The organism is Arthrobacter sorbitolis, assembly GCF_054510995.1.
Genome location: NZ_JBTNDM010000003.1, coordinates 1 through 109,979, shown reverse-complemented (window position 1 = coordinate 109,979; position 109,979 = coordinate 1). Strand labels below are relative to the sequence as shown.

Sequence of the window (109,979 nt, the reverse complement as noted above, 5' to 3'; positions counted from 1 at the left end):
CTTCGCGGCCGGCCTCAGTATCCAGAGCCTCCGCAAGTACCTGTCGGAGCGCGAGCCCCTCGACCGGATCGAGGCCGTCACCGCCGAACTCGACGCGACGATCCGGGAGCTGCGCGACACCATCTACTCGCTGCGCTCCGTCCCGCAGGGCACCCAGACGTTCACCTCCAGCATCTTCGCCCTCGTGGCGGCGGCCTTCCACGGCCACGATCTCCAACCCGTCCTGCAGCTCTCCGGGCCCCTCGACGCCGTCATCGATCCGGAGTGCGGCGACCAGGTGCGGGCGATCCTTCTCGAGGGCCTGTCCAATGCGCTCCGCCACGCGGGTGCGCAGTCCATCACGACGACGCTGCAGGCCCTGCCGGACCGCCTCGAGCTGAGGATCACCGACGACGGGTCCGGGTTCGAGCAGGCGCCGTCCCGCAGCGGGCTGGCGAACATGCGGCGTCGGGCCGAACTCTGTGGAGGCACCCTGGCCATCGTGAGTCCCCCGGGCGGGGGGACGGATGTCCTGCTCACGGTGGCCCTGGGCAGCTAACGGGAGGAGGTGCCCGAAGGGGTGGAGATGTAGATGGCGGCCTGGGTCCGCCGCTGGAAACCGAGCTTCGCCAGGAGCGAGGACACGTAGTTCTTGACCGTCTTCTCGGCCAGGAACAGCTCGGCGCCGATCTGGCGATTCGTCAGCCCGCCCCCGATCAGGGTGAGGACCTTCTTCTCCTGCGCCGTCAGTCCGGCCAGCCGTACGTCCTCCTGCGGGGCGTCCCGCAGCCCGGCGATGATGCGGCTCTTCATGCCGGGCTCGAACAGGGACTCGCCCGCGGCGGCCCTGCGTGCCTTGCCGACCAGGTCGGAGCCGAGGATCTCCTTCAGGATGTATCCGGACGCCCCGGCCAGTACCGCGCCGCGCACCGCCTGGTCGTCGTCGTAGCTGGTCAGGATGACACACGACAGGGACGGGTCGATCGAGCGCACATCCCGGCACACCTCGATCCCCGTCCCGTCCGGCAGCCTCGCATCGAGGATCGAGATGTCGGGCGACAGGGCAGGGATCCGGCGCGTCGCTTCCTCGGCGGAGCCGGATTCCCCGACGATCACGCACCCCTCCGCCTCGAGCAGTTCCCGCAGTCCCCGCCGCACCAGCTCGTGGTCGTCGAGGAGGAACACCGTGACGTCCTTCATCTGCTGATCCTGATCGTCCGCATCGCGCATCCTTACATCTCATCCAGCGGCTGACCCGTCGTGGATCTCCGATGACACCGACTATCAGCATGCCCCCTGCCGGCCCGGTCCGACAGGGCCTTACGTCCTGTCGATCGGGGGTGGCGGACCGCGGATGGAGGGGACGTAAGGCCCTAGCCCCCCGCTGCGGGACCGGGAACGATCGAGGGAGCAGCATCTCCGCCCAGCAAAGGACCGATCATGGACGCACCCGCCACTTCCCGCGCGCGAGTCATCGTCGTCGGGGTCGATGGTTCCCCGTCGTCGATCGCCGCGCTGCAGCTCGCCGTCAGCCTCATGCCCCTCGCCGGCGACACCATCCACGCGCTCGCGGTCTGGCAGCACCCCATCGCCTTCGGCCGCTACTCACCGCCCGTGGAGCACGACTACGAGGGACTCGCCCGCAAGGCCCTGGACCAGGCGGTGACCGAGGCGTTCCCCCAGGGCACCCCCGCCATCGAGCGCAGGGTCGTGCGCGGCCTCGCCGTGGAGGTCCTCATCCAGGAGAGCAGGCATGCCGCGATGGTCGTCGTCGGCTCCCGCGGTCATGGCGGGTTCGCCGGACTGCTCCTGGGGTCCGTCAGCTCCGCACTGGCAGAGCGGGCGCAGTGCCCGGTCCTCGTCTCCCACGGCGCCCTCCACCTCGCCGAGGGTGAGACCACCGCCCTGCCGCCCGTCCGGACGTCGGCATGACCCCGGCCGGCATCCCGGTCAAACCGGTGATCGTCGGCTACGACGGCTCGGACGGCTCCCGGCTCGCCGTCCAGTGGGCAGCCCACCACGCAGCAGCCGCAGGCCTGGGCCTCGTCGTCGTGCACTGCTGGGTCTGGCCGTTCTTCACGCAGGACCTCGGCCCGGTCCCGGCCGTCAAGGACAGCGGCCTGCAGAGCGCGGCGGAGCGGATGGCCGCCGACGGGCTCGACCTCGCGCGACAGGCCGAGCCCGACGTCGACGCGAGCCAACGGCTCATCGTCGGCTTCCCTTCGGAGGTGCTCACCCGGCTCTCGGCGGAAGCCTCCCTGCTCGTCACCGGCACCCGCGGGCTCGGAGGGTTCGCGGGCCTGCTCATCGGGTCGGTCAGCCTCCACCTCGCCGCCACCGCGTCCTGCCCCATCGCGGTCATCCGCGACGATCGACCCGCCGAGGGCGATGTCCTGGTGGCGGTCGACGGGTCCCCGGAGAGCGACCGCGCCGTCATCGCGGCAGCGGAGCTGGCGGCCACCCTGCACACCCAGCTGCGCATCCTGCACGTCAGGCCCTACAGTCGGCATGCCGCCGCCCGGCTCGCCGACCTCGAGAGCGACCCCGTCATCCAGCGCGCCCTGAAACTCCTGCCCGGCGACACGGACCTGACCGTCATCGAGGACTCGTTCGCCGAACACTCGGTACCCGGCGTCATCGTCCACCACACGCGCGGGGCCATGTGCGTGGTGCTCGGGGCGAAGGGCGACAACACCCTCGGCGCCCGCCTCGGATCCACGGTCCACGCCGTGCTGCACCACGCCAAGGGGAACGTCCTCGTCGTCCGGTGACCGGGGACGGTGACAGGGACGGTGACAGGGCCGGTGACCGGGACCTCATGCCCCGGATCCGCCCGGGGCTACCCGGGCCCGGGCCGTTGCAGCGGCGCTCTGCGCTGTCCGTAGTGGTGGCCGGCTGAATCCGTGTGGATCTCGATGGACTCGAGCGTCGCGTCCGCGATGTCCTCTGCGGCGTCGTGCAGGTGGACGACCGGACGATCCCCGTCCGTGCGGTCCGCCGGGCCGAGGAACGACCGGGCGGCGGTGTCGAGCCCGTCGAAGAACGAGGTCCGGGCCTTCGACCTCCGCGGCGAGGGGGAGGGCGCCGTGCGCGTGCGATCGGTGTGCTTGCGGTGGTTGCGATGGATGTCCATCAGGCACCTGATTCTTCTCGGGAGGCATATTTTACTCCTACGTGCCGCCGATCGACCCCTGCGGAACTCACCGGTCCGGGCGACCCTGGCGGGCCGGCTGCCGGGCTTCCACCGCGCGGTCCGCCCGCCCGATGCTCGCAGGATCGGCGAGATCGACGCCGGCACGCGCCGCTGCCGCCCGGGCCGCGGCGCTCTCCAGGTCCGGCAGGACGAACCGCTCCGGCCGGATGCCTGCGTCCTGTGCGGCGTAGGCGGCCTGCTGCCGTGCGAGTGCGGGCCCCGACAGTTCGGCGGACTGCAGCGTTCCCTGCGTGACGCCGACCGCGCTCCCCGTCAGTGCTGCGCCCACCAGGGGGACGTACCCGGAGGCGTGTCCCGTCCGGTTCGGGTGGTAGGAATCCGAGACGGGGTTCGAGAGCCCGTTCACCCACTCGACGTCGTCGCACACCGCGTGCCCCGTGAACGCCGGCGCGCGGAAGAGGAAGCCCGCGGCAGCAGCGGCCGTCGCCGTCGTGCTGTTCAGCAGGTCCGCCGTCGCGTTCAGGCGTGCCTCCTCGGCGGGCGAGAACCAGGTCGCCGCGTTGCAGTCCTCACCGTTGAACATCCGCGGGTAGCCCACGACGGCGACCCTCGCCTGCGGGGCCCGCGCCCGGATCTGCCGGTAGAGCGAGGAGAGGCCGGCGGGCAGCCGACTCCTGATGGCGGCCTGTGCCCGGTCGACCGCGGCGGTGCAGTCGCTCATCCAGGCGGGCTTCGCGCATTCGGTCAGGACGTCGACGAAGGCGGCGTCGTTCCCGCCGACGCTGAGGGAGACGTACGCCGTGGTCGGGGTGAGGGCACCGAGCTGGGTGGCGGCGACGTCGGCGACGGTGGCTCCCGAACAGGCGCGGAGGTTCAGGGCGTAGCCCCTGGCGCTCGCCACGAGCGAGGGGTACGCGTACACGGAGCGCCGGCAGGACGAGCCGTCCGCGAGATACGCGCGCGTGCCCGTGCCGGAGGAGTAGGAATCGCCCAGGGCCACGTAGGAGGGCCCGGCCGCGCTCGCCGGCGGTGCGGACAGGGCCCCGCCGGCGAGCATCACGACGACGACGGCGACCGAACGGAGGCGGGGGATCATCATCGATACTCCTGGTGCTGGAGGTGCGGATGAGCTCACGCTAGTGCCGGTTCCCGGGGGGCGGACTCCGCCGGGCTGTCCGCGCAGCTCTTCCCCGATGCTGCGGCCTCGGGTACTGTTCCGCCGCCGTGCCCGGTACCTTTGCCTCGCGTCCGTCCCGCGCGGTAGGCTGTGGGGCGGCTCACAGCCGCGTACCACCCAACTGAATATGCCATCGATCTGCAGCGGGAGAGTTCTGCCGTTGACTCAACACCGGTAGGCGCCGTAGGAGCAAATCCTCCCCAGGAATCTCTCAGGCGAGAGTACCGCTGCGGCTAGGCGACTCTGGAAAGCAGCCCCGGGCATCCACCGGCGCTCACCGACGGTGCAAGCAGGCGCGGAGCCCTGCGGAAACTCTCAGGTCCCACACAGAGCGGGGAGGAACCCGACCAGGCACGCGCGCCCGCGCTCCCATCCGACGTACGGAGTTCCCATGACCGCCACCCCCGACACGGCATCCGGTATCGCCACCGACCCCGCCGCCGGCATCGCCTCGACGTTCGCCGATCGCCACATCGGTCCGCGCACGCCCGACGCCGGGAAGATGCTCGAGGTCCTCGGGTACCCGAGCCTCGAGAAGCTCGTCGACCTGGCCGTTCCCGCCAGCATCCGCCTCGACCGGCCGCTCGACCTGCCCGGCGCCCTGAGCGAGACCGAGGTGCTGGCACAGCTCCGGCGCATCGCGGGACGCAACCGCACCGCCGTCCAGATGATCGGCCAGGGCTACTTCGACACCGTGACCCCGCCGGTGATCCGCCGCAACGTCCTCGAGTCCCCCGCCTGGTACACGGCCTACACGCCCTACCAGCCGGAGATCTCGCAGGGCCGCCTCGAGGCCCTCCTCAACTTCCAGACCATGGTGCAGGACCTCACGGGCCTCGACATCGCCAACGCCTCACTGCTCGACGAAGCCTCCGCCGTCGCCGAGGCCGTGCTGCTCATGCGCCGCTCCGGCAAGAACAAGGGCCGCACCGTCATCGACGCCGACGCCCTCCCGCAGACGGTCGCGGTCGTCCGTGGCCGCGCCGAGGCCCTCGGGTTCGACGTCGAGATCGCCGACCTCTCCGACGGACTGCCCGACGGCGACATCAACGGCGTCGTCCTCCAGCAGCCCGGCGCCTCCGGCGCCCTGCGGAACCACGCAGCCCTCATCGGCGCGGCGAAGGAGCGCGGCGCACTCGTCACGGTGGCCGCCGACCTCCTGGCCCTCACCCTCATCACCACGCCGGGCGAGCAGGGCGCGGACATCGCCGTCGGTTCGGCCCAGCGCTTCGGGGTACCCCTCTTCTTCGGCGGCCCGCACGCCGCGTACATGGCGGTCCGGAAGGGCCTCGAGCGCATGCTGCCCGGCCGCCTCGTGGGTGTCTCGAAGGACGCCGACGGCGCACCGGCCTACCGCCTCGCCCTGCAGACCCGCGAGCAGCACATCCGCCGCGAGAAGGCCACGAGCAACATCTGCACCGCGCAGGCGCTGCTCGCGATCGTCGCGTCCATGTACGGCGTCTACCACGGCCCCGAGGGCCTGAAGGCGATCGCCCGGACCACGCACCAGCGCGCCGTCGCGCTCGCCGCGGCCCTCGACGGGACGGACGCCGCCGTCGTGCACGACGCGTTCTTCGACACCGTCCTCGTCCGCGTACCCGGCAGGGCAGCGGAGTACGCCGACGCCGCCGAGGCGCAGGGCTACAACCTCCGCCGCGTGGACGCCGACCACCTCGGGATCTCGTGCGACGAGACGACGACGCCGGAGCACGTCGCGGCGATCGCCGCCGTGTTCGGCGGGACCGCCGACGCCACGGCGGCGCACGGCGAGCGCATCCCCGGGGACCTGCACCGGACCTCCGCCTTCATGACCCACCCCGTGTTCTCGCGGCACCGCTCCGAGACGGCGATGCTCCGGTACCTGCGGAGGCTCTCCGACAGGGACCTCGCACTGGACCGCACGATGATCCCGCTGGGCTCCTGCACCATGAAGCTCAACGCCACGGTGGAGATGGAGTCCATCTCGTGGCCCGAGTTCGCGTCCATCCACCCCTTCGCGCCCGAGAGCCAGACGGAGGGCTGGCGTGAGCTGATCACCGACCTCGAGGACCGCCTCGCGGAGATCACCGGCTACGCGCGGGTGTCGCTGCAGCCCAACGCCGGTTCGCAGGGCGAACTCGCCGGGCTCCTCGCCATCCGCGGCTACCACCGGTCGCGCGGCGACGAGAACCGCACCATCTGCCTCATCCCGTCCTCCGCGCACGGCACCAATGCCGCGTCCGCCGTGCTGGCCGGCATGAAGGTCGTCGTCGTCGGCACGGCTTCGAACGGCAACATCGACCACGACGACCTGCTCGCCAAGATCGAGCAGCACGCCGCGAACCTCTCGGCCATCATGATCACCTACCCCTCGACGCACGGTGTGTTCGAGGAGGACGTGCGGTGGGTCTGCGAGAAGGTGCACGACGCCGGCGGCCAGGTGTACATCGACGGCGCCAACCTCAACGCGCTCGTGGGCCTCGCCCAGCCCGGCGAGTTCGGCGGCGACGTCTCCCACCTGAACCTCCACAAGACGTTCTGCATCCCGCACGGCGGCGGCGGCCCCGGTGTCGGCCCGGTCGCCGTCGCCGCGCACCTGGCCCCGTTCCTGCCGGGCGACGCGAACCGCGATATCGCCACGGACGGCGGGCCCGACGCCGAGGGCGGCACGCCCGTCTCCGGGTCGATGTACGGCTCGGCCGGCGTCCTGCCGATCTCCTGGGCGTACGTCGCACTCATGGGTTCCGAGGGCCTCACGAGCGCGACGGCGCATGCCCTGCTCGCCGCCAACTACGTTGCCGCACGCCTGACCGAGCACTTCCCGGTGCTCTACACGGGTGCGCAGGGCCTCGTGGCGCACGAGTGCATCCTGGACCTGCGCCCCCTGACAGCGGCCACCGGCGTGACCGCCGAGGACGTCGCCAAGCGCCTGATCGACTACGGCTTCCACGCCCCCACGCTGTCCTTCCCCGTGGCGGGGACGCTCATGGTCGAACCGACGGAGTCCGAGGACCTCGCCGAACTGGACCGCTTCGTCGACGCGATGATCGCCATCCGGGGCGAGATCGACCGCGTGGCGTCCGGCGAGTTCGGCATCGAGGAGAGCCCCCTGCGCCAGGCGCCGCACACGGCGCAGGTGCTCGTCGCCGACGAGTGGACGCAGGCGTACCCGCGGGAGCTCGCCGCGTACCCGCTGCGGTCCCTCCGCCACGACAAGTACTTCCCGCCGGTGCGCAGGATCGACGGCGCCCACGGCGACCGCAACCTCGTCTGCTCCTGCCCGCCCATCGAAGCCTTCGAAGACTAGGAATCCCGCCCCCATGAGCGAGCAGAGCAAGCACACCGCCCTGTACACCCAGCACGAGGCGCACGGAGCGTCCTTCACCGACTTCGGCGGGTGGCAGATGCCCCTGAAGTACCGGAGCGAACTCGAGGAGCACCACACCGTCCGGAAGGCCGCCGGCCTCTTCGACCTCTCCCACATGGGCGAGGTCCTCGTCAGCGGCCCGCAGGCCGGCGCGTTCCTGAACTACGCCCTCGTCAGCAACCTCGCCGTCATCGCGGTGGGCAAGGCCAAGTACTCCCTGATCTGCAACGCCGAGGGAGGGGTGATCGACGATCTCATCACGTACCGGCTCGCCGAGGACACCTTCCTCGTGGTGCCCAACGCCTCCAACGCCCTCGTCGTCGCCGAGGAACTGCGGCTGAGGTCCAAGGGCTTCGACGTCGCCGTCGAGGACCAGTCCGAGGCCACGGCCCTCATCGCCGTGCAGGGCCCCACGGCCGAGGCGGTGCTCCTCGACCTCGCACTGCCGGAGGACGCCGGGGCCATCCGCGACCTCAGGTACTACGCCGCCGTGGAGCTCGAGCTCGCGGGGCTGCCCGTCCTCCTGGCGCGCACGGGCTACACCGGCGAGGACGGCTTCGAGATCTTCATCGGCAGCAACCTCGTCGTCCGCCTCTGGGACGCCGCGCTGAAGGCCGGGACCGCGCACGGGCTGCTGCCGTGCGGCCTCGCGGCCCGCGACTCCCTGCGGCTCGAGGCCGGCATGCCCCTCTACGGGCACGAGCTCGGCCTCGGCCTGAACCCCTTCGAGGCCGGCCTCGGGCCCGTGGTCAGCACCAAGAAGGCCGACGACTTCGTGGGACGTTCCGTGCTCGAGCCGCTCAAGGCCGTCGAGCCCGCACGGCGCCTGGTGGGCCTGCGCGCCGTTGGTCGCCGCTCCGCGCGCGCCGGGTACGACGTCGTCGTCGACGGCACGCGCGTGGGTACCGTGACGTCCGGCCTGCCGAGCCCCACCCTGGGGTATCCCGTGGCGCTGGCCTACGTGGACGCGGCCTACGCCGCGGTCGGCACCGAGGTGCAGGTGGACCTCCGCGGCCGCCCGGAACCGTTCACCGTCATCCCCACGCCGTTCTACAAGCGCGAGAAGGCCGCCGGTACCGCCCAGTGACCATCAGCGCGTTCGACCTCTTCAAGATCGGCATCGGGCCCTCCAGTTCGCACACCGGCGGGCCGATGACCGCCGCCTACCTCTTCACGGAGCTGCTCCGCGCGGAGCGGCTCCTGCCCGGGGTGCACCGCGTGCAGGTGGACCTCTTCGGTTCCCTCGGGGTGACCGGCCACGGCCACGGCACGGTCAAGGCGGTGCTCCTCGGGCTCGAGGGGGAGCAGCCGCACCTCGTGGATCCGACGTCCGCCGATGCGCGCGTGGCCTACATCGGGAAGTGCCGGTCCCTGAAGCTCGCGGCGGAGCACCCGATCGGCTTCGATCCGGAGGCGGATGTGGTGCTGCACCGCGGACAGCGCCTCGAGTACCACACCAATGGCATGCGCTTCACGGCATATTCCTCTGACGAGGCAGTGATGCGCACTAGGGAATACTTCTCGGTCGGGGGTGGGTTCGTGCTCGACGAGGACCAGATCGGAGCCGAGATCGCGGACCTGACGCCCGTGCCGCTCTCCCACCCCTTCGACACCGCGGACCAGCTGCTCGGCATCTGCCGGGCCACGGGATGGTCCTTCTCCGACGTCGTCCTCGCCAACGAACTGTCCTGGCGCTCGGAGGCCGAGGTACGCACGGGTCTGCTCGAGATCTGGGCGGTCATGCAGGACACGATCCGGCGGGGCACCACCACGGGCGGCATCCTCCCCGGCGGCCTCAGCGTCCGCCGGCGGGCCGAGCGGCAGCGCCAGCTGCTCGAGAAGGCGGACGACCCGACGGACCGGCTCGGCACCATGGAGTGGGTCACGCTCTTCGCCCTCGCCGTCAACGAGGAGAACGCGGCAGGCGGACGCGTGGTCACGGCGCCGACCAACGGTGCCGCAGGGATCATCCCGGCGGTCCTGAAGTACTACGTGGACTTCGTGCCGGGAGCGGACGACGACGGCGTGGTGCGCTTCCTGCTCGCCGCGACCGCGATCGGCGCGCTGTTCAAGCGGAACGCGTCCATCTCGGGCGCCGAAGTGGGTTGCCAGGGCGAGGTGGGCTCGGCATGCGCCATGGCGGCCGGAGCGCTGGCCGAGGTGCTCGGAGGCACGCCCGAGCAGGTCGAGAACGCCGCGGAGATCGGGATCGAGCACAACCTCGGCCTGACGTGCGACCCGGTGGGCGGGCTGGTGCAGATCCCCTGCATCGAGCGGAACGCCGTCGGGGCGATGAAGGCCATCACCGCGGCCCGGATGGCCGTGCGCGGCGACGGGCAGCACCATGTGTCCCTCGACGTCGCCATTAAGACGATGCGCGAGACGGGCGCGGACATGATGGACAAGTACAAGGAGACCGCGCGCGGCGGCCTGGCCCTCAACGTCGTGGAGTGCTGATCTGAGCGCGGTCCAGCTGCCGGTGCGGGTCGAGGTGGTCCCGGCGGAGGGCCTCGCGCAGCGGCTCCGCACTCACCTCCCCCCTCCCGCCGTCGTCACCGTCACGTGCCTGCCTCACCACGGTCCGCGGGAGGCGGTCGGGGTGGCGGCGGAGCTGGCCGCCACCGGCTACACCGTGATCCCCCACCTCGCGGCGCGGTCCGTCGCGGACCGCGCCGAGCTCTCCCGCTACGTCGCGCAGTGCCTGGACGCCGGTATCACCGACGTCTTCGTGATCGGCGGGGACGCGGCCACCGCCGCCGGCCCCTACGCGTGGAGCGGCGCCCTCATGGAGGACATCGCCGACCTCTCCGGCGGCGTCCTCAGGATGGGGATCGCGGCGTACCCGGAGGGCCACCCCGGAACGGCGGAGGACGAGCTGGCGAGGACGCTGCGTGCGAAGCAGGAACTCGCGTCCTGGTGCGTCACCCAGCTCTGCTTCTCCCCGGACATCGTCTCCGCCTACCCGTCCCGGCTCCGCCTCGCCGGCATCACACTGCCCGTCTGGGCGGGCGTCCCAGGACCGGTGCGCATGACGCGCCTGCTCCGGCTCGCCCGCACGATCGGGGTGGGACAGTCCCTCGGGTTCCTGAGACGCTCGGCCGGCAGCGCCGACACCGGCTCCGTCGTGCGGCAGCTCATCTCCTCGGCGACCTACGACCCGGCGCCGCTCGTGGACGCGGTCGACGGCGCGGGCTACACGGGACTCCACCTGTACAGCTTTAACGACGTCGCCGGGCTCGCGGCGTCCGGGCTGGTCCGGCCCCGCGGATGAGCGGGCGTCGACGCCCCACGCGCTGATCCTGCGCCTCGTCCGCCGCTTCCCGCGACCACCGCGCCGCTTCCCGCGACCACCGCGCCGGTGCACGCGGTCGCCCCGCAGGGCACGGACGAATCGGTGGCTCCGGCACGGTCCCAAGATTTTCCCAAGAAGGTTTCTCCAAGGTTGAGCCAGCCGGCGCTCAAAGGTGATAGCCGGGGACTCTACGGGGGAAGCCATCATGTCCAGGTCTCATCGCACCGACCATCGAGGAGGCGGCGGGTCCCGCCGCCAGCACAGGACGAGCGTCCCTACCCGCCTGACCGCAGGGTTGGTGGCGCTGGTTCTCGGCTCCGGCGTCCTGCCGGCCGTCCTCGCACCCGCAGTCTCCGCCGCCCCGGTCGGGCAGGGGCTGACGCTGAACGCTGGGGACATGCGCTTCATCCTGAAGCAGATCAAGATCGCCGAGAACCACGCCACCAAGGAGGACGCCCAGGGCAACATCGTGCCGGGAGCGCCACTGGTCGGAACGGGTCCCCACCAGATCGCGAACCCGCTGCTGCCCTACGGGCTGCGCACCGTCGACGGCTCGGACAACAACCTCATCAAGGGGCAGGAGGACTTCGGCTCCACCAACCTCCCCTTCCCCCGCCTGGCAGCACCGCAGTGGCGCATCGCCCAGGACGGGAAGTCCTACCAGTCGGTCAACACCAACATCACGGACGGGGCAGCCCGTTTCATCAGCAACGTGATCGTCGACCAGACCTCCACCAACCCGGCGGCCATCGCGTCCGCCGGCCGCGCGCACCGGACGGTGAACGACGGGCCGACCGCCGTACCCTGCGAGTCCCCCGGGGTCCCTGTGGACTGCGTGGAGGAAGGGGAGACCCTCGACATCCCGAACGTCACCACCGACTTCGGCCTGTCCCCGCCCTACAACGGCATGTTCGCCCTGTTCGGGCAGTTCTTCGACCACGGCATCGACTCCACCAGGAAGTCGAAGAGCGTGGTGATGATGCCACTCGCCGCTGATGATCCGCTCTACGTCCCCGGCGGGCGGACGAACTTCATGATGCTGAGCCGCGCCGAGAACCAGCCCGGCGCCGACGGCGTGCTCGGGACCGCGGACGACGTCCAGGACGGCACCAACACCAACTCCCCGTGGGTCGACCAGAGCCAGACCTACTCCTCGCACCCCGCACACCAGGTGTTCCTCCGCGACTACGTACTGGACGCCGACGGCGACCCCGTCTCCACCGGCGACCTCATCGAAGGCGCCCCGGGCGGCCTCGCCACCTGGCAGGACATCAAGGACCAGGCGGCGACGCTCCTCGGCCTGCGGCTGACGGATGCCGACATCGGGAACATCCCCATGATCGCCACCGACCAGTACGGGCGCTTCCTCCGCGGCCCGAACGGGCTTCCCCAGTACGTGAAGCAGGACAAGACGATGGTCGAGGGCGACCTCGCAGCCCCCGTCGCACCCCCGGCGGACGTGCAGCGCATCGGCATCGCCTTCCTCGACGACATCGCCCACACCGCCTCCCCGTTCGACTCGCGGTCCGGTGCTCTCCTCCGTGCAGACGGCGATGCCGCGATCACCCCCGTCACCAGCCCCCAGCCGGCCGGCACCTACGACGACGAGATGCTGAACAGGCACTTCATCGCCGGTGACGGACGCGTCAACGAGAACATCGGCCTCACGGCGATCCACCAGGTGTTCCACTCCGAGCACAACCGCCTGGTGACGTACATGGAGGATCTCCTGACGTCCCTGAACCTGGACCTGAACGAGTGGAAGCTCCCCGACGGAACGTGGAACGGTGAGCGGCTCTTCCAGGCAGCCCGGTATGTCACCGAGATGGAATACCAGCACCTCGTCTTCGAGGAGTTCGCCCGCAAGATCCAGCCCGGGCTCAACCCCTTCAATCCCTTCACCCAGGCCGACACGGGGATCGACCCCGCGGTGACGGCCGAGTTCGCGCATGCGACCTACCGGTTCGGCCACTCGATGCTCACCGAGACGGTCGACAGGAAGACCGTCACCGGCCAGGACATCGGCATGCCGCTCCTGGATGCCTTCCTGAATCCGCCCGCCTACTACGCCAACGGCAGTGAGACGCTGACGCCGGAACAGGCCGCCGGGAGTATCGCCATGGGCATGACGGACCAGGTGGGCGCCGAGCTCGACGAATTCGTCACCAGCACGCTGCGCAACAACGTGCTGGGGCTGCCCCTCGACCTCGCGGCGCTCAACATCGCCCGCGGCCGGGAGACCGGGGTGCCTTCGCTCAACAATCTCCGCAGCAGGCTCTACGCGGAGACCGGGGAGTCGTCCCTGAAGCCGTACACCAGCTGGGTGGACTTCGGCCAGGGGCTGAAGCACCCCGATTCGGTCGTCAACTTCATGGCGGCCTACGGGCAGCACCCCACGATCAAGGGCGCGGCATCCATCGACGGCAAGCGCGCCGCCGCACAGCTGCTGTTCGACATGGACGTGGCCGACCCGGCGACACCCGCCGACGCCTACGACTTCGTGAACAGCACTGGGAGCTGGGCCACCACGGCCTCAGGGCTCGACGACGTCGACCTCTGGGTCGGTGGCCTCGCCGAGATGCAGAACCTCTTCGGTGGCCTGCTGGGATCGACGTTCAACTACATCTTCGAACGCCAGATGACCGACCTGCAGGACGGCGACCGGTTGTACTACCTGTCCCGCACCTCAGGACTGAACCTGCGCACCGAACTCGAGGGCAACTCCTTCGCCGAACTCATCATGAGGAACACCGACGCATCCGCCCTCAAGGCCGAGGTCTTCGGGGTTGCGGACTGCGAGTTCGAGCTGGCCGGCATCGCGGGGACCACGGGGAACAATGTCGCGGACGACCCCGCCTCGGCCTGCAACGAGTCCGCCCTGCTGATGAAGATGGCCGACGGGACCATCCGGTACCGCGTCAGCAATTCCGTGGACCGCCCGGGCCTCAACGCCCAGTCCACCTACAACGGCACCGCCGGCACCGACCGGATCTGGGGCGGTATCGACAACGACACGTTCTGGGGCAACGACGGCGACGACATCCTCGAGGGCTCGGACGGCGCGGACACGGTCCTCGGCGGCAAGGGCAACGACCGCATCACCGACTCCCACGGGGACGACGTCCTGAAGGGAGGTTCCGGGAACGACGCCATCGATGCCGGGCCGGGACTCGACATCATCATGTCCGCCGACGGGGACGACTTCTCCAACGGCGGACTCAACGGGAACGAGCACTTCGCCGGTGAGGGTGACGACCTCGTGATCGCCGGGGACGGCCCCGACACGGTGTTCGGCGGCGGCGGCAACGACTGGATGGAGGGCGGCAACGCCAACGATCTCCTGCAGGGCGACAGCGGGGCACCGTTCTTCGACGACATCAACAGCCCCGGCCATGACGTCCTGATCGGGGACTCGGGGGAGGACGACTACGACGCCGAGGGCGGCGACGACGTCATGGTCGCCGGCCCGGGTATCGAACGCAACCACGGCGTGTACGGCTTCGACTGGGTGACCCACGCCAGGTCGATCGAGCCGGGTGACTCCGACATGCGGATGCTGGTGGTGGACGGTCCCGACGCGATCCGGGACCGGTTTCTCCAGGTGGAGGGACTGTCCGGCTGGGACAGGGACGACGTGCTCCGCGGCACGGACACCACCCCCGACGAGGAGGAGGTCGAGGTGAACGCGCCGGAGCTGACCAACGTGCTCGACGCCGAAGGCATCGCCCGGATCAGCGGACTCGAGGACCTCCTGCCGGAGGGTGCGACCACGTTCGATGCCGGCAACATCATCATCGGCGGTTCCGGAAGCGACAGGATCTGGGGCAACGGCGCCGACGACATCATCGACGGCGACAAGTGGCTCAACGTGCGCCTGAGTGTCAGGGACGACGCGGGAGCGGAGATCCGCACGGCGAACACCCTCACGGAGATCCAGGCGGACATCATGGCCGGCAGGACGGACCCCGGAGAGGTGGAGATCGTCCGGGAGATCCTCACCCCGTCCGCGGCGACCGGGGTGGACACCGCGGTGTTCTCCGGCGCGCAGTCCGAATACGCGATCACCACCACCTCCGGCGGGGTCACCACGGTGAACCACACCGGTGGATCCACGGACGACGGCACGGACACCATCACCAACGTGGAACTGCTGGAGTTCACCGACGGAACGGTCGAGGTCTCCACCCTGGAGCCCGAGCCGGAGCCTCCGGTGGTGCCGGCGGACACGGTGGCGCCGACGGTAGGCACGCGGACGCCGGCGGCTGACGCTACCGGTGTGGCGGTGGGGACCAGTGCCGGTGCCGTGTTCAGTGAGGCGGTGTCCGGGGTGAGTGGAACGACCCTGCGGATGACCACTTCTGCCGGCGCCGCGGTGGCCGGGACGGTCGCCTACGACGCCGAGACGCGCACTGCCACGCTGAATCCGACCCCCGATCTGGTGGCGGGTACCCGGTACACGGTGAGCCTGAGCGCAGGGATCACCGATGCTGCAGGCAACGCCCTGGCCCCGGTGAGCTGGAGCTTCACCACCGCGGCGGCGCCGACGCCTCCGCCGACGCCGACGACGATCCCCGCGGCGGCCACCACGGCCATCGACGCAGCGGCGGCCGCGTCTCCCGGTATCGGGACGGCGACCGGTCCGATCACCTGCGGCCTGGCCGCCGGCGGTTGCTACCGGAACTACCCGGGCGGCTCCATCCACTGGTCCCCGGCCACGGGAGCGCACGTCACCAGGGCTGCCATCGGCGCCACCTGGGCCGGTCAGGGATGGGAGAACGGGTCCCTCGGCTACCCGACCAGCAACGAGGTCGGCGGGCTGAAGAACGGCGGCGTCTACCAGACCTTCCAGGGCGGGTCGATCCACTGGTCCCCGGCGACCGGGGCCCGCATCACCAAGGGCGGTATCGGGGCGGCCTGGGCGGCCCAGGGATGGGAGAACGGTGGCCTCGGCTACCCGACCGGCAACGAGGTCGGCGGGCTGAAGAACGGTGGCGCGTACCAGACCTTCCAGGGCGGGTCGATCCACTGGTCCGCGGCGACCGGGGCCCGCATCACCAGGGGCGGTATCGGGGCGGCCTGGGCGGCCCAGGGATGGGAGAACGGATTCCTCGGCTACCCGACCAGCAACGAGATCGTCGGACTGAGGAAGGGCGGCGTCTACCAGAACTTCGAGGGCGGGGTCGTCTACTGGTCACCCGCTACCGGGGCGCACAGCAACCACGGCGCCATCCGCAACGCCTACGCCTCGCAGGGCTGGGAGAACGGCCGCCTCGGCTACCCGACCAGCAACGAGATCGTGGTCAGCCCCACTGTCCGGGCGCAGGACTTCGAAGGAGGACGCATCACCTGGTCGGCCGCCACGGGATCGGCCATCTCCTACAGGTAGAAGTCCCGGTACAGCGCCTGGCGCCCTGTACCGGCCGCTGGTAGATCACGGAAGCGCCGGGGGGACCGACAATCCACCCGGCGCTTCCTGCCGTGTATGCGGCACGGCGTCCTCGAACCGCATCGGCGTCGCGATCACCGCGGACCCGGGAGAGGCCACGACCTCCCCCGTCCGGTCCACCCGGATGACCAGCAGGAGAACAGCAGGTCGCAGCCTTTAATGCCGCGTGAACTCTGCCGGACAACTCCGTGCAGAGCCGCCTTTCCGGGCTTTCCGGGTATCCGCCGCCCCTAGCCTTGCAGGAGTTCATGACGCAGAGCGAAGGACGATCGATGGAACAAGTGGCCGACACCACGCTGGTCCCCGGGGTACGGACGGGACGGTCTCCCGACCGGATGCCGCCCTCGCCGGACGGCACCCGTGCCCTCCCGGAGCCCGCCCGGCGGAAGCGCCGGACCCCCTGGAAGGCGTGGCTGCTGTTCCTCCTCTTCGCGGGCCCCAATGTCGCCCTGCTGGTGGTCTTCACCTACAAGCCGCTCCTGCAGTCCCTGTACTACTCCACGCTGCAGTGGAACATCGGGTCGGCCGTCGCGATGCCCGTCGGGTTCCAGAACTACGCCGACTGGTTCACGGACCCGACGACGCCGGGGATCGTCGCCGTCACGCTCGTCTTCACCCTCGCCACCGTGGGCGGCGGGATGGTCATCGGCCTCCTCCTCGCGCTCGTCCTGAACCGCCGGCTGCGCGGGACGGGTGCCGCCCGGACCGTCGTCGTCGCGCCCTACGTGCTCTCCGGCGTGGCCGTCGGTCTCCTCTGGCTCTTCGTGTTCGACCCGAACTTCGGTGTCACCGCAGCCCTGCTGCGGCTCGTGGGCCTCGCCTCGCCCGACTGGTACAACGACCCGCAGTGGGCGCTCGTCATGGTGATCATCGTGTACCTGTGGAAGAACGTGGGCTACGTGGCCCTCATCTACCTGGCCGCGCTGCAATCGGTGCCGCAGGACCTCGTGGAAGCCGCAGCCATCGACGGGGCGTCCCCGCTCCGGTCCTTCCGCTCCATCGTGCTGCCGCTGCTCGGACCCACCACGTTCTTCCTCGCCATCACCACGCTCCTGACGTCGCTGCAGTCCTTCGACATCATCCAGGCCATGACCAAGGGCGGACCGCTCGGGGGTACCACCACGATGATGTACCAGATCTACCAGGAGGGCTTCCAGAGCGGACGCGCCGGCTACTCGTCCGCCGTCGCGACCATCCTCTTCGTGGTCCTGCTCCTCGTGACCTTCGCCCAACTGAAGTACGTCGACAGGAAGGTGCACTACTGATGGGTGCCACGACAGCACAGCCGGGCACCACACGACGGCGGACCCCCACCCCGTGGGGCAGCTACCTCACGCTGCTTCTCGCGGTGGCCGTGATGGTCCTGCCGCTCGTCTGGATGGTCCTGGCAGGGTTCAAGGAACGCGACGAGATCTACACCTCGCCCATCCAGTGGCTGCCCGCCACGGTGGACGCCTCCAACTACGCATCGGCGATGAGCGCCGTGCCGTTCGGGGACTTCTTCCTCAACAGCGCGATCACCACGGTGATCGGCGCCGGCGTCAAGATGATGCTGGGGCTGACCACCGCGTATGCGCTCGTCTTCCTCGAGTTCCCGCTCAAGAAGCTGATCTTCGGTGTGGTGATCTTCGCGCTGCTCGTGCCGCAGCAGATCGTCATCATCCCCAACTACACGCTCGTGGCCGAGCTCGGCTGGATCAACACCTACCAGGGCATCATCGTGCCCGGCCTCGCGAGCGCCTTCGGCACCTTCCTCTTCCGCCAGCACTTCCTCACGCTGCCCGCCTCCATCCTCGAGGCGGCCGCGCTCGACGGCGCCGGCCACTGGACGCGCCTGTGGCGCTTCATCGTGCCGATCTCCGCCCCCACGATCGCCGCCGTGGCGCTCGTCTCGATCGTCGCGGAGTGGAACGAATACCTGTGGCCGCTGCTCGTCGTCGACCGCGCGGAGATGATGACCCTGCCGGTCGGGCTGACCCTGCTGCAGAACAACGACGGCATCGCCGACTGGGGCGTCCTCATGGCGGCGACGGTCCTCGTGACCGCACCCGTCCTCCTCGCGTTCTTCGCGCTGCAGAAGCGCATCGTCTCCGGACTCACCGCCGGCGCCGTCACCGGCTGACCCGACCTTCCCTCCCCCTTCCCTCCGTCCCACCTCTCAAGGAGTCTCCATGTCACCGCGCCCGCAGCTCGACCTCAACCGCCGTCAGCTCCTCCAGTTCACGGCCCTCTTCGGCGGCGCCGCAGCGCTTGCGGCCTGCGGCGGCCCCTCCGTCAGCTCGGACGTCTCCGGGGGTGCCGCCACGGAGGCGGCCACCGACTGGGCGGCCGTCACCCCGGCGAAGGAGATCACCTGGTGGAGCAATCACCCCGGCGCCTCCAAGCCCGTCGAGGAGGAGCTCATCAGGCGCTTCACGGCGGAGAGCGGAATCAAGGTCAACCTCGTGACGGCCGGCGCCAACTACGACGAGGTGGCTCAGAAGTTCCAGGCGGCGACCGGCACCGGCAACGGACCCGACGTCGTCGTCGCGAGCGACGTGTGGTGGTTCCGCTACATGATCAACGGGCAGGTCCTGCCCGTGGACCAGCTCGCCGAGCACCTCGAGATCGACACCACGGACTACAACGAGACCCTGTACGGCGACTACGCGTTCAAGGACGCGCACTGGGCCGTACCGTACGCCCGCTCCACGCCGCTGTTCTACTACAACAAGGACGTCTGGGCCGCGGCCGGCCTCCCGGACCGCTCGCCCGAGACGTGGGACGAGTTCCGGGAGTGGGCGCCGAAGCTCGCCGGCGGGTCGGTCACGCCGCTCGGCCTCGGCAAGGGCACCTCGTGGGCTGCCTGGTGGTTCTGCAACTTCCTCTGGGGCCGCGGCGGTGCGTACTCCGACGAGTGGACCATGACACTCGACACCCCCGAGGCCATCGACGCCGCGAAGTTCGTGCAGTCGATGATCTTCGACGACAAGATCGCCGCCATCGCCGCGACCGACAACGTCGCCGACTTCGGTGCGGGCCTGACGGGCTGCACCATCGGGTCCACGGGATCGCTGACCGGGATCCTCGAGGCCGCGAAGTTCGAGGTGGGCACCGGGTTCCTCCCCGCCGGTCCGGAGGGACCCGCCTGCCCCACGGGCGGCACCGGCGTGGCCATCAGTGCGGACCGGACCCCCGAGCAGCAGTTGGCCGCGGGTATGTTCCTCAAGTTCCTCACGAGCACGGAGAGCACGTCGTACTTCTCCTCCAACACGGGCTACATGCCCGTCCGGACGTCCGCACGCGACAGCGAGATCATGACGGAGGTCTACGCCAAGTCACCGCAGTTCCGTACGGCCGTCGACCAGCTCGAGACCACCCGCGTCCAGGACTGGGGCCGCGTGTTCGTCCCCGGCGGCGACAAGGAACTGACGACGGCGCTCGAGAGCATCATCCTGCAGCAGGGTGATCCGGAGAAGGCGTTCGCCACCGCCAGCACCGCGATCCAGCGCTCCTTCGAGCAGAACGTCGAGCCCTACCTGTAGGACCGACGGGGCCGGGCCTGCCCGGTGTGTCCGCCGATCGCCTCGACGGCCAGCTCCCAGAGCGGTGGAGGCGGCTGCTGGTGCCCGGCCCCCGGCAGGGGGACGAGCTGCGCGCCCGGGATCTCGGCCGCCAGGGCCTCGCCGTGCCCGAGGGGGAACAGCGGGTCCGTGGTGCCGTGCAGGACGAGGGTGGGGGCCGTGATCTGTCCGAGGCGGGCAGGGGTGGGCGGCTCCTCGTCGAGGAGGAAGTGGTTGGTCATCGAGGCGGCCATGTCCCGCGTCCGGCCCACCTCCTCGGCCGCGAGCCGTCGGCAGCGCGCCTCGTCGAACCCGAGGCTTCCCGCGTACGGACGTTCCACCTCCACCCGGTACGCGACCACCGCGTCCCGGTCCGTCCAGTCGGGTTCGGGCAACGGGTCGGAGAACGCGGCCCTCACCGGGGGATCGGGCGGGGGTAGGTTCCGGGGCCGCTCCGCCGGGACCGCAGGGCTGGTCGAGGCCAGGCACAGGCTCTGCACGCGGTCGGGGTGCCCGAGGGCGAGGAGCTGCGCGATACCCCCGCCCAGGGAGAGCCCCACGAGGTGCGCGCGGTCCACGCCGAGTGCGTCCAGGAGGCGCAACGGATCGGTGGCCAGGTCCCGGGTGGAGTACGACGGGGATCCCGGCGGTGAGCAGGCCGACCGGCCGGTGTCGCGGTGGTCGTAGCGCACCACGTGCCGGCCGGTCGCGGCCAGCAGGAGACAGAATCCGGTCTCCCACCAGTCCATGGACTGCGCCCCTCCGGCGATCAGCAGCACGGTCGCGTCGGCCGGATCACCGAACGACTCGAAGCACAGATCCGTCCCGTCCGTCGTCACGATCTGCTCGGTCATGACGGGCTCCATCGGTCAGCACGATCCGGCTGGTCAGGCGGGGCGCGGTGATCACCGCGGGTCGGACGCTCAGACGACGGCCGCGGTCGGCTTCTGCCGCTGGGGGGCGAGTTCGCCGATGATGCCGCGCAGCAGGTTGCGCAGCTCGTAGGATTCGAGCCCTTCGCCCATCATCAGGGTCCGCTCGATGTCCTCGGCCTTCGCGAGGGCCTCGACGCCGGCCGGGGCGATGGTGATGCGCTGGCTGCGGCGGTCGATGCTGTCGCGGATGCGGGAGATGAACCCCTGCCGTTCGAGCTTCTCGATCGTCTTGCCGATCGTCTGCGCCTGGACATGGACGGCGAGAGCGAGCTTGGCGCCCGTCATCGTGCCCTGCCGTGAGAGGACGGCGAGGGTGGTGTAACCGGCATGGGTGATCCCGATGTCGAGCAGCCTCTCGTTCCACGCATGGTCCACGAGGCGGGCGGCGGTGGTGAGCAGGCGGCTGGTCGACCACTCTTCCAGTTCAGACATGAGATTTTCCTTCCGGGGCTGAAACACCCGGCCGGTACTGCTGACCAGCGCCGGTCGGGTGTCGTGTCCTTGCCGCTGACCGGTGGAACAGGGGGGACGGGATCAGCCGCAATACCTCTATCATGCGCTTCTATCTTCAAGTTTTACCGGTGGGCCGTCCGAAGCTTGCGGCAAGACCGCCGTTCCGGCGCGCGGTGTACGCCTGGTGAAGGCGATGATCTCCGCCGCGACGGCGCGTGCCGCGGAGTGCTGGACCACGTGCCCCTGCCCGTCGATCTCCACCAGCGCGCCGTCGCGTGCGGTGTCCGCGAGCTCCCGGCTCCACCGCCGTCGTGCCACGGGATCACGCCCGCCGCGCAGCACCAGGACTGGGCGGTCGAGCTGCTCGACGGCGCGTTCCAGCGGGTATTCCAGCATGGGCAGCAGCTGCCGCACGTACCAGCGCACTCCCGTGCGGAGATAGTCGGAGAGGACGATGACGTTGGCCGAGGGGCTCTCACGGAACGTGTCGTGGCCCAGGGAGACCGCCTGCTGCAGGACCGTGCGGCGCTTCCGGTCGACCACCGGGCCCATCAGGACCAGCCGTTCGGCGAGGGTCGGCGCCTGCAGCGCGGCGGCTGTGACGAATTGCACACCCATCGAGTGCCCCACGAACGTGCAGGACTCGATATCGAGGGCGGTAAGGGCCTCGACGATCAACCCTGCGTGGCCCTCGATGCCGAGGTGGCTGCGGGGCCGGGGGGACGGCCCGTACCCCGGCAGGTCCACGGAGTGCACGGCGGCGTCGGCTGCGAGTTCGGTGCTGAGGCGGTCGTAGTAGCGGTGCGTCATGCCCAGCCCGTGGACGAGCACGTACGGACTGTGCGGAGGGGCCGGGATGTCAGGTCCGGGGGTGGTGCGGACACGGACGGTGAAGCCGTCCACCTGCACCGTGCGGAGGATCGTCGATGGCATCCCGGCAGTCTACGGGCGCCAGCACACGGTTTCTCAAGATTCGTTCAAGGGAATCGGCTGATCAGGGCGGCCGAAAGCGCCGGAATATGGAATTCTTGTGCCATGTCCGCTCCTACCTCCCAGCGCACGGCGCTGATCATCGAGGACGATCCGGACATCCGTGAACTGCTGGCGACCACGCTGCGCATGAACGGCTTCACGATCATCGAGGCCGCCACGGGGCTCGACGGCCTGGCCGCCCTCACGGAGCACGAGCCCGACCTGATCACCCTCGACCTCACCCTGCCGGACCTCGACGGTGTCGAGGTGTGCCGGCAGTGCCGTGCTGTGAGCGACGCCTACATCGTGATGGTGACGGCCCGGCAGGACGAGATCGACCGGCTGATCGGGCTCGAGATCGGTGCGGACGACTTCATCGGAAAGCCGTTCAGTCCCCGGGAACTCTCCGCGCGTGTCTCGGCGATGTTCCGCAGGCCCCGCACCGGCCTCGGCACCGGCCTCCACAACGGTCTCCACAGCGGTCCCACCAACGGCAGGGGAGCCGCTGCGGCGCAGCAGGAACCGGCCGGGAACGACCTGCTGCGCCACAACGAACTGACCATGGACGTGGAGGGGCGCGTGGTCGCCCTGGACGGGCATGAACTCGCGCTGACACGCATCGAGTTCGACCTGCTCGAGACCCTGCTGACCGGCGCGCAGCGGGTGTGGACGCGCGAAGCGCTCCTGAACCGCGTGTGGGGGGACGGCTGGAGCCAGGACCACCACCTGGTGGAGGTGCACATCCGCAACCTGCGCAAGAAGCTCGGCGAGGACACGAGCAACCCCCGGTTCATCCGGACGGTGCGCGGCGTGGGGTACCGCATGATGCCGGGAGACGCCGGACGCTGACCGGGGCGGCCCCGCCGGTTTGTGCGCGGATGGAAGACTGGATGCGTGGCCCACCTCGACGTCTCCGGTATCGACTACTTCCTCTCCGACGGCAGGCAACTGCTCAACGGCGTGGCCTTCAAGGTCGGCGACGGCCACAAGACGGCCCTGATCGGACCGAACGGCACCGGCAAGACCACCCTCCTGCGCATCATCTCCGGAGACCTCGCACCGGACGAGGGAGTGGTGAGCCGCTCCGGGTCCATGGGCATCATGCGGCAGTTCGTCGGCCAGGTGCGCGACGACACGACCGTCCGGGACCTGCTGGTGTCCGCCGCGCCGCCTGCGCTCTCCGCGGCCGCACGACGGATCGACGACGCCGAACTCGCCATGATGGAGGCCGACGACGAGCCCACGCAGATGAAGTACGCCCAGGCCATCGCCGACTGGGGCGACGCCGGCGGCTACGAACTGGAGACCACGTGGGACGAGGTCACCATGGCGGCCCTCGGCGTCCCCTTCGACCGTGCGCAGTACCGGGCGGCGTCGTCGCTCTCGGGCGGGGAGCAGAAACGGCTCGTGCTCGAGGCCCTGTTCTCCGGCCCCGACGAGTTCCTGCTCCTCGACGAGCCGGACAACTACCTCGACGTCCCCGGCAAGCGCTGGCTGGAGGCGAAGCTGCGCGAGTCGAAGAAGTCCGTGCTCTTCGTCAGCCACGACCGCGAGCTGCTCGCCAATGCGGCCACGCGCATCGTCACCCTCGAGCCCGGGGTGCTCGGGGCGTCGTCCTGGACCCACGGCGGGGGGTTCGAGACGTACCTGAAGGCACGTGAGGACCGGAACGCGCGGTTCGAGGAACTGCGCAAGCGCTGGGACGAGGAGCACATCAAGCTCAAGGAACTCGTCAACATGTACAAGAACAAGGCCGCGTTCCGCTCCGACATGGCCAACAGGTACCACGCCGCGCAGACGCGCCTCGCGAAGTTCCTCGAGGCCGGGCCGCCCGAGGCGATCCCCCTCGAACAGAAGGTGACCATGCGCCTGCAGGGCGGGCGGACCGCCAAGCGCGCCGTCGTCGCGCAGAAGCTCGGACTGACCGGACTGATGAAGCCCTTCAGCACCGAGATCTGGTTCGGGGACCGCGTGGGCGTCCTGGGTTCGAACGGGTCCGGCAAGTCCCACTTCCTGAGGCTGCTCGCCGCAGGCGGATCCGACCCGGACAAGGAGCACCTGCCGGTGTCCGAGGTGGACATCGCCGAGGTGCCGCACGAGGGCAGTGTGAAGCTCGGCGCGCGCATCCGGCCCGGGTTCTTCGCGCAGACGCATTCACGACCCGACCTCCTCGGCCGCACCCTTGTGGACATCCTCCACCGCGGCGACGAGCACCGGTCGGGGCTGGGCCGTGAGGCCGCGTCCGCGGTCCTCGACCGCTACGGCCTGGCGCCACAGGCCGAACAGGTTTACGACTCCCTGTCCGGCGGGCAGCAGGCACGGCTGCAGATCCTGCTCCTGGAACTCTCCGGCGCCACCCTCCTGCTGCTCGACGAGCCCACCGACAACCTCGACCTGCATTCGGCGGAGGCGCTCGAACGGGCCATCGGCGCGTTCGAGGGGACGGTCATGGCCGTGACGCACGACCGCTGGTTCGCGCGCAGCTTCGACCGGTTCCTCGTCTTCGGGTCCGACGGCAAGGTGTACGAGACGAAGGAGCCCGTCTGGGACGAGAGCAGGGTGGTCAGGGCGCGCTGAGCCGCGCTCCGCCGCTCCTCCTCCACAGCCTCGTCCACAGGGTTGTCCACAAATTGTGGACAACCCTGTGGCGTCCCGAGGTGTCCCGATTGTGGTGCACGGCGGCCGCCGCCTACGGTGGCAGGGTGAACCCCGCCGTCCGCGCCGCCATGATCGCCACCTACGCCATCTTCGGGCTGAACGGTCTCGTCTTCGCGAGCTGGGCCGCCCGCATCCCCGCCGCCTCGGACACGCTGGGACTCGGGGCCGGTCAGATCGGCGGCCTCCTGCTCGTGGGCGCCGTCGGCTCGGTGCTGTCCCTCCCCCTCGCGGGGATCATCGCGGCACGCCTGGGCACCGGCAACACCGTGCGGATCGGCGGGACCGCCGCCGCCGTGGCCGCGACCTGCGTCGCGCTGGGCCTGACCACCGTCTCCGTGCCGGTGGTCGCCGTCGGGCTGTTCCTCTTCGGCTGCGGTGTCGCCCTGTGGGACGTCGGGCAGAACATCGAGGGCGCCGACGTCGAGCGGCTCGTCGGGCGGACGATCATGCCACGCTTCCACGCGGCGTTCAGCGGCGGCGCGTTCGTGGGCGCCCTCATCGGCGCGGGACTGTCGGCCGTCGGCGTGTCCCTCTCGGCGCACCTCGTCGCCGTGGCCGTCCTCAGCCTCGTTGTCTCCCTGTGGACGCCCCGCCATTTCCTGCCCGAGACGACGGCGGCGGACAGGGCTCCCGACGGCGCCTCCGAGGGCGGCCCCGAAGGCGGGCCGGGGCGGCGGCTCGGGGCGTGGGGTGAACCCCGCACCCTGCTGATCGGTCTGGTGGTGCTGGGCGCCGCCCTCACCGAGGGTGCCGCCAACGACTGGGTGGCGAAGGCGAGCGTCGACGGACTGGGCACCTCGGAGAGCACCGGCGCCATCATGTTCGCGGTGTTCGTGGCGGCGATGACGACGCTGCGCTTCCTGGGCGGTCCCCTGATCGACCGGTTCGGCCGCGTCCGCGTCCTGCAGGCCAGCCTCGGGTCCTCCCTCGCGGGCCTCGCGCTCTTCGTCGCCGCACCGGACGTGCCGCTCGCCGCCGTCGGAGCGATCCTGTGGGGTGCCGGCGCGGCGCTCGGCTTCCCCATGGGCATGTCGGCCGCGGCAGACGATCCCGACCATGCCGCCGCGCGCGTCTCGGTCGTCGCCACCATCGGCTACACGGCCTTCCTCGCGGGCCCGCCCCTCATCGGATTCCTCGGCGACGCGGTGGGCATCCGCAACGCACTGCTGGCCGTCGGGGTCGCCGTCCTCGCCTCCTTCCTCGTGGCGCCGGCCGCCCGGGAACGGCCGATGGAGACCGCCGACCCATTGCGGACAGGATCTGACCGACTCCCCTAGGTTCCCCGCACCGTCGGTCCTACCCTGTTGGAATGGCGATCATCGAGGCAGAAGGTCTGAAGAAGACCTATTCGTCGAAGAGTGGACCCGTCCACGCGCTCGACGGCATGAATCTCTCCGTTCCCCAGGGAACAGTCAAGGCCCTCCTCGGGCCCAACGGCGCAGGCAAGACCACAGTGGTCAAGATCCTGACGACCCTCATCCAGCCGACCGCCGGCACCGCGCACATCGACGGCATCGACGTGCTGCGGGACCCGAAGGCCGCACGGCGCATCATCGGCGTCTCCGGCCAGTACGCGGCCGTCGACGAAGGACTCACCGGGTTCGAGAACCTCGAGATGGTGGGCAGGCTCTACCACCTGGGTGCCCGTGAGGCGAAGCGCCGGGCGCAGCAGCTCATCGACCAGTTCGAGCTGACGGAAGCCGGCAACCGCCCCGTCAAGGGCTTCTCCGGCGGCATGCGGCGCCGGATCGACCTCGCCGGCGCACTGGTCATCAACCCCAAGATCCTCTTCCTGGACGAGCCGACCACCGGGCTGGACCCCAGGAGCCGCCTCGCGCTCTGGGGGATCATCAAGGACCTCGTCAATGACGGCACCACCCTGCTCCTGACCACCCAGTACCTCGAGGAAGCGGACCAGCTCTCCGACGACATCGCGGTGATCGACGGCGGCAGGACCATCGCCGAAGGGACCTCCGACGAGCTGAAGGCCCAGATCGGCGGGCACCGCGTCGTCGTGTCGCTCGTGGACTCCGCCGACGCGCCGCATGCCCGCGAGATCCTCGGGCGCCACGGCGACGGCGAGCCGGGCGTCGGCGGTGACGGCCGCACCGTGGAGGTCGCGGTCACGGACGGGCCCCGCGCCCTGCAGTACATCCTGTCGGATCTCGGCGAGGGCGGCATCGACCTGCACGACGCCGGCATGAGGCGACCGAGCCTCGACGATGTCTTCCTCAAACTCACCGGCCACAGGACCGAGGAGACGGCACCACAGAAGGAGACGGCGGCATGAGTGTCCTGGCACCCGAGGGCCGGCAGCCCGAGAACTCACGGTCCCGGGCCCGCAGCGGTCCCGCATCCGAGGCTCCGTCGGAACTGTCCATGTGGTTCTCCGACGGCTGGACCGTCACCAAGCGCAACCTGACGAAGCTGAAGCGCTCGCCGGACATGCTGATCTTCGCCGTCCTGCAACCGATCATGTTCGTGCTGCTCTTCAGCCAGATCTACGGCGGGTCCATCCAGGTGGAGGGGAGCGACTACACGCAGTACCTCATGGCCGGCATCTTCGCGCAGACGGTGATCTTCGGCTCCACGTTCTCCGGGTCCGCGATGGCCCAGGACCTGAAGGACGGCATCATCGACCGGTTCAGGACGCTGCCGATGAGCTCCTCCGCGGTGCTGATCGGACGGACCAACAGCGACCTCGTGCTCAATGCGCTCTCGGTGGTCATCATGATGGCCACGGGATTCGCGGTGGGCTGGCGGGTCAACGCGTCCATGAGCAGCTTCTTCGCCGGCCTCGGCCTCCTGCTGCTGTTCTCCTACGCCTTCAGCTGGGTGATGGCACTGCTCGGCATGTCCGTGAAGTCCCCCGAGGTCATCAACAACGCGTCCTTCATGATCCTGTTCCCGCTCACGTTCATCTCGAACGCGTTCGTGCAGTCCCAGAACCTGCCCGCCGCACTCGAGACCTTCGCCAACTGGAACCCGGTCTCGGCCCTCGTGCAGGCCGCACGCGAGCTGTTCGGCAACACGGGCACGGTGCCGGCTCCCGATGTCTGGCCGATGCAGAACGCGGTCCTGACCGTCCTGATCGGCGCCGCCCTGATGCTGGTGGTCTTCGTGCCCCTGTGCATCCGGAAGTTCACGCTCATCAGCAGCCGCTAGCCGGAGGGCGTCGTCCGAAAGGGGTACGGGCCCTTCCCCCGTGATCATCCCTGGGGCCGGTGATCGGTACCGGCCCCAGGCCTACTGTTGGTGGTACCGGCCCGCAGCAGCGGGGCGGCCCCCACCTCCAGTCGAAGGACGCACCATGATCGAGGCACAGGCCCTCTCGAAGCGATACGGCGCGAAGACCGCCGTCGACGCCGTCTCCTTCACGGTGCAGCCCGGCAAGGTGACGGGCTTCCTCGGCCCGAACGGCGCGGGCAAGTCCACCACCATGCGCATGATCGTGGGCCTGGACAACCCCAGCGGCGGACGCGTCACCGTCAACGGTCGGCCCTACGCCCAGCACGGGGCTCCCCTGCGCGAGGTGGGCGCCCTGCTCGATGCGAAGGCCGTGCACACCAAGCGGTCCGCCTACAACCACCTCCGCGCCATGGCGGCCACCCACGGCATCCCGAACAGCCGGGTCAAGGAGGTCATCGAACTCACCGGCCTCGGACCCGTCGCGAAGAAGCGCGTCGGCGGCTTCTCCCTCGGCATGGGACAGCGCCTCGGCATCGCCGCAGCCCTCCTCGGCGACCCGCACACGGTGATCCTCGACGAGCCGGTCAACGGCCTCGACCCGGAAGGCGTGCAGTGGGTCCGGCACCTCTCCAAGGGCCTCGCAGCGGAGGGCCGCACGGTCTTCCTCTCCTCGCACCTCATGTCGGAGATGGCGCTGACCGCCGACCACCTCATCGTGATCGGGCGCGGCCGGATCATCGCCGACGCGCCCATCCAGTCGATCATCGACGGACAGGGCAGGGCCCGGGTCCGGGTGCGGGCCGACCGGCCGCAGGACCTCCTCGGCAGCCTCGCCGGCGAGGGAGTCACCGCGCAGGTCCTCGAACCCGAACTGGTCGAGATCACCGGGGTCGACCCCCGCCGCATCGCGGAGATCGCCCTGCGGGAGCGCGTGCTCGTGTACGAACTCACGCCGCTCCAGGTATCGCTCGAGGATGCCTACATGGAGCTCACCCAGACCGAAGTCGAATACCACTCGCACGACCTGCCGACCGCCGATCAGGCTGCGGCACCACTGGAAGGACGCTGACCATGGCAACGTCGACCTCGCCGGCCCCCGCCCAGCAGCGGCCCCGGCAGAACCGCGACTCCGGGCCGGGCGTGAACTTCGGCCGGGTCCTGAAGTCCGAATGGATCAAGGTCACCACCGTTCCCTCGACGGTCATCCTCATCGTCTCGACCGTCGTCGTGATGGTGGGACTCGCGGCGCTCGCGTCGTGGGCCATCTCGATCACGCAGGACGAGATCCAGTCGGCCGGAGCACCGCCGGGAGGCCCGGGCGGCCCCGGCATGGAGGGCTTCGACGCCGCCGAGCAGGCATGGATGATCCCCTCGTCGGGGCTGATCTTCGGGCAGCTGCTCATCGCCTCGCTGGCCGTCGTGCTGATCGCGTCCGAGTGGGCGACCGGCATGATCCGCTCCACCATGGTCGCCGTGCCCAAGCGCATGCCGGCCCTCCTGGCCAAGAACGCCATCATCGCGGTGATCGCCTTCGTCATCGGCGCTGGATCCGCGTTCCTCTCCTACCTGGTGGCGCAGCCCATCCTCGGCGGGGACCTGGACTTCGGCCTGGCCACGGACGGGGTCCTCCCGAGCATCGTCAACACGGGCACCTACCTCGCATTCATCGCCATCATCTCGATGGCCATCGGCACGCTCCTGCGCAACACGGCCGGCGGGGTCGTCACCGCCGTCGCGCTGTTCTTCGTGGTCCCCCTGATCATCGTGAACCTCCTCTCCGGACTGGCCGACTGGATCCCCGATGCCGCCCGCTTCCTGCCCACGAACGCGGGCGACCAGCTCGTCGCCATCACGACGGAGAGCGACGCCCTGACCCAGTGGGAGGGCGGCCTCGTGATGGGCGCGTGGGCGCTCGTGCTCCTCGTGGTGTCCCTCGTGGTCACCCAGAAGCGGGATGTCTAGGAAGGCCCGATATCCCATGGACCCGACCCTTGGATGAGATCCCCCCGGTGAGGGAGACCGCGGAGCGCGCGCCCGCGGTCTCCTTCACGGAACTGAACGCCCGCCGCCTGGGCCCGTTCCGGAGGTTCTTCCGTAAGCACCCGAGGGCCATGGACGCCGCTGTCGTGCTCGTGTTCGTCCTCTTCTCCTTCCCCGGGGCGCTGTTCCTGATCATCGACTCCGACAACTGGCTCGGTCTTCCCGGCGTGGTCCTCGCCTCCGCGGCGCTGGCCTTCCGCCGCGACCGGCCGCTGCTGGTCCTCGCGTTCGTCTCCGTCCTCGACGTCCCCGTCAGCGTCCTGACCGAGGGCGGGGGCAGCAGCGGCATAGCGACCATGTTCGCCCTGTACACGGTGGCCGCGATCTACCCGCTGCGGACCGCGCTCGTCGCGGCGGCCGCTGCGATCGTCTTCTCGGTCAGCACCCTGTTCCTCCTTCCGTCGAGCGCGTTCGACGGCACACCGGGCCTGTTGTGGCTCCTCAGCGGCTTCATCGTGATGTTCCTCGCCGTCGCCGTCGGCGTCGGCGTCACCGTGCGGCGGGACCGCGAACACGAGAGCGAACTGCGCGAATGGGCTTCCCGCAACGCCGAGCTGGCGTCCGCGGGGGAGCGGAACCGGATCGCGCGCGAGATGCACGACGTCGTCGCGCATTCGCTGACGGTCATGGTCGCGCTGTCCGACGGCGCCGCCGTCGTCATGAAGCGTGACCCGGGGCGGGCCGCCGCCGTGCTGCGCGAGCTGTCCGGCACGGGCCGCACCGCCATCGCCGACATGCGGCGGGTCCTCGGTGTCCTCCGTGCCGAGGCCCCGAGCGAGTCCCTCGCCCCGCTGCCGGCGTCGAGCTCCCTCGCGCAACTCCTCGACGGCTTCCGCGCTGCGGGCCTGCCGCTCCGGGTGACGACCAGCGGGCCGGGGCTGCCGGACGACCCGGCCTTCCAGCTGACGGTGTACCGCATCCTCCAGGAGTCCCTGACCAATGTCCTCCGCTACGGCAAGGGGGTTACTCTGGTGGACATCTCGATCGCCCGGACCGGGGACGCGGTCTCCCTGCGCGTCGCCGACGACGGCCGGGGCACCATGGGCCCTGCCGTGTCCCTCGGCTCGGGGCAGGGGATCGCCGGCATGCGGGAACGCGCCGCCATCTACGCCGGCTCGGCCGAATGCGGGCCCCGCCCCTCGGGCGGCTGGATCGTGGACGTGCAACTGACAGCCCCCGGCGCCGATGGCGGATCGGGGACCCAACGGGGGAAAGAGAAAGATGACCGCGCAGCACAGCACACCGGGCACGCCCATCAGGGTTCTGCTCGCTGACGACCAGCCCCTGCTGAGGATGGGCTTCCGGCTCATCCTCGAGGGCGAGGCGGATCTCGAGATCGCGGGCGAGGCCTCGACAGGGGCCGAGGCGGTGCGTCTGGCCGCCGATCTGCGGCCCGACGTCGTGCTCATGGACGTACGCATGCCGCACGGGGACGGCATCGAGGCCACCCGCCAGATCACCGCGTCCGGCTCTGGCGCACGCATCATCATCCTCACCACGTTCGACCTCGACGAGTACGCGTTCTCCGGCCTGCAGGCCGGTGCGTCGGCGTTCCTGCTGAAGGACGTGGCGCCGGAGGAGCTGGTGCATGCCGTGCGGATCGTCGCGAGCGGAGACGCCGTGGTCGCCCCACGGGTCACCCAGCGGTTGCTCGAGACGTACGTTCGCTCTCTCCCACCGGCACACACGGCGACGGCGGTCCCGGACCGGCGGCTCGCCGAGTTGACGCCGCGGGAGCGGGAGGTGCTCGAGGCGATCGCCGGGGGCCTCTCCAATGCCGAGCTCGCAGCCCTGTTCTTCCTGTCGGAGGCGACGATCAAGACGCACGTGCGGCGCATCCTCACGAAGCTGGACCTGCGGGACCGCGTGCAGGCCGTGGTGTACGCCTACGAGAACGGGATCGTGGTGCCCGGGCCGGCCCACTGACGCCGCGCCGCCGGTCCGTCAGGGGCAGGTGAGGACGCGCTCGAGGTTCTGGCCGGTCCAGGTGCCGACGCTCGCGCGGACGCGCAGTGTGTAGTTGCCGACCGTCGTGGACGTACGGGTGATCGTGGTCGCCCGGTTCCCGGCCGGGAGGTTGTTGGTCGTCACCTGCCCGTTCGGCGCGGTCAGCGTGACGGTGTAGGCCGTGGCCCGCTGAACGGCGCCGAAGTCGGTGAGCGTCACCGACATGGAGAGTCTGTTGTTCTGGCAGCTGAAGTTACCCGTGATGCCTGCCGGCGCGGGAACGGTGTAGGTCCCGACCGCCACGGAAGCGGCGTCCGAGTTGGTGAACGCGGCCTGCGCAGCCGTCGGCAGCCAGGTGAGGACCAAGACGCCGATCAGCACCCGGACGAGGAAGTCGACGCGGCGCGGTCTGCGCGGGGTGCGGTGCCGGGCCATGGTCCTCCTTCCTCGTGCGCCTGTCGTGACTCGCCGGTGTCCCGGTGTCCCGGTGTCCTGGCGTCCCGGTGTCCCGGCGGACACCGGGACGGGTGCCGGGTGTCAGCGGTTGGTGGCTGCGCGCTGCGTGGCGGTGAAGGCGAGGTTGACGGTGCTGCTGAGGCCCTGGAAGGTGTTGCCGGCGGTGGTGGGCAGGGTCGCGGTGACGCGGAGGTTGTCGGCCTTGGTGGTGGTGATCGAGGCGAGGTTCGCCAGGGCGACGTCGGTGCCGATGATGGGGCGGGTGGGCAGGACCGTGGTGGTGGTGCCGGCGCAGGTGTAGGTGTAGGCGGGGGCGGTGCCGGCCTCGGTCCAGGGGACGGTGCAGGCGTCGACGGCGACCTGGAGGCCGTTGAGGGCGTCGGTGGTGAGCAGGGTCGGCGTGCCGACGGCGGTGGTGCTGAGGGTGACGCCGCCGAAGTTCTGGTTGCCCGCGTTCGTGAGGGTCGCGGCGCGCTGGATGGTGTCGCCGGGGATGACGCCGGTCGCGGCGACGGTGAGGCGGTTGGCGGCGGTGCCGGCAGCGCCGAGCTGGACGTCGACGGTGCCGGCGGTGACTGTCTCGCTGGCGGAGGTGGTGGACGTGAAGGAACCGTACGTGCCGAGGCCCGCGACGGAGGCGGCGACGCCGAGCAGGGCGACGGAGGCCAGGACCTTGCCGGAGGTGGACGTCAGACCGATGCGCGAGGAGCGAGTGGTGGTTGCAGTGCGAGCGGTGGTTGCGGTGCGTGCCATGGTGAGACCCTTTTCCTGTGACCTGGTGGTGTGCCCTCCGGCACCCCCAGCGGGTCCCGGTCCTTCTGGTACCCACTCTGCTCGGGCAAGCTGAACCCACCAGTACGTGAACCTCGAAGGAAAACCGAAGACCCGGCGAAAACCGAAGGAATGGCGAAGTCGAACCGAAGCGGGGGTGCCGTTCCCGGAGGCCCGCCTCCGCCGATCTGGTTGAATCGGAGGATGACCCCAGCACCGCACATCCAGGACCTCGGCGCCTACGTCGCGGCGTCGCCGTCGAGTTTCCACGCCATGGCAGAGGGCGGCCGTCGTCTCGCCGCCGCCGGCTTCCGAGAACTGGCGGAACAGGACGCCTGGGAGGGCGGGGCCGGTCGGTACTTCGTCCGCCGGGACGGCGCGCTCATCGCGTGGACCGTGCCGTCGGGCGCCGGCCCCACCACCGGGTTCCACATCCTGGGCGCCCACACCGATTCGCCGTCCTTCAAGCTCAAGCCCAGGCCCACCACGGGCAGGTACGGCTGGCTCCAGGCCGGCGTCGAGGTGTACGGCGGGCCTCTCCTGAACTCCTGGCTCGACCGCGAGCTCGCGCTCGCCGGCCGGCTGACGCTGCGGGACGGCAGCGAGCACCTCGTCGCCACGGGACCGCTGCTGCGCTTCCCGCAACTGGCCATCCACCTGGACCGCGCGGTCAACGACGGCCTCGCCCTCGACAAGCAGCGCCACATGACCCCGGTATGGGGACTCGGGGATCCTGCGGACGCGGATCTCCTCGGGCTCCTCGCCGGCAGTGCCGGGATCGACCCGCATGAGGTGGGCGGGTTCGACGTCGTGGTCGCCGACACGCAGGAGCCCCGGGTCTTCGGCGCGCAGGGCGAGTTCTTCGCGTCGGGCCGGCTCGACAACCTCTCCTCGGTGCATGCCGGTCTCGCGGCGATCATCGCCGCGGCGTCCGACGAGCAGGCGGATGGACCGATCGCTGTCCTCGCGGCGTTCGACCACGAGGAGGTGGGCAGCGGCTCGCGGTCCGGGGCGAGCGGGCCGTTCCTCGAGGACATGCTGCTGCGTATCTCGCTCGGTCTCGGCGCGGGCACGGAGGAGCGCCTGCGAGCGCTGGCGTCGTCGTTCTGCGTCTCCGCCGACGCCGGCCACGCCGTGCACCCCAACTACGCGGAGCGGCACGACCCCGCGAACCTGCCCGTCCTCAACGGGGGGCCGCTCCTGAAGATCAACGCCAACCAGCGCTACACCACGGATGCACCCGGTGCCGCCTACTGGGCAGAGCTGTGCCGCACCGCCGGCGTGCCCTACCAGGAGTTCGTGTCGAACAACGTCATGCCCTGCGGGTCCACGATCGGACCGCTGACGGCCACGAGGCTGGGCATCCGGACCGTCGACGTCGGGACACCGCTGCTGTCGATGCATTCCGCGCGGGAACTCTGCGGCGTCGACGACCCCGGGTACCTCGCGACCGCCACTGCCGTGTTCTTCCGCGGCGGCCGGTAGGCACGTGTTCGCCCCTGCGGGATCGTCCGGTAACATTGGTACGTCCGTGCCAGAGCCCGTCGGTGGTAGATACCGCGGACGGCGGCCGGATCAACGCTAAAGAACCTCCTGTTGCGGAAAGACCGCGACCGCTTAGCCCAGAGGAGGTGGGTTCACACATGCGTGCATATGAATTGATGGTAATCATCGACCCCGATGTCGAGGAACGCTCCATCGACCCAACACTCGAGAAGTTCCTCAATGTCGTCCGCAACGGCGGCGGCACCGTGGACAAGGTGGATATCTGGGGACGCCGGCGCCTCGCGTACGAGATCCAGAAGAAGACCGAGGGCATCTACGCCGTCGTCAACTTCACCGCGACCCCGGCCGTGGCTTCCGAGCTCGACCGCCAGCTGAGCCTCAACGAGACGATCATGCGCACCAAGATCATCCGCCCCGAGGAGCAGAAGGTTTCCGCCGAGTAGTCTCGGCAGATCCCTCATCCATCCACCCCGTTCCGGCGGGTAGGAACTCAAGGAGGCACCATGGCAGGCGAAACAGTCATCACGGTGGTCGGCAACCTCACCAATGATCCGGAGCTGCGGTTCACGCCGTCCGGGTCGGCGGTGGCCAACTTCACCATCGCGTCCACTCCTCGCACGTTCGACCGCCAGACCAATGACTGGAAGGACGGCGAAACGCTGTTCCTCCGCGCGTCGGTCTGGCGTGAGGCTGCGGAGAACGTCGCCGAGACCCTGACCAAGGGAACCCGCGTGGTTGCCCAGGGCCGACTCAAGTCACGTTCGTACGACACCAAAGAGGGCGAGAAGCGCACCGTCATGGAGCTCGAGGTGGATGAGATCGGTCCGTCCCTGCGCTATGCGTCCGCGAAGGTCACCCGGACCCAGCGCTCCGGCGGTGGGAATTCCACCGCGGGCGGCGGCTTCGGCGGCAACGCCGGCGGCGGCAACTCCGGCGGTTCGAACTCAGGTTCGGGTTGGGGCGGCGGCGGCGGCGGCGGGGGCGGGGGCCAGCAGGCCCAGCAGCCCGCGGACGACCCGTGGGGTGCGCCCGCAGGCGGCAACTCGCAGGGCTGGGGCAACGGCCCCGACTCCGAGCCGCCCTTCTAGGCACTTCCAGGCAGGGGTCCCGTTCCCGGAACCCCTGCCGCAGTCACGCACGTGACTGGCATCTCCCATCCCGCAGAATCGTTCTGCGGGCTCCAACAGTAAAAGGAGCACCACGATGGCTAAGGCTGAACTCCGTAAGCCCAAACCAAAGTCCAACCCCCTGAAGGCCGCTGACGTCACCGTCATCGACTACAAGGACGTAGCCCTGCTGCGTAAGTTCATTTCCGATCGCGGAAAGATCCGCGCCCGTCGCGTCACCGGCGTGACCGTGCAGGAGCAGCGCAAGATCGCCCAGGCAATCAAGAACGCCCGCGAAGTCGCGCTGCTGCCGTACTCCGGCGCTGGCCGCGGCTAGGGAAAGGGACACACTATGTCGAAGCTCATTCTGACCCAGGAAGTCACCGGACTCGGTGCCGCAGGCGACGTCGTCGAGGTGAAGAACGGTTACGCACGTAACTACCTTCTGCCCCGCGGCTTCGCCCTGATGTGGAGCAAGGGTGGCGAGAAGCAGGTCGAGTCGATCAAGGCTGCCCGTTCCGCCCGCGAGCACGCATCGCTCGAGGACGCCCAGCGCCAGGCTGCCGCACTGTCGGCCAAGCCCGTCACCCTGACCGTGAAGGCCGGTGGCTCCGGCCGCCTGTTCGGCACGGTCAAGGCCGACGACGTCGCCAAGGCCGTCGAGGCCGCCGGTCTCGGCAAGATCGACAAGCGCAAGGTCGAGCTGCCGGCTCACATCAAGTCGGTCGGCTCGTACCAGGCCAACGTCCGTCTCCACGAGGACGTCGCTGCAGTCATCGACCTGGACGTCGTCGCCAGCTAGTGACACGCCGGCGCCGCAAGGCGCCGGCGGCAGGTCCGGATCCACGAGGAAGCCCCCGCCGCCGGCGGGGGCTTTCGCGTTGGAGGGCCTCCGCCGTGCTGCCCGCCGACGGGTGCGGGAGCGGCAGTCTCCGTCATCCCTCGGCGCGCATATCCTCCGGGAGACATGCCCCGCAGCGACTTCTCGGGGGAGCTGGACCGGATCGAGGAGTGCCCCGGAGTTCATATGGGCTCGTCCGGCCTGCCTGCGACCCGCCGCATGTCCTCCAGACATGTGGCGCCGAGGGCATACGAGCCGAAAGGCGCCTGGCGGACTGCCACGGGGCGAGTTGTCAACAGCACACCTGTGGACGGACGGGTCGGAGAAATACTTTCGATCCACAGCCGGGGGATAACGTTTGCGCAGGTCAGAGTCGGTTTCGAGGAGAGGAAACTTCTCTGTCCACAGGGTTGTCCCCATCCTGTGCACAAGATACGGGCCGCTATCCACAGCATCTTTCCACTTACCCACACCCCCTGTTGGGATGGCGCTTTGCCGCCCCGGGCCGGGCGACTACCGTTGCCGGAGATTCCCAATAGTGAGGGTGACGGGTGATAGGCCTTACCTGTCAGACCCACCCCGGGCATCCGGTGGTCCGCTCCGGCGAACACCGCTTACGTAGCAGGAGAAAGGCCCTTCAGTGTCCCTGGCACATGCAGATTCATCGACGGACACACGTAGCCCGGAGTTCTCGCGCACGCCCCCGCAGGACCTCGTCGCGGAGCAGTCGGTGCTCGGGGGGATGATGCTCTCGAAGGACGCCATCGCCGACTGCGTCGAGGTGCTCCGCGGGCTCGACTTCTACCGCCCGGCCCACGAGAGCATCTACGAGGCGATCATCGACCTCTACGGGCGGGGTGAGCCGGCCGACGCCGTCACCGTGTCCGACGAGCTGACCAAGCGTGGCGAGATCTCCCGCATCGGCGGCCCCGCCTATCTCCACACGCTCATCCAGTCCGTGCCCACGGCTGCGAACGCCGGTTTCTACGCCGAGATCGTGCGGGAGCGCGCCGTCCTCCGCCGCCTCGTCGACGCCGGGACCAAGATCGTGCAGCTCGGGTACTCGAACGACGGCGAGGTGGACGATCTCGTCAATGCCGCGCAGGCGGAGGTCTATGCGGTCGCCGAACGCCGTACGGCCGAGGACTACGTGGCCCTGAAGGACATCATCGAGGGGACCGTCGACGAGATCGAGTCCGCGGGACACCGCGGCGAGGGCATGACAGGGGTGCCCACGGGCTTCTACGAGCTCGACGAGCTCACACAGGGGCTCCACGGTGGCCAGATGATCGTCGTCGCGGCGCGTCCGGCCATGGGCAAGTCGACCTTCGCGCTCGACTGGGCGCGTTCCGCGGCCATCAAGCACAACATGGCCACGGTGTTCTTCTCCCTCGAGATGGGCCGGAACGAGATCGCCATGCGCCTGCTGTCGGCGGAGGCGACCATCGGTCTGCAGGACCTCCGCAAGGGGACCATCAAGGACGAGCAGTGGGGCAAGATCGCCACGACGATGGGACGCATGAACGACGCGCCCCTCTTCATCGACGACAGCCCGAACATGTCCCTCATGGAGATCAGGGCGAAGTGCCGCCGGCTCAAGCAGCGGCACGACCTGAAGCTCGTGGTGCTGGACTACCTGCAGCTGATGTCCTCCGGCAAGCGCGTGGAGTCCCGCCAGCAGGAGGTCTCAGAGTTCTCGCGAGCGCTCAAACTGCTGGCCAAGGAGCTCAACGTGCCCGTCGTCGCCCTGTCCCAGCTGAACCGCGGGTCCGAGCAACGTACGGACAAGCGCCCCCAGGTCTCCGATCTCCGGGAGTCCGGTTCGATCGAGCAGGATGCCGACATGGTGATCCTGCTCCACCGCGACGACGTCTACGACAAGGAATCGGCGCGGGCGGGCGAGGCCGACGTCATCGTGGCCAAGCACCGCAACGGGCCCACCAAGACCATCGTGGTGGGCTTCCAGGGCCACTACTCACGCTTCAACAACATGGCCGCGGACGGTGGCGGCTACTAGTCCTTCTTCGGACCGAGCTCGTTGATCACGGTCTTGAGGCGGTCCCGCAGGTCCTCCGACGCGAGGCCGTCCTCGGCCATCAATTCGTTCTCGATGTTCTTGGCCCGTTCCAGCGCCTTGAGTCCCGCCGAGGTGATGGTGATCCGCTGACTGCGGCGATCGGCCGTGTTGCGGAGCCGGGTCACGAGCCCGCGCTTCTCGAGGCGGTCCAGGGTGCGTCCGACGGTCTGTGCCTGGACATGCACGAGCTGCGCCAGGCGCACGCCCGTGAGGGTGCCTTCGCGCTCCAGTACACCCAGTGTGGTCAGTCCGGCGTGCGTGATGCCGATGCCCAGGAGTTTCTCATTCCATGAGTGCTCGACGATGCGGGCCGCGGTCGTTAGCAGGCGGCTGGTCGACCAATCGTTCAACTCCGGCACGATGGCATGTCCTTCCCCTTGATTCTTGCGCGGTGAATTCCTTGTGGACCTACTACTTACTGTAGACAACTCTACCCGAAATAGACAGCATGCTTATTATTGCGATGTGGCTGCTCCGGGCATTCCGGACGCCCTGGCGGCGGGCCTGCCCGACGGGGACGGACCGGAAGCCGAGGAGGGCCCGGAGCGCAGCTCCGGGCCCTCCTCACATGCCAGTGCTACTTAGAGGTTCTTGCCGTGACGCGTGTCGTCCGCGCCCTCGATCTCGATCTCTTCCTTGCGGACGTCGGCGCTGACGGTCTCGTTCTCGGTGACCGTCTCCTTGTCGAGGCGCACGCGCTCGACCGGGACGGCTTCCTTCTCGACGACGGGACGCTCGGCGTGGAGGACCACTTCGTGCTCCTCCTCGCTGATGGCGGGGCCGTCGTACGCGTCGCCACGGTTGGCGTCGGTGATGGGCTCGCGCTCGACGCGGACTTCCTCGCGGCTGACGGGAACGGTCTGGGTGACGTTCTCGGTGACGACGTACTTGCGCAGGCGTGCACGGCCGGCCTCACGACGCTCGGTGCCGACGTGGAGCTGCTCCTCGGAGCGGGTCATGGCGTCGTCCGTCGTGGGGCCCGAGGTGTCGTGGCCCACGGTGCCGCGACCCGTGCTGGCATCGGTGTCGGAGTAGGTGCTCGACGTGTCGGTCACGCCGGAGTGGCGGCCCGAGGTCGTGTCGATGTCGACATCGCGGTCCCCGCGGCCGACGGTGCCCGTGGTGCCGGTGGTCGTGCCGGTCGTCGTGGTGTCGGTGTAGCCGCTCGTGCCGCCGCCGATCTCGTAGTGGCGGTAGAGGCGGTCCTCTTCGTCCGGGCTCAGGTTGCCGTCGGATTCGATCCGGGGCGCGTCCTTCACCTGGTGCTTCGAGTAGGGCACGCGGACGTCATGGCCTGCGACGTCTGCGCCCTGCAGCGGGATGAAGGACTCGGAGGTGCCGAAGAGGCCCGTCTTGGCCGTGACCCAGCTGGGCTCGCCGGTCTGGTCGTCGAGGTAGACCTGGCCGATCGACCCGATCTTCTCGCCGTCGGACCCGAGGACGTGGCCGCCGTTGCCGAGCAGGGTGTCGATGTGTTCCTGAGTAATCATTTCCTTCTCCTTCTGAGTCGTCTCACTTCGAGGGGGGAATTCTCGGCTGTAGGTCCTGCCGGGGCCGGAGCCCTGGGAACCACCGGCCTCTAGAGTAAGCATACTTAGTAGTTAATTGGAAGCAGGCTTAGCGTCCGGGCTCCGATCCGGTAGCGGATCCGGGCCGTTCAGGGGGTGCCGGCAACCGGGATTCCGCGGGTTTTGCGCCGGCGCCCGCTTCCGTATGATGACGAACAGGTCCAGCCACCGGCCGAACAGCCCGAATCGAGCCTGTGCCTGCGTTCCAGGCGCATCCACCCTGCACGACGTCCTGCGCAGCCTCCGGGCAACCCCGCCGGGCAGGCACGTGCGGCGGGTGTGGAAGCCCCGCCGGACCGCTGGCAGGCCCCTTCGCAGAGCCCCTGAAAGGGCAACCATGCCGACACCACGGCCCCAACACATTCATGACGTCCTGATCGCCGCAGCCGATCTCGAGGACGCCGAGTTCCAGCGCGACCGGCTCGCACTGGCCTGCGGTGAGGCGATCCGGAACGCCCTCGCCGGCGGCTTCTCGCACCTGCAGATCGCGCAGGCCGCCGACATGACGGAAGCCGAGGTGCGTCGCCACGCGGAGGCCCCGCCGCTCGGACCGGACGTCCTCGGGGACTTCGCGGCACTCTCGGCGCCGCCCCTCGTGCTGCGTCCGCCATCCTCGCGCCGTCACTCGCCGGCGTGACGGCCCTTCAGGAGGACGGACCCCCGACCCGAGCGGCGGACAGGTCGGTGCGTGAACACGACGCTGCCCTCTGACGGGAACTCGGGCTCGCGCGGGAGACGTGGGGTGGCGCTGTTGGTGATCGACATGCAGAACGCCTTCTTCGAGGACGAGAGGCTGGCACGCGTCCAGCAGTCGCTCGTCGGGGCCTGCAACGGCCTGATCGACGCCGCCCGCCGCGGGAGCTCGCCGGTCCTCGTGGCGCGCACCGAGCACCTGACGGACCGCTCGACCTGGACTCTCTCCATGCTCGACGACGACCAGGGCTTCATCTTCGCCGGTTCGCACCAGGCGGACGTCGTGGAGGGGCTGCGCGTCGACGGGCTAGAGACCGTGACGAAGACCCGCGACAGCGCATTCTTCGGGACGGACCTGGCCGAGCGCCTGAGGAGACGCGGCGTGGAGCGGCTCGTCCTCGCGGGGGTGTCCACGCACAACTGTGTCGCCCACACGGGAGCGGACGCCTTCGCCAACGATTTCCGGGTCAGCTACGCACGCGACGCGATCGGCAGCACCAACGACAAGTACGCCGAGGCCATGCTCGAGATCCTGTCCATCGAGTACCGGCAGGCCGTCCTCGGGCAGGCGGAGGCCGAGGCGCTCCTCGCCTGACCGGTCGGGCGGCGCGGACACGTCCCTCCCGTCGGTGGCCGCAGTGCGGGCGGTGGAACGACAGAAGGCCACCGGGAACCGGTGGCCTTCTGTTCACTGCACGGGGATCAGCTGTGCTGGACGTTCGACTTCGCGTCCTGCGCGCTGCCCTTCACGTCGCTGGCGGCGTGCTGGCCTTCGTCCTTCACGGTCTGCACCGAGTCCGCGGCCGTCTCCTTGACGGACTGCACGGCCTCCTGCACGGGCTCCTTGACGTCCTCGACGACCTGCTTGGCCGCTTCGGTCACCTTCTCCTTCAGGGGGGCGACCTGGTCCTTGAGCTGCGATGCCGCCTGCTGCTCCTTCTGGCTGGCCGGGATGACGCTGGCCACGAGGAGGCCGAGGCCGAAGGCGATGAGCCCTGCGGCCAGCGGGTTGCCCGCAGCCTTGTTGCTCAGCTGGCGGGGAGCGCCCTGGACGACCTGGCCTGCGTGGTGCGCCTTGTCCTTGGCGGAGCCGGTGGCGGACTGGGCGCTGCCCAGGCCGCTGCCGATGCCGCTTCCTGCCTTGTCCTTCGCGGAACCGGCCTTGTCGGCGACGGCCCCCTTCACGTCCTCGGCCTTGCCGAGCACGGAATCCTTGACGTCCTCGGCCTTGCCCATGACGGTCTCCTTCACATTGCTGAAGCTGTGCTTGACCTTCTCGGTCTGGCGATGCGCGATGTTGGCCGGGTTGACCTTGTCCGCGACGGCGTCGACGTCGGTTCCCAGCTCCTGGCGGGTGCGCTCGATGTCTGCGCGGATCTCATCTGGCGTCTGGCTCATCGTGTCTGCTCACCTGGTTTCAGTGTCGGCGGGATCTCTTTGACGGTCTCCGCTGTCAGCGGGAGACCCTTGACCTTCTTCATTTCCTTCTTGCCCCGGGAGGCCAGTACCGCGGCGATGATGCCCCAGAGGACGGCCACGATGACGGCGGCCCATCCCAGAGGCATGAGGGCGCCGAGACCCCACATGAGCGCGAGGGACAGGAAGAGGAGTACGAAGTGGCCGCCGACGGCGGCACCGGCGAACATGCCGGCACCCTTTCCGGCGTCCTTCGCCGATTCGGTGGCCTCGGCCTTCGCCAGGGCCACCTCCTGGCGCATGAGCTTGGAGAGGTCCTTCGTCACCTCCCCGAGGAGCTCGCCCACCGAGGCGTTGGCGGAGCGTTGCTCGGCCTCCGTCGGCAGGGGTGCGGCGGCCTGGTGGGCGCCGCCCGTGTATGCCTCAGTCATCAGCGAAGGCTCCCGTCATTCGGCAGGGTGCCCACGGGAGGGGTTCCCGGCGGGATGGTGGGGTAGTCGTCCGTCGGGTCGACGAAGGCAGGGCTGGACGGGGCGACATGCTGCCCACGCGACTCGCCGAAGCCGGCGGAGGCGGGGGTGCCGCTGTAGGCGTCGGAGCCGACTTCGGTGTACCCGGCGTAGGTGCCCGTCGAGGTGCCGGTCGAGGCGAGGCCCTGACCGCCCGAGGCGTTCCCCGAGGAGGGGTTGCCGGTCAGACCGCGGGTGAGGCGGCCGACGACGAGGCCCGAGCCTGCGGCGATGGCGAGGAAGGTGCCGGGCTTCCGGCGGGCGAAGGCCTTGACGTCCTCGAGGATGTCGGAGGCGTCGCGGCCCTCGAGCCAACCGGCAGCGGTCCCGGTGCGCTGGGATGCCTGCTGTACGAGGCTGGAGACCATGTGGTTGTCGGACTTCTCGGCCATCGACTTGAGCTCGTCCGAGATGCTCCGGATGCCCTCGGTGAGCTTCTGCTGCTGCGTGCCGGCCTGGCTCTTGACCTCGGAGGTCACGGTGCCGAGCAGGTTCTTGGCCTGCGTGCCGGCTTCGGCGGCCACGGTCTTCGCTTCCGATGCCGCGGTGCCCGCGACGTTCTTCGCTGCTTCCTTGCCGTCCTGGCCGACCTGCTTGGCCTGATCCTTGGCGACGGACTTCTTGGAGTCGCCCGAGCCGGAGGTGCCGCCGGTGGTTCCCGTGGTGCCGAGCTCGGTGGCTCCGAGGTTCGAGGTGGACGACTCGTTGCCGGTCGTGGAGGGAACCAGGGGATCCTTCGGCCAATTCTGCGTAGTCATGGTCTTCCTAACGTTGATATTGCCGTTAAAGCGGACGGTCCATCGTGTTCTCGATGCGATGGTCCGGCATCTCGTGCTGGACTTATCACTGAAGCTAAGCATGCTTACCTTCATTCATGCAAGCTCTTTCGCAAGATTCCGCAACTTCTAAATAAGTAGACTTAGTATCTTCCGAAAATCCTAGGCGGGCTTCTACCGTCGAAGCAAGAGGACCGCCCGCGGCCGCTTCCAGAAGAAGCGGGACCCTGCCCGGGCGGACCCGATGTGGGGAGGAACCACCCGTGTTTTTTCACAAGCAGGAGCTTCAGTACAAGGCCACCCCTGACAGGCCCGACGCGATCTACGCGCGGAAGCTGCAGGAGGTCCTCGGTGGCCAGTACGGCGAGATCACGGTTGCGCTGCAGTACAGCTTCCAGGCCTGGAACGCCCACATCCCGGGCAAGTACCGGGACCTGCTGTTCGGGATCGGCGCCGAGGAGATGGGCCACGTCGAGATGCTCGCGATCATGATCGCCCGGCTGCTGGAGAAGGCGCCGCTGGGCATCACGGAGGACTCCCTCCAGGCCGATCCGGCCGTCGCCGCCGTCATCGGCGGCACCGACATGCAGCAGGCCATCGTCGCCGGCGCCGGTGCGCGCGCCGCGGACAGCAACGGCAACCCCTGGCAGGGCAGCTACCTGACCGCCAGCGGCAATCTCCTGGCGGACTTCACCGCCAATGCCAACGCCGAGATGCAGGGTCGCCTGCAGGTCGCCAGGCTCTATCACATGACCGACGACCACGGGGTTCGGGACATGCTGTCCTTCCTCCTGGCGCGGGACACCATGCACCAGAACCAGTGGACCGCGGCGGCGCGTGAGCTGCAGGAGTCGAAGATGGAGCAGATGCCGGTGCCCAGCAACTTCCCGATCAAGAAGGAACTGCGCGAGGTGTCCTACCAGTACCTCAACTTCTCCGACGGCAAGACGGCGTCCGAGGGCAGCTGGGCCTCCGGTCCCACCCCGGACGGCAAGGGTGAGTTCACCTACCACGAGGGCCCGACGACGTCCGCGCCGATGGGCCCGCCCACGCATCCGGATTCCCGGTTCTACGGGACCACGGAGATCCCCAACACCGTCGAGAAGCTCGCCGGCACCGTGCAGGACAAACTGAACCGCGGATAGCGGCCGACCCTGAGAGAAGGAGAGTCTGATGGCAGATACGAACGACCGGACGGCGGATGGTCGCCGGACGACCCTGCAGCGCGCCGCACAGGCGGTGGGCGTCGTGTTCCTGCTCGTCGGGATCCTGGGATTCATCCCCGGGATCACGTCGGACTACGACACGCTGATGTTCGCCGGCCACCAGTCGGAGGCGAAGCTTCTCGGCCTCTTCCAGGTGTCGGTCCTGCACAACATCGTCCACCTGCTGTTCGGCATCGCCGGGCTCGCGATGGCGAAGACCGTGTCGGGTTCGCGCACGTACCTCCTGGGCGGGGGCATCATCTACCTCGTCCTGTGGATCTACGGCCTCGTCATCGGCCAGGACTCGGCCGCGAACTTCGTGCCGGTGAACAGCGCGGACAACTGGCTGCACCTCGTCCTCGGCGTCGGCATGATCGGGCTCGCCCTGGCCCTGAGCCGCGGCGCCCGTGACAGGGCCGGACGCGCCTAGGCGCGGCACACACCCGACCGCCGGATTCCCTCCCGGGACTTCTGTTCCGGTGCAGCACCGACGACGCCGGACCGCAGGTTCCCCCGGGCACCTGCGGTCCGGCGTCGTCGCGCCGGTCCTGGGCCGTGCCACCTGGGAGAAGGGAAGTACGCTTGGTTTCGATGCCCGGCCGGGCCGGTCGAACCGAGAGAAGAGGTCCCTGATGAAGCAACCCTCACCGCGTGGCGACGCCAGCGCACTGCTCCTGGCCGTGATCGGCGGCACCGTCGCATCGCAGCAGGAATCCCTCGACCGCCTCGAGGCCGTCGTCGAGGCATCGCTGGCCCGGACGCCGGACATCCTGCACGACGAGGACCTCCAGCTCACCCTGTTCTGCCTGTACGAACTGCACTACAGCGGGATCGACGGGGCGGGCGACGACTGGGAGTGGAATCCCCACCTGCTGGCTGTGCGGCAGCGCATCGAGGCGGCCTTCGAGGCCGGGGTTCGCGCCGAGACGGTCGTCGGGACACCGCCGGCCGCCACCAGCGAAGCGGTGTGCGCCGAGCTGTTCCGCCTGACCGGGGAGGATTCCGGTCCGAGCATGTCGCGCTTCGTGGCGAAGTCGGCATCGCACGACCAGCTGCGCGAGTTCCTCGCGCACAGATCCGTCTCCCAGCTCAGGGAGGCCGATCCCCACACGTGGGCCATCCCGCGCCTGACGGGGAGGGCGAAGGCCGCGCTGGTGGAGATCCAGGCCGACGAGTACGGCAACGGGCTGCTGCCGCGCATGCACTCGGTCCTCTTCGCCCGCACGATGCGCGAGCTGGGCATGGACGACACCTATGGCGCCTATCTGGACGCCGTGCCGGCCATCACGCTCGCCTCCAACAACCTGATGTCCCTCTTCGGGCTGAACCGCCGCCTGCGCGGTGCGATCGTGGGGCACCTCGCCGCCTACGAGATGACGTCCTCCCAGCCCAACCGCCTGTACTCCCGGGGCTTCGCGCGCCACGGGTACGGTGAGGACGCCACCGGATACTTCGACGAGCATGTCGAGGCCGACGCCGTCCACGAGCAGATCGCCGGCCGTGACATGGCGGGCGGGCTCGTCGAGTCCGATCCGCACCTCCTGGCGGACGTCCTGTTCGGGGCGGCGGCGGCCCTCGCCGTCGGCTCCGTCATGACGGTCCACATCATGGATGCGTGGGAAGAGGGGCGCTCGTCCCTGCGCACCTCCGGGGCGATGGCCTCGTGAGCGCCGATGCCCTCGACGGTGTGGACGACGGGGCAGCTCCCGCCCCGGCGCACCCGCTGAACTCGGGCAAGGCCGCTCCCGTCTCCGTCGTCGCGTGCCCCGACGGCCCGCTGCTGATCCGCGGAGACTTCCAGCTGGTCGGCGCCGACGGCGACGAACTGCCCCGCACGCGCCGCACCGTGGCCCTGTGCCGCTGCGGGGCGTCGGTCCTAAAACCGTACTGCGACGGCTCGCACAAGCTCATCGGGTTCCGCTCGGACCCCTGAGGACACGACGACGGCGGGGCGGCCACGCGGCGGACCCGACCCGATGGCGGGCGGCACCTTCCCGGACACTCCGGCGGACCAGGAGACCAGATGGCAATCGACCTCAACAGCGACGTGGGCGAGTCCTTCGGCACCTGGACCTTCGGCGACGACGCGGGCATCATCGCCTCGGTCTCCAGCGCGAATGTGGCCTGCGGGTTCCACGCGGGCGATCCGGCGGGCATCCGCGCGACCTGCGCCGCGGCCGCTGCCGCCGACGTCGCGGTCGGCGCGCACCCCGGGTACCGGGACCTCGCGGGATTCGGCCGGCGGTTCATCGACATGGACCCCGGCGAGCTGACCGACGACGTCGTCTACCAGATCGGCGCACTCCAGGCCCTGGCCCGCGCGGCCGGGACGACCGTGAGGTACGTGAAGCCGCACGGCGCGCTGTACAACACGATCGCGGTCCACGAGCGCCAGGCTCGTGCCGTGGTCCGGGCGGTCCGCGAGGTCGACGGCACGCTGCCGCTGCTGGTGCTGCCCGGCACCGTGATCGAGGCCGAGGCGCGCGCCGCGGGGCTGCGGACCGTGGTGGAGGCCTTCGCCGACCGCGCCTACCAGCCCGACGGCGCGCTCGTGTCGCGGCGGGAGCCCGGCGCCGTCCTGCACGCGGAGTCCGACGTCGTCGAGCACGTCCTGCGCATCGCGACGGACGGAGAGGTGGTGGCGGTCGATGGCTCCCGCATCCGCATCGCCGCCGAGAGCATCTGCGTGCACGGTGACACCCCGGGGGCCGTCGGAATGGCGGCGGCGGTGCGCCGGGCCCTGGCGTCCGCCGGCGTGGACATCGGTGCCTTCGCCTGACGACGCCGCTCCGGGCGGCAGGAGCGACCCGGGCGGCCTTCCGCTGCGGCCCGTCGGCGACCATGCCCTGCTCGTCGAGCTGCCCGGCCTGCCGGAAGTGCTCAGCCTGCAGGCGCAACTGCGCGAGCGCCCGGTCGACGGGCAGGTGGACGTGGTGCCCGCCGCGACGACGGTCCTCGTCACGGTCGAGGAATCCCGGCAGCTCCCAGCCCTCGCCGCGCGGCTCCGCACGATCGACCTGTCCGAGCCCGTCGGGCCGGACGACACGCTCATCACCATCGAGGTGCAGTACGACGGTGCCGACCTCGCCGAGGTCGCAGCACGGACGGGAATGAGCAGGGACGCCGTGGTCGCGGCCCACACGACCACTCCGTGGGTCGCCGCCTTCGGGGGGTTCGCGCCGGGCTTCGCCTACCTGACGGGCGGTGATCCGCGGCTCGCCGTCCCCCGGCGTGACTCCCCCCGCACGGCGGTCCCGGCCGGGTCTGTGGCGCTCGCGGGGCCGTTCTCGGCGGTCTATCCGCGGGAGTCGCCCGGAGGCTGGCAGCTGATCGGGCGTACCGACGCGGTCCTGTGGGACATCAGTCGGAGCGGGCCCGCGCTGATCGGTCCCGGCAACAGGGTCCGCTTCACCGCGGTGCGCGAGCTCGTCGACCTCCGCTCACGGCCGATCCCGGGTCCGCCTGCCGCTCCCGTGAGCGCTCCCGTGGCCGATCCTGCGCTCCCCGGAACGGGTGCGATCCCGGCGTTCGCGGGGCTGACCGTCGTCCAGCCAGGCCTCTACAGCACGCTGCAGGACCTGGGCCGGCCCGGCCTCATGGCCCTGGGCGTCGCGGGGGCGGGTGCGCTCGACCGCGCCGCCCTCCGGCAGGCCAACAGGCTGGTGGGCAATGCGCCCGGGCACGCCGTGGTCGAGAGCCTCAACGGCGGTCTGGTGCTGGCGGCGGAGGAGGATCACGTGCTGGCGGTTGCAGGCGCCGACGTCGAGCTGACGATCTCCCTGCCCGACGGCGGGGAGCGCGGCCCCGTCCTCTGCGCTCCGTTCCTCCTGTGCGCAGGCGAGGTGCTGCGGCAGTCGCCCCCGGCGTCGGGACTGCGCACCTACACGGCCGTGCGGGGCGGGTTCGAGGCGGCGGAGGTGCTGGGCAGCCGGTCCACCGATTCGATGTCGGGGCTCGGACCGCCCGCCCTCGCGGCCGGCACGCGTCTGGCGGTGGGCCGGGCGGCTCCGGGATCGACGGTCGGGAACCCGGAGGAGCCGAGGCGGGCCGGGTGGCCCGAGGTGCTGCGCGTCATCCCCGGTCCGCGCGACGACTGGTTCGACGACGTGCCCGCCCGGCTGTGCGGGACGGACTGGACGGTGACGGCCCGGTCCAACAGGATCGGCCTCCGCCTCGACGGGCCGGCTCTCGTCCGGGCCCGGGCCGGGGAGCTGCCGAGCGAGGGTACGGTGCGTGGTGCGCTGCAGGTCCCGCCGTCGGGCCTGCCGGTGCTGTTCCTCGCCGATCATCCGGTCACGGGAGGGTATCCGGTCATCGCGGTCGTGGCGGCTGCGGACCTCGACAGGGCGGCGCAGCTCGGGCCGGGATCCGTGGTCCGGTTCCGCGTCTGACCTAGCGCCCGGTTCCCTGGTGCCCGAGCCGGTACATCAGTACCTCGAGGGCGGCGCGCCGGTACTGTTCCCGCGCCCGTACCGAGGGGAAGGCGTCGAGGATGCGGAGGGCGCGGCGCTCCCGCTCCACGAGGGCGAGGAGTTCGTCCTCTTCGAAGGACGTGCGCGAGGTCACTGCTGGTCCTCCCGATGGCGGTGGCGGGGCTCCTGCGGGCCAGTCTAGAACGCCGGGATTCCGCTGCCTACCGGCCGATACTGCGGGATCGGGCGGGATCGGCCGGGATCGGGGAGGCCGGGTCAGGCGGTCCGGGCACTCCCGCGGGCCCGTCCGGCCCCGACCGCCGGTGTGTCGGTGCCGGGATGCTCCCCGGTGTCCCGCCGGACCAGGAAGGTGAGGAGTGCGGCGACGGCGCACAGGCCCGCCGCCCCGAACCACGCGATCGTGTACTCGCCGGTGGTGTCCCGGATCAGTCCCGCGCCTCCCGCCGCGGCAGCGGCGCCGAGCTGATGGGCGGCGAACACCCAGCCGAAGACGAGGGCGCCGTCGGCGCCGAAGGCGGACCGGCAGAGCGCGACGGTGGGCGGTACGGTGGCCACCCAGTCGAGCCCGTAGATCACGATGAAGACGACCATCGGCGGCTGTACTGTCGCCGCGAGCAGGGCCGGCAGCACGAACAGGCTGACCCCGCGGAACAGGTAGTAGACGGCGAGGAGCACCTTCGGGTTGAAGCGGTCGGTGAGCCAGCCGGAGGCGATGGTCCCCACGATGTCGAAGATCCCGACGACGGCGAGGAGGCCGGCCGCCGTCGTCGTCGCCATGCTGTGGTCGTGGGCGGACGGGATGAAGTGCGTGCCGACCAGTCCGTTCGTCGTGGCCCCGCAGATCGCGAAGCCGGCAGCCAGGGCCCAGAACGTGCGGTGGTGCGACGCGGCACGGAGGGCACGCAGGGCCCTGACGGCGGCATTGGTCGTTCCGGCCGGCACGGGTTCCGAGGTGTCCGCGAGCCCCGGGGGTTCGCCGTAGGGGCGCGCGCCGACGTCGGCCGGCGAGTCGTGCAGCCAGAGGAGCACGAGCGGGATGACCGCGAGTGCGCCGGCCGCGACGACCAGGGACGCGATCCGCCAGTCCGCGGTCTCGACGAGGCCCGCCATCACCGGCAGGAACACCAGTTGGCCCGCGGCGCTGCCGGCCGTGAGGATGCCCACCACGAGTCCGCGCCGCCGGACGAACCAGGTGGAGGCGATCGTCGCCGCGAACACGAGCGCGATACTCCCCGTGCCCAGCCCGATCAGGACCCCCCAGGTGAGCAGGATCTGCCAGGGCTCACGGACGAAGACCGTGAGCGCGCTGCCGGCGCCGATGACCAGGAGTGCGAGCGACGTGACCCGGCGGACGCCGAACCTCTCCATGAGCGCGGCGGCGAACGGCGCCGTGAGCCCGAAGAGCACGAGGTTGATGCTGACGGCCAGGGACAGGACGCCACGCGACCAGCCGAACTCCTGCTCGAGCGGCACCATCAGGACGGACGGGGCGGCGCGGAAGCCGGCTGCTCCCACCAGGGTCAGGAAGGCGACCGCGGCCACGATCCAGGCCGGATGGATCCGGGGGCGATGCCCTGCCGGCGCCTCGCCGACGTTCACCGGACGGCCGCCGTCGCCAGCGGGACGGGGCGGCCCGAGCGGGCGAAGCTCACCCAGGACGTCGTGGCAGCCGTGAGGGACTCCCCGCAGGTGTCGCAGCGGTCGGCGCTCGCCGTCGGCTGCCCGCACGGCGCATGGAGAACCTGCATATGGGCCGCGGGAGAGGGCGCGTCCAGGTGCTCCTCCGCGAAGTTGATCAGGGCGTTCAGGACGGGCAGGGCGCCCTCCCCCCTCTGCGTCAGCCGGTACTCGTGGCGGGTCCAGAGTAGGAGGCTTTCTTCAGGAAAGCCAGAGGTGGGGGGCCGTCCATCGCCCGATCCGGGACAGCAGTGCACCTGAAGTTTCGCGGGCGGAAACGCCGCCGAAACCGCCGCTGCGTAACGTGGGTCAGCAGACCACTTCCATAGGAGGCTGCGATGCAGACGCTGAGGGTCAGATACGTCCCCTGGACCAACCCGGTGGCCGTCGGGCTGCGGGAGGCGCTGCGTGCGGAGAGCGACCGCGGCCGGTCGCCCGCACCCGTACCGGCAGCGCCCGACGACGGAGCCGGTGTCGCCGTCTTCCTCATCGCCTACGAGCTGGCCACGGGACAGCCCGTCGGCTGTGGTGGCCTGCGACTCCTCGATGCCACCCGCGCCGACGTCGACTCCATCTACGTCCTGCCGTACGCCCGCTGGTCCGGCGTCTCCCAGGCGATCATGGAGGAGCTGGCGTCCTGGGCGCGGGCGCACGGCATCGCCACGGTGGGGCCGGGCGACGCCCTCGAGCGGCTGAGCGCCCTGCGGCTCTAGCACGGGGGCCCTGCGGACCGGCGGGCCCGTAGCCTGGGGGACGCGAAAGACCGCCCGACCTGGACGTCGGGCGGTCTTCTGTCGGGGCGTGAAGGGCTACTTGCGGGGCGCTCCGAGGTCCACGGGGTCCTCGTCGGTCAGGTAGGCGAACTCGGAGTGGGCGGCGATGTCGATGCCGCGCAGCTCGTCCTCCTGTTCGATCCGGAGGCCGATGGTCCGCTGGATGACCTGGGCGATCACCCACGTGACCACGAAGGAGTACACGAGCACGGCGACCGTCGCGAGCGACTGGATGCCGAGCAGTTCGAACCCGCCGCCGTAGAACACGCCCGCCACGCCGTTCGGCGCGTCGGGCGTGGCGAAGAAACCGATGAGCAGAGTGCCCAGGATGCCGCCAATCAGGTGGACGCCGACGACGTCGAGCGAATCGTCGAAGCCCAGCCGGAACTTGAGCTCGATCGCCAGCGAGCAGACGGCTCCGGCGATCGCACCGATGGCCAGGGCGCCCATGGGACTGACCGCCCCGCAGGCCGGGGTGATGGCGACGAGGGCGGAGATGAGGCCGGAGGCCGCACCCATGCTCGTGGCGGCCCCGTTGCGTACCCGCTCCACGAGGGCCCAGGCGAGCAGTCCTGCCGAGGCGGCGACCGCGGTATTGAGGAACACCACGGACGCGGCCTGCCCTGCGGACAGGGCCGACCCTGCGTTGAAGCCGAACCAGCCCACCCACAGCAGGCCGGCACCGACGAGGACGAGCGGCCGGCTGTGGGGTTTGGCATGGTCCACCTTGGGCCAGCCGTGGCTGCGGCCGAGCACGAGCGAGAGGGCGAGTGCCGCGATGCCCGCGTTCATGTGCACGGCCAGGCCGCCGGCGAAGTCGACGGCGCCGAGGTTGTTGACGATCCACCCGCCGACCACCGATCCGTCCTCGGAGGTGAAGGCGAAGACCCAGTGGGCGACCGGGAAGTACACCAGGGTGGCCCAGACGCCCGCAAAGATCATCCATGCGCCGAACTTCATCCTGCCTGCCGCGGCGCCGGCCACGAGCGCCGTCGTGACGCAGGCGAAGAAGAGCTGGAAGCCCGCGAAGAGGATGGGCGGGATCGAGGCGGCCGGGTCCTCGGCGAGCAGCTGGCCCATGCCGGCGTATTCGGCGACATCCCCGATCAGCCCGAGCCCGCCCACCGAGTTGCCGAAGGCCATCGAGTAGCCGAAGATCGCCCACAGCACCGCGACGAGGCTCGCTCCGCCGAAGCACATCATCATCATGTTGAGGATGCGGCGGGAGCCCACCATTCCTCCGTAGAACAGGGCCAGTGCCGGGATCATCAGACAGACGAGCGCGGAGCTGGCGAGAATCCAGGCGACGTTTCCAGAGTCCATGGGAAGTCCTTTTCCGTGATGGCGCCGGTGCGTGCCGGACGGGACTGGGCCGGGGTGCACCCGAAGGGGTGCCGGACCGGGGATGGCACGCAGCGCTGAGTCATCGTAGGCAGCGCCACGTTTCGGCATCCGGCGGGCGCCGTTAACTCTGGGTTACGCGGTGTCCCAGCCCTAGCCTCCGGCGACCGACTGGATGATCATGACGGTCGCGCCCGCCGGGACCGGCGTGCCGAGACCGTCCAGGCGACGCACGTCCTCGCCGTCCACGTAGATGTTGACGTAGCGCCGCAGCGCACCGGTCTCCTCGCGGATGCGCTGCTCGAGCAGGGGGCGCCCCTCACCCAGGCTGTCCAGCAGTGAGGCCACGTCGCCGGGGCCGGGCAGGCTCATGCTGACCTCGCTCAGGCCGCCGAGGTAGGGGCGGAGCAGCGTCGGGATCAGGACGGTCACGGGGCTCGTCGCGGTCATGGGACGCCGTTCAGGCCGGGACGACGGCGGCACGGACCGAGAGCACGTCCGGCAGGTTCCTCGCCACCTCCCGGAAGGTGCGGCCCTCGTCGGCACTCGCGTAGACGGTGCCGCCGCGCGTCCCGAAGTAGACGCCGGGAAGGTCCGCCGTGTCGACGCACGCGGCATCACGGAGCACGGCGTTGTACTCCGCCCGGGGCAGGCCGGCGTCGTGGGCCTCCCAGGTGGCGCCGCCGTCGTCCGTCCGGTGCACCTGCAGGTGGCCCTCGGGCGGGATGCGCTCGCCGTCGGCCTTGAGGGGGATGACCCACGCGGTGCCGGTGCGGTGGGGGTGGGCGAGCATCACGAAGCCGAAGTCCGCCGGCAATCCTTCCGCGATGGACTGCCACGAGTCCCCGCGGTCGGTGCTCGTGTACACACCGTGGTGGTTCTGGGCGAACAGGCGGTCGGGGTCGACGGCGTCACGGGCCACCTTGTGCACGCACTGGCCGAACTCCGGGTCCGGGTCGGGCATGAAGTAGGCGCTGATGCCCTTGTTCCGCGGTTGCCAGGACGTGCCGCCGTCGTCGGAGCGGTACACGCCGCCGGTACTCATCGCGACGTGGAGCGTCTCGTCGGCCGGGCTCGGCAGCACGGTATGGGCGGCAGCCCCGCCGAAGCCGGCGCCCCATTCGCTCCGGTGCGGGTGGTCCCACAGGCCGCGGTTGAGCTCGAAGGTCTCGCCGTGGTCGGTCGATTTCCAGACCGAGATGGGCTGGCAGCCGGCCCAGACGACGCCGGGGCGGTGTTCGGCGTCGGGCTGGATCTGCCAGATGCGTTCCAGTGCGACGCCCTCGTCCGCGTCGAAGCGGATGCTGCCTTCCTGCGGCTCGGTCCAGGTCTCGCCGAGGTCGTCCGAATGGGCGATGCACGGTCCGAAGTGCCATGACATGCGGCCGGCGAACAGTCGGGTGCGCCCGCCGCGGGTGTCGATCCCGACGCTCGGGATCTCCTCCATGAGGAACTTCGGTCCGGAGAGCGTCCAGGTCTCCCGGTCGGGGCTCGAGGCGAGCCACAGGCCCTTCTTCGTACCGATGGCGAGGACTGTTGTTCCTGGTGCTGACATCGTGGCCCCCGTTGGCGTCGACCCGGTTCCCGACCGGCGGTGTGGTGCCGATCACTCGGGATGATGTCACCGACCACTCGATTTGTACAGGGTCGACTACCCGCTTCTGTCCGCAATCGCCGGGCGGGTGATCCGGCCGTGCCAGAGTGGAGATATTCGGTCGCTGGGAGCGAGGATCCGTTCGTCCCTGGAGGCATGAAGTGAGTGACACAGTTCTCGGGAGTGCCGCGCCGTCGCGGCTCTGTCCCGGCCCGCCGCACCGGCCCGGCTCGCGCCGGCACTGTGCGGGCAAGCACTGCCTGGAAGACCGGGGAGGGCTGCTCCTCCTGTGGTGGGCGCCCGGCTCGCGGTTGACCCCGACGGACGTCCTCGGCTCCTACGACGGGGTCCGTGAACTGTCCGACGGCTACCACGTGCCGCTCGTCGTGCATCTGCAGGGGCTGGTCGGGATCACCGCGCAGGCCCGCTCCCTCCTCCTCGAGGCGTCCCTGGCCTCACGCACCGCGCTCGTGGGGACCGGACCGGTGGACCAGGTCATCGCGGGGTTCCTGGAGCAGGCCCTGTCGGAGACGCGGTATTTCGAGAGCGCCCCGGCGGCGGTGGCCTGGGCGCGGTGCCCCTAGTGCCGGCCTAGCCGAACACCGGCGCGAGGAAACGGCGCTCGTACCGGCGGATGCATTTGCTGTCCCGCGCCAGGCGAAAGGCGTCGATGCACTCCGGGTCCGTCGCCGCCTCCTCGCGATACCGCTCGTAATCAGCGAGCGAGGGAAACGTGAAGAGGGCATAGGCGATATCGCTGTCGCCCTCGCTCGGGAGGAAATACCCGTGGTGATTACCGCCCAGTCTGCCCACGAGTCGGATCCAGCGCCTGCCGTATTCCTCGAAGTCGGCGAGTTTGTCGGGGTCGATCTCGTAGCGGAGGTGGACGGTGATCATCGGGCCCGCTCGGTCAGCGGCTCTCGTTGTAGGCGTCGATGATCGACTGGGTGATGCGGCCGCGCGAACTCGGGTTGTAGCCGTTGTCCTGCGCCCACCGGCGGATCTGCTGGGTGTCCTCCCGCTTGGCACGCGGGGTCGCCTTCGGACTCGCGGACGGCTGCTTGCCGGACCCTGCCTTGCGCCCCTTGTCGACATACCCCGAGAGGGCGGAGCGCAGCGACTCCGCATTCTGTTCCGTGAGGTCTATTTCGTAGTTCGTGCCGTCGAGGCTGAATCGAACCGTTTCCTGTGCTTCTTCACCATTGAGGTCATCCACCAGATGGACCTGTACCCGCTGTGACATCTTATTCTCCTGCATTGTCCGGACGAATTCGTTGACCCCAGATTCAGACCCTATCGCTTACCCACCGGTATTTCGACACAAAGCCGGCACGGTGGAGAACGAATGTGTTCTTACCCACAAAAGCGTGGGTTCACTGCAGGAGATATGTCGTCGCGACCGCGAATTCGGCGTCCGTGAGCAGTCCGCGGTCCCGGAGCTCTGCGAGCCGGGCGAGGCTTTCGAGGAGCGGGAGCACGGATCGCGCCCTGTCGCCCGCGCCGGGCGCGTGCGGCGGAGTCGTCGCGGGGTCAGGAAACACCGGCGGCCACAGGGGCGCACCGGAGGACGCCGGGGCGAGCAGCCCAGGACGATGGCGGCGGCTGGCGGGCATCGGTGCCTCCGGATCTGGACGGGTCAGGTGGCCGCGGCGCCGTCGGCGAGGAAGGCCCTGATCACGGATTCGTGGGGGACCCGGGCATGGAGCGCGGTGGTTCCGCCGCTGTGGCGCACCTGTTCGGCGACGCGTTCGGCCCAGCGGTACTCGACGGCAGCGATGAGGCCGACCTCGCCCGCGCCGACATGCCCCGACGCGAGCGCGATGTCCGCCTCGCTCAGCAGGGTCATGGCCTCGCCGTCGACCACGAGGTCCTTCCAGTCGTCCCGGAGCCCCGAGTCGAGGTCCAAGACGGTGAGTACCCCGTCGGGGGCCCGGCGGAGCACCACCACGTCGATCAGGGCCACGGCACCCACGCGCACGGCATCACCGAAGGATTCGAGCACGGCCGGTGCTACGTCGGCACCGGGGAAGGTGTAGACGAAGACGTCGACGGGTCCGACCCTCATGCTGCCTGTACCTCCTGCTCCGTGGGGTGATCCCTCCATCATCGGCTCGGGCGCTCCACCCGATCCTCACCCCCACCGGGTGGTCCGGCCGGCCGGTCCGGCCAGCGCTGGTCGCGGTTGCCCGCGGCATCAGGCGGGTCGCCCGCGGGTCTCACCCCCTACGGGTGATACTCCCCGCGCAGGAAGGGGGCAGGTTGGTCAGCGGGCCGGAAAAGCTCCGGCACGGCTCGAGGAGGAAGAACGATGGCAACACTCTCCGTGTGGAAGTTCGACGACGCCGACGGCGCGAGCGGGGCCGAGCAGATGCTGCTCGACCTGCAGAGCAAGGAACTCATCCGCGTGCACGACGCCGCCGTCGTGTCCTGGGCCTCGGACGCCAAGAAGCCGAAGACGCGGCAACTCCACAACCTCACCGGCGCGGGCGCGCTCGGCGGCTCCTTCTGGGGCTTCCTGTTCGGCATCCTGTTCTTCGTCCCGCTGCTCGGAGTGGCCATCGGCGCGGCGGTGGGCGCCCTCAGCGGCTCCCTCGCCGACGTCGGGATCGACGACTCGTTCATCCGGCGGATCCGGGAGAGGGTCACGCCCGGGACCTCGGCACTGTTCCTCCTGAGCTCGGACGCCGTGCCGGATCGCGTCGCGGAGGCGTTCCGGGGAGTGCGTGCGGAACTGCTCGAGACCAACCTCAGTCGCGACGACGAGAACGCACTGCGCGCGGCCTTCGCGCCCGAGTGAGAAGCAGCCGGGCCCCTGCGGGGTGACGCATCCGGGCGTCATACTCGGCCGACTCCCTTGGCCAACCCCCGCATCGGGATCACACTTGATGCACCCTCGCATCGGGGTTGATGCCGGCCCGGTGCACGACGAGATCGCGGGGAGGGGTGCGTGGATGTGACCAGCGTGGCGGGGCGCAAGACCCGGGCCCCCGAGCGCGACGAGCGCGAGGTCCCGCGACCGCGCCTGACCGATCGCCTCGATGCCCTGCACGAGGCAGGTGGCCGCATCCTGCTCGTCACCGCCGCTGCGGGCTTCGGCAAGACCGCGGTGGCCGGCGAGTGGACGCGCCTGCGGCGCGAGGCGGGCGACGACGTCGCCTGGGTGACGCTCGATCCCTCGGACAACCGGCCCGGACGCTTCTGGCACCTGCTGGGTGTCGCGCTCACGGGGGAGGAGGCGGGCCTGCAGGGGCCCGACGACGACGCCTCCCTGCGGATGGCCATGATCGACGCACTGATCGACCGGTGCGCGGAGAGCGGGGCCCGTGTGCTTCTCGTCCTCGACAACTGCGAGCACCTCACGCACCGCGTGCTCCTGACCGAGCTCGACTACCTGATCGAGCGGACCCCTGCCACGGTGACGGTCCTGTTGTGCGGGCGCAGGACGCCCGACCTCCGCTCGCTGTACAAGATGGATCTCGACGGGACGGTCGGGTGCCTGGCGCAGGAGGACCTGGTCATGCGCCGGCGCGAGATCAGGAAGCTCTTCGCGCCGGCACGGCCCGACGTCGAGATGCTGCTCGACACCACCGAGGGTTGGGCTGCCGCCGTCGCCCAGGCCCACCGCGCCGCCGCACCGGACGCGCTGTCGCCGGGTGACGCGCACGGCGGGGAACCACTGCTCGAGAGGCTGTGCGGCCCGCTCTTCAGGTCCTACCGCCCGGCGATCCGCGACACGCTCGCGGCCATGGCCCTGATCGAGCCCTTCACCGCCGGGGACCTCGAGGTGGCGCTGGACCGGACGGACGGGGCGCAGCTCGTGGCACGGACCGCGGGGGAGACGGGGATGGTCGTGACGGTGCAGGGTGCCGGACCTCCCGACCGGTTCCGGTTGCACCGTCTGCTGGGCCGGTGGTTCGCGGAAGCCGCTCCTGGCAGCGCCCGGTCGGACGCAGAGGTGGTCCATGCGCGGATGGCACCGCACCGGCTCCGGCAGGGACATCACGCGCTCGCACTCCACCATGCCGGCAGGGCGCACGACGAGGGCCTGCTGCGACACGTCGTGAGCGTCTCGGGGCTGCAGTTGCTCTGGCAGAACGACCTGCGGGTCCTGGCCTCCGCCGTGCGGGAGATCGGCCCGACGACGTCCGGGGAACTCGCGCTGCTCGAGTGCCTGATCGCCCTCGCCGAGGGGGACCCCGAGAAGGCGGCGCGGACCGCCGCCGGGCGGGGAGGCCCGGGCGGGAACCCCCCGTACCGGCTGGCGCCTCCCTTCGACACCCTGGACGTGGGGCTGGAGGCGCAGTTGCTGCTCCTGGAGGGCCGGGCTGCCGAGGCGGTCGCGCTGCTGGATCGGCTCGACCTCGACGACGTGGCGCCCGATGTCCGGGTGTTCGTGCTGAACATCCAGGTGGCGGCCCTCATCGCGGCGGTGAGGGTGCCGGAGGCCCGGACGCTGGCCCGGAGGGCGCTGAAAACGGCGGGCGCCCGGGCCAACCCGGGTGCGGTGATCGACGCCGGCATGGCCAGCGCCTCGCTGGCGACGATCGCCGAGGACTTCCCGGAGGCGTCCGCCCAGGCACAGGCCGCCATCCGGCACGGGGAGGAGCACGGCCTCCGGTACAGCCCCCGGCTCCGTCCCGCGCACCTGATCGCGGCATGGGCGGCGTTCCACGTCCTCGACGACGACGGCGCCGGCCTGCACAACGCCTTCGTGTTCAGGGCGCTGACCGCCGCGCCGATCGTCGCCCACTCGTCAGGGAAGCTGGCCCTGATCCTCTCCTTCCCGACCTCCGGCCGGCGCGCGGAGATCGCCGAGGAACTGTTCGACAGGGTGCGTTTCGACCTGACCGCCGGGGCCTTCCCCGCCGACGTCGCCCTGTGTTCCCTGCAGGTGGCCGAGATGATGCTGTCCCTCCGGCGGTCCGACGACCTCACCCGGCTCAAGGCGGATCTGCGCAGGAGCCAGGGCATCAGTGGCGAACTCCACACCATCTCGGCCTGGGAGTTCGTGGCCTCCGGCCAGCTGGCAAGGGCGCGCCAGCTCCTGACGAGCGTCACCTCGGAGTTCGTCACGAGCCAGAGTCGGGTGGGACTCGTCGCGGCGTGGGCGCTCCTCGCACGCGTGGAACTCCAGGAGGAGCGGACGTTCAAGGCACGGGAGGCGCTCGAGAAGGCGCTGGCGATCGCGGCCCGGCACCGCACGGTCCGCGGCTTCGCCTACGCCGGCGACACCGTGCGGCAGGCCCTCGAGACCGACCGCCACCACTTCCCCCGCTACCGGCGCGAGATCGACCTGATCGGCAGGCATGCCTGCCCACCGGAGGCGCTCATCGGCCCGCCACTCACCCCGCGGGAGGAGGAACTGCTCGCCCTGCTGCCCACCTTCGCCACCGTGGAGGAGCTCGCCCACGACCTGCAGATCTCGACGAACACCGTGAAGACGCACATCCGGGGCATCTACCGGAAGCTGGGCGTCGGGACCCGGCGGGAGGCGATCGCGGCGGGGTCCCGCCTCGGCGTAGCCGCTCCGGCCGCGACGACGCACCTCCTGCGTCCCACGATCGTCCGTTGACCAGCCCTGCCCCGTCGAAAGGAGAGTATCCGTGGTCCGGTTGCTCCGTGCCCTGATCCTCCAGTGGCTCGTCCTCGTCGTGGTCCTCGCCATCACGGCGCTGCTCGTCCCGGGCGTCCAGGTGACGGGTGGGCTGTCGGGGCTCATCGTGACCGCGGCCGTCGTCGGGCTCGTGAACGCGCTGGTGGGCCCGGTGCTCCGGCTGCTGGCGCTGCCTCTCACGCTGCTGACGCTCGGGCTGTTCTCCCTCGTGGTGAACGCCGTGCTGCTCTGGCTGGCCGCCGTGTTCAGCGGCTCACTCCAGCTGGGAGGTCCGCTGACGACGATCCTGGCCGCGTTCGTCATCTCCGTCCTGAACGCGATCGGTACCCGGCTGGTCCTCCCGCGACGTGCCGATGACGGAACCAGGAGGCGGCACGGCTAGCCGCCGGCCGCCGTCTGCCGCTCGTCGATGACCGGCGGGAGCCCGAACGCCCCGAACATCTCCGGGTACAGGAAATTGTGGTGGCCGACGATACGCTCGCCGTCGGTCTCGATGACCTGGATCGCCCACGGCTCCCAGAGCCCCGGCTCCACGAAGTGGTAGTTGGCGAACCCTCCCGCACCGTTGACGTCGAGGGGGAGGAGGCGCCCGTTCTCGCAGACGCTGCCCTTGCCCACGAACCAGGCGATGACGTCGGCGGGTCCGCTGAGCCACAGGTCGAAGGGCGGCATGGACAGGACCACGTCGTCACGCAGCAACGACACGAGCACGTCCATGTCGTAGGACTCGAAGGCCGCCAGGTACTTCGCCAGAAGGGCCTTGTGCGCGGGGTCCTCGAGGGGCATCGGCGCCGCGGGCTCGTAAGCGGCCATCGTCCTGCGGGCACGCTGCAGCGCGCTGTTGACCGACGCCGGAGTCACCTCCAGGAGCGCCGCGACCTCGGCGGCGGACCAGCGGAGCACCTCACAGAGGATGAGCGCGCTCCGCTGGAGCGCCGGCAGGTGCTGGAGGGCTGCCACGAAGGCCAACCGGACGGTGTCCCGGGCCTCCGCGACCACGGCGGGATCCCCCGACAGGTCGATCACGCGTGCATCGGGGATGGGCTGCACGAAGACGCTCTCCGTGCGCGGGGCGCCGAGCACAGCCTCCGCCGTCCGCGTGGACGGGCCGAGGTCCATCGGCCGGGCCCGCCGCTGCGGGCTACGGAGCATGTCGATGCAGACGTTGTGGGCTATGCGGAACAGCCAGGTGCGGAGGGAGGACTGCCCGGCGAAGGATTCCCGCTTCGACCAGGCCTTGATCATGGTCTCCTGGACGGCGTCCTCGGCCTCGGACGCGGCACCGAGCATCCGGTAGCAGTAGCCCGTCAGCTCGCGTCGCGACGCTTCCAGGAGTCGTTCGAACGGCGCCGTGTCGTCGGCCCCCGGCGGTGTCCCCCGGGTCGTGGTGGCGGGCTGCATGCATCCGAGCGTAGCGACGGCTGCACGGGCGCGGGAGGGAGGCGGCAGGAAAAGTTTCGCCGCGCCGATGATTCGGCGCCCTTTCCGGCGTCTACTGGGGGAAGCCACCACCAACATCGGGAGCCACCATGCGCAGACTCACAGCCGGCCTCTTCTCCTCCGTGGACGGAGTGGTCGAATCCCCTCACCTCTGGCAGTTCGACAGCTTCGACGCCGAGCTCGGCGCCGGGATGGGGGAGATGATCGGCCGGGTCGACACCGTCCTCCTCGGGCGGCACGGGTACGAGGAGTGGGCTGAGTACTGGCCCGCCGCGGAGCCCGGCGACCCGTTCGGGCGCTTCATCAATCCCGTGCGGAAGTACGTCGCGTCCCGCACCCTCGACGGTGACCTGGGCTGGACGAACGCGTCCCTCATGGACGCCCCGCTCGAGGACTTCGTCGGCACGCTCAAGCAGACGGACGGCGGCGACATCGGCATCTGCGCCAGCATCTCCCTCGTGCGCCAGCTCGTGTTCGCGGGGCTGCTCGACTCCCTGACGCTCATGATCCATCCCGTGGTCGCGGGCACCGGGCGTCATCTGTTCGAGCCGTCGGACCCCGTGACGAAGCTGGACCTGCAGGACCTCACGCGTACCAGCAAGGGCAACGTCCTGGCCACCTACGGTGTCCGCAACGAGCAGTAGGGAGCAGAAGGATGTCATTCCAGGCATATCTCGACGCCGTCGAGGCGAAGACGGGACTCACCCCGCGTCAGCTCGTCGACCGGGCCGCGGAGCGGGGCCTCGATGCCCCCGGGACGAAGGCCGGGGAGATCGTGACCTGGCTGAAGGAGGACTACGACCTCGGCCGGGGCCACGCCATGGCGCTGGTGCACGTCATCAAGAACGGTGCGGCCATCAGCGACCGACACGTGGGTACCGGTGGGGTGCATCGTGACGATTCGGCAGAGCTGTGGCTCGACGGGGCCGCGACGAAGCCCCGACCGGCCGGGACCTGACGGGCGGCACGCCTAGACTGCTCGGCATGGCCGTCCTCATCGATCCACCGTCCTGGCCGGCGCACGGCACCCTGTTCTCCCACCTCGTCTCCACGCGCTCGCTCGAGGAGCTGCACCGGTTCGCGGCGGCCGCCGACATCCCCCGCCGCGCGTTCGACGAGGACCACTACGACGTGCCGGCCCGGCGCTACCGCGACCTCGTGGAGCGCGGGGCGCAGGAGGTGAGTGGAGCGGACCTCGTGCGGGAGCTCATCCGGAGCGGCCTCCGTGTCCCCGCGCGCCGCCGTGCCCCGAAGCTCCGGGCGGCGCTGGCCTCGCGCTGGGCCTCCCTCCTGCCGGCGGATCCGGTGCTGGGCGAGGACCTGCTCGAGCGGTGGGGTGAACCGCACCGGAGATACCACACGCCGTCACACCTCCTGGCGGTCCTCGAGGCACTCGATCTGCTGCTCGAGCCGGGGGACCTCCCGCTCCGCAGGCGAGTGCTCCTCGCCGCCTGGTTCCACGACGCCGTCTACGAGGGGGTGGCAGGGGAGGACGAGCGGGCCTCGGCGGCGCTCGCCGCCGAGCGACTCCGGGCGGTGGGCGGACCGGAGGCGCGCGAGGTGGAGCGGCTCGTGCTGCTCACCGTCACGCACGACCCGGCACCCGGCGACCGGGCCGGTGAGCTCCTGTGCGATGCCGACCTGTCGGTGCTCGGCGCGGCGGAGGAGGACTACCTGCGCTACACGCGGGCCGTGCGCGCAGAGTATTCTCATATTCCGGATGAGGCATTCATCGAGGGTCGCCGGGCCGTACTGCGACACCTCCTGACCCTCGAGCCGCTGTTCAGGACGACGGCGGCCAGGGAGCGCTGGAGCGCGCGTGCGCGGGCGAACATGGAACTCGAGCTCGCGTCCCTCGGCTGAGGGTCGGCTCCGGGTCTGGAGCCGACCCTGTACGGGTCCCGATCAGCCTTCGACGGCGGTGATCTCGTTCGGAATGCCGGGCAGCTCGCCGGACGAGGTGATCCCGCCGGTGGCGAGGTCGACGGCGTGGAGCTTCCTGGCGGCAGGGTCCGTGACGTAGGCCGTGTCGCCCATCACCTTCAGGGCGGGATGCGGGTCCTGCCACTCGACCGGGCCCTTCCAGGGGTCGAGGACGGGAGTCGAGCCGGTCACCTCTCCGGTGTGCTGGTCCAGGGTGTGCAGGGCGCCGTCGGAGGCCAGGACGAGCACCTCGCCGTCCGGACCCCGTGCGACGTCGCGGAACGTGTACTCGACGCCCTCGGGCAGGTCGACGACCTTCATCTCCTTCGTCCCCGTGTCGATGAGGGTCAGTTGGTGCAGGAGGTAGCCCTCGAGGTCGGGGTCGGACCTGTAGTCGCCCGCGACGATGGGACCGGTCTCGCTGACATAGGCGTTGCCCATGCGGCCGAACTCGTCGGGGGCCGGGATCTTGGTGATCTCACCGGAGTCGTAGACGAGGGCGCCGTCGCTGCAGCCGAAGACGGCGACCTCGTCCTTCGTGGTGCCCTCGCCGTGGATGGAGGGGCATTCGTCGCTGGTGGCGATCTCGTTCCCGTCGGCGTCGAGGACCTTGATGCCGGAACGGCTCTCGGAGTCGCCGACCGTGGTGAGGAACGTGCCGTCCTCGAGGACGATCGAGACGCCGTGGTGTGCCTCGTCGCCCTCGATGACCTCGGTCTCCGGGAGACCGCCCTCCGCCTCGAGCAGGTCGTCGGTGGTGAAGATGGTGGTGTCGCTGGTGCCGTCGGCGTAGAGGACGGTCCTGTCCCCGTGCTGGACCACGTGCCCGGCGGTGTCGGCTTCGAACACCAGGTCCGTGAGCTCCGGTTCCGTCTGCCGGGAGCCGGAGGAATCGGTCCAGGGCCCGAGGTCCAGGACCTGGAATCCCTCGGGCACGGTGACGAGCGCGTGCCGACCGTCGCCGGCCGCGTTGAGGCGCGTGAAGCCCTCGACCGGCAGGTCGCCCTCGAGCGAGAGGGTGGTGCCGTCGAGGACGGCGATCCCGCCGTCGTAGGTCAGCGCCACCCGGGGAGTGGGGGAGGCAGCCGCTGACGGGCTGGTCCCCGGGGCGGCCGCCGGATCCGCCGCCGGTTCCGGGGAGCCGCACGCTGTCATGAGCAGGGCGGATGTGGCGACGGTGGCGGCGAGGGCCAGGTGCCGTGGGTGTTGCATGAGCGGAATCGCTGTCATTCTGTCTCCTTCTGTGGTCCCGGATCTCAGGGTGAGAGTCCGGCGGAGATGCGCTCCGTGTTCGCGCGCATCATGGCGAGGTAGGTGTCAGCACCCTCGCCGGGGTCGGTCAGGGATTCGGAGAAGAGTTCGACGACGTCGACGTCGATGTCCGCTCCATCGGCGAGGACCTGGACGAGTCGATCGGGCTGGGAGGACTCGGCGAAGATCGTGCCGACCTCCGCCTCCTCGATGGCCGCGACGAGTCCGCGGAGATCGGATGCACTGGGGGAGGCGAGGGTCGTGCCGCCCGGGATCACGGCGCCGATGACGCGGAAGTCGTAACGTTCGGCGAGGTACCCGAAGACGTGGTGGTTCATGACGAGGTTCCGCCGCTCGGCGGGGATCCGCCCGAACGCCGTGGCCATGGACGAGTCCAGCGCCGACAGCTCCGCGCGGTACGCGTCGGCGGACTCCGTGATCGACGCGGCGTCCACCCCGCCGATGGCGGACAGCCGGCCCTGGAGCTCGTCGACGACGTCGATCATGAGCCCCGGGTCGGTCCAGAAGTGGGGATCGGGTGCGCCCTCGGAGTCGCCTTCCGTGTAGGCGAGAGGGTCGATGACCTCGCCGGCGACGAGAAGGGGGACATTCCCGGACCGCGCGCTGTCGATGTGTTGCTGCAGCCCTTCCTCCAGGCCCAGGCCGTTGGTGACGATCAGGTCCGCCTGCCGCATCGTCGCACCGTCCTGCGCGGAGATCTCGAACGAGTGGGGATCGGCGTCGGGCTGCATGAGCACCCGTACCTCGGCCTCGTCGCCGGCGACGTTGCGGACGACGTCCCCGAGGATGTTGGTGGTCACCACGACGACCGGTTCGTCGGTCCCCGCCCTGGCGCATCCGGGGGCGCCGAGAAGTGCTGTCGCGGCCAGGACCAGTGCCAGCTGCCGGTGTGCCCTGTTCATCGACCGACCTCTGCCAGGTGGGCGGGGACGGTGTCGGTGTCGAAGGAGCGCGCGATCCGGGCACCATCGGCGAAGTCGATCTCGAACAGCGTCCGTTCTGCGGGAGCGTTGAGATAGGCCCGCTGCTGGTCGGTCGTGAGTTCCACCCCGGCGAGCAGCTCCGGATCCGTCAGGGTCTGCACCAGGAGCGGTCCGGTGGCGGCGATCGTCCCACCGGTCTCGGCGGACAGGACGAGGACACGGCCGTCGGCGGCAAGGGCGACGACGTGCCCCTCCCCGTCGTCGACCGCGGAGACCTGGAGCAGGGGGACCTCGGACGGGACGAACTGCCAGGAGCGCTCCCGCGTGTCGAGCAGCCAGGCACCCTGGTCTCCCGCGACGGCGGCCACCGTCGGGCGGCCCTCCCGGGCCCGGAACCCGGTGGCCTTCGGCGCACCGGCCCCTGGAGGGTAGGGGATGCGTTCGAAGCCGACCGCGCCGCCGTCCAGCGTGGCCAGCAGGGCGCCGTCGTCACAGCCGATGACCGTGCCGACCGGCGTCGTGATGGTGCCCCGGGCGTCGTCGCACTCCGCCTCCACGCCCTCGAGGGGGAGACCCTCGGCGTCGTAGGCCCGGACGGTGGCGGCTGCTCCGTCGACGCCGGGCCGGGTCAGGAGGGTGACGTCCGAGAGCGGGACGAGCAGGCCACGGTGCGGCTCGGTGGACAGGTCGGCGCGAACGCTCAGTTCCCCCTGCGCGAGGGCGTCGTTGTCGAGCACCAGGCCGTGGCCGCTGTCGGGGAAGAACACGCCGGTGGTCGCCGCGCCGGGCGTGACGACGGCCTGTCCCACGCCTTCGACGCTGCCCACGATCCGCGGCTCACCCCGGTAGTAGTGGAAGTGGTCCTCGTGGTCCCACGTCCACATGCCGCTGTCCACCACCGTCATGGTGCCGGTGGCGGCGGAGGAGGCGAACAGGTAGCGGCCATCGGTCGTCGTCGAACTGATCTCCGGCAGCTCGCCCACCCGGACGGTCGTCCCGTCGGCGAGGTCGAGCAGGTCCACGGACCCGGCGGGATCGGTGGTCATCAGGTGCAGCTGGGGTTCGGTCGCCTCGACGGATCCCTCGATCGTCCCGTGCCCGTCACCGGGGGGTGCGGAGGCGGGCCCTGGCCCGGGGACGGCCGGGGTGTCTCCGGACGGCGTCGCGGGTGTGCAGGAGGTCGTGGCGAGGGCGATCAGGGGGAGGGAGAGGAGCAGGGCGGCAGGTGTTCGCATGAGGGGCTTTCCGGGAAGGGGCCGCCGGATCCGGACCGGTGGAGCCGGCGGGCGACGGCGGACGAGGCTGCGGATGACGTTCGACACCGCTGCGCATCCGATGGCCGCGAGGGCGATCGACGCACCGGCGGCCGTACCGACGTGCCAGGAGGCGAGGAGGCCGAGGAGCACGGACGCCGCCCCGATCAGCGCCGCGAGGCACATGGTGTGCGGGATGCGCGTGGTCCAGGGCGCTGCGGCGACGGCCGGGGCGAGGAGCAGTCCGAGGACGAGCAGCGCACCCACGGCCTGGTAGGAGACGACGACGGCGAGCGTCACGAGCCCGACCAGGAGCACCTGCGCGAGGCGGGGTCTCAGCCCCAGGACCTGCGCGATCCTCCGGTCGAAGGCGAGGGCCGTGAACGCGCGGTGGAAGGCGGCTGCGACGAGGACGGTGAGCAGCAGGGCTCCGGCGAGCAGCCAGAGGTCGCCGGGTCCGATCGCCAGCACGTCCCCGAAGAGGACGGCCGTCGCGTCGGTGGCGAAGCTGCGTGAGTGGGAGATGACGGCGACGCCGGCGGCGAGCATGCCGACGAAGAAGAGCCCGATGCTCGTGTCGTGGGACAGGCGTCCCCGCCGGGCCAGGAAGCTCACGCCGAGGCTCATGATGATCGCGCTGCATGCTGCTCCGAGGACGACGGGAACGCCGGCGAGGGTGGCGAGGGCGACGCCGGGGAGCATCCCGTGCGCCATCGCCTCGCCCAGGAACGCCATCCCGCGGACGACGACCCAGGTGCCGACGACGGCGCAGATGGCTGCGCAGAGCGAGCCGCCGAGGAGTGCTCGCAGCATGAAATCGGTGGTGAACGGTTCGAGGAGGAAGGGCACGTCGTCACCCTAGACTTAAATGAGACTCATTCTCAATATGATAGCTTCGGGGGATGCTCCTCCGCTCCTCGCCGTCCGTCACCGCCGCGCAGCCGATCGTCCTCGACGGGGTGTGGGTCGACCACGACGGCGTGGATGCCCTGTGCGGCGTCTCTCTCACCGTCGAGCCCGCGACGATCACCGGAGTGGCCGGAGCGAACGGTTCCGGGAAGTCGACCCTGCTCGAGGTGCTGGCGGGACTGCTGGGCCCCCGCCGGGGGCGGGTGATCCTGCCGGTCCGGAGCACGGCGCTGGTCGCGCAGCGCAGTGAGGTGGCCGATCGCCTGCCGCTCACGGTGTTCAACGTCGTGAGCATGGGACGCTGGCCGGAGGTCGGGCTGATGCGGCGGCTCAGGGACGGGGACCGGCGCATCATCGACGACTGCATCGACCTCGTCGGCCTCGGCGGCCATGCGCGGCGCCCGCTGCACGCCCTCTCGGGTGGCCAGCGGCAGCGCGCTTTCCTCGCCCAGGGACTCGCACGGCGCGCCGACGTCGTCCTGCTCGACGAACCGACGACGGGGCTCGACGCCGGGACCCGCGCCGTCGTCGCCGATCTCCTCGTGGCGGAGAAAGCACGCGGAGCCATGGTCGTCTGCGTCTCGCACGACGACGTCGTCCTGGCAGTGGCCGACCGGCTGGTCCGGCTCGAGGACGGGCGGGTCGTGTCCGGCCCGCGGGTGGCGGGCAGGGGCGTTGCATCCCCGCAATAGACCTTGAACGTCCTGAAAGCAGAGTATGGACATTCGTACTATCCGATACCTAAGATATCCATATGAGGATGGGCCAGCTCAGTGAAGCCAGTGCGCTCCCCGTCGCGACCATCAAGCTCTACCTCCGGGAAGGGCTTCTCGCCCCGGGCACGCGGACCAGTCCCAATCAGGCGCAGTACGGCCTGCCTCACCTCCGGCGCCTCAAGCTGATCCAGGCGCTCGTCAGGCTCGGCCGACTGAGCCTCGCCGCAGCCGGCGACGTCCTCGATGCCATCGACTCCGACCTGCCACTCATCGAGACCTTCGGCATCGCGCAGCGGGCCGCCACCCGGGCGGTCGATCGGGACACGATCCGCAAGGCGGACCTGGAGCGCCTGGAACCGCTGATCGAGGGCTGGCACGTCGACCCCCACGGCTGCGGACGCTACGACGCCGCAGCCGCCCTCGCCGCCCTCCAGGAGTCCGGCCTGAACGCCTCGGACGACTGGTACCGGCGGTATGCCGACGCGGCGCTCGCCGTCGCGGAGGCCGATCTCGACCTGGTGGACGCCCAGGAGGGGAGGAGCGCGAAAGCCGAGACGGTCGTCGTCGGCACGGTGCTCGGGGACGCCCTGTTCGCGGGGCTGCGCCGCGCCGCCCAGGAGCACGTCTCCCACACCCGGTACGCCGGACGCGGCGGGGAACCCTCCACCGCCCCCTGAAGTCCTGAGGAGGACGAATGCCGCATCTCCTGAAGGCAGGTCGTCGGCCGCCGGCCGGCGTCGCCTGGCACATACCGCTCCTGCTCCTCTCCGCCCTGATGGCCCTCACCGGTCTCGTGAGCGTGGTCGGCCTCGTCGTCGACCCCCGCGAGATCGTCGGGGCGCCCGCGTGGGCCAAACCCCTGAAGTTCTCGATCTCGTTCCTCCTCTACGCCCTGACGCTGTCCTGGCTGATCGGCCAGGTGCGGTCGGCACGGCGCCTGGCCTGGTGGCTGGGGACGGTGGCCGCCCTGGCCGTCGTCGTCGAGATGGTGATCATCGTCGGCGCCGTCGTCGCCGACACCACCAGCCACTTCAACGTGACCTCGCCGTTCAGTACGGCGCTGTGGGGCATCATGGCGATCTCCATCGTCGTGGTCTGGCTGGCATCGCTCGTCGTGGGCGTCCTCCTGTTCCGCGTCCGGGACGGGGACCCGGCACGTTCCACCGCCATCCGGGCAGGGGTGGTCATCGGCCTGGCCGGCCTGGCCCTCGGGTTCCTGATGACGGGTCCCACGGCGGCGCAGCTCGACGACTGGCAGGGCATCTCCGGCGCGCACACGGTCGGGGCCGCGGATGGCGGCGCCGGCCTGTTCCTCCTCGGGTGGAGCACCGTGGCCGGGGATCTCCGCGTACCCCACTTCGTCGGCATGCACGCCCTCCAGCTGCTGCCGATCAGCGCCATCCTGCTCGAGGCGGCGGCACGCCGCGTACCCGGGCTGCGGTCGCCACGGGCGCGCCGCCAGGTCCTCCGCGTGCTCGCGGCGCTCTACGCCGCCGTTGTCGCGGTCCTCACCTTCCAGGCCCTCGCCGGGCAGTCCGTGGTCCGCCCGAGCCCGGACGTCGTCGTGGGCTCGGCGGCCCTCGTCCTCCTGGCCGCCCTGTCGATCCTCGTGATCCTGGCCCGGGGCGGGGAACCCGACCGGAGCGTCCCTCCGCCTGCACCCGTGGCCCTGCCGGCTCCGGGCGGCGCGGCATGAGCTCCCGTACCGGGCAGCCCGTGCCTGCACGCACCAGGGCCGTGGTCGTGGCCTACGCGGTGCTGTCCGTCGCCGGGCTGGTCGGGACCTGGTACTTCAATCTGGCGTACCGGGGGGCCGACGGCACCTACCTCGAGGCGTGGTTCGCCAATGCGGCCAGTTCCTCGGCCGCCGTGGACGTCATCGTGGCCGCGGTCGTGGCCTGCGTCTTCTACGCCGTCGAGGGACGGCGGCTCGGCTGGCGACGCCGATGGCTGCTCTTCGTCCCGCTCACCTTCGTGGTGGCCCTCGCGTTCGCACTGCCGCTGTTCCTGCTGCTGAGGGAACTCCATCTCGCCCGCGGAGGATCCCGCGCGCCGGTGCCCGGCCCGGCCCGGGTGGGGCGGACGGCATGACACGCCGCGTCCCGTCGCGGCAGGGAGGGAGGGGCCATGGGATCGATCGATGACGCGCTCGCCGGACTGCAGGATCCGGACCGCGCGTGCCTCCGGCACGTCGTCGCGTGTGCGCGTGAGGTCCGCCCCGAGGCCGTGGACGGCGTGAGCTACGGGGTGCCGGCCCTCCTCCTCGAGGGGAAGCCGCTGCTCGGGGTCGCCGCGGCCGCCCAGCACCTCGCGCTCTACCCGTTCTCGCCCGCCGTGCTCGACGCCATGGCGCCGGCACTCGAGGGCTTCTCCCGATCCAGGGGCACCATCCGCTTCACCGCGGACAGGCCCCTGCCCGACGACGTCGTCCGCCAGATCGTCCGCCTGCGCGGCATCGAGATCACCGGTCCCCGGGGGTCAGCGTGATCCCGGCGCGGCCCATCACGGTTCGGCGCCCATTCGGCCGGGCCCATGGCCACCGGGCGGGGAGAGGCCGATCATGGGTGCATGACATGGGCCCGTCTCGGCGTCGCGGCGCTCGCAGCGATCCTCCTCACGGCGTGCGCTACTCCGGGGAATCCCGGCGGCACGCCGGGCGATGCCCCTCGCGCCGTTGATCCCGCGGGTGCGTCTGCGGCCGGCACGCCCGCCGCGGACGGCGAGGTGATCGGCCAGGGCACCGTGCTGCAGGGCGGGGATGCGCCGCCCGAGTTCTGCCTCGGCGGCGTGATGGAGTCCTGGCCGCCGCAGTGCAGCGGCCCGCCGATCCTGGACTGGGACTGGGGACTGGCCGGCGGATCCGAGTCCGCCGCCGGGGTGACATGGGGCGCCTACGCCGTGACCGGCACCTGGGACGGCAGCGCCTTCACGCGGACGGGCGTGCCCGTCCCCCTCTCGCTCTACGACGCGATGCCCTTCGACGACCCGCTGGCCGGCAGGCAGGGAGCTACCGCACCGCACGACCTGGAGCGCATCCTGCAGGAGGTCCAGCCCGGCCCCGAGGGCTCCGCGCTGACGGCCGGGATCGATCGCGGCTTCGTCGTCGTCACGGTCGTGTACGACGACGGCACGGTGCAGGCGCGCATGGACGCGCGGTACGGCGCCGACGTCGTCGTCGTGCTGTCCGCACTGCGGCCGCACGGTTGAGCGGACGGGCCCGCCGCCGGTGCGCCTACCGTGACTGCAGGGCGTCGAGGGCGACGGCCATGGCCGCCGCCACGCGGCCGTCGAGGCGGGCGCCGGGGACGGTGACGAGGTACGTGTCGCGCAGCGACGGCAGGCGCTCGGAGGTCAGCACCGTCTGCCCGGCCTGATCGACGAAGTCGAAGTGGAACCGGAAGGGCGAGGGGAAGGCTTCGAGGACGGGGGTCATCTCCCAGATCCGCCGGCCGAGGGCGACGCCGACATTCCGCTCGCTGCCCGTGGCCTGCACGCCGGCGGCTTCGAGGTACCACGTGGAGCGCAGCAGGGACGCGCCGAAGTTCTTCCGGAAGAGTCCGATCGGCCGGCCGGCGGCATCGAGGACGTCGTAGATGGCGCCGACGTCGAGGCGCTGCCGTGCCCTGAAGGAGAACAGGGGAGTGCTCCGCGCCTCGTCCGCGTAGAACGTCACCTGCTCCTTGAAGGCTGCACGTTTCTGCTGGGCGACGGCCAGCAGCGCGCCCGGACGGCCGCCGTCGCCGTGGGTCCGTAGCTCGTAGCGATTGACCATCATCGTGATCTTCTGCGCCACCGTGAAGCGCTCCACGCCGTGTGTCAGGTCCATGCTCGTCCTGTCTTCTCGTCGGGTTCCCGCGCCGTCGGCGGAGGTCCATCCGGCCGGGCCCGGCCATCCATCGGCGCGACGGGCTGGCGGAGGATCGTCCGCAATCTCGCGGGCGGGGTGCGCCGTGCGTCGCCGAGGTAGATCTCGTGGTGCTTCCCTGTCTCCTGCAGCGCGTGGGACGGGAGGTAGTCCGCGTGGAGCGCTTCGAGGACGGGTCCCTCGGTGTCGTAGGGGCCGAGGTGGAGGGTCTGGACCGCGAGGCCCTCGTCGAGCTCCTCGAGGCGGAGCGCGTCGAGCGCCGGCGCGCCTCCCCTGCGTGCGACGGTCCGGTACGCCGTCTCCAGCTGGTCCGACGTGGTCCAGTCCGGGACCATGATCATCACCGTCCAGTCCCACCGCGACGCATCGCGGGCGGCGGTGAAGAACGCCATGTCCTCGGACCACCAGAGCGCCTCGAGCGGCATCACGGTGTAGTCGCGGCCGAGCTCGCCCTTGCTGAGGAACTTCAGCGCGTAGGCGACGGGGTAGATCGACGTGACGGCGTCCCGGTAGGCGTCCGACGTGTTGGGATCGCCCTGGCCGTCGATCATGAGGAACCGCAGCACCGGGACCTTCACCACCTCGAAGCGCCCCCGCCGCGCGGTGTAGGTGCCGATCTCCTTCCTGAAGTCGGTCTTCATCCTTCCGCCGTGCCGATCACCACAGTGGCGCCGATGTCCCCGCGACTCCTCGAGCAGGCCTCGAAGCCGGCGTCGCGGAGGAGGCGGAGGCAGTCCTGCTCCTGGTCCTCGCCGACCTCGAACAGCACGTGTCCGCCGGGTGCCAGCCACTCCGGGGCCCGCCGGGCCACCCGGCGCTGCAGCTCCAGTCCGTCCCGTCCGCCGTCCAGGCTGATCAGCGGCTCGTGCTCCCGCGCCTCGGGCGGCAGGGTCGGCACGCGCGCTGTCGGCACGTAGGGGGTGTTGCAGAGCAGGGTCTCGATCCTCCCCCGCAGCGCCGCCGGCAGCGGGTCGAAGAGGTCTCCCGTGTAGAGGCCGACGTCCAGTGCGGCGAGGTTCCGCCGGGCGAGGTCCACGGCGGGCCCCGAGATGTCCGAGGCGTGGAGCCTGAGGTCCCCGACCCGGTGGGCGAGCGCCGCCCCGAGCGCGCCGCACCCGCAGCAGAGGTCGAGGACCGTGGCCCCCGGCGCCGTCAGGCCGGCGGCGCATTCGACGAGGAAGGCGGACCGCTGGCGGGGCACGAACACGCCGGGCCCCACCGCCAGCCGCAGGCCGCAGAAGTCCACCCAGCCCAGGACGTGCTCGAGGGGGACCCCCGCGATCCGCTGGTCGACCATTCCGGCCAGGGCGTCGCCCGTCGCTCCGCTCCCGGCCAGCAGCCGGGCCTCGTCCTCGGCGAACACGCAGCCGGCGGCACGCAGCCGGACCGTCAGCTCCGCCTCGGTGGGTCGGGGGAGGACGGCGGCGTCCTGCGGGTGCGGCATGGGACGGCCCTTCGTCGAAGGTTGCCTGGCACCACGAGGATAGCGGCGATCAGGAGCCGGTGTCGCCACGGATCCCGGTCAGCGGTCCCCGAGGACGTCCCGGGCGGAGGTCCACGTGCGGGGCCCGTACCTCCCGTTGTCCAGCGCATGGAAGGCGCCGTCGCCACTGAACATGTTGCCGAAGTACTGCATGCCCTGCCAGGCGGGGTACAGGTCCTCCGACGTCCCGGAGAAGGCCTGCCCCGCGCGGGCCATCAGGCGGAGGGAACCGATGCCGCCGGCGTAGAGCAGGCGGTAGGGCTCGCCGCTGAGGTCGGTCATGATCGCGGCCAGATCGCGGGAGGTCACGGTGTCGCCGGCGATGCGGAGGAAACGGGGCGCGTCCGGGTCGAGGGCGGCATCCGCGGTGTAGGAGGCGACGTCGTCCTTGGTCGTGAAGGCCATCGGCTGGTCCGCGTCATGCCAGTAGAGGACCCTCTTCCGCCCGAACAGGATCAGCGGCGCCACTCCCGTGAGCATGTCGGCGAAGGCCCCGTTGAGGACGGAGGTGGCACGGACCGGTGCGGCATCGAGGATCGTGCGGAAGTCGCGCCGGAGCTGGAGGTTCCGGTTCGACCGGTCCTTGATGGTGGTGTGGTCGAGCGAGTAGTCCGACGGGATGAACCGTGGGACGCCGGCGGCCACGGCGGCCATCAGCAGCCGGGTCTGGCTGTCGAGGATGACGGGCGCGAGTCCGCTGAGCGCCGAGACGACGGCGTCGGCCCCGCCGACGGCTCGCTTCAGCTCGTCGGCGTCCGTGTAGTCCACCGGCAGGATCTTCGCCCCGAGGGCACCCAGCCGGTCCGCGACGGCGGAGCCGCTCGCGGTCCTCGTGAGCACCCGCACCTCGGCCCCCTGGTCGATCAGGACGCGGGCTATGCGCTCCCCGAGGTCCCCCGTGGCTCCTGCGATGACGATGGTCTGTGGCATGGGACTTCCTTCGTGGCCGGGGTCGGGCGGCCGGGACGGCCTGCCCCGTGGGCGGCTTCGGCGCGCGTCTCGATTGTGACACCGATGAAGCGTCCGGCGTGGCAGGGGGACCGCGGGAGGCCGGGAGCGGGATAGCCTGACGGGATGGAACGCGTCGCCGTGATCTCCGACCTCCACGGGAACGTCACCGCCTTCACCGCTGTGCTGGAGGACCTCCGACGCCGCGGCATCTCCACCGTCTACAACCTGGGCGACGTCGCCGGCAAGGGGCCGCGCGGCTCCGAGTGCGTCCGCCTGAGCCGGGAGCACTGCGCCGTCACGGTGCGGGGGAACTGGGACGACTTCCTGCCCAGCGAGACGCCCGAGTGGCGCGACGACGCCGGCTGGTGGTGGCACGAGGAGCTGACCCGGGAGGACCGCCGATGGCTCTCGTCGCTTCCGCTGTGCCAGGACATCGCGCTGAGCGGCCGGCGCATCCGCCTGTTCCACGCCTCGGCGAAGAGTGTCTACCACCGCGTGCACGCCCGGCACACCGACGACGACTTCGACGGCATGTTCGCCGCGACGGAGCTGACCGGGGACGGGCCTCCGCCGGATGTCGTCTGCTACGGCGACATCCACGACGCCTTCGTCTCCACCGACCGGAGCAGGACACTCGTCAACGTGGGGAGCGTGGGCAACCCGCTGGACGAACCGCAGGCGTCCTACGTGATCCTGGAGGGAGAGCCCGACGGCGGTCGGTCGCATCCTTTCGGCATCCAGTTCGTGAGGGTCGCGTACGACGTCGAGGCGGAGATCGCCGTCGCCGTCGGGCTGGGCATGCCGGCCCTGCAGGCCTATGCGACCGAGCTGCGGACGGCCGTCTACCGGGGGCGCCACCCCGTCCCCGATCAGGAGCGGACAAGCGACTGATCGGGAGCCGGCTGCTTGACTCCTGACCAACGCCCCATGTCCGTGCAAGCACGTCGATGTGGCCAACATCAGTCCGCGGACGGATCCGGGGGCATGTGCTGCCTGGAACCAGTGTGCCCGCTGTCGGTCCGGCAAGGGGAAACCCGTCGGGAATCTCTCGTCTTGACAGCAGCTGCACGCGCGGCGGGCCGGGCCCGACCGGGGAGGAGGCGCCGGGAGCCCGCTGTTCGCGGGAGCATCGGAGCCCCCCGCGTTGGGTACGATGCTCTAGGTCGTTTAGCAGCAGGCGGCCATCACCTTCTCCTTGCAGCATCGCGCGTGCCGGCAGGGAGTGGATGCAAAGGCACATCTCTTGGCACATCACGATAGGGACACCGGGCAGGCCGTCCCGGCCCTGCTGCAGGACATGGTCCTCGACAGCGACGACGTCGAGCAGTTCCTGACGAAGCTGGTCACCATGGCCGGGCACAGCCTGTCCGCCGAGGACGACGAAGTCCTGTGCGGCGTCACCCTGCTGCGGGCGCGGACCAGGATGACGGTGGCCAGCAACAGCCCCGAGGCCCAGAAGATGGACGAGGTCCAGTACGAGTTCGACGACGGCCCGTGCCTGAGGGCTGCCCGCCTCGGGACCGTCCACTACGTCTGCGACTTCGACACCGAGGAACGGTTCCCCGCCTACAGCGAGGCGATCGCCGGCCACGGCATCAAGTCGGCGCTCGGGGTCCCCATCCCCCTCGAGGGCGAGGCGACGGCGGCGCTCAACTTCTACTCCCCTCTGACGGACGCGTTCACCGGGCAGGCCATCGCGGCGGCGCAGCAATTCGCCGAGGAGGTCGGGGCGTCCCTGCGTCTCGCGGTGCGCATCGCCGGCCTGACGCAGTCGAGGGCCGACCTGCGCGCCGCCATGGAGAGCCGGACCACGATCGACCTCGCGGCCGGCGTCATCATGGGACAGAACCGCTGCTCGCAGGACGCCGCCATGTCGATGCTCAAGGCGGCCTCCAGTGCGAGGAACATCAAGCTCCGGGACGTCGCGGCCTCCGTCCTGGCATCGTTCGGACAGGGGCAGGCGAGGACGCACTTCGAGTAGGCCCACGAAGGTCGGGCCGGTGGCGTCAGCTCTGCGCCGCGGGCCGGTCGGTGAGCTCCACGTCGACGGTGCGCGTGTCCGTCCCGCGGCGGGTCTCGACGGCGACGGTCTCGCCCGGGTCGCGCCGGCGCAGCGCCGCCAGGAGGTCCTCGGGTGCCGACAGCTCGTCGTCCTCGATCCTGGTGATGATGTCGCCCGGCCGGATGCCGGCGTCGTCGGCCGGTCCGCCCTGCGACACCGACAGCACCACGACGCCGGTCGTGTCCCGCAGGTTCAGCTGCTCGGCGATCTGCGGCGTGATCGCGCCGGGCGCGAGGCCCATGAACGCGTGCTCGGCCGTCCCGTCCTCGCGCAGTTCCTCGGCCACCTCGGTGGCGGTGGGGGTGGGGATCGCGAAGCCGAGCGCCACGGCGCCCTGCGAGGGCGGGATGTACGCCTCGCTGATGCCGATGATCTCGCCGCGCCCGTTCACGACGGCGCCCCCGGAGTTGCCCGGGCTGATGGCCGCGTCGGTCTGGATCAGGTCCACGAGCGACTGGCTGGAGGACGCCGACCCGGGGATCTCACGGTGCAGGCCCGAGATGATCCCCGATGTCGCCGTGTTCTCGAATCCGAGGGGCGACCCGATGACGACGGCGAGCTCGCCGATGCGCGGCAGGCCGGACTGGAACGTCGCGGCGGGCAGGTCGGTCCTGTCGGCGCGGACGAGCGCCAGATCGGAGACGGGATCCGCCGCCTCGACGGTGCCGGCCACCCGCTGCCCGTCCGCGAAGGCGACCTCGACGTCCTCGTTGTCCCGGATCACGTGCTCGTTGGTGAGGATGAGGCCGTCCTCGGTGTAGATCACGCCGCTGCCGAGCCCTCCCTCGGTGAAGATGGTGACCACGGAGGGCTGCACGGCGTCGACGATGTCGGGGATGCTCATGTCGGCCTCCTGCGCGCCGGACCCGGACGGGTCGGAGGAGGCCGACGCCTCGGAGGACCGCGACGCCCCGGAGGAGGGCGACGCCGACGACGTCCCGGCACCCTCGCCCTGCGCCGGGGCGCTCGTGGCGGTGTCCGTGGGGCCCGGCGCCGTGCAGCCGGTGACGAGGAGAAGGAGCGCCACGCCCACGGTGGCGGACGACGGGGTGCGGGTGGCTGACATGGGTGGATCCTCCTGGGATGGGCTGGTGCCCGGACAGCGGCGCGACCGGCGGCCACTGCGGCCTCCGGCCACTACCGACTCTAGGAAGGTGGCGGGCCGGGTGACAAGCAGGAGCCGGAAGACCTCGGTGGTGGACACGCGGACCCGGCGGACCCGGCAGGGCGGGGGCCCCTGGGGAGGGCCCCGGAAAGGGCGCCGGGGGCGGCGTCAGGGGCGCCCGTCCCCTCCCCGGTCGGTCCTGCGGAGGGGGTGCTCGCGCCAGGGTTCCCGCTCCGACGCCTCGGGGCCGTAGCCCGGGCGGAGCAGCGGCTCGTCGGGATCGTCCTCCGGGTTCCTCTTCCGGGATGTACCCCCGCGGTGCGTGAGCCAGTAGCCCCAGCCGATGCACGCGGCGGCGGCGAGGACGATCAGGAGCCCGACGGCGAGCAGCAGCGGTGCCTCCGCCGGCACGGTGCCGCCCGTGGACTCGGCGCGGGCGAAGTCGGAGACGGCCTGCGGGATGAAGAGGGTGCTGAGGAACAGCAGGACGAGTCCTGCCAGGTACTGCTTGACGCCGACTTTCATGACTCCCCTGGGTGTCCTTGCGGGCGGTTCGGGCTCGTTCCAGCTTAGGCCCTGCGCCCGGCGCCTAGGCTGGACGGGTGGATCAGACACTGCCGGACAACCGCCGACTCAGCCGCAGTATCCTCCGGCTCGCCGTACCGGCCCTGGGCGCCCTCGTCGCCGAGCCGCTCTTCCTGCTCGCCGACTCGGCGATCGTCGGGCACCTCGGTGTCGACCAGCTCGCCGGCGTGGGCCTCGCGTCCACCGTCCTGCAGACCGCCGTCGGGCTCATGGTCTTCCTCGCCTACTCGACCACGCCCGTCGTCGCCCGCCTGCTCGGTGCGGGCCGCCGGCCCGAGGCGCTCGCCGCCGGGCGCGACGGCGTGGGCCTGGCCGTGCTCCTCGGTGTCGCCCTCTCCGCCGCCGGCTGGGCCGCGGCCCCCCGGCTCGCCTCGCTCCTCGGCGCGGAGGGCGCGGTGCACGCCTTCGCCGTCGACTACCTCCGCTGGTCCATGCCCGGGCTCACCGCGATGCTCGTGGTGCTCGCCGCCACGGGAGTGCTGCGCGGGCTGCAGGACACGCGGACGCCGCTGGTCGTCGCCGGGGCGGGGTTCGCCGTCAACATCGTCCTCAACTACCTGCTCGTGTACGGCGCCGGGATGTCGGTGGCCGGTTCCGCCCTCGGCACGAGCCTCGCGCAGTGGGGCATGGCCACCGTCTACCTCGTGATGATCGTGCGGTCCTCCCGGCGGGAAGGCGTACCCCTGAGGCCGTCGCTGGGCGGTATCCGGAGGACCGCGGGCGTGGGCTCGTGGCTCATGCTGCGCACCCTCTCGCTGCGTGTGGCGATCCTCGCCACGGTGTTCGTGGCGACGGCGCAGGGTCCCCTCAGCCTCGCCTCGCACCAGCTCGTCATGACCGTCTTCACCTTCCTCGCGTTCGCGCTCGATGCCCTGGCCATCGCCGCCCAGGCGCTGATCGGCAAGGAGCTCGGGTCCGGGAACCGCCCCCTCGCCCGGGCGCTCACCCGCCGGATGATCGTGTGGGGCGTGGGGTTCGGCGTCGTCACCGGCTGCCTGCTCGCCGCGGTGGCGCCCTTCGTCGGGTGGATCTTCACCACCGACCCGGCCGTGCAGGCCGCCTTCGCGGCCGGGCTGTGGGTGCTCGCCGCCTCCCAGCCGGTCTGCGGCTTCGTGTTCGTGCTCGACGGCGTCCTGATCGGTGCGGGCGACGCCCGCTACCTGGCGCTCGCGGGCGTCGTGAACCTCGTCGCGTACGTGCCGCTGCTGGTCCTCGTGGGCCGTGCGGACCTCACGGGCGCCGAGGGCATCGTGTGGCTGTGGCTGGCCTTCGGCGTCGGGTACATGCTGGCGCGGGCCGTGACCCTCGGGTGGCGTGTGCGCGACGATCGGTGGATGGTCACGGGAGCCACGCGGGGCAGGGCGGCCCGGAAGGCGTAGCGGGCGCTCTGGCGTCCCTCCGCCGATGGCGGCAGGATGGGGGCGGGCGAACAACCGGAGGTGAGGCATGTCCACAGGTGTCGGTGTCCCTGCCGTCGACGAGGTGCTGGCGGAGCTGTCCGCGCTCGAGGATCCCCGGATGCGGGCGGTGAACGAGAAGCACGGGGACGACCACGGCGTGAACCTGTCCGCCCTGCGTGCCGTGGCGAAGCGCCTGAGGACCCAGCAGGACCTGGCGGAGGACCTGTGGGCGACGGGGGACACGGCGGCGCGGCTCCTGGCCCTGCTGGTCTGCCGTCCCAGGGCCTTCGGCCACGACGACCTGGACGCGATGCTGCGGCAGGCCGGCCCCCCGAAGGTGCAGGACTGGCTGGTCAACTACGTGGTGAAGAAGAACCCGCACGCCGAACGGCTCCGCCTCGAATGGCTGGCGGACCCCGACCCGGTGGTGGCCGGCGCCGGGTGGGCGCTCACGAGCGAGCGCGTCGTGAAGACCCCCGGAGGGCTCGACCTCCCCGGGCTGCTGGACACGATCGAGGCCCGGATGAAGGACGCCCCGGACCGGCTGCAGTGGGCGATGAACCACACCCTGGCGCAGATCGGGATCACCCACGAGGCGCACAGGACGCGTGCCATCGCCATCGGCGAGCGCCTCGGGGTCCTCGAGGACTACCCGACCCCGCCGAACTGCACCTCCCCGTTCGCGCCCCTCTGGATCCGGGAGATGGTGGGCCGGCGACAGGGGGCGTAGGGCGGCGCGTGCACGCAGCCCCGACCGCCGGAGCACCGCCGGCCGGCTACGGGGAGATCAGCAGGGAGAAGCCGAGATGCGGTACGGCGATCGGGATGAGGGTCCCCTCGCCCGGAGCAGGGCGGACCCTCTCGCCGACCAGATGCGCGCCGGAATTCCCCACGACGACCCGCCCGCCGGCGTTGAGCAGGGCGGCATTCCCCGGGATGGCTCGAAGGGTGGGCATGAGGATCTCCTCGAGTGTCCTGATCCGTATGTCGCAGCCCGCCACCCCCGCGAACTCTCCTTCGAGCTGGATCGGCGCCGAATAGGTGAGGATGTATTCGTCCATCCCGAGGTAGTCGACGTACGGTCCCCACACGGTCTGTTCGCCGGTGCGGTTCGCCGAGGCGAAGAAGGGCATGTTCTGGTAGTCGTAGAACCGCTCCCCGCCCGGCGTCAGGTCGAACTCCAGCTTCTCGATGCTGCGCTCACGCCGGATCCACCACTCGAGACCGCCGTCCCTGCTCCTGATCGCCTCGGTGGAGAAGATGGCTCCCGCTCCCACGACGAAATCGTGCGACCCCAGGAACGCCCCCGCCAGGGTCTCCAGCCGTCCGACATCGCGCGGGGTGATCGTGAGGGGGCGCTGCCGGTCCGACCACAGTGCCGCCGACGCTGCCGCGAACCGGTGGACATCGAGGCTCAGGGCGTTCGTCCAGGCCGCGATCTCGCCCGCTGCCCGGAGCGCCGCGACGTTGCCGGTCATGGGCGCTCCACCCTGGTCGTGGGGTACCCGAGGGCCAGTTTGGTGTCCACGAGGTGATGGATGTCGTGCCGGATGTGGTGGAGGACCAGCCGCTGGGCCTCCTCGGGTGAGTCGTCGGCGATGGCGCGAGCCACGGCGAGATGTTCGGCGGCCACCCGTTCCGGATCCCGCGTCGGGGACAGGGGCGCCCACAGGGCCTGCACCGTTTCCGCCTGCAGACGGATCTCGGCGTTCGTGAGTCGCGGCGACTGCGCGAGCACGGCCAGTTCGATGTGGAACCGGCTGTCCGCGTGCGCCCGTGCTTCGGACTTGTCCGACATGACCAGGGCTCGAGCGAGGTCCGAGAGTCTCCCGACCTCGTGGGGTTCGGCCCGTTCGCAGGCCAGGCGCACCGTGGCGGCGGCGATGGCCGCATGCTCGTCACCGAGGTCCCGTATCTCGGCGATGGAGGTCTCCTCGAACCATTTCCTCATCACGTCCGCCGACGTGTTGGGCTGCCGGACGATGAACGTCCCGCCGCTGCGCCCCCGCCGTGTCGCGACGATCCCCTGTTGCCGGAGGTCGGCCAGGGCTTCCCGGAGGGTGGACGGTGCGACGCCGAACATCTCGGACAGGGCCGTCTCCGAGGGGAGCCGCTCGCCGACCTTCAGCAGGCCCAGGGAGATCGCCTTCGAGATCCTGTCCACGATGGCTCCCGAGCGCTCGGTCTCCGGCAGCGATCGGTAGACGTGGGCCTGGAAGGCTGTGGTGGGTGCCAAGAGGAGACTCCATGCGGTGGAAGGACAGCACTGACTCTAGTCGGGCGTCGGCCTCCGATGACGGAAGGCCGACGGAGGCACCGGCGCGGTGCGCGTCCTGGCGGGGTCGCCGGCGGCTCGGACGCCGCCCCCGGACTCACCGCGTGTAGCCGAGCCCATGGGAAATCCACCGTCAACAGAGGTTATGCCCTCCCGTTTCCCCTTCCCATGTCCGAGGAACGGCCCTCTGCGCGACGTGAAGGTCGACATTGCGATTTTAAACATTTGAAACTATAGTTTTTTCGACGTGGTCCAGCTCACACGAGCCCTGAAGGACCCAAGAGAAGGAATCCGATGCGTGTTGATAGTGTGGAACCGCCCGAGGACTCTGTCGCCGACGAGGACGCCGAGCATCTTGCCAGTCTGGGGTACTCCTATGAGAGGCAATTCAAGCGGGAGATGACGTTCTGGGGGAACGTCTCGCTGGGGTTCACCTACCTCTCACCGGTCGTGGCCGTGTACTCGCTGTTCGCGGCGTCGCTGGGGGTCGCCGGTCCCCCCATGTTCTGGTCCCTCGTCATCGTCGGCATCGGTCAGCTCCTCGTCGCCACGGTCTTCGGTGAGGTCGTGGCGGCATACCCCGTGGCCGGCGGGGTCTACCCCTGGTCCCGCAGGCTCTGGGGCCGCAAATGGGGCTGGATGAACGGCTGGGTCTACCTCGTGGCACTCCTGACCACCATCGCCAGCGTCGCGTACGGCGCAGGGCCGTTCCTGAGCACCCTCGTGGGCATGGAGAACACCGTCGACTCCATCATCGTCTCGGGTCTCGTGGTCATCGCGCTGGCCACGGTCCTGAATCTGGGAGGGACCAAGGTCCTGAACACCGTGGCGATGATCGGCCTCCTGGCGGAGCTCGGCGGGGCACTGGCCGTGGGAACCTGGCTGCTGCTGACGGCCCGGCACCACGACCTCGGCGTCCTGTTCCAGTCCTTCGGTGCCGGCGAGGGCAGCAGCTATTTCGTGGCGTTCGCGGCCGCGGGGCTGATCGGCATCTTCCAGTACTACGGATTCGAGGCCTGCGGCGACGTGGCCGAGGAAGTCCCGAATCCGGGCCGCACGATCCCCAGGGCCATGAGGATGACCATCTACATCGGCGGGTTCGCCGCGATGTTCGTCTGCCTGTCCCTGATCCTCGCCGTCCCCGACTTCGCGGCCGTGATCTCCGGCGCCGACACGGATCCCGTGGGCAACATCCTCCTCTCGGCCTTCGGTCCGGTGGGCTTCAAGGTGGTCCTCGCCATCGTCCTGGTCTCGTTCCTCTCCTGCGTCCTGAGCCTGCAGGCAGCCACCTCCCGCCTCGCCTACTCGATGGCCCGCGACGGCATCCTCCCGGGCAGCAGGCTCCTCAGCACGTTCAGCGAATCGCGCCACGTGCCGCCGTACGCCCTGCTCCTCGCAGGACTGGTCCCCGCCGTCATCGTCGTCGGATCGAAGGTCTCCAGCGATGCCCTGACGGTGATCATCTCCTTCGCGGCCATGGGCATGTACATGGGATTCCAGATGGTGGTCCTCGCCTCGCTCCGGGCGCGCATCCTCGGCTGGCGGCCGAACGGGGCCTTCCAGCTGGGTGCCTGGGGCATCCCGGTCAACATCGCGGCCCTCGTCTGGGGCGTCCTCGGCATGGTCAACATGGCCTGGCCCCGGACACCCGAGGACGGCTGGTTCGCGAACTACGTCGTCCTGATCTCCGCGGTGTCCGTCGTGGTGCTGGGCCTGGTCTACATGGCCTGGAAGAAGCCGTACCTCAAGGGCGATGCCCCGGCAGCGGACGCCGTCCCGACCGCCCGGTCCGGCGCCCAGCGGGACGCCGTCCTGGCGGCTCCGACGAAGGATCAGGGGTAGCAGGACCATGCTGATCACCGGCATCAAGAGTCGGCCCGTCTACGACGAGCTGACGCCGATGGCGACCGGCTCGAGCCATGTCGCCGCCGCACAGGGCAGCGGCGGAGAGCCGCTGGTACGGCTGCTCCGGGAGATGAAACCGGACCAGCTGTCCGCGACCACCGTGCTGTACTCCGTCGAGTCGTTCACCGGGAAGAACCACCTGGCCGACCTCCGGGGCTTCGCCGTACGCGAACTCGTCGTGTTCCCCACCAACGCCGACGCCGTGGCCGCGCTCGACGCGCTCCTCGCGACGGCGAAGATGGGCACCCGGCTGTACCTCTCCGGTTCGGAGGGTTTCATCGGCACGTCCATGCAGGTCGCCACCTCCTACGGCATGAACCGGGACGAGGTACTCCGTGAGCACGCGGGGTCCTTCGTACGACGCGTGTGGTGCGCGCACTGCAGCCACTATTCCGAGAACGTGTCCCGGCGGATCTTCCGATGCCCCGGATGCGGACGCCACCTGATCGTCCGGGACCACTACTCCGGGAGGCTGGCTGCCTTCCAGGGCGTGAAAGCCGACGGCGAAGTACCGGGAGAGCTCCCGGAGAACGAGGAGTTGGACACATGAGCGAGGCGCACCACGGATCCCTGCAACTCAGGGTGAAGCGCATCGAGGCGGTCACACCCGAGATCAACCGGTACACGTTCTCCGCCGCGGACGGATCCTGGCTCCCTCCCTTCTCGGGCGGCAGCCACATCAGGGTCCTCATCCCGTTCGAGGGGGAGACCCGGCGCAACGCGTACTCGCTCATGAGTTCGCCCTACGACACCAGCGAATACCAGATCGCCGTCCGCCGGGTCGACGAGGGGAAGCGTGGCTCGATCGCCATGCACCGGCACATCCGCGAGGGCGACGTCCTGTCCGCCACCATCCCGGCGAACCTCTTCCCCGTCTCCAAGCACGCCCGGCACCACGTCTTCATCGCCGGAGGCGTCGGGGTCACGCCCATCTACGCGCAACTGGACGAACTGAGCCTGAAGGGCAGCTCGTTCGAGCTCCACCTCGCCGTGCGTGGCCCGGAGCACGCCGCCCTCGGTCACGAACTGCGGGAACTCTACGGGGAGAGGGTGGTGCTGTACGGGGACGGCGACGGGACCCGGCTCGACTCGCACGAGATCCTCGCCGGGCTCCCGCTCGGCACCCACGCCTACGTCTGCGGACCCTCGCGCATGGTCGACGACGTCATCCGCGCGGCCCACGCGCACGGCTGGACGGACTCGCACATCCACTTCGAACGGTTCGAGGACCTCGGCTCGACCGGCGATCCCTTCTCCGTCACCCTGGCGCGGTCCGGCGCCGTCGTCGAGGTGTCCGCCGAGCAGTCGCTGCTGGAGGCGGTCGAGGAGGCGGGACACAAGCTGCCCTATCTCTGCCGTGGAGGAGCATGCGGCGAGTGCGAGACCGAGGTCCTGGAACTCGAAGGCACCCTCGACCACCGGGACGACTGGCTGTCCGAATCGGACCGGTGCACGAACAAGCTCATCATGCCCTGCGTCTCGCGGGCCACCTGCACGAAACTCGTCCTGAACGCCTAAGGAGCACACCGATGACAGCCGTATCCGACCCCGCCGCATCCACGCCGGACGAGACGTACACCCCGGACGGGGAGTACCGGTTCCGGAACTCCCGCGAGGCGGTCCGCCGTCTCCCCTTCCCGTTCCCGGACGACGAGTACATGTACTCGATGAACCTCGAACCGCATGTCCCGGCGGGCACCGGCGCGCTGAGGGCCGCCTTCGACGTCGACGAGCACTATGTGTCCGAGTGCGCCCATCGCGACCAGATGCTGCGGGAGATGCCGGGTGTCCACTACCTCGCGCTGCCGCACATGATGGAAGCGCAGTGGGACCTCCTCGAGCTCATCTTCGAGTCCTACAACAGGGACTTCCCCGAGCACTTCACCCTCACCATGAACGGGAACGAGTGGCGGTGGCAGAACCGGCTCCTCGGCATCGACGATTCCTTCACGTTCGGCGATCCCGACACCCTGCCGATGGACCCGATGGAGTATGCGACACGCCAGGCCCAGGGGGAGTTCGTCGTCCTCGAGGAGAGGGACAACACCCTCGTCATCGGCGCCGGGATGACCACCCAGCGCGCCGACTACTCCCTGCAGTTCAACCTCGGCATGAACTTCGCGGAATTCCACGGCCCTGTGCCCAAGCTGGACAAGATGGGGATCCTCGACCGGGCGCTCAAGTTCCTGCTCCGCATGAAGCCCGGCCACCCCGTCCGGCGCGTCAACTGGTCGCTGACCGTCCACCCCCGTCTCGAGACCTCGGTGGAGACGCTCCCGGACTGGGCCCCGGACCGGGCGGAGGTCACGGCCGAGAACGCGGGAGAGATGGTGTACCTGCGCATCGAACTGCAGCCCCTCCACCGCCTGCCCCGCTCGAACGGCATCGTCTTCCCGGTCCGCACCTACCTCGTCAGCCTGGCCGAACTGGTCGAGCACGCCCCGGACTGGGCGAAACGCGTACATCGGGCGCTCGCGTCCCTGGACCCCGAACTCGCCGACTACAAGGGCTTCCACCGCTACCACGGTGCTGCCGTCGCGTGGCTCTCACAGCACGACGACGGTGCGCCGCTGGCTGCCGGCTACCCCTGGTACCCGGAGGGGATCCAGCCCGGATGAGGCACTGCCGCGTGACCGGGAGCGCGGGTCTTCTGGACGCGACGGCCTCGGGTTGGTTCACTGGGTGCTGGCGGGAGCCCCCGAGGCCGGGGCGTGTCGGGGGAGGGCCCGGGACGACGCCCCGATCAGGGAGATGCGAGGGAGGCAGGGATGAGTGAGCCGGCGGCGGACACGCTTCGAGCGGCAGTGGTCCAGTTCGAACCGGTCCCCGATGACATGGCCGCGAACCTGGGGACGGTCCGCCGTCTGACGCTCGAAGCGGCTGCCGATGGCGTGCAGATCATCGTCTTCCCCGAGCTCTGTCTCCTGGGCTATTGGCATCTGACCCGCCAGTCCGCCTCCCGCCTGCGTGGGCTCGCCCAGCCCCGGGACGGGTCCGCCGTCGCGGAGGTGCAGCGGCTGGCCGTGGAGACGGGGCTGGGTATCGGAGTGGGGTTCCTGGAGGCGGAGGGGGACGGCCTCTACAACTCCTACGCCGTCTGCCTTCCCGACGGCACCTCGCACGTGCACCGCAAGCTCCACGCGTTCGAGCACGATGCGATCTCCAGCGGCGACTCGTACACCGTCTTCGACACGCCCTGGGGTACGCGCATGGGCATCCTCATCTGCTGGGACAACAATCTCGTCGAGAACGTGCGGGCGGTCGCGCTGCTGGGTGCGACTGTGCTGATCGCACCCCACCAGACGGGTGGCACGAGATCGATGAGTCCCCACGGGATGCGCCCGATCCCACGCGCCCTGTGGGACGACCGCCATGGGAACCCGGCAGCGTTCGAGGCCGCCGCGAACGGTCCTTCCGGCCGTGAGTGGCTGATGCGCTGGCTACCGTCCCGAGCACACGACAACGGGCTCTTCGTCCTGTTCAGCAACGGCATCGGCGTGGACGACGACGAGATCCGGACCGGGAACTCCATGATCATCGATCCCTACGGCCGGATCGTCGCCGAGACGCCCGTCGCGGATGTCGCGGTCGTCGCAGCGGACCTGGACCTCGACCTGCTGCCGCTCGCGACCGGTCGCCGCTGGCTCCTGGGCCGTCGCCCGGAACTGTACTCGGTCCTCACCCGGCCCTCGGGGATGGAGAGGGACGCCCGGACCGCCCGCCACTCCGCCGCCCCGGTGCCGATGTCCTTCCACGTGGATCCGGAGGAATGACCGGCACGCCGAGAAGGGGCCGGTCATGCCCGGTGGAGCCACGCGCCGTCGGCGAGCACCGAGGTGACCTGCCATGCGTGGTCGAAGAGGACGAGGTCGGCGGCGAACCCGGGACGGACCAGGCCGAAGGAGTCGGAGAGCCCGAGGACGCGCGCCGGAGCAAGGGTCAGGGCTTCGACGGCGGGTACGACGGGGATGCCGGCCTCGAGCGCATGACGCAGCGCCGAGTCGAGGGTCAGCGTGGAACCGGCGAGGGAGCCGCCGGCCCGCAGCCTCGCGACGCGCTCCTCGACGTCGACGTCGAGTCCACCGAGCTGGTACTGCCCGTCCGGCGCGCCGGCGGCGGCCATGGCGTCGGTGACCAGGACGATGCGGTGCGGTGCGAGGGTGAAGAGCATCACGGCGACGGCCGGATGGACGTGGTGTCCGTCGAGGATCACCTCGAGATAGGCACCGCCCACCAGGGCGGCACCCACCGGCCCCGGGTCGCGGTGGTGCAGGCCCGGCATGCCGTTGAACGAATGGGTCAGGAGGGTGGCGCCCGCGCGCAGGGCGGAGAGGGATTGCTCGTACCCCGCCTCGGTGTGCCCCACGGCCACGGTGACGCCTGCGGCGACGAGACGGCGGATGGCCTGCAGGGCGCCGGGGCGCTCCGGGTCGAGGGTGATGTGCCGCAGGGTCCCGCGCGCAGCGTCGAGCAGGCGTCCGACGGTCTCCTCCAAGGGATCCGTGAGGTGGTCCGCGTTGTGGGCGCCGCGCTTGCCGACCGAGAGGAACGGCCCCTCGAGGTGACTGCCGAGCAGCAGGGGATTGGTCCCGGCGAGGTCGGCGATGCCGGCCAGCGAGCGTGACAGCTGTTCGACGGGGTTGGACACGAGGCTCGCCACGGCACGGGTGGTGCCATGGGGATGATGGGCGGCGAGCGACCGAGCGACCGACTCGGCACCGTCCTCATGGCTGTACCCGCCGCCTCCGTGCACGTGCAGGTCGATGAATCCGGGCGTGAGGCGATGACCGGTGCCGTCGACGACCTCGTCCGGGTCGTGGTCACGCCAGCCCGCGCCCGTGCCCGTCGCCGTGATGGTCCGGTCTGCGACCACCACCCAGAAGTCCGGGGTCTCGCCGTCGGCGTCGATCTTGGTGGTGCCGTGGAAGGCGACGGTACTCATGGCCGGAGGCCCTCGATCCTGTTCTTCTCGGTGTCCAGGTAGTACTGCCGCAGCGCGAGCTGCCGGGCTGCCTCCTCATCGAGCAGGATCGTCGCCCGCCGGTGCAGCTGCAGTACCGACGCCGGGCACATGCTGGAGACGGGACCCTCGACCGCCGCGCGTACCGCCTCTGCCTTCCCGGATCCCTGGGCGACGAGCAGCACCTCGGCGGCGTCCAGGATCGTGCCGAGCCCCTGCGTGAGGCAGTGCCGGGGGACGAGGTCCGGGTCGCCGAAGAAGCGTGCATTGTCCCTGCGGGTGGCTGCCATCAGGGTCTTCGGCCGCGTGCGCGAGGACAGGGAGGAGCTCGGCTCGTTGAAGCCGATGTGCCCGTTCCGCCCGATGCCCAGCAGCTGCAGGTCCACGCCGCCGGCAGCGGCCATCGCCGCCTCGTACCGCTCGCATTCGGCATCGAGATCGGCAGCGCAACCGTCGGGGACATGCACGTTCGCCGGATCGAGGCGGAGCCTGTCGGTCACTTCCCTCCGGATCACCGAGTGGTAGCTCTGGGGATCCTCGGCCGGCAGGCCCACGTACTCGTCGAGCGCGAAGGCGTCGAGGTGCGCGAGGGCGGGGATCCACTGGTCCGCCAGGGCGCGGTAGATGGCCAGGGGCGAGGATCCGGTGGCGACGCCGAGCGTCCGGATCCTCCCCCGGACGACGCCGTCGAGGATGAGGCCGGCACCGAAGGCGCCGATGTCCCCGGCACCGTCGAGGATGACGACGCGCATGGTGGACTCCGTTCTGGGGGGGTGGATGAAGCCGGTCAGCTGCCCTCCGGCGCCACGATGACCTTCGTCCCGCCGGCCTCGAAGGCGGCTTTCTGCTCATCGGTGATACCGCCGTCGGTGATCAGGTTGCTGAAGACGTAACCGGTCATCGTGGCGAAGTTGCGCGTGCCGATCTTAGAGGAGTCGGCCACGATGAAGGTCTCGGAAGCCCGTCGCGCCATCAGCGCATTCACCTCGGCCTCGCCCTCGTCGCTGACGGTCGGTCCGATGACCGGGTCCAGTCCGTTGACGCCGATGAACGCGATGTCGAGGGCGACGCGCTGCAGGATGACGTCCGTGTAGGGCCCCACCAGCTCGTAGGACCGGGGGTTGACCACGCCGCCGGTGACCATGATGCGGATGTTCGGCCGCACAACGAGCTGCGCCGCGATGTTGATCGCGTTGGTGACCACGGTGAGGGTGGGCTTGCTGGAGGGCTCCATCAGGTCCGGGCGCATGCCCAGGGCCTGGGCGATGGCCGTGCTCGTCGTCCCGCCGCAGAGGCCGATCACCGAGCCCTTCGGCACGAGCGCACTGGCCGCCCGGGCGATCGCCTGCTTCTGGCGTGTGTTGTCGTCCCGGCTGTACCGGGTCGGCAGGTCGTAGGCGACGGCCTCCATGGTGGCTCCGCCGCGGGTCCTGGTCAGGAGTCGCTGGGCGGCGAGGCTGTCGAGGTCACGCCGGGCCGTGGCGGGGGAGACGCCGAGCCGGGTGATGATGTCCTCGACGAAGACGTTCCCCTCGGCCGCGAGGAGGTCGAGGATGGCGTTGAGTCGCTCCGTCTTCTCCACGGGCTCAGCGCCTTGCTTCTGCCGGTCGGGTGGCCGGGGCCAGCAGGGCGAGGAGCCGCGCGGCTTCCGCGGCGAGTGCTGTGCGACCGGCCGCCATGTACCGGCGCGAGTCGACGAGCTCGGGTTGCGCAGCGAGCACGTCCCGGACGGCCCGGGTGAAGAAGCCGTTCAGGTGGGTCGAGACGTTGATCTTCGTCATCCCGGCCCGCACGGCCTGGACGAGGACCTCGTCCGGGACACCGGAGGACCCGTGGAGCACGAGCGGTACGGCGACCGAGGCCTTCAGCCGTCCGATCAGGTCGAGGTCGAGGACCGCGGCGCGCTCCGTCATGGCATGGGAGGACCCGACGGCGACAGCCAGGGCGTCGACGCCGGTGGCCGCCACGAAGGCCGCCGCTTCCCCGGGATCGGTCCGTACACCGGGAGCGTGGGCGCCGTCCTTGCCGCCCACCGTCCCGAGCTCGGCTTCCACGAAGACGTCCAGGGCATGGGCGCGTTCGGCGACCCGCCGGGTGGTGGTGACGTTGTCGTCGAAGGGGAGGTGCGCACCGTCGTACATGACCGACCCGAAGCCGAGGTCGAACGCCTGATAGACGAGGTGCTCGTCCTCCGCGTGGTCGAGATGCAGCGCCACGGGGACCTCGGCGGCGCGCGCCACCGCAAGCGCACCCGCGGCGATCGGCCCGAGTGCCCCGTGATAGGCGGCGCAGTTCTGCGAGATCTGCAGGATGACCGGAAGCCCGGCGGCCTCCGCTCCGGCGACGATCGCCTCGGCCGTCTCGAGGTGCAGCACGTTGAAACTGCCGATCCCGCTGTCGGCGGCGACCGCGGCGTCGATCAGCTGGCGGGTCGGGGTCAGTCCCATGGTGGATCCTTCGCTGGAGGTGGATGCGGAGCCGTACCGGATGCCGCCGACCGGGCGCCCGCGGCGCCGGGCCGGACGACCACGGCCTCCGTCATGGCGCCGTACTCCCCGTGGAGCACTCCGGCGGTCGGCATCGGAACCGCTGCTGCGGACCAGCCCGTCGCGGCGCGGAGCAGATCCGGGGCGTGCCGGACCCCCTGGGCGAGCAGGACCGCGACAGCAGCCACGGCGGCGTCCCCGGCACCCGTCGGGTTGCCCGCGAGCACCGTGGGAAAGCCGGCGTGCCACGACGATATCTCCGAATCACGGGCTTCGAAAGCGAGCATGCCCTTCTCGCCCCGGCTCACGAGGACGAGGCCCGCGCCCAGGGCGAGGAGCTTCATCGCACCCCGTTCCGGGTCGGCCTCACCCGTGGACTCCAGGAGTTCATGATGGTTCGGTTTCAGCACCGTCACTCCCGCGCGTGCGGCGGCCAGCAGGGCCGGCCCGGAGGTGTCGACGATCGTGGGTACGCCGAGCGGCCGGGCCGCTTCGACCAGACGGGCGTAGAAGCCGGGCGCCGCGTCGGGGGGAAGGCTACCCGAGCCGACGAGGCACCCCGATCGCGGCAACCACTGCAGGACGGTCCCCGCCAGGAGGTCCCACTCCTCGGGTGCGAGGCCGCGGCCCTCCTCGTTGAGCAGCGTCGCATCTCCCGCGGCCCGGTCGTAGACGGCGATGCTCCGCCGGGTCGGTAGGGCGACGTCCACCAGCGAGTGGGGGATCCCGCTCCCCGCGAGATCGGCCCTCAGCAGGGCCCCCGATTCCCCGCCGACGGGAAGGACCGCGTGGACCCCGTGCCCGGCCTGGTGGATCACGCGCGCGACGTTGAGCCCCTTGCCTCCGGCCTTCACCACGGGAGGGGCCACACGGTGGGACCGGCCCGGGACGAGGGTCGGCACCGTATAGGTGGTATCCAACGCCGGATTGGGCGTGACGGTGAGGATGGGAGCCGACGGTGTCATGCGTGGGCCTGCAGGAGATCCCTGGCGTGCAGGGCCGCGCCGATCAGGCCGGCGTCCTGGCCGAGCAGGGACGTCGTCAGGCGGGGCACGCGCAGGAAGGTCATCTGCTCCTGGATCCGTCGGCCCAACGGTTCCAGGAGGGCAGGTCCCGCCTGGGACAACCCGCCGCCCAGGATCACGGTCTCGGTGCCGATCATCGCGGCGAGCTGGCAGATGCTGAAAGCCAGGGCCTGGACGGCGTCGGCCCAGATCTCGGAGGCGTCCTCGTCGCCGGCCTGGCTGGCGATCAGGACCTCCCGGGCCCCGGACACCGGGCGCCCCGTGCGTGCGGTGTACCGGCGCATGATAGCGCCCGCCGACCCCAACGTCTCGAGGCAGCCGGTGGCACCGCAGGGGCAGGGCAGGCCTCCGGGCACCTGTGCGTGACCGATCTCCCCCGCGTAGCCGCCCGCGCGCACCGGGCGTCCGCCGCAGAAGACCGCACCGGCGATCCCGGTCCCGATGATGAGCACGACGGCGTCCTCGGCTCCGAGCCCTGCACCGGCCCGCATCTCGGCATCCCCGGCCGCGCTCACGTCGTGACCGAAGGCCACGGGAAGACCTGTGGCGTCGCTGACGACGTCCCGGAAGGGGTAGTGGTCCCAGCCGAAGTTGCTGGCGAACAGCCCCACCCCGGCGACGTCGTCGACCAGTCCCGGGACGACGAGGCCCAGGGCATGGATCTCGCGGTCGGGGAAGCGGGCCGTATAGGTCCTGGCCAGCTCGACGACCTGCTCCGCCACCGCGTCGCCCGGGCGTCGCTCGTCATGGGCGGACGGGATGCGCTCGAGCCCGTGGAGATTGCCTGCACGGTCGATCACGGCGGCCTTCGTGTCGGTGCCGCCCACGTCGATGGCCAGGACTCCGGGGCCGGGGCCCGCAAGTCCCGAGGGCGGACCGCCGGACACATCGAGGGGCATCGGATCAGCTTCCGAGGACGACCGACCGCGAGAGGTGGCGGGGGGTGTCAGGGTCGAGGCCGCGGGAGCGGGCACGGTCGAGGGTGACCTTGTGGATGCGGACGAGGTCGGCCAGTGGATGGGCGCCGGTGCTGACGTAGAGGGCACCCGTAGCGCCGACCTCCTCCCGCAGTCCGGCCGGCTCCTGCCCGAACACCCAGGTGACGCGTCCCGGCTGGGCGATGGCGATAGGGCCGTGCCGGTACTCCATCGCCGGATACGACTCCGTCCACCCCTGGACGCCCTCGCGCATCTTGAGCGCTGCCTCATGCGCGAGCCCGACGGTCCACCCCGTGCCCAGGAAGCTGAACTGCTCCGCGGCCAGCAGGTCGTCGGGAGTCTCCGCGGCAACGGCAGCCCGTGCATCGGCCACGGCGGAACCGAGGTCGACGCCCACGGACGTGAGGAGGTACACCAGGGCCGAGGTGGCGAAGCGGGTCTGGACCACCGACGACTCGTCGGCATAGGGCAGCCCGACCACGCTGTCGGCCAGGGCGACAGCAGGCGATCCGACGTCGCCGAGCACCACGACGGTGGGAGTCCTGCCCTTCAGGTCGGTGAGCAGGGAGAGGATCTCGCTCGTCGTGCCGGAGCGGGTGATGGCGACGACGGCGTCGTAGGCACGGGTGGTGATGGCCGAAGCCTCCGACGCCGCGAATGCGTCGGTCTCCCCGTGGCCGGACCCCTCACGCGCGGCAGCGTAGGCCTGCGCCATGAACCAGGAGGTCCCGCACCCGACGACCGCGACCCGCCGGCCCCGTGCCGGCAGCAGCTGCTCCCGCCCGGCCTGGGCGATGGCACGCTCCCAGCACTCCGGCTGGGAGGACAGCTCGCTGTCCATGGAGGAGCCGCGCACAGGGGCGGAGTCTGCTGGTTCGGGAAGCTGAGACACGAATTTCTCCTCGGAGCTCGAAGCGGGATCGATCCATGATCACTCATGATCACTTCCCCTGTCCAGAGATCACGGTCGATCATCCCGTCGCCGCGGCGGGCGGGCTTCCACCCCGTGTTTCATTCATGTTGCGTGTTCCCGGAATGCTTGACCTGAGACGTACGTCACGGCATGCTATGGATGACAAACTGCTCGGTGCTGATTGCTCGATCACGTTATTGATCAAATTCACTCATAAGCGGTCGGAGTCGGACCTGTGGGATCTGCGGTGCATGGACGTCCCGGACCATCTCGAAAAGGAATCAAGCGATGAAGAACAAACTGAGGATGAGCATGATGGCGATGGCCGCCGTCGGGACACTCGCCGTGTCGTCCTGCGGGTTCGGCGGTGGCGGGTCGGCCGAGGCAGAGGGTGAGGGGACGACGCTGAACATGCTGGTCCCCAGCTACTCCGATGGCACCAAGGCCCTCTGGGAGGGCGTGATCGAGGATTTCGAGGCAGCCAACGAAGGCGTCACGGTCAATCTGCAGATCGAGTCCTGGGAGAACCTGGAGTCGGTACTCCAGACCAAGATCCAGGCAGGAGAGGCACCGGACATCTACAACGGCGGCGCCTTCTCGGCCTTCGCCTCGGAAGGCCTGCTCTACTCCGCCGAGGAGATCGCATCGGAGGACACGCTCGCCGACTTCCAGGAGTCGTTCGTCGAGAACGAGAGCCTCGAGGGTACGCAGTACGGGCTGCCCCTCCTCGCATCCGCCCGCGCACTGTTCTACAACCAGGACCTGTTCGACGCCGCCGGTGTCGAGGCCCCTCCCACGACCTGGGAGGAGCTGAACGACGCCGCCGCGAAGATCACGGCCACGGGCACTCCCGGATACGGCATGCCGCTCGGTTCGGAGGAAGCCCAGGGTGAGTCCCTCATCTGGTTCGCCGGCAACGGCGGCGGATTCGGGGACGCGTCCGAGATCACGGTGAACACCCCCGAGAACCTCGAAGCAGCCCAGTTCATGAAGAAGATGATCACGGACGGCGTCACCCAGCCGGACCCGGGCGCAACGCAGCGCACCCCGATGATCAACGTCTTCATGCAGGGCCAGATCGGCATGGTCTACGCCCTTCCCCAGACGGTCGGCCAGATTGAGGAAGCCAATCCCGAGCTGAACTACGGGATAGCCAACGTCCCCACCAACACGGGAGAGCCCGCCACCCTCGGCGTGGCCGACCGCCTCCTGGCCTTCAAGAACGACGAGACGAAGCAGGAAGCCATCACCTCCTTCATGGACTTCTTCTTCGCCGAGGACCAGTACGTGAGCTGGGTGGAGACCGAGGGCTTCCTCCCCTCCACGAAGTCGGGAGCCGAGGCCATGGCCTCGAACGAGACGCTGAAGCCGTTCCTCGAGATGCTGCCGGACGCCGAGTTCTACCCGACCTCGAACCCGGCGTGGAACGCCACGGACGGTGCGTTCAAGTCGCTCATGGGCCTGCTGGAGACACAGGAGCCCGCATCCGTGCTCGAGCAGATCCAGGCGAAGGCCGACGCCGCCGCCTGAGGCACCGACGGGAGGGGGGCCGGCGTCGCGTCGGCTCCCCTCCTGTCCGAGTAGAACGGGACCCCCATGAGCACCTTCCAGCAGCCTCCCACCACGCGCATCCGGACGGGACGTGGCCAGAACAGGGAGAGCCTCGTCGCAGCACTTCCCTGGATTGGTCCGGTCCTGATCCTGATCTTCGGGGTCGTCCTGTTCCCCGCCGCCTACATGATCTACAACTCCACCCGGCGGATCAGCCAGGCGGGAACCGACGTCGAGGGCGTCGGGTTCGCCAACTTCAGCAGGGTGCTGGCCGATCCGAACCTGCCCCGGATACTCCTGAACACGCTGGTGTGGGTCGTGGTGGTCGTGACGGTGACGGTCATCCTCTCGCTCGCGCTCGCGAACTTCCTCAACAAGCCCTTCCCCGGGCGGACCCTGGTCCGCATGGCTGTGGTGGTTCCCTGGGCGGCGAGCGTGGTCATGACGACGACCGTCTTCTACTACGGGCTGGACCGCGACTACGGGATCATGAACACCTTCCTCGTCGACATCGGGCTGCTCGACAGCCCCTACGGCTTCACGAAGAACGTCGCGACGGCCCTAGGTGCGGCGATCGTCGTCGGCATCTTCGTCTCCATCCCCTTCACCACCTACACGCTGCTCGCCGGACTCCAGGCGGTACCCGGGGACATCCTCGAGGCCGCGAAGATGGACGGTGCCGGCAAGGTACGTACCTACTTCCTGGTGGTCCTGCCCCAGTTGCGCGGCGCCCTCGCCGTCGCCGTGCTCATCAACGTCATCAACGTCTTCAACAACCTGCCGATCCTGCGCATCATGACGGGCTCGCTGCCCGGCTACAGCGCCGACACACTGATGACGTACATCTTCAAGGTCCTCCAGTTCGACCGGCGGCTGGACCTCGCGAGCGCCCTGAGCGTGATCAATTTCGCCATCGTGATCGTGATCGTCGCGGCGTACGTGAAGATCGTCAAGCCGATGAGAGAGGACTGACATGGCCATCGCACCAGCACGCACAGTTCCGGTCCGGCCGTCCCCTGAGCCGAGGGCCAGGAAATACGGTGCCGACGGCGTCAGCCGGCGCACGATGGTGGGCCGGATCGTCGTCGGGGTACTCGTCGCGACCCTCTTCCTCGTCCCGTACCTCATCATGCTCGTCGGGTCCCTCAAGACGAGGTCGGAGATCCTCGCCGTCCCGCCCCGCTACTTCCCGCAGGACGGCCTGCAGGTCGGCAACTACCTCACGATGTGGTCCACCCCCGAGACGCCCCTGACGTACAACCTCATCTCCACGGTGGTCATCGCCGTGTTCGCGACCCTGCTCGTCCTGTTGGTCGCCACCCCCGCCGCCTACTACACGGCCCGCTTCAATTTCCCGGGCAGGATGGCGTTCCTGTTCCTCGTCATCGTCACCCAGATGCTGCAGCCGGCCGTGCTGACGGCGGGGCTCTTCCGGCAGATGCTGGTGCTCGACCTCAATGACACCTGGGTCGCCATGATCCTGATCAACGCGGCGTTCAATCTGTCCTTCGCGCTGTGGATCATGCACAGCTTCTTCGCGGGCATCCCGAAGGAAGTCGACGAGGCGGCGCAGTTGGACGGGGCGAGCCGCCTGGCCGTGCTCTTCCGGATCAACCTGCCGCTCGTGTGGCCGGGGATCGTCACGGCCATCATCTTCACGTTCGTCGCCTCCTGGAACGAGTTCGCCGCCAGCCTCGTCATCATGTCGACGGCGGAGAACCAGCCGCTCTCGGTCGCCCTCACCAAGTTCATCGGCCAGTACGCGACGAGCTGGCAGTACGTGTTCGGGGTGTCCATCGTCGCCATCGTCCCCGTGATCGTCCTGTTCGCCCTGATCGAGAAGAGGCTCATCGGCGGACTGACCGCAGGATCGGTGAAGTGACGCCACCCGACCCGACGCCGCCTGCTGTCGAGATAGCCGTCACGTCGCCGGCCGGGGCGCGGGCGGCGATCGCCGGGGGAGCTGACCGGGTCGAGCTCTGTGCCGCCCTCGAACTCGGCGGGCTGACGCCGAGCCTGACGATGACCGGGGAGTCCGTCGCCACGGGCATACCCGTCCACGTGCTGATCCGCTGCAGGCCGGGCGGTTTCGTCTACTCCCCCGAGGAGATCCGCTGGATGGCGGACGAGGCCGCCCGAGCCGTCGACGCCGGCGTGGCGGGCGTCGTGATCGGTGCCCTCACGGCGGACGGTCGGATCGACCTCCCCGCACTCGACCGGCTCTCCGCAGCCGCCCGCGCCGCCGGCCCCGGGACGCAGGTGACCTTCCACCGCGCCATCGACCAGCTCCCGGATCCCGCGGCACACCTCGAGGACCTCGCCGCAGCCGGCATCGATCGCGTCCTCACCTCCGGAGGTGCCCCCACCGTCGACCGGGGACTGGGGCGGATCCGCGCGATGCTCGACCGCGGGACGGGTATCGAGGTCATGGCCGGGGGTGGGATCTCGCCGCAGACCCTCCCCCGTGTCCTCGCGGTCGGGGTGCACGCTGTGCACCTGTCGGCGAAGGAGGCGGTGCGGCAGACGTCCCGGTACTGGATACCCCTGGGGTCCGCCGCCCCGGCCGACGGCGACGTCCACTACCGGACGGACGAGTCGCTCGTCCGGCAGGCGGTCCGGACAGTGCACGGCTCCTTCGACTGATCAGTGCGAGGCGACAGGAGCGGGAGGGCCCCGCCCGTGGACGGCCCGCGACCCGGGAGTACGCCCGTAGGGTGGAATCGATGAGCATCCCCGCCCGCTCCCGTTTCCCGGTCCTCCTGCTGCTGGGCATCGTGTTCATCGGCTTCATCCTCCGCGGACCGATCGTGGCCGTCGCTCCCATCACGGGCCGGATCAGCGGTGAGCTGTCCCTGAGCGCCGCCCAGGCAGGGCTGCTGACGACGCTGCCGGTGCTGTGCTTCGCCGTCATGACGCCCTTCGCCTCGGTGTTCGTCGGGAGAGCGGGCGCGAACTTCGCGACGACGACGGCCATCCTCGGCGTCGGGGTGGGCTCCATCGTGCGTTCGGCCGGCGGGCTGGAAGCCACCGTGGCGGGCACCGTCATCATGGGGGCCTTCATCACGGTCGGCAACGTCGTCCTGCCGGTCATCATCCGCCGGGACATCGCGCCCCGGCGGGTCGGCATCGTCACCGGCGCCTACACGTCGGCGCTGAACGTGAGCTCCATGATCACGACCCTCGCCACGGCCCCTCTCGCCGCAGCCTTCGGCTGGCGGGGGGCGCTGCTGACGTGGATCGGGTTCGTCGTCGCCGCCGCCGCGGTATGGCTGAAAGCCATCGGGCCGGCCGCGGCGTTCCGGTGGGGGCCCCTGGGGCCGGCCGCGGAATCGGCCGCCGTCCGTACCGCCGCACCCGACGCCGGCGGCATCCCACTGCCGGTCGCGAGACCGCGAACCTGGCTCAGCCTCCCGGCCGTCCTCCTGTCGCTGACGTTCGGCGCCCAGGCGTTCTCCTACTACGGGCTCACCGCGTGGCTCCCGACCATCCTCGAGCAGGAGCTCGGCTACTCGGCCGGTCAGGCCGGTACGAGTTCGTCCGTCTTCCAGATCGCCGCCGTCGTCGGCGCGCTCGGGGTCCCGCTGCTCTCCTCACGCCTGGGGGTCCCGGGGACCTTCGCCCTCGTCGCCGCCCTGTGGATCAGCTGTCCGCTGGGGCTCCTGCTCGCTCCCACCGGCTGGCTGGCCTGGGGTTTCCTGGGTGGTGTGGCTCAAGGAGGCGGCATCACGATCGTGTTCATGCTCGTGGTGCAGCTCGCGCTCAGCGGCACGCATGCCCGGCAGCTGTCCGCGATGGTGCAGGGCGCCGGGTATGCCGTCGGCGCCACGGCCCCGTTCCTCGTCGGCGCCATCCATGACGCCACGGGCGCCTGGACATTGCCCGTCGTCGTCGTGCTGGCGGCCACCGTCGTGTTCGCAGCTGCCGGGATCACCGGTTCCATCCGCGCCGGCCGCGCCGGTCGGTGACGACGCCGGGTCGGACCGGAGTGCGGTCTTCGGATGCCCTGGATCCATGCCCTACCGGAGGTGGCGCCGAGAGGGCTTACCTCCGCTCGCATCGCGGAGAGCGATGGCAGCCAGGAGCGCGGCGAGTCCCGCCAGCGCCGTGGTGAAGGCGACGACACCGGGCCAACCGAACCGGCCGAAGAAGAGACCGCCGGCCCACCCCACCGCGCTGGAGCCGGCGTAGTAGGCGAAGTTGTAGAGGCCCGCCGCCTGTGCGCGACCCTCGGTGGCGAGGACCGGCGTCCACCCGGAAGCCACGGAATGGGCGGCGAAGAAGCCGCCGGTGAAGATGACGAGCCCGACGACCACGACGGGGAGTGGCCCGGCGAGAGTCACGGACAGCCCCGCCACCATGACGAGGATGGCGCAGAGGAGTACCGGGAGCTTCCCGTGTCGTCCACTCAGGTCACCGGCGACGCGGGACGTCACCGTTCCTGCGAGGTAGGCGAGAAACAGGAGACTGACGATGGACGCGGGTAGCAGGAAGGGCGGGGCCTCGAGCCGGAACCCCAGGTAGTTGTAGACCGCCACGAAGGCACCCATGAGGAGGAAGCCCTGAGCATAGACGGCCAGGAGTGGAAGGGACCTCAGATTCATCACGAGGCGGGCGAGGAGTGACGGTCCCTGCCCGCGGACCGTGGGGACGAAGCCGCGGGCGTAGGGGGCCAGGACGAGGAACGCGACGACAGCGCCACCGGCCAGGAGACTGACGCCCAGCACACCGGCCCGCCACCCGAGCGCGTCCCCGATGAACCCCGCGACGAGGCGCCCCGTAATGCCCCCGATCGTCGTCCCGGCGATGTAGGTCCCCGCCGCCACGGCCGCATGGCGTTTCTGCACCTCCTCGTGGAGGTAGACGAGGGCCGTCGCGGGCACGCCGCCGAGCGCGATCCCCTCGAGGAGGCGCAGTCCGATCAGCACGGGGAACGACGGCGCCACCGCGCCCAGCAGGCCCAGGACGACCGCCGCGCTCATCGCCCAGGCGATACTCCGCCGGCGCCCGATCCGGTCGGCGACAGCGGACCAGGGGATCACCGCCAGGGCGAGGCCGAGCGTCGCCGCGGAGACGGACAGCGCGGCCTCGGAGGGGGAGACCTCGTACTCGGAGGCGACGGCTGTCAGGAGGCCCTGGAACGAATACAGCTGCGCGAACGTCGCCAGCCCCGCGAAGACGAGGGCGAGCAGCATCCTGCGGTAGGCCGGCGAGTCCTTCGCATGGCCGGGCCAGGGATCATCAGGCATGGACGCGACGACCGCCCGCCGCGGCGGCCCGGAGGTGCCCTGAGGTCGGCGCCGGACCGAGCCGCATCGGAACCCGGACCCCGGCTGCCCGGGCCGAGGTCGATGGTCCAGGGGGCATTCCCACGTCCTCCGTTGCAGGGACAGTCCGACGCCCAGTGGTCGGATCCGGGCGCCAGGTCGGTCGTCGACGAGGACGCCGACGACGGCCTCGATGCATTCCTCCCCATGCTCTCGCATGCCGACCCGATCCTGCACGTTCAGGCCCGGTGAGGCCCGGTGAGGCCCGGTGAGGCCTGTCGAGGCCCGTCGAGGCCCGCGAAGGCCGGTGAGGGCGGCCGGCCGGAGGACTAAGCTGGTCAGGCCGGAGACCGCCCGGCCCCGCTCCCAGAGAGGCCCTTGATGGCTGCTGCATCGCCCGCCCCGGGCGCCGGTCCCGACACCGCCGAGCTCCTGGTGTGGAAACCGTTCCTGGCCCGCGCCGTCGTGAGCGCCCTGTTCGGGCTGGTGACCATCTTCTGGCGTGATCCGTCCACGCTCGTGATGTCCGTGGCCGGCGGGCTCTACCTCCTGCTGAACGGCGCGGCCTACCTCTGGACGCACCGCAGGGCGCACCGGGATCCGCAGCACAGGCTGACCGACGTCGGCGGGGGGCTGCTCCTCGGAGCCGGGATCGTGACCCTCGTCCTCCACGACGACCGCAGCTTCGCCGTCGCGGGGGCCGTCGCGCTGGTGGCCGCGGGCGCCGCCGAACTGGTCCGCGGGCTCGCCCTCCGCACCCACGCGGCATCGCGGGACCTCGTCGTCGTCGGCATCGTGGCGATCGTCACGGGCGGCATCCTGCCGTTCGTGGAGCGGCTCGGTGCGCACGCCCTGCTCGGCGTGACGGGCGGCGGGGCGCTCCTCACCGCCGTCGTCCTCGGTATCGCCGGCCTCAGCTACCGGCACGATTCAGCGCTCAGCGCATCGTCCGCATCCGGCGTCCAGGGCGGACCGGACCCCGTAAACTAGAGGCTCTACGTCTCGTAGAAATCTCAGGAACCGGAAGGAGTGCCCGTGGCCAACCGCCAGCCGGGGAAACCCACGCAGGGACGATTCCGCCACGGCATCAAGGCACCCCTCGTCTTCTCCGCCGTCCTGGCCGTGGTGGCCGGGGCCGCGACGGCGATCTTCGCGACCGGAGGCGGTTCCAAGGAGCTGCGCGTCGACCTGGGCCTCACGGCGGCAGGGATCGCCTTCATCGCCTCCCTCGTGATCTGCGCGATGCTCATGATGGCCGAGACGCCCAATGCCGAGCATCTCAGCAAGGGATCCGGCATCAACCGCTCGACGGCGAAGCCGGACCCGAAGAATCCCTCCCCGGAGCCCACGCCCGCGCCGCCGCCCACGCCCAGCGACGAACCGCGGTACGGGGAGCGGCTGCCGAAGCAGGACGGCTGACCCCTTGACGTCCCTGCTAGCCTCCCACCATGGGGGATGATCTGGCAGGATTCGTTCGGGATTTCGGTGCGCTGGCACGTCTGGCGCTGGAGGCGCAGCCCCGCTCGGCGCGCGGCAGGGAGCTCGTCGACACGCTCTCGGCGCATCTCCGGGCCGAGCTCGGCAGCGTGCCCGTCGTGGTCGAGGAGGTCCCGCCCCACCGTTTCGTGGACGCGGACATCGTCCTCGCGTCGCTCACGGCGGACGGCCGGTGCGTCGGCATCGGTGGCGGCGACCAGCGCCACCACATGTCCTTCAGCGACATGATCCAGCAGTCGGAGGCCTTCCCGAACTTCCCCCTGTCCCAACCCGACTACGCGAACCTGCCGATCGGCCCCGACGAGCAGCGGCAGGCGGTGGCGCTGGGCCTCCGGCTGTTCGAGCGCGACGGCGTGCCCCTGGCGGTCCTGCAGCGCAACGCGGAGCCACGCTACGGCCGGCAGACCGCATCCCTCGAGGTGATGTGCGGGGACGCCGACGTCGTCGTCGGGTTCCTCGCCGAGTTCCGGCGGAGGATGCAGCGCGAGAGCGTGATGAAGGGGCAGGTGCTGTCCTTCACCATCGAGGACTTCGGGCCGAGCAGCGCCGGCGTGACGTTCCACCATCGGCCGACCCTCGACGCCGCCGACGTGATCCTCCCCGAAGGACTGCTGGAACGCGTCAGCGAGCACGCCCTCGGCATCGCCGCGCATCGGCAGGCACTGATCGCGGCCGGCCAGCACCTCAAGCGCGGGATCCTCCTGTACGGCCCGCCGGGCACCGGCAAGACCCACACCGTCCGGTACCTGCTGGGCGCCAGCGCGGGGACGACGGCGATCATCCTCTCGGGCGGGACGCTGCGGCACGTGGGCGAGGCGGCCAGGACGGCCCGCGCCCTCCAGCCGTCGATCGTGGTCCTCGAGGACTGCGACCTCATCGCGGAGGACCGCAGCTTCGGCCACGGTCCGCAGCCGCTCCTCTTCGAGGTGCTGGACGCCATGGACGGACTCGACGACGACGCCGACGTCACCTTCGTGCTGACCACCAACCGCGTGGACATGCTGGAGCGGGCCCTCGCGCAGCGACCCGGACGCGTGGATCTCGCCGTGGAGGTGCCCCTGCCCGGGGAGCACGAGCGCGCGGCCCTGCTGCGCCTCTACGCGCGGGATCTCGCCTTCAGCGCCGATGCCATCGGCGCCGCCTCCGGTCGGACCGAGGGCACGACGGCGTCCTTCACCCGTGAGCTGGTGCGCCGCGCCGTCCTCGCAGCCGCGCTGCAGGACGTGCCGGTCGCCGATCGGCACCTGCTCGCGGCGGTGGACGAGTTGATGGCGGACGGCGCGTCGCTGACGCGGAGCCTGCTCGGCAGCAACGGCTCGGACCAGGAGGACGGCGTCCCCTCCGTCCATGGCTCCTTCGGGTATGCACCCGGGGCGGCCGGCTACCCGGGGAGCTACTCCCCGGCGTACGGGTCCTCGCTGTCCCTGTCCTTCGAGGGGGAGGGGTTCGCCCACGGCGGCTACGCCGGCTTCCCCGACGACGGCATCCAGGGCGGCACCACGGCCGAGGACCCGCCCGGCAACGGGCCGGACGACCCCGAGGGCGGGTACGGGCGCTGACCCCGCCGGCCGGTTCCGTCCGCGGGCGCGACCGGCCCGACGCCGTATCGCGCCACCGATAGCCACCGATAGCCACTGGTAGTCGCGGTCCGCCGCAGGTAGTCGCCGGTCCGCCGCAGGGGTTCCTACCCCGTGGGAGAGCCGAACCATCGCCGCAGCTGCACCTCGAGGCCCGTTTGGTCCCCGCCTGCCCAGGCCACATGCCCGTCCGGTCGGAGGACGACGGCCGGCACACCCAGGTCCGCGCTGCCGTCCGCCACCCGGTCGACGCGGTCCGGCCAGCCGGCCACCGAGAGTGTGCCGGAGCCGTCGAGCAGGAGGCCGCGGCCGCCGCGCATCAGCTCGTAGAGGCGTCCCCGACGGAGATCGAGGTCGCGGAGCCGCCTGCCGAGCAGCTCCGGTCCGGGGCCGAAGTCGTAGCGGACGCCGAGGGCGGTGATCTTCCCGACAAGGTGGCGGCTGACGTCCTCGAAGTCCATCAGCTCCGTCATCAGGCGGCGCAGGGCCCGTGGGCCCGGTCCCGGGGACAGCAGCTCGCTCTGCGCGCGGGTGTTGTCCAGGACGTCGGCGCCCACGGGGTGCCGTTCGGCGTGGTACGTGTCCAGCAGGCCGTCCGGCGCCCGGCCGTCGATCTGCGCGGCCAGCTTCCACCCGAGGTTGTGGGAGTCCTGGAGGCCGAGGTTGAGGCCCTGTCCGCCCAGCGGCGGGTGGACGTGCGCGGCGTCGCCCGCCAGGAACACTCTCCCCATCCGGTACCGCTCGGCCTGGCGCGTGGCGTCGCCGAAGCGGGAGAGCCAGCGGGGTGAGTGGACGCCGAAGTCGGTCCCCGCCACCGCCCGCAGCTGCCGCTTCACCTCCTCGAGCGTCGGGGCGATCGCGCGGTCCTCCGTGACGCCCCCGGCGGGGACGACCACTCCGTACAGGCCGTCGCCCACCGGCCCGACGCCGAAGCCCTTCTGCGTCCGGCGGACCTCGTCGACGACGGCCGCGACGTCCTCGGGCGGCATCCTCGCCTCCATCTCGCCGCGCAGCCATTCCGTCGTCGCCGGCTCGCCCGGGAACGGCACGCCGAGCAGCTTCCGGACGGTGCTGTGGCCGCCGTCGCAGCCCACGAGGTAGCGCGCGCGGAACGTGGAACCGTCGGCCAGGCCGACGGCCACCCCGCCCTCGTCCTCCTGCAGGGCGACGAGCTCGCTGCCGCGCCGGATGTCGGCGCCCGCCTCGACGGCATGCTCCGTGAGCAGGCGGTCGGTGATCGGCTGCGGGATACCGAGGACGTAGGCGTGCGCGCTGTCGAGGTGCTCGGGCCAGGGCTTGTCGATACCGGCGAAGTGACCGGTTCCCGGATAGCGTGTGCCGTGCGCGAGGAAGCGGTCGAGCAGCCCCCGCTGGTCGAGGATCTCGAGGCTGCGCGCGTGCAGGCCGAGCGACCGGACCTGCTTCGTCGGCTCGGCGTCCTTCTCGAGAACGAGCACCTCGACGCCGTGGAGCCGCAGTTCACCGGCAAGCATCATCCCTGTCGGGCCGCCGCCCGCGATGATCACCTCGGTCATGGCTGTGCTCCTTCGGAAGGGTGGTCCGCGGCACCCGCGGCTCGCCATTCTGCCCGCACGCAGGGGCCTTGCGGCAAGGTCCCCCCGGAGCTATATCCTGATCACGGCGGGAGGTCCACGGCCCCCCTCGACCCCTCAGGCGCTCTGCGCCTTCCGCGCGCGGTAGGCCTTCACGTGGGTGCGGTTCGCGCAGTTCCCGGTGTCGCAGAAGCGCCGGGAGCGGTTGCGGCTGAGGTCCAGCACCGCGCCGTCGCAGTCCTCCGCCGCGCACGAGCGCAGGCGGTCCAGCTCGTGTCCGCGGATGACGTCCGCGAGGGCCATCGCCGCCTCGGTGGCCATGCGTTCCTTGAGCGGCGCCTCGGGCGCGGTCGCATGGAGGTGCCAGTCCCACTCGTCGTGCCTGACCAGCTGGGGGAGGGCGTTGGCCCGCCGGAGGATCGCGTTCACGCACGCGACGGCGTCGTCCTCCTCCGCGAACCAGATCACCTCGAGTTCGGCCCGCAGGGCGCGGACCGACTGCAGCTCGTCATCGGTGTGCGTCCGGGAGCCGGTGAACCGCTGCTCCTCGAGGAACCTGTCCAGGCCCTCCAGGGTGTCGAGTGGATCGGTGTCCTCCTTCGCGGTGTTGATGAGCGCGGCCGCGGACGAGAGCGCCACTTCCGTGTCATATGTGAAAAGCATGTTGACTCCTGACATTGCATCCCTCTAGTGTCACGACCATAACCACTTCACACCCATGACACCAGTCATCGACCCGAAGGGAGCGGACGTGACCCTGCGCCCCGCCACCGGCCTCTGGATAGCCCTGATCTCCGCGGCGGCGTTCGGCGTCTCGGGTCCCTTCGCGAAGTCCCTCCTGGAGATCGGCTGGAGCCCCGGAGCCGCCGTCGGCCTCCGGATCGGAGGCGCCGCCGTCGTGCTCCTGGTGCCTGTGCTCATCGCGTTGCGGGGCCGCTGGTCCACGATGCGCGGCAATGCGCTCACCATCACGATCTACGGCACGACGGCGATCGCCCTGTGCCAGCTCTTCTACTTCAATGCCGTGCAGCGCATGTCAGTCGGAGTCTCGCTGCTGCTCGAGTACCTGGCGCCCGTGCTGATCGTCGGGTTCCTCTGGCTGCGCTCACGCAGGGCGCCGCACGCCCTCACGATGATCGGGTCCGTCACCGCGATCCTCGGACTCCTGCTCGTCCTCGACCTCGCCGGGGACACCCGGCTCGACCCCGTGGGCGTGCTGTTCGGCCTCGCCGCCGCCGTCTGCCTCGTGGTGTTCTTCCTGATGTCCGCGAGGGTCGACGATTCGCTGCCGCCGCTCGTCATGGCCGGCGGAGGGATGGTGGTCGGCGCGCTGACCATCCTGCTGCTGGGCGTCACGAACATCATGCCGTTCTCCTTCGTGTTCACGGACGTCCAGCTGGCCGGGCGGACCTACAGCTGGGTCGTGCCCGTCGCCGTCCTCGTCCTCGTGGCCACGGTCGCCGCCTACGTGACGGGCATCGTGGCGGCGCAGCGCCTCGGCTCCAAGGTGGCGAGCTTCGTGGCCCTGACGGAGGTGATGTTCGCCGTGCTCGCGGCGTGGCTGATCCTCGGCGAGCTGCCGGTCGCCGTGCAGCTGCTCGGCGGACTCCTGATCGTCGTCGGCGTGGTGTGCGTCCGGCTGGACGAGCTGCGGTCGGCGCCCGGTGACGAAGCCGCGGCGGTGCTCGACCGGCCCAGCGCGGTGGAGCCGCTGCCGAAGCCGTGAGGGCGGCGGGTTCCGCCCGACCGCAGGCGCGCTGCGGTCCCGACGGCGCGGGGAGGTGGCAGGTGCGTCAGGAACGGCAACCGGGGTCGGGGTGGTCCCGGGTCGGACCAAGACCGTCCTCCCGCCCCGAATAGATGAGTTGCTCGGCGACGTGCACCAGTTTCCGGTTGGTGCGGGAGCTCTGGTCCTGCAGGATCGCGAAGGCCCGGTCCGCGCTGATCTTGTGGCGTTCCATCAGGATCCCCTTGGCCTGGCCGATGGTGTCCCGGCTGAGGACGGCCTCCTGCAGCTGCTGCACCTTGTCGAGTTTCTGTTGGAGGAGCGCGCGCATGGCCTCCAGTTCCCGGCTGAGGGTGGCGCTCTCCGCGGTCTCCTGATCGGTTTCCTGATCGGCGGGCTGTGCCGTCCCGGCCGCGTCGAGGACCGCCGGCGAGTTCTTCCGGGGCCGAGCGGTGAATGGCCCGGGCCGGGACGCGGGCGGTGGCCCTGTTGCGCCCGGGAGATCGGTCGCCGGGTGCGATGCCACCGCCTCGTGGGTGAGTTCCTCCACGGAGGACAGGCCCAGGATCGCGATGGCCCGGTCGAGGTGCCCCTGGATCGTCCGCACGGGCAGGAACAGGTCGGAGGCTATGTCCTCGCAGGTGCGGCCGCTGGCAACCATCACGGCGACCACGGCCTGACGGTCGCTCAGACTCCGGGAGGACGGACGCCCCAGGCGCAGCGGCTCCGCAGGGGAGCGACGACGCGCGGTGTCGGTGGAGTATTCGGATGCGGATGTCATGAGGGGCCCCTGGTCAGCACGGCGGTAACGGCTCTGTGCCGGGGTCCGGGGCAGTAACCCCAACGATGCGGGGTCACCGGTCAGGTGTCAAGGGTGGAGAGAGGCGTGCGGACAGGGCGGTGTCACAGCGTCGGCGCGCGAACCCGGATTCGCCGGATACGGCAGGAATCCTCGTGCAGCCGGCAGCCTGACGTCGGTTCTGGTCTGTGTCTAGACTTTAAACAGAAGATCGCCGGACCTGCTTCAGGACCGGAGAGCTCTCCGTCCACTTGACCGCGTTGCCTGAGAAAGGGTGAGGAAGATGCCGGGCTGGTCCTGCGTCCCTGTCAGCGGCATTGAGGCGGTGGGCCGGTGAGCGGGGGGGAGGACCTGTCCGGGCTGGACGCGCTGTGCTCGACGCTGTGTGCATCGTTCATCGACGTCCTGCCGGTGACGGGGGCAGCGCTGTCGGCGTTCAGCGGTTCGCAGCAGGAGACCATGCTGCATGCCAGCGACGCCCTCGCCGCAAGACTGGACGAGCTGCAGTTCGACCTGGGCGAAGGCCCGCGGTGGGAAGCCGCGCGTTCCCGGCTGCCCGTCCTCCTCCCCTATGTCCGTTCGATGACGCACGACAGGTGGCCCGTCTTCGGGAAGGCGCTGGCCGACACCGATGCGCAGGCCCTCTTCGTCTTCCCCCTGGTCGTCGGTGCCATGGATATCGGGGTCGTCGAGCTCTACAGGACGACCCCCGGGGAACTGGGCGAATCCGAGCTCGTCACGGCACGCGCCCTCGTCGACGGGGCGGCCTGGAGCCTGCTGCGTCGGGTGCTCGTCCCGGAGTCCGCGGAGAGTTCGCCGAGGATGGGCCTGTCCCCGTCCCGCCGCGAGATCCATCAGGCGACAGGCATGGTGCTCGCCCAGACCGGGGGGACTGCTGCTGACGCATTGCTGCTGCTACGGGGGCACGCATTCGCGCACGGGCAGACGGTACGGGAGACCTCCACGGAGGTCCTGGAACGCCGGCTGGATTTTACGCCGCCCCCGACCCCGTGATTTCGGCGCGGCGGGCCCTAAAATTGGGTTCATGGAGATAACCACCCGCGCAGGCCGGGTCAGTGCCGCCTTCGTGAGGATCGCGGACACCCTTGTCGACGAGTACGACGTGCTGGATCTGCT

114 protein-coding genes and 1 riboswitch (1 of these 115 running past the window's edge) are annotated in these 109,979 nt (G+C 70.4%); of the genes, 68 read left to right on the top strand and 46 right to left on the bottom strand.

Translation table 11 applies throughout. The features are described from left to right. Positions 1 to 538, top strand: partial view of a GAF domain-containing sensor histidine kinase gene (locus ACX80K_RS08940; protein WP_459271513.1) — the final stretch only. 1,124 nt of this gene lie to the left of the window's left edge; the window shows 538 of its 1,662 coding nt (coding positions 1,125-1,662); its start codon lies off the left edge, out of view; it ends in the stop codon at positions 536 to 538. Here ACX80K_RS08940 and ACX80K_RS08935 read toward each other — a convergent pair. Beyond that, a complete protein-coding gene (locus ACX80K_RS08935; RefSeq protein ID WP_459271512.1) occupies positions 535 to 1,179 on the bottom strand; it encodes a response regulator in 645 nt (214 codons plus the stop codon). The genes ACX80K_RS08940 and ACX80K_RS08935 overlap by 4 nt on opposite strands. Before the next feature lie 240 nt (positions 1,180 to 1,419). Between ACX80K_RS08935 and ACX80K_RS08930 the strand changes: the two genes are divergently transcribed. Next, a complete protein-coding gene (locus ACX80K_RS08930; RefSeq protein WP_459271511.1) occupies positions 1,420 to 1,911 on the top strand; it encodes a universal stress protein in 492 nt (163 codons plus the stop codon). Further along, positions 1,908 to 2,750 (top strand): universal stress protein, encoded by an 843-nt coding sequence (locus ACX80K_RS08925; protein ID WP_459271510.1) that lies wholly within the window; start codon positions 1,908 to 1,910, stop codon positions 2,748 to 2,750. Before ACX80K_RS08930 ends, ACX80K_RS08925 begins: the two co-directional genes overlap by 4 nt. 68 nt (positions 2,751 to 2,818) lie before the next feature. On the opposite strand, the gene ACX80K_RS08920 is transcribed toward ACX80K_RS08925, so the two are convergent. Together ACX80K_RS08920 and ACX80K_RS08915 are read right to left on the bottom strand one after the other, a co-directional pair. Then, on the bottom strand, positions 2,819 to 3,112 hold the full coding sequence (locus tag ACX80K_RS08920) for a hypothetical protein (protein ID WP_459271509.1): 294 nt from the start codon (positions 3,110 to 3,112) through the stop codon (positions 2,819 to 2,821). Positions 3,113 to 3,179: 67 nt separating this feature from the next. Beyond that, on the bottom strand, positions 3,180 to 4,232 hold the full coding sequence (locus ACX80K_RS08915) for an SGNH/GDSL hydrolase family protein (RefSeq protein WP_459271508.1): 1,053 nt from the start codon (positions 4,230 to 4,232) through the stop codon (positions 3,180 to 3,182). 212 nt (positions 4,233 to 4,444) lie between these two features. Beyond that, positions 4,445 to 4,547, top strand: a riboswitch (glycine riboswitch). A 154-nt stretch (positions 4,548 to 4,701) separates the two neighbouring features. Between ACX80K_RS08915 and gcvP the strand changes: the two genes are divergently transcribed. The 8 genes from gcvP (at position 4,702) to ACX80K_RS08875 (ending at position 19,918) form a co-directional block, all read left to right on the top strand. After that, a complete protein-coding gene (gcvP, locus tag ACX80K_RS08910; RefSeq protein ID WP_459271507.1) occupies positions 4,702 to 7,596 on the top strand; it encodes an aminomethyl-transferring glycine dehydrogenase in 2,895 nt (964 codons plus the stop codon). 13 nt (positions 7,597 to 7,609) lie between these two features. After that, positions 7,610 to 8,743, top strand: coding sequence for a glycine cleavage system aminomethyltransferase GcvT (gene gcvT, locus ACX80K_RS08905; protein WP_459271506.1), 1,134 nt, complete (start codon positions 7,610 to 7,612; stop codon positions 8,741 to 8,743). Then, a complete protein-coding gene (locus ACX80K_RS08900; RefSeq protein WP_459271504.1) occupies positions 8,740 to 10,113 on the top strand; it encodes an L-serine ammonia-lyase in 1,374 nt (457 codons plus the stop codon). The genes gcvT and ACX80K_RS08900 overlap by 4 nt, the downstream gene beginning before the upstream one ends. Positions 10,114 to 10,135: 22 nt before the next feature. Beyond that, on the top strand, positions 10,136 to 10,927 hold the full coding sequence (locus tag ACX80K_RS08895; RefSeq protein ID WP_459271503.1) for a methylenetetrahydrofolate reductase: 792 nt from the start codon (positions 10,136 to 10,138) through the stop codon (positions 10,925 to 10,927). Between the two features lie 226 nt (positions 10,928 to 11,153). Next, the gene (locus ACX80K_RS08890) at positions 11,154 to 16,334 is read left to right on the top strand and encodes a peroxidase family protein (RefSeq protein ID WP_459271502.1); all 5,181 of its coding nucleotides are present in this window, start codon (positions 11,154 to 11,156) and stop codon (positions 16,332 to 16,334) included. 395 nt (positions 16,335 to 16,729) lie between these two features. Beyond that, positions 16,730 to 17,659: a carbohydrate ABC transporter permease gene (locus ACX80K_RS08885; RefSeq protein ID WP_459271727.1), complete on the top strand. Its 930-nt coding sequence runs from the start codon at positions 16,730 to 16,732 to the stop codon at positions 17,657 to 17,659. Continuing rightward, positions 17,659 to 18,516, top strand: coding sequence for a carbohydrate ABC transporter permease (locus tag ACX80K_RS08880; RefSeq protein ID WP_459271500.1), 858 nt, complete (start codon positions 17,659 to 17,661; stop codon positions 18,514 to 18,516). Before ACX80K_RS08885 ends, ACX80K_RS08880 begins: the two co-directional genes overlap by 1 nt. 49 nt (positions 18,517 to 18,565) lie before the next feature. Further along, on the top strand, positions 18,566 to 19,918 hold the full coding sequence (locus tag ACX80K_RS08875) for an ABC transporter substrate-binding protein (RefSeq protein WP_459271499.1): 1,353 nt from the start codon (positions 18,566 to 18,568) through the stop codon (positions 19,916 to 19,918). On the opposite strand, the gene ACX80K_RS08870 is transcribed toward ACX80K_RS08875, so the two are convergent. The 3 genes from ACX80K_RS08870 to ACX80K_RS08860 form a co-directional block, all read right to left on the bottom strand. Beyond that, positions 19,909 to 20,790, bottom strand: coding sequence for an alpha/beta fold hydrolase (locus ACX80K_RS08870; RefSeq protein ID WP_459271498.1), 882 nt, complete (start codon positions 20,788 to 20,790; stop codon positions 19,909 to 19,911). The genes ACX80K_RS08875 and ACX80K_RS08870 overlap by 10 nt on opposite strands. 69 nt (positions 20,791 to 20,859) lie before the next feature. Next, complete coding sequence (locus ACX80K_RS08865; protein ID WP_459271497.1) at positions 20,860 to 21,303, bottom strand: MarR family winged helix-turn-helix transcriptional regulator; 444 nt, start codon at positions 21,301 to 21,303, stop codon at positions 20,860 to 20,862. Positions 21,304 to 21,423: 120 nt separating this feature from the next. Further along, complete coding sequence (locus tag ACX80K_RS08860; RefSeq protein ID WP_459271496.1) at positions 21,424 to 22,257, bottom strand: alpha/beta fold hydrolase; 834 nt, start codon at positions 22,255 to 22,257, stop codon at positions 21,424 to 21,426. Between the two features lie 102 nt (positions 22,258 to 22,359). Here ACX80K_RS08860 and ACX80K_RS08855 point away from each other — a divergent pair, with 102 nt between their 5' ends. From ACX80K_RS08855 to ACX80K_RS08815, 9 genes are all read left to right on the top strand, one after another. Continuing rightward, the gene (locus tag ACX80K_RS08855; RefSeq protein ID WP_459271494.1) at positions 22,360 to 23,145 is read left to right on the top strand and encodes a winged helix-turn-helix domain-containing protein; all 786 of its coding nucleotides are present in this window, start codon (positions 22,360 to 22,362) and stop codon (positions 23,143 to 23,145) included. Positions 23,146 to 23,190: 45 nt separating this feature from the next. After that, entirely contained in the window at positions 23,191 to 24,873 is a 1,683-nt protein-coding gene (locus ACX80K_RS08850; protein ID WP_459271493.1) for an ABC-F family ATP-binding cassette domain-containing protein, read from the top strand. A 65-nt stretch (positions 24,874 to 24,938) separates the two neighbouring features. Then, the gene (locus ACX80K_RS08845; protein ID WP_459271726.1) at positions 24,939 to 26,231 is read left to right on the top strand and encodes an MFS transporter; all 1,293 of its coding nucleotides are present in this window, start codon (positions 24,939 to 24,941) and stop codon (positions 26,229 to 26,231) included. Between the two features lie 32 nt (positions 26,232 to 26,263). Next, complete coding sequence (locus ACX80K_RS08840; RefSeq protein WP_459271491.1) at positions 26,264 to 27,244, top strand: ATP-binding cassette domain-containing protein; 981 nt, start codon at positions 26,264 to 26,266, stop codon at positions 27,242 to 27,244. A gap of 89 nt (positions 27,245 to 27,333) precedes the next feature. After that, positions 27,334 to 28,119 carry an ABC transporter permease gene (locus tag ACX80K_RS08835; RefSeq protein WP_459271725.1) on the top strand — a complete coding sequence of 262 codons (786 nt, stop codon included), beginning with the start codon at positions 27,334 to 27,336 and terminating at the stop codon, positions 28,117 to 28,119. Positions 28,120 to 28,264: 145 nt separating this feature from the next. Beyond that, positions 28,265 to 29,212: an ABC transporter ATP-binding protein gene (locus tag ACX80K_RS08830; RefSeq protein ID WP_459271490.1), complete on the top strand. Its 948-nt coding sequence runs from the start codon at positions 28,265 to 28,267 to the stop codon at positions 29,210 to 29,212. Between the two features lie 2 nt (positions 29,213 to 29,214). Continuing rightward, a complete protein-coding gene (locus tag ACX80K_RS08825; protein ID WP_459271489.1) occupies positions 29,215 to 30,105 on the top strand; it encodes an ABC-2 transporter permease in 891 nt (296 codons plus the stop codon). Between the two features lie 29 nt (positions 30,106 to 30,134). Next, entirely contained in the window at positions 30,135 to 31,457 is a 1,323-nt protein-coding gene (locus ACX80K_RS08820; protein WP_459271488.1) for a sensor histidine kinase, read from the top strand. Further along, on the top strand, positions 31,405 to 32,109 hold the full coding sequence (locus ACX80K_RS08815; RefSeq protein WP_459271487.1) for a response regulator: 705 nt from the start codon (positions 31,405 to 31,407) through the stop codon (positions 32,107 to 32,109). Before ACX80K_RS08820 ends, ACX80K_RS08815 begins: the two co-directional genes overlap by 53 nt. Before the next feature lie 18 nt (positions 32,110 to 32,127). Here ACX80K_RS08815 and ACX80K_RS08810 read toward each other — a convergent pair whose 3' ends face one another. Continuing rightward, a complete protein-coding gene (locus tag ACX80K_RS08810; RefSeq protein WP_459271486.1) occupies positions 32,128 to 32,565 on the bottom strand; it encodes a hypothetical protein in 438 nt (145 codons plus the stop codon). Positions 32,566 to 32,667: 102 nt separating this feature from the next. Continuing rightward, the gene (locus ACX80K_RS08805) at positions 32,668 to 33,339 is read right to left on the bottom strand and encodes a TasA family protein (protein ID WP_459271485.1); all 672 of its coding nucleotides are present in this window, start codon (positions 33,337 to 33,339) and stop codon (positions 32,668 to 32,670) included. A 222-nt stretch (positions 33,340 to 33,561) separates the two neighbouring features. Between ACX80K_RS08805 and ACX80K_RS08800 the strand changes: the two genes are divergently transcribed. The 6 genes from ACX80K_RS08800 (at position 33,562) to dnaB (ending at position 38,827) form a co-directional block, all read left to right on the top strand. Further along, positions 33,562 to 34,842: a M18 family aminopeptidase gene (locus ACX80K_RS08800; RefSeq protein WP_459271484.1), complete on the top strand. Its 1,281-nt coding sequence runs from the start codon at positions 33,562 to 33,564 to the stop codon at positions 34,840 to 34,842. Positions 34,843 to 35,000: 158 nt separating this feature from the next. Beyond that, positions 35,001 to 35,306 carry a 30S ribosomal protein S6 gene (gene rpsF, locus ACX80K_RS08795; protein ID WP_043442549.1) on the top strand — a complete coding sequence of 102 codons (306 nt, stop codon included), beginning with the start codon at positions 35,001 to 35,003 and terminating at the stop codon, positions 35,304 to 35,306. Positions 35,307 to 35,366: 60 nt separating this feature from the next. Continuing rightward, the gene (locus ACX80K_RS08790; RefSeq protein ID WP_459271483.1) at positions 35,367 to 35,951 is read left to right on the top strand and encodes a single-stranded DNA-binding protein; all 585 of its coding nucleotides are present in this window, start codon (positions 35,367 to 35,369) and stop codon (positions 35,949 to 35,951) included. Positions 35,952 to 36,066: 115 nt separating this feature from the next. Next, positions 36,067 to 36,306, top strand: a complete 240-nt coding sequence (gene rpsR, locus ACX80K_RS08785) for a 30S ribosomal protein S18 (protein WP_005273147.1) — start codon at positions 36,067 to 36,069, stop codon at positions 36,304 to 36,306. Positions 36,307 to 36,321: 15 nt separating this feature from the next. Continuing rightward, positions 36,322 to 36,771 carry a 50S ribosomal protein L9 gene (gene rplI / locus ACX80K_RS08780; protein WP_043442543.1) on the top strand — a complete coding sequence of 150 codons (450 nt, stop codon included), beginning with the start codon at positions 36,322 to 36,324 and terminating at the stop codon, positions 36,769 to 36,771. A 679-nt stretch (positions 36,772 to 37,450) separates the two neighbouring features. Beyond that, on the top strand, positions 37,451 to 38,827 hold the full coding sequence (gene dnaB, locus ACX80K_RS08775) for a replicative DNA helicase (RefSeq protein ID WP_104181570.1): 1,377 nt from the start codon (positions 37,451 to 37,453) through the stop codon (positions 38,825 to 38,827). Here the strand turns inward: dnaB and ACX80K_RS08770 are convergent. Together ACX80K_RS08770 and ACX80K_RS08765 are read right to left on the bottom strand one after the other, a co-directional pair. After that, positions 38,824 to 39,246: a MarR family winged helix-turn-helix transcriptional regulator gene (locus ACX80K_RS08770; protein ID WP_258062610.1), complete on the bottom strand. Its 423-nt coding sequence runs from the start codon at positions 39,244 to 39,246 to the stop codon at positions 38,824 to 38,826. The genes dnaB and ACX80K_RS08770 overlap by 4 nt on opposite strands. Before the next feature lie 222 nt (positions 39,247 to 39,468). Next, positions 39,469 to 40,377 (bottom strand): DUF2382 domain-containing protein, encoded by a 909-nt coding sequence (locus tag ACX80K_RS08765; RefSeq protein WP_459271482.1) that lies wholly within the window; start codon positions 40,375 to 40,377, stop codon positions 39,469 to 39,471. A 415-nt stretch (positions 40,378 to 40,792) separates the two neighbouring features. Here ACX80K_RS08765 and ACX80K_RS08760 point away from each other — a divergent pair, with 415 nt between their 5' ends. Both ACX80K_RS08760 and ACX80K_RS08755 read left to right on the top strand, forming a co-directional pair. After that, positions 40,793 to 41,092 (top strand): hypothetical protein, encoded by a 300-nt coding sequence (locus tag ACX80K_RS08760; RefSeq protein ID WP_459271481.1) that lies wholly within the window; start codon positions 40,793 to 40,795, stop codon positions 41,090 to 41,092. 105 nt (positions 41,093 to 41,197) lie between these two features. Then, positions 41,198 to 41,743: a cysteine hydrolase family protein gene (locus ACX80K_RS08755; protein ID WP_459271480.1), complete on the top strand. Its 546-nt coding sequence runs from the start codon at positions 41,198 to 41,200 to the stop codon at positions 41,741 to 41,743. 107 nt (positions 41,744 to 41,850) lie between these two features. Here ACX80K_RS08755 and ACX80K_RS08750 read toward each other — a convergent pair whose 3' ends face one another. From ACX80K_RS08750 to ACX80K_RS08740, 3 genes are read right to left on the bottom strand one after another with little or no spacing between them, the layout of a single operon-like run. Further along, entirely contained in the window at positions 41,851 to 42,546 is a 696-nt protein-coding gene (locus ACX80K_RS08750; protein WP_459271479.1) for a DUF3618 domain-containing protein, read from the bottom strand. Next, positions 42,543 to 42,995, bottom strand: coding sequence for a phage holin family protein (locus ACX80K_RS08745; protein ID WP_104181574.1), 453 nt, complete (start codon positions 42,993 to 42,995; stop codon positions 42,543 to 42,545). The genes ACX80K_RS08750 and ACX80K_RS08745 overlap by 4 nt, the downstream gene beginning before the upstream one ends. Continuing rightward, on the bottom strand, positions 42,995 to 43,831 hold the full coding sequence (locus ACX80K_RS08740; protein ID WP_459271478.1) for a hypothetical protein: 837 nt from the start codon (positions 43,829 to 43,831) through the stop codon (positions 42,995 to 42,997). Before ACX80K_RS08740 ends, ACX80K_RS08745 begins: the two co-directional genes overlap by 1 nt. Positions 43,832 to 44,112: 281 nt before the next feature. On the opposite strand from ACX80K_RS08740, the gene ACX80K_RS08735 reads away from it, so the two are divergent. From ACX80K_RS08735 to ACX80K_RS08710, 6 genes are all read left to right on the top strand, one after another. Continuing rightward, positions 44,113 to 44,994, top strand: coding sequence for a manganese catalase (locus ACX80K_RS08735; protein WP_459271477.1), 882 nt, complete (start codon positions 44,113 to 44,115; stop codon positions 44,992 to 44,994). A gap of 28 nt (positions 44,995 to 45,022) precedes the next feature. After that, on the top strand, positions 45,023 to 45,484 hold the full coding sequence (locus ACX80K_RS08730; protein ID WP_459271476.1) for a DUF4383 domain-containing protein: 462 nt from the start codon (positions 45,023 to 45,025) through the stop codon (positions 45,482 to 45,484). Positions 45,485 to 45,686: 202 nt separating this feature from the next. Continuing rightward, positions 45,687 to 46,721: an iron-containing redox enzyme family protein gene (locus tag ACX80K_RS08725; protein WP_459271475.1), complete on the top strand. Its 1,035-nt coding sequence runs from the start codon at positions 45,687 to 45,689 to the stop codon at positions 46,719 to 46,721. Further along, positions 46,718 to 46,987 (top strand): CDGSH iron-sulfur domain-containing protein, encoded by a 270-nt coding sequence (locus ACX80K_RS08720; protein ID WP_459271474.1) that lies wholly within the window; start codon positions 46,718 to 46,720, stop codon positions 46,985 to 46,987. Before ACX80K_RS08725 ends, ACX80K_RS08720 begins: the two co-directional genes overlap by 4 nt. 90 nt (positions 46,988 to 47,077) lie before the next feature. Next, positions 47,078 to 47,833, top strand: coding sequence for a LamB/YcsF family protein (locus tag ACX80K_RS08715; protein WP_459271473.1), 756 nt, complete (start codon positions 47,078 to 47,080; stop codon positions 47,831 to 47,833). Continuing rightward, entirely contained in the window at positions 47,820 to 49,445 is a 1,626-nt protein-coding gene (locus ACX80K_RS08710) for a 5-oxoprolinase subunit B/C family protein (protein WP_459271472.1), read from the top strand. The genes ACX80K_RS08715 and ACX80K_RS08710 overlap by 14 nt, the downstream gene beginning before the upstream one ends. A gap of 1 nt (position 49,446) precedes the next feature. Here ACX80K_RS08710 and ACX80K_RS08705 read toward each other — a convergent pair whose 3' ends face one another. From ACX80K_RS08705 to ACX80K_RS08695, 3 genes are all read right to left on the bottom strand, one after another. Continuing rightward, positions 49,447 to 49,620 carry a hypothetical protein gene (locus tag ACX80K_RS08705; protein WP_459271471.1) on the bottom strand — a complete coding sequence of 58 codons (174 nt, stop codon included), beginning with the start codon at positions 49,618 to 49,620 and terminating at the stop codon, positions 49,447 to 49,449. A gap of 122 nt (positions 49,621 to 49,742) precedes the next feature. Then, entirely contained in the window at positions 49,743 to 51,086 is a 1,344-nt protein-coding gene (locus tag ACX80K_RS08700; protein WP_459271470.1) for an MFS transporter, read from the bottom strand. Next, on the bottom strand, positions 51,083 to 51,235 hold the full coding sequence (locus ACX80K_RS08695) for a hypothetical protein (protein WP_459271469.1): 153 nt from the start codon (positions 51,233 to 51,235) through the stop codon (positions 51,083 to 51,085). Before ACX80K_RS08695 ends, ACX80K_RS08700 begins: the two co-directional genes overlap by 4 nt. Before the next feature lie 267 nt (positions 51,236 to 51,502). Here ACX80K_RS08695 and ACX80K_RS08690 point away from each other — a divergent pair, with 267 nt between their 5' ends. After that, entirely contained in the window at positions 51,503 to 51,877 is a 375-nt protein-coding gene (locus ACX80K_RS08690; RefSeq protein WP_459271468.1) for a GNAT family N-acetyltransferase, read from the top strand. A gap of 96 nt (positions 51,878 to 51,973) precedes the next feature. Here ACX80K_RS08690 and ACX80K_RS08685 read toward each other — a convergent pair whose 3' ends face one another. The 3 genes from ACX80K_RS08685 to ACX80K_RS08675 form a co-directional block, all read right to left on the bottom strand. Next, positions 51,974 to 53,260, bottom strand: a complete 1,287-nt coding sequence (locus ACX80K_RS08685; protein WP_459271467.1) for an ammonium transporter — start codon at positions 53,258 to 53,260, stop codon at positions 51,974 to 51,976. 171 nt (positions 53,261 to 53,431) lie between these two features. After that, positions 53,432 to 53,728, bottom strand: a complete 297-nt coding sequence (locus ACX80K_RS08680) for a MoaD/ThiS family protein (protein WP_258062614.1) — start codon at positions 53,726 to 53,728, stop codon at positions 53,432 to 53,434. A 10-nt stretch (positions 53,729 to 53,738) separates the two neighbouring features. Next, positions 53,739 to 54,833 (bottom strand): WD40/YVTN/BNR-like repeat-containing protein, encoded by a 1,095-nt coding sequence (locus tag ACX80K_RS08675; protein WP_459271466.1) that lies wholly within the window; start codon positions 54,831 to 54,833, stop codon positions 53,739 to 53,741. Positions 54,834 to 55,033: 200 nt separating this feature from the next. Here ACX80K_RS08675 and ACX80K_RS08670 point away from each other — a divergent pair, with 200 nt between their 5' ends. Continuing rightward, positions 55,034 to 55,456 (top strand): hypothetical protein, encoded by a 423-nt coding sequence (locus tag ACX80K_RS08670; protein WP_459271465.1) that lies wholly within the window; start codon positions 55,034 to 55,036, stop codon positions 55,454 to 55,456. A 7-nt stretch (positions 55,457 to 55,463) separates the two neighbouring features. Here the strand turns inward: ACX80K_RS08670 and ACX80K_RS08665 are convergent, their stop codons facing one another. From ACX80K_RS08665 to ACX80K_RS08650, 4 genes are all read right to left on the bottom strand, one after another. Further along, on the bottom strand, positions 55,464 to 55,769 hold the full coding sequence (locus ACX80K_RS08665; protein WP_459271464.1) for an NIPSNAP family protein: 306 nt from the start codon (positions 55,767 to 55,769) through the stop codon (positions 55,464 to 55,466). A gap of 13 nt (positions 55,770 to 55,782) precedes the next feature. Beyond that, entirely contained in the window at positions 55,783 to 56,115 is a 333-nt protein-coding gene (locus tag ACX80K_RS08660) for a histone-like nucleoid-structuring protein Lsr2 (protein WP_459271463.1), read from the bottom strand. Positions 56,116 to 56,245: 130 nt separating this feature from the next. Then, a complete protein-coding gene (locus tag ACX80K_RS08655; protein WP_459271462.1) occupies positions 56,246 to 56,485 on the bottom strand; it encodes an SHOCT domain-containing protein in 240 nt (79 codons plus the stop codon). Between the two features lie 23 nt (positions 56,486 to 56,508). Continuing rightward, a complete protein-coding gene (locus ACX80K_RS08650) occupies positions 56,509 to 56,937 on the bottom strand; it encodes a DUF6325 family protein (RefSeq protein WP_459271461.1) in 429 nt (142 codons plus the stop codon). A gap of 243 nt (positions 56,938 to 57,180) precedes the next feature. Here ACX80K_RS08650 and ACX80K_RS08645 point away from each other — a divergent pair, with 243 nt between their 5' ends. The 3 genes from ACX80K_RS08645 (at position 57,181) to ACX80K_RS08635 (ending at position 60,868) form a co-directional block, all read left to right on the top strand. Continuing rightward, positions 57,181 to 57,669, top strand: coding sequence for a DUF1269 domain-containing protein (locus ACX80K_RS08645; RefSeq protein WP_459271460.1), 489 nt, complete (start codon positions 57,181 to 57,183; stop codon positions 57,667 to 57,669). A gap of 150 nt (positions 57,670 to 57,819) precedes the next feature. Beyond that, positions 57,820 to 60,444 (top strand): LuxR C-terminal-related transcriptional regulator, encoded by a 2,625-nt coding sequence (locus tag ACX80K_RS08640; protein WP_459271459.1) that lies wholly within the window; start codon positions 57,820 to 57,822, stop codon positions 60,442 to 60,444. Between the two features lie 31 nt (positions 60,445 to 60,475). After that, entirely contained in the window at positions 60,476 to 60,868 is a 393-nt protein-coding gene (locus ACX80K_RS08635) for a phage holin family protein (protein ID WP_459271458.1), read from the top strand. Here ACX80K_RS08635 and ACX80K_RS08630 read toward each other — a convergent pair. Next, positions 60,865 to 61,887, bottom strand: coding sequence for a sigma-70 family RNA polymerase sigma factor (locus ACX80K_RS08630; protein ID WP_459271457.1), 1,023 nt, complete (start codon positions 61,885 to 61,887; stop codon positions 60,865 to 60,867). The genes ACX80K_RS08635 and ACX80K_RS08630 overlap by 4 nt on opposite strands. Before the next feature lie 128 nt (positions 61,888 to 62,015). Here ACX80K_RS08630 and ACX80K_RS08625 point away from each other — a divergent pair, with 128 nt between their 5' ends. Genes ACX80K_RS08625 through ACX80K_RS08615 form a run of 3 tightly spaced genes read left to right on the top strand, consistent with a single transcriptional unit; the run spans position 62,016 to position 63,789 of the window. Further along, a complete protein-coding gene (locus tag ACX80K_RS08625; RefSeq protein ID WP_459271456.1) occupies positions 62,016 to 62,570 on the top strand; it encodes a dihydrofolate reductase family protein in 555 nt (184 codons plus the stop codon). Between the two features lie 11 nt (positions 62,571 to 62,581). Beyond that, positions 62,582 to 62,884 (top strand): DUF4287 domain-containing protein, encoded by a 303-nt coding sequence (locus ACX80K_RS08620; RefSeq protein ID WP_459271454.1) that lies wholly within the window; start codon positions 62,582 to 62,584, stop codon positions 62,882 to 62,884. 26 nt (positions 62,885 to 62,910) lie between these two features. Then, a complete protein-coding gene (locus ACX80K_RS08615; RefSeq protein ID WP_459271453.1) occupies positions 62,911 to 63,789 on the top strand; it encodes a DUF4031 domain-containing protein in 879 nt (292 codons plus the stop codon). Between the two features lie 42 nt (positions 63,790 to 63,831). Here ACX80K_RS08615 and aztD read toward each other — a convergent pair whose 3' ends face one another. The 3 genes from aztD to aztB are packed head-to-tail and all read right to left on the bottom strand — an operon-like array spanning position 63,832 to position 68,146. After that, on the bottom strand, positions 63,832 to 65,079 hold the full coding sequence (gene aztD / locus ACX80K_RS08610) for a zinc metallochaperone AztD (protein WP_459271452.1): 1,248 nt from the start codon (positions 65,077 to 65,079) through the stop codon (positions 63,832 to 63,834). 26 nt (positions 65,080 to 65,105) lie between these two features. Beyond that, entirely contained in the window at positions 65,106 to 66,023 is a 918-nt protein-coding gene (gene aztC / locus ACX80K_RS08605) for a zinc ABC transporter substrate-binding protein AztC (RefSeq protein WP_459271451.1), read from the bottom strand. Further along, complete coding sequence (gene aztB / locus ACX80K_RS08600; protein ID WP_459271450.1) at positions 66,020 to 68,146, bottom strand: zinc ABC transporter permease AztB; 2,127 nt, start codon at positions 68,144 to 68,146, stop codon at positions 66,020 to 66,022. Before aztB ends, aztC begins: the two co-directional genes overlap by 4 nt. Positions 68,147 to 68,199: 53 nt before the next feature. Between aztB and ACX80K_RS08595 the strand changes: the two genes are divergently transcribed. The 6 genes from ACX80K_RS08595 (at position 68,200) to ACX80K_RS08570 (ending at position 72,129) form a co-directional block, all read left to right on the top strand. Beyond that, positions 68,200 to 68,898 carry a metal ABC transporter ATP-binding protein gene (locus ACX80K_RS08595; protein WP_459271448.1) on the top strand — a complete coding sequence of 233 codons (699 nt, stop codon included), beginning with the start codon at positions 68,200 to 68,202 and terminating at the stop codon, positions 68,896 to 68,898. 62 nt (positions 68,899 to 68,960) lie between these two features. Next, positions 68,961 to 69,599, top strand: coding sequence for a MerR family transcriptional regulator (locus tag ACX80K_RS08590; protein WP_459271447.1), 639 nt, complete (start codon positions 68,961 to 68,963; stop codon positions 69,597 to 69,599). A 17-nt stretch (positions 69,600 to 69,616) separates the two neighbouring features. Further along, the gene (locus tag ACX80K_RS08585) at positions 69,617 to 70,618 is read left to right on the top strand and encodes a hypothetical protein (RefSeq protein WP_459271446.1); all 1,002 of its coding nucleotides are present in this window, start codon (positions 69,617 to 69,619) and stop codon (positions 70,616 to 70,618) included. A gap of 20 nt (positions 70,619 to 70,638) precedes the next feature. Then, entirely contained in the window at positions 70,639 to 71,013 is a 375-nt protein-coding gene (locus ACX80K_RS08580; RefSeq protein ID WP_459271445.1) for a DUF2834 domain-containing protein, read from the top strand. A 36-nt stretch (positions 71,014 to 71,049) separates the two neighbouring features. Next, positions 71,050 to 71,409 (top strand): iron chaperone, encoded by a 360-nt coding sequence (locus tag ACX80K_RS08575; protein ID WP_459271442.1) that lies wholly within the window; start codon positions 71,050 to 71,052, stop codon positions 71,407 to 71,409. Between the two features lie 81 nt (positions 71,410 to 71,490). Then, complete coding sequence (locus tag ACX80K_RS08570) at positions 71,491 to 72,129, top strand: hypothetical protein (RefSeq protein ID WP_459271441.1); 639 nt, start codon at positions 71,491 to 71,493, stop codon at positions 72,127 to 72,129. A 25-nt stretch (positions 72,130 to 72,154) separates the two neighbouring features. Here ACX80K_RS08570 and ACX80K_RS08565 read toward each other — a convergent pair whose 3' ends face one another. From ACX80K_RS08565 to ACX80K_RS08550, 4 genes are all read right to left on the bottom strand, one after another. After that, a complete protein-coding gene (locus ACX80K_RS08565; RefSeq protein ID WP_459271439.1) occupies positions 72,155 to 72,748 on the bottom strand; it encodes a hypothetical protein in 594 nt (197 codons plus the stop codon). Then, positions 72,739 to 73,428, bottom strand: a complete 690-nt coding sequence (locus tag ACX80K_RS08560) for a GyrI-like domain-containing protein (RefSeq protein ID WP_459271437.1) — start codon at positions 73,426 to 73,428, stop codon at positions 72,739 to 72,741. The genes ACX80K_RS08565 and ACX80K_RS08560 overlap by 10 nt, the downstream gene beginning before the upstream one ends. Continuing rightward, positions 73,425 to 74,231: a putative protein N(5)-glutamine methyltransferase gene (locus ACX80K_RS08555; protein ID WP_459271436.1), complete on the bottom strand. Its 807-nt coding sequence runs from the start codon at positions 74,229 to 74,231 to the stop codon at positions 73,425 to 73,427. The genes ACX80K_RS08560 and ACX80K_RS08555 overlap by 4 nt, the downstream gene beginning before the upstream one ends. Positions 74,232 to 74,309: 78 nt before the next feature. Beyond that, a complete protein-coding gene (locus tag ACX80K_RS08550) occupies positions 74,310 to 75,200 on the bottom strand; it encodes an aromatic alcohol reductase (protein ID WP_459271435.1) in 891 nt (296 codons plus the stop codon). A gap of 144 nt (positions 75,201 to 75,344) precedes the next feature. Here ACX80K_RS08550 and ACX80K_RS08545 point away from each other — a divergent pair, with 144 nt between their 5' ends. Both ACX80K_RS08545 and ACX80K_RS08540 read left to right on the top strand, forming a co-directional pair. Beyond that, complete coding sequence (locus tag ACX80K_RS08545; protein ID WP_459271434.1) at positions 75,345 to 76,112, top strand: metallophosphoesterase family protein; 768 nt, start codon at positions 75,345 to 75,347, stop codon at positions 76,110 to 76,112. A gap of 352 nt (positions 76,113 to 76,464) precedes the next feature. Next, positions 76,465 to 77,202 (top strand): ANTAR domain-containing protein, encoded by a 738-nt coding sequence (locus ACX80K_RS08540; protein ID WP_459271433.1) that lies wholly within the window; start codon positions 76,465 to 76,467, stop codon positions 77,200 to 77,202. Between the two features lie 25 nt (positions 77,203 to 77,227). Here the strand turns inward: ACX80K_RS08540 and ACX80K_RS08535 are convergent, their stop codons facing one another. Then, complete coding sequence (locus ACX80K_RS08535) at positions 77,228 to 78,349, bottom strand: S1C family serine protease (RefSeq protein ID WP_459271432.1); 1,122 nt, start codon at positions 78,347 to 78,349, stop codon at positions 77,228 to 77,230. A gap of 207 nt (positions 78,350 to 78,556) precedes the next feature. Then, on the bottom strand, positions 78,557 to 78,913 hold the full coding sequence (locus ACX80K_RS08530) for a hypothetical protein (RefSeq protein WP_459271431.1): 357 nt from the start codon (positions 78,911 to 78,913) through the stop codon (positions 78,557 to 78,559). Between the two features lie 77 nt (positions 78,914 to 78,990). Between ACX80K_RS08530 and ACX80K_RS08525 the strand changes: the two genes are divergently transcribed. Further along, positions 78,991 to 80,352, top strand: a complete 1,362-nt coding sequence (locus ACX80K_RS08525) for an MATE family efflux transporter (protein ID WP_459271430.1) — start codon at positions 78,991 to 78,993, stop codon at positions 80,350 to 80,352. Positions 80,353 to 80,419: 67 nt separating this feature from the next. Next, positions 80,420 to 81,103, top strand: coding sequence for a DNA alkylation repair protein (locus ACX80K_RS08520; protein ID WP_459271429.1), 684 nt, complete (start codon positions 80,420 to 80,422; stop codon positions 81,101 to 81,103). 46 nt (positions 81,104 to 81,149) lie between these two features. On the opposite strand, the gene ACX80K_RS08515 is transcribed toward ACX80K_RS08520, so the two are convergent. Both ACX80K_RS08515 and ACX80K_RS08510 read right to left on the bottom strand, forming a co-directional pair. Further along, positions 81,150 to 81,851 (bottom strand): cache domain-containing protein, encoded by a 702-nt coding sequence (locus ACX80K_RS08515; RefSeq protein WP_459271428.1) that lies wholly within the window; start codon positions 81,849 to 81,851, stop codon positions 81,150 to 81,152. Further along, positions 81,848 to 82,609 (bottom strand): FadR/GntR family transcriptional regulator, encoded by a 762-nt coding sequence (locus ACX80K_RS08510; protein ID WP_459271426.1) that lies wholly within the window; start codon positions 82,607 to 82,609, stop codon positions 81,848 to 81,850. Before ACX80K_RS08510 ends, ACX80K_RS08515 begins: the two co-directional genes overlap by 4 nt. Positions 82,610 to 82,942: 333 nt before the next feature. Here ACX80K_RS08510 and ACX80K_RS08505 point away from each other — a divergent pair, with 333 nt between their 5' ends. From ACX80K_RS08505 to ACX80K_RS08485, 5 genes are all read left to right on the top strand, one after another. After that, on the top strand, positions 82,943 to 84,490 hold the full coding sequence (locus ACX80K_RS08505) for an APC family permease (RefSeq protein ID WP_459271425.1): 1,548 nt from the start codon (positions 82,943 to 82,945) through the stop codon (positions 84,488 to 84,490). 7 nt (positions 84,491 to 84,497) lie between these two features. Further along, entirely contained in the window at positions 84,498 to 85,103 is a 606-nt protein-coding gene (locus ACX80K_RS08500; protein WP_459271424.1) for a dimethylamine monooxygenase subunit DmmA family protein, read from the top strand. Continuing rightward, entirely contained in the window at positions 85,100 to 86,071 is a 972-nt protein-coding gene (locus ACX80K_RS08495) for a PDR/VanB family oxidoreductase (RefSeq protein ID WP_459271423.1), read from the top strand. The genes ACX80K_RS08500 and ACX80K_RS08495 overlap by 4 nt, the downstream gene beginning before the upstream one ends. 11 nt (positions 86,072 to 86,082) lie before the next feature. Further along, positions 86,083 to 87,171 carry a heme-dependent oxidative N-demethylase family protein gene (locus tag ACX80K_RS08490; protein ID WP_459271422.1) on the top strand — a complete coding sequence of 363 codons (1,089 nt, stop codon included), beginning with the start codon at positions 86,083 to 86,085 and terminating at the stop codon, positions 87,169 to 87,171. A 150-nt stretch (positions 87,172 to 87,321) separates the two neighbouring features. Continuing rightward, the gene (locus ACX80K_RS08485) at positions 87,322 to 88,326 is read left to right on the top strand and encodes a nitrilase-related carbon-nitrogen hydrolase (RefSeq protein ID WP_459271421.1); all 1,005 of its coding nucleotides are present in this window, start codon (positions 87,322 to 87,324) and stop codon (positions 88,324 to 88,326) included. A 23-nt stretch (positions 88,327 to 88,349) separates the two neighbouring features. Here ACX80K_RS08485 and nagA read toward each other — a convergent pair whose 3' ends face one another. Genes nagA through ACX80K_RS08450 form a run of 7 tightly spaced genes read right to left on the bottom strand, consistent with a single transcriptional unit; the run spans position 88,350 to position 94,803 of the window. Continuing rightward, complete coding sequence (gene nagA, locus ACX80K_RS08480; protein WP_459271419.1) at positions 88,350 to 89,495, bottom strand: N-acetylglucosamine-6-phosphate deacetylase; 1,146 nt, start codon at positions 89,493 to 89,495, stop codon at positions 88,350 to 88,352. After that, positions 89,492 to 90,265, bottom strand: coding sequence for a glucosamine-6-phosphate deaminase (nagB, locus tag ACX80K_RS08475; RefSeq protein WP_459271418.1), 774 nt, complete (start codon positions 90,263 to 90,265; stop codon positions 89,492 to 89,494). The genes nagA and nagB overlap by 4 nt, the downstream gene beginning before the upstream one ends. Before the next feature lie 35 nt (positions 90,266 to 90,300). Then, complete coding sequence (locus ACX80K_RS08470) at positions 90,301 to 91,095, bottom strand: DeoR/GlpR family DNA-binding transcription regulator (RefSeq protein ID WP_459271416.1); 795 nt, start codon at positions 91,093 to 91,095, stop codon at positions 90,301 to 90,303. A 4-nt stretch (positions 91,096 to 91,099) separates the two neighbouring features. Next, positions 91,100 to 91,960 (bottom strand): class II fructose-bisphosphate aldolase, encoded by an 861-nt coding sequence (locus tag ACX80K_RS08465; protein WP_459271415.1) that lies wholly within the window; start codon positions 91,958 to 91,960, stop codon positions 91,100 to 91,102. Next, complete coding sequence (locus tag ACX80K_RS08460; RefSeq protein WP_459271414.1) at positions 91,951 to 92,964, bottom strand: 1-phosphofructokinase family hexose kinase; 1,014 nt, start codon at positions 92,962 to 92,964, stop codon at positions 91,951 to 91,953. Before ACX80K_RS08460 ends, ACX80K_RS08465 begins: the two co-directional genes overlap by 10 nt. Beyond that, positions 92,961 to 93,923 (bottom strand): ROK family protein, encoded by a 963-nt coding sequence (locus ACX80K_RS08455; RefSeq protein ID WP_459271413.1) that lies wholly within the window; start codon positions 93,921 to 93,923, stop codon positions 92,961 to 92,963. Before ACX80K_RS08455 ends, ACX80K_RS08460 begins: the two co-directional genes overlap by 4 nt. Positions 93,924 to 93,927: 4 nt before the next feature. Next, entirely contained in the window at positions 93,928 to 94,803 is an 876-nt protein-coding gene (locus ACX80K_RS08450) for an SIS domain-containing protein (RefSeq protein ID WP_459271724.1), read from the bottom strand. Positions 94,804 to 95,163: 360 nt separating this feature from the next. Here ACX80K_RS08450 and ACX80K_RS08445 point away from each other — a divergent pair, with 360 nt between their 5' ends. The 5 genes from ACX80K_RS08445 (at position 95,164) to ACX80K_RS08425 (ending at position 100,391) form a co-directional block, all read left to right on the top strand. Continuing rightward, positions 95,164 to 96,405 (top strand): extracellular solute-binding protein, encoded by a 1,242-nt coding sequence (locus ACX80K_RS08445; RefSeq protein ID WP_459271411.1) that lies wholly within the window; start codon positions 95,164 to 95,166, stop codon positions 96,403 to 96,405. 66 nt (positions 96,406 to 96,471) lie between these two features. Beyond that, complete coding sequence (locus ACX80K_RS08440; protein WP_459271410.1) at positions 96,472 to 97,398, top strand: carbohydrate ABC transporter permease; 927 nt, start codon at positions 96,472 to 96,474, stop codon at positions 97,396 to 97,398. 1 nt (position 97,399) lies between these two features. Further along, positions 97,400 to 98,308, top strand: coding sequence for a carbohydrate ABC transporter permease (locus tag ACX80K_RS08435; RefSeq protein ID WP_459271409.1), 909 nt, complete (start codon positions 97,400 to 97,402; stop codon positions 98,306 to 98,308). Continuing rightward, positions 98,305 to 99,069: a copper homeostasis protein CutC gene (locus ACX80K_RS08430; protein ID WP_459271408.1), complete on the top strand. Its 765-nt coding sequence runs from the start codon at positions 98,305 to 98,307 to the stop codon at positions 99,067 to 99,069. The genes ACX80K_RS08435 and ACX80K_RS08430 overlap by 4 nt, the downstream gene beginning before the upstream one ends. 80 nt (positions 99,070 to 99,149) lie before the next feature. Then, the gene (locus tag ACX80K_RS08425; protein ID WP_459271407.1) at positions 99,150 to 100,391 is read left to right on the top strand and encodes an MFS transporter; all 1,242 of its coding nucleotides are present in this window, start codon (positions 99,150 to 99,152) and stop codon (positions 100,389 to 100,391) included. A 51-nt stretch (positions 100,392 to 100,442) separates the two neighbouring features. On the opposite strand, the gene ACX80K_RS08420 is transcribed toward ACX80K_RS08425, so the two are convergent. Beyond that, positions 100,443 to 101,672: an MFS transporter gene (locus ACX80K_RS08420; RefSeq protein ID WP_459271406.1), complete on the bottom strand. Its 1,230-nt coding sequence runs from the start codon at positions 101,670 to 101,672 to the stop codon at positions 100,443 to 100,445. Positions 101,673 to 101,804: 132 nt separating this feature from the next. Between ACX80K_RS08420 and ACX80K_RS08415 the strand changes: the two genes are divergently transcribed. The 4 genes from ACX80K_RS08415 to ACX80K_RS08400 all read left to right on the top strand — a co-directional run bounded on the left by ACX80K_RS08415 (position 101,805) and on the right by ACX80K_RS08400 (position 104,746). Beyond that, positions 101,805 to 101,942: a hypothetical protein gene (locus ACX80K_RS08415; RefSeq protein ID WP_459271405.1), complete on the top strand. Its 138-nt coding sequence runs from the start codon at positions 101,805 to 101,807 to the stop codon at positions 101,940 to 101,942. 129 nt (positions 101,943 to 102,071) lie between these two features. Next, a complete protein-coding gene (locus ACX80K_RS08410) occupies positions 102,072 to 102,680 on the top strand; it encodes a DUF308 domain-containing protein (protein ID WP_459271404.1) in 609 nt (202 codons plus the stop codon). A gap of 45 nt (positions 102,681 to 102,725) precedes the next feature. After that, a complete protein-coding gene (locus ACX80K_RS08405) occupies positions 102,726 to 103,109 on the top strand; it encodes a hypothetical protein (protein WP_459271402.1) in 384 nt (127 codons plus the stop codon). A gap of 29 nt (positions 103,110 to 103,138) precedes the next feature. Next, the gene (locus ACX80K_RS08400; protein ID WP_459271401.1) at positions 103,139 to 104,746 is read left to right on the top strand and encodes an AAA family ATPase; all 1,608 of its coding nucleotides are present in this window, start codon (positions 103,139 to 103,141) and stop codon (positions 104,744 to 104,746) included. Positions 104,747 to 104,871: 125 nt separating this feature from the next. Here the strand turns inward: ACX80K_RS08400 and rox are convergent, their stop codons facing one another. After that, positions 104,872 to 106,299 carry a rifampin monooxygenase gene (rox, locus tag ACX80K_RS08395; protein WP_459271400.1) on the bottom strand — a complete coding sequence of 476 codons (1,428 nt, stop codon included), beginning with the start codon at positions 106,297 to 106,299 and terminating at the stop codon, positions 104,872 to 104,874. Between the two features lie 135 nt (positions 106,300 to 106,434). Further along, positions 106,435 to 106,980: a CGNR zinc finger domain-containing protein gene (locus ACX80K_RS08390; RefSeq protein ID WP_459271399.1), complete on the bottom strand. Its 546-nt coding sequence runs from the start codon at positions 106,978 to 106,980 to the stop codon at positions 106,435 to 106,437. Between the two features lie 55 nt (positions 106,981 to 107,035). Between ACX80K_RS08390 and ACX80K_RS08385 the strand changes: the two genes are divergently transcribed. Further along, positions 107,036 to 108,043, top strand: coding sequence for an EamA family transporter (locus ACX80K_RS08385; protein ID WP_459271398.1), 1,008 nt, complete (start codon positions 107,036 to 107,038; stop codon positions 108,041 to 108,043). Positions 108,044 to 108,110: 67 nt separating this feature from the next. On the opposite strand, the gene ACX80K_RS08380 is transcribed toward ACX80K_RS08385, so the two are convergent. Then, positions 108,111 to 108,824, bottom strand: a complete 714-nt coding sequence (locus tag ACX80K_RS08380) for an ANTAR domain-containing protein (protein ID WP_459271397.1) — start codon at positions 108,822 to 108,824, stop codon at positions 108,111 to 108,113. A gap of 351 nt (positions 108,825 to 109,175) precedes the next feature. Between ACX80K_RS08380 and ACX80K_RS08375 the strand changes: the two genes are divergently transcribed. Then, entirely contained in the window at positions 109,176 to 109,856 is a 681-nt protein-coding gene (locus ACX80K_RS08375) for a GAF and ANTAR domain-containing protein (RefSeq protein ID WP_459271396.1), read from the top strand. The last annotated feature ends 123 nt before the right edge of the window (positions 109,857 to 109,979 follow it).

What these genes read in the sequence shown, in the direction of transcription:
- ACX80K_RS08660 (WP_459271463.1), bottom strand. Translation starts at nt 56,115, where the DNA reads ATGTCACAGCGGGTACAGGTCCATCTGGTGGATGACCTCAATGGTGAA.
- ACX80K_RS08690 (WP_459271468.1), top strand. Translation starts at nt 51,503, where the DNA reads ATGCAGACGCTGAGGGTCAGATACGTCCCCTGGACCAACCCGGTGGCC.
- nagB (WP_459271418.1), bottom strand. Translation starts at nt 90,265, where the DNA reads ATGCGCGTCGTCATCCTCGACGGTGCCGGGGACATCGGCGCCTTCGGT.
- ACX80K_RS08800 (WP_459271484.1), top strand. Translation starts at nt 33,562, where the DNA reads ATGACCCCAGCACCGCACATCCAGGACCTCGGCGCCTACGTCGCGGCG.
- ACX80K_RS08420 (WP_459271406.1), bottom strand. Translation starts at nt 101,672, where the DNA reads ATGCCTGATGATCCCTGGCCCGGCCATGCGAAGGACTCGCCGGCCTAC.
- ACX80K_RS08920 (WP_459271509.1), bottom strand. Translation starts at nt 3,112, where the DNA reads ATGGACATCCATCGCAACCACCGCAAGCACACCGATCGCACGCGCACG.
- ACX80K_RS08535 (WP_459271432.1), bottom strand. Translation starts at nt 78,349, where the DNA reads ATGTCAGCCACCCGCACCCCGTCGTCCGCCACCGTGGGCGTGGCGCTC.
- ACX80K_RS08835 (WP_459271725.1), top strand. Translation starts at nt 27,334, where the DNA reads ATGTGGTTCTCCGACGGCTGGACCGTCACCAAGCGCAACCTGACGAAG.
- ACX80K_RS08935 (WP_459271512.1), bottom strand. Translation starts at nt 1,179, where the DNA reads ATGAAGGACGTCACGGTGTTCCTCCTCGACGACCACGAGCTGGTGCGG.
- ACX80K_RS08865 (WP_459271497.1), bottom strand. Translation starts at nt 21,303, where the DNA reads ATGTCTGAACTGGAAGAGTGGTCGACCAGCCGCCTGCTCACCACCGCC.
- ACX80K_RS08630 (WP_459271457.1), bottom strand. Translation starts at nt 61,887, where the DNA reads ATGCAGCCCGCCACCACGACCCGGGGGACACCGCCGGGGGCCGACGAC.
- ACX80K_RS08695 (WP_459271469.1), bottom strand. Translation starts at nt 51,235, where the DNA reads ATGCAGGTTCTCCATGCGCCGTGCGGGCAGCCGACGGCGAGCGCCGAC.
- ACX80K_RS08650 (WP_459271461.1), bottom strand. Translation starts at nt 56,937, where the DNA reads ATGAGGGTCGGACCCGTCGACGTCTTCGTCTACACCTTCCCCGGTGCC.
- ACX80K_RS08460 (WP_459271414.1), bottom strand. Translation starts at nt 92,964, where the DNA reads ATGACACCGTCGGCTCCCATCCTCACCGTCACGCCCAATCCGGCGTTG.
- ACX80K_RS08495 (WP_459271423.1), top strand. Translation starts at nt 85,100, where the DNA reads ATGAGCGAGGCGCACCACGGATCCCTGCAACTCAGGGTGAAGCGCATC.
- ACX80K_RS08620 (WP_459271454.1), top strand. Translation starts at nt 62,582, where the DNA reads ATGTCATTCCAGGCATATCTCGACGCCGTCGAGGCGAAGACGGGACTC.
- ACX80K_RS08740 (WP_459271478.1), bottom strand. Translation starts at nt 43,831, where the DNA reads ATGACTACGCAGAATTGGCCGAAGGATCCCCTGGTTCCCTCCACGACC.
- ACX80K_RS08485 (WP_459271421.1), top strand. Translation starts at nt 87,322, where the DNA reads ATGAGTGAGCCGGCGGCGGACACGCTTCGAGCGGCAGTGGTCCAGTTC.
- ACX80K_RS08500 (WP_459271424.1), top strand. Translation starts at nt 84,498, where the DNA reads ATGCTGATCACCGGCATCAAGAGTCGGCCCGTCTACGACGAGCTGACG.
- ACX80K_RS08655 (WP_459271462.1), bottom strand. Translation starts at nt 56,485, where the DNA reads ATGCCCGCCAGCCGCCGCCATCGTCCTGGGCTGCTCGCCCCGGCGTCC.
- ACX80K_RS08930 (WP_459271511.1), top strand. Translation starts at nt 1,420, where the DNA reads ATGGACGCACCCGCCACTTCCCGCGCGCGAGTCATCGTCGTCGGGGTC.
- ACX80K_RS08665 (WP_459271464.1), bottom strand. Translation starts at nt 55,769, where the DNA reads ATGATCACCGTCCACCTCCGCTACGAGATCGACCCCGACAAACTCGCC.
- aztC (WP_459271451.1), bottom strand. Translation starts at nt 66,023, where the DNA reads ATGAACAGGGCACACCGGCAGCTGGCACTGGTCCTGGCCGCGACAGCA.
- rpsR (WP_005273147.1), top strand. Translation starts at nt 36,067, where the DNA reads ATGGCTAAGGCTGAACTCCGTAAGCCCAAACCAAAGTCCAACCCCCTG.
- ACX80K_RS08490 (WP_459271422.1), top strand. Translation starts at nt 86,083, where the DNA reads ATGACAGCCGTATCCGACCCCGCCGCATCCACGCCGGACGAGACGTAC.
- ACX80K_RS08615 (WP_459271453.1), top strand. Translation starts at nt 62,911, where the DNA reads ATGGCCGTCCTCATCGATCCACCGTCCTGGCCGGCGCACGGCACCCTG.
- ACX80K_RS08725 (WP_459271475.1), top strand. Translation starts at nt 45,687, where the DNA reads ATGAAGCAACCCTCACCGCGTGGCGACGCCAGCGCACTGCTCCTGGCC.
- ACX80K_RS08815 (WP_459271487.1), top strand. Translation starts at nt 31,405, where the DNA reads ATGACCGCGCAGCACAGCACACCGGGCACGCCCATCAGGGTTCTGCTC.
- ACX80K_RS08505 (WP_459271425.1), top strand. Translation starts at nt 82,943, where the DNA reads ATGCGTGTTGATAGTGTGGAACCGCCCGAGGACTCTGTCGCCGACGAG.
- ACX80K_RS08555 (WP_459271436.1), bottom strand. Translation starts at nt 74,231, where the DNA reads ATGCCGCACCCGCAGGACGCCGCCGTCCTCCCCCGACCCACCGAGGCG.
- ACX80K_RS08925 (WP_459271510.1), top strand. Translation starts at nt 1,908, where the DNA reads ATGACCCCGGCCGGCATCCCGGTCAAACCGGTGATCGTCGGCTACGAC.
- ACX80K_RS08440 (WP_459271410.1), top strand. Translation starts at nt 96,472, where the DNA reads ATGAGCACCTTCCAGCAGCCTCCCACCACGCGCATCCGGACGGGACGT.
- ACX80K_RS08890 (WP_459271502.1), top strand. Translation starts at nt 11,154, where the DNA reads ATGTCCAGGTCTCATCGCACCGACCATCGAGGAGGCGGCGGGTCCCGC.
- ACX80K_RS08680 (WP_258062614.1), bottom strand. Translation starts at nt 53,728, where the DNA reads ATGACCGCGACGAGCCCCGTGACCGTCCTGATCCCGACGCTGCTCCGC.
- aztD (WP_459271452.1), bottom strand. Translation starts at nt 65,079, where the DNA reads ATGACAGCGATTCCGCTCATGCAACACCCACGGCACCTGGCCCTCGCC.
- ACX80K_RS08515 (WP_459271428.1), bottom strand. Translation starts at nt 81,851, where the DNA reads ATGACCGGCAACGTCGCGGCGCTCCGGGCAGCGGGCGAGATCGCGGCC.
- ACX80K_RS08425 (WP_459271407.1), top strand. Translation starts at nt 99,150, where the DNA reads ATGAGCATCCCCGCCCGCTCCCGTTTCCCGGTCCTCCTGCTGCTGGGC.
- ACX80K_RS08590 (WP_459271447.1), top strand. Translation starts at nt 68,961, where the DNA reads ATGAGGATGGGCCAGCTCAGTGAAGCCAGTGCGCTCCCCGTCGCGACC.
- gcvP (WP_459271507.1), top strand. Translation starts at nt 4,702, where the DNA reads ATGACCGCCACCCCCGACACGGCATCCGGTATCGCCACCGACCCCGCC.
- ACX80K_RS08870 (WP_459271498.1), bottom strand. Translation starts at nt 20,790, where the DNA reads ATGACCGAGCAGATCGTGACGACGGACGGGACGGATCTGTGCTTCGAG.
- ACX80K_RS08875 (WP_459271499.1), top strand. Translation starts at nt 18,566, where the DNA reads ATGTCACCGCGCCCGCAGCTCGACCTCAACCGCCGTCAGCTCCTCCAG.
- ACX80K_RS08830 (WP_459271490.1), top strand. Translation starts at nt 28,265, where the DNA reads ATGATCGAGGCACAGGCCCTCTCGAAGCGATACGGCGCGAAGACCGCC.
- ACX80K_RS08435 (WP_459271409.1), top strand. Translation starts at nt 97,400, where the DNA reads ATGGCCATCGCACCAGCACGCACAGTTCCGGTCCGGCCGTCCCCTGAG.
- rplI (WP_043442543.1), top strand. Translation starts at nt 36,322, where the DNA reads ATGTCGAAGCTCATTCTGACCCAGGAAGTCACCGGACTCGGTGCCGCA.
- ACX80K_RS08915 (WP_459271508.1), bottom strand. Translation starts at nt 4,232, where the DNA reads ATGATGATCCCCCGCCTCCGTTCGGTCGCCGTCGTCGTCGTGATGCTC.
- rpsF (WP_043442549.1), top strand. Translation starts at nt 35,001, where the DNA reads ATGCGTGCATATGAATTGATGGTAATCATCGACCCCGATGTCGAGGAA.
- ACX80K_RS08860 (WP_459271496.1), bottom strand. Translation starts at nt 22,257, where the DNA reads ATGCCATCGACGATCCTCCGCACGGTGCAGGTGGACGGCTTCACCGTC.
- gcvT (WP_459271506.1), top strand. Translation starts at nt 7,610, where the DNA reads ATGAGCGAGCAGAGCAAGCACACCGCCCTGTACACCCAGCACGAGGCG.
- ACX80K_RS08410 (WP_459271404.1), top strand. Translation starts at nt 102,072, where the DNA reads ATGGCTGCTGCATCGCCCGCCCCGGGCGCCGGTCCCGACACCGCCGAG.
- ACX80K_RS08730 (WP_459271476.1), top strand. Translation starts at nt 45,023, where the DNA reads ATGGCAGATACGAACGACCGGACGGCGGATGGTCGCCGGACGACCCTG.
- ACX80K_RS08450 (WP_459271724.1), bottom strand. Translation starts at nt 94,803, where the DNA reads ATGGACAGCGAGCTGTCCTCCCAGCCGGAGTGCTGGGAGCGTGCCATC.
- ACX80K_RS08585 (WP_459271446.1), top strand. Translation starts at nt 69,617, where the DNA reads ATGCCGCATCTCCTGAAGGCAGGTCGTCGGCCGCCGGCCGGCGTCGCC.
- ACX80K_RS08530 (WP_459271431.1), bottom strand. Translation starts at nt 78,913, where the DNA reads ATGAAAGTCGGCGTCAAGCAGTACCTGGCAGGACTCGTCCTGCTGTTC.
- ACX80K_RS08570 (WP_459271441.1), top strand. Translation starts at nt 71,491, where the DNA reads ATGACATGGGCCCGTCTCGGCGTCGCGGCGCTCGCAGCGATCCTCCTC.
- ACX80K_RS08545 (WP_459271434.1), top strand. Translation starts at nt 75,345, where the DNA reads ATGGAACGCGTCGCCGTGATCTCCGACCTCCACGGGAACGTCACCGCC.
- ACX80K_RS08675 (WP_459271466.1), bottom strand. Translation starts at nt 54,833, where the DNA reads ATGTCAGCACCAGGAACAACAGTCCTCGCCATCGGTACGAAGAAGGGC.
- ACX80K_RS08880 (WP_459271500.1), top strand. Translation starts at nt 17,659, where the DNA reads ATGGGTGCCACGACAGCACAGCCGGGCACCACACGACGGCGGACCCCC.
- ACX80K_RS08750 (WP_459271479.1), bottom strand. Translation starts at nt 42,546, where the DNA reads ATGAGCCAGACGCCAGATGAGATCCGCGCAGACATCGAGCGCACCCGC.
- ACX80K_RS08760 (WP_459271481.1), top strand. Translation starts at nt 40,793, where the DNA reads ATGCCGACACCACGGCCCCAACACATTCATGACGTCCTGATCGCCGCA.
- ACX80K_RS08715 (WP_459271473.1), top strand. Translation starts at nt 47,078, where the DNA reads ATGGCAATCGACCTCAACAGCGACGTGGGCGAGTCCTTCGGCACCTGG.
- ACX80K_RS08400 (WP_459271401.1), top strand. Translation starts at nt 103,139, where the DNA reads ATGGGGGATGATCTGGCAGGATTCGTTCGGGATTTCGGTGCGCTGGCA.
- ACX80K_RS08385 (WP_459271398.1), top strand. Translation starts at nt 107,036, where the DNA reads ATGACACCAGTCATCGACCCGAAGGGAGCGGACGTGACCCTGCGCCCC.
- ACX80K_RS08825 (WP_459271489.1), top strand. Translation starts at nt 29,215, where the DNA reads ATGGCAACGTCGACCTCGCCGGCCCCCGCCCAGCAGCGGCCCCGGCAG.
- ACX80K_RS08855 (WP_459271494.1), top strand. Translation starts at nt 22,360, where the DNA reads ATGTCCGCTCCTACCTCCCAGCGCACGGCGCTGATCATCGAGGACGAT.
- ACX80K_RS08550 (WP_459271435.1), bottom strand. Translation starts at nt 75,200, where the DNA reads ATGCCACAGACCATCGTCATCGCAGGAGCCACGGGGGACCTCGGGGAG.
- ACX80K_RS08560 (WP_459271437.1), bottom strand. Translation starts at nt 73,428, where the DNA reads ATGAAGACCGACTTCAGGAAGGAGATCGGCACCTACACCGCGCGGCGG.
- ACX80K_RS08380 (WP_459271397.1), bottom strand. Translation starts at nt 108,824, where the DNA reads ATGACATCCGCATCCGAATACTCCACCGACACCGCGCGTCGTCGCTCC.
- ACX80K_RS08745 (WP_104181574.1), bottom strand. Translation starts at nt 42,995, where the DNA reads ATGACTGAGGCATACACGGGCGGCGCCCACCAGGCCGCCGCACCCCTG.
- ACX80K_RS08445 (WP_459271411.1), top strand. Translation starts at nt 95,164, where the DNA reads ATGAAGAACAAACTGAGGATGAGCATGATGGCGATGGCCGCCGTCGGG.
- ACX80K_RS08520 (WP_459271429.1), top strand. Translation starts at nt 80,420, where the DNA reads ATGTCCACAGGTGTCGGTGTCCCTGCCGTCGACGAGGTGCTGGCGGAG.
- ACX80K_RS08465 (WP_459271415.1), bottom strand. Translation starts at nt 91,960, where the DNA reads ATGGGACTGACCCCGACCCGCCAGCTGATCGACGCCGCGGTCGCCGCC.
- ACX80K_RS08840 (WP_459271491.1), top strand. Translation starts at nt 26,264, where the DNA reads ATGGCGATCATCGAGGCAGAAGGTCTGAAGAAGACCTATTCGTCGAAG.
- ACX80K_RS08790 (WP_459271483.1), top strand. Translation starts at nt 35,367, where the DNA reads ATGGCAGGCGAAACAGTCATCACGGTGGTCGGCAACCTCACCAATGAT.
- rox (WP_459271400.1), bottom strand. Translation starts at nt 106,299, where the DNA reads ATGACCGAGGTGATCATCGCGGGCGGCGGCCCGACAGGGATGATGCTT.
- ACX80K_RS08805 (WP_459271485.1), bottom strand. Translation starts at nt 33,339, where the DNA reads ATGGCACGCACCGCAACCACCGCTCGCACTGCAACCACCACTCGCTCC.
- ACX80K_RS08625 (WP_459271456.1), top strand. Translation starts at nt 62,016, where the DNA reads ATGCGCAGACTCACAGCCGGCCTCTTCTCCTCCGTGGACGGAGTGGTC.
- ACX80K_RS08645 (WP_459271460.1), top strand. Translation starts at nt 57,181, where the DNA reads ATGGCAACACTCTCCGTGTGGAAGTTCGACGACGCCGACGGCGCGAGC.
- ACX80K_RS08455 (WP_459271413.1), bottom strand. Translation starts at nt 93,923, where the DNA reads ATGCCCCTCGATGTGTCCGGCGGTCCGCCCTCGGGACTTGCGGGCCCC.
- nagA (WP_459271419.1), bottom strand. Translation starts at nt 89,495, where the DNA reads ATGAGTACCGTCGCCTTCCACGGCACCACCAAGATCGACGCCGACGGC.
- ACX80K_RS08810 (WP_459271486.1), bottom strand. Translation starts at nt 32,565, where the DNA reads ATGGCCCGGCACCGCACCCCGCGCAGACCGCGCCGCGTCGACTTCCTC.
- ACX80K_RS08765 (WP_459271482.1), bottom strand. Translation starts at nt 40,377, where the DNA reads ATGATTACTCAGGAACACATCGACACCCTGCTCGGCAACGGCGGCCAC.
- ACX80K_RS08595 (WP_459271448.1), top strand. Translation starts at nt 68,200, where the DNA reads ATGCTCCTCCGCTCCTCGCCGTCCGTCACCGCCGCGCAGCCGATCGTC.
- ACX80K_RS08685 (WP_459271467.1), bottom strand. Translation starts at nt 53,260, where the DNA reads ATGGACTCTGGAAACGTCGCCTGGATTCTCGCCAGCTCCGCGCTCGTC.
- ACX80K_RS08390 (WP_459271399.1), bottom strand. Translation starts at nt 106,980, where the DNA reads ATGCTTTTCACATATGACACGGAAGTGGCGCTCTCGTCCGCGGCCGCG.
- ACX80K_RS08885 (WP_459271727.1), top strand. Translation starts at nt 16,730, where the DNA reads ATGCCGCCCTCGCCGGACGGCACCCGTGCCCTCCCGGAGCCCGCCCGG.
- ACX80K_RS08575 (WP_459271442.1), top strand. Translation starts at nt 71,050, where the DNA reads ATGGGATCGATCGATGACGCGCTCGCCGGACTGCAGGATCCGGACCGC.
- ACX80K_RS08565 (WP_459271439.1), bottom strand. Translation starts at nt 72,748, where the DNA reads ATGGACCTGACACACGGCGTGGAGCGCTTCACGGTGGCGCAGAAGATC.